Annotated in this window: 108 protein-coding genes and 1 pseudogene (1 of these 109 cut by a window edge); 60 read left to right on the top strand and 49 right to left on the bottom strand. The window is 69.5% G+C overall.

Annotation, left to right across the window (positions count from 1 at the left end):
* Positions 1-2,311: the 5' portion of an FxSxx-COOH system tetratricopeptide repeat protein gene (fxsT, locus tag G6W55_RS16090; RefSeq protein ID WP_175521527.1), read on the bottom strand. It extends 1,184 nt beyond the left edge of the window; the window shows 2,311 of its 3,495 coding nt (coding positions 1-2,311); its start codon is at positions 2,309-2,311; its stop codon lies beyond the left edge, outside the window.
* A 143-nt stretch (positions 2,312-2,454) separates the two neighbouring features.
* On the opposite strand from fxsT, the gene G6W55_RS16085 reads away from it, so the two are divergent.
* Together G6W55_RS16085 and G6W55_RS16080 are read left to right on the top strand one after the other, a co-directional pair.
* Positions 2,455-2,658, top strand: a complete 204-nt coding sequence (locus G6W55_RS16085; protein WP_175521526.1) for a hypothetical protein — start codon at positions 2,455-2,457, stop codon at positions 2,656-2,658.
* Positions 2,659-2,737: 79 nt separating this feature from the next.
* Positions 2,738-2,905, top strand: a complete 168-nt coding sequence (locus tag G6W55_RS16080; protein ID WP_175521525.1) for a hypothetical protein — start codon at positions 2,738-2,740, stop codon at positions 2,903-2,905.
* A 21-nt stretch (positions 2,906-2,926) separates the two neighbouring features.
* Here the strand turns inward: G6W55_RS16080 and G6W55_RS16075 are convergent, their stop codons facing one another.
* Positions 2,927-3,460, bottom strand: a complete 534-nt coding sequence (locus G6W55_RS16075; protein WP_309243727.1) for a hypothetical protein — start codon at positions 3,458-3,460, stop codon at positions 2,927-2,929.
* A gap of 179 nt (positions 3,461-3,639) precedes the next feature.
* Positions 3,640-4,689 (bottom strand): hypothetical protein, encoded by a 1,050-nt coding sequence (locus G6W55_RS16070; RefSeq protein WP_175521524.1) that lies wholly within the window; start codon positions 4,687-4,689, stop codon positions 3,640-3,642.
* 143 nt (positions 4,690-4,832) lie between these two features.
* On the opposite strand from G6W55_RS16070, the gene G6W55_RS16065 reads away from it, so the two are divergent.
* Positions 4,833-5,612 carry a DUF429 domain-containing protein gene (locus tag G6W55_RS16065; protein ID WP_175521523.1) on the top strand — a complete coding sequence of 260 codons (780 nt, stop codon included), beginning with the start codon at positions 4,833-4,835 and terminating at the stop codon, positions 5,610-5,612.
* 36 nt (positions 5,613-5,648) lie between these two features.
* Here G6W55_RS16065 and G6W55_RS16060 read toward each other — a convergent pair whose 3' ends face one another.
* The 4 genes from G6W55_RS16060 to G6W55_RS16045 form a co-directional block, all read right to left on the bottom strand.
* Positions 5,649-6,254, bottom strand: coding sequence for a TetR/AcrR family transcriptional regulator (locus tag G6W55_RS16060; protein ID WP_175521522.1), 606 nt, complete (start codon positions 6,252-6,254; stop codon positions 5,649-5,651).
* A gap of 114 nt (positions 6,255-6,368) precedes the next feature.
* Positions 6,369-7,997 (bottom strand): succinic semialdehyde dehydrogenase, encoded by a 1,629-nt coding sequence (locus tag G6W55_RS16055; RefSeq protein ID WP_175521521.1) that lies wholly within the window; start codon positions 7,995-7,997, stop codon positions 6,369-6,371.
* A 58-nt stretch (positions 7,998-8,055) separates the two neighbouring features.
* Positions 8,056-8,985: an acetoacetate decarboxylase family protein gene (locus tag G6W55_RS16050; protein ID WP_175521520.1), complete on the bottom strand. Its 930-nt coding sequence runs from the start codon at positions 8,983-8,985 to the stop codon at positions 8,056-8,058.
* A 91-nt stretch (positions 8,986-9,076) separates the two neighbouring features.
* A complete protein-coding gene (locus G6W55_RS16045) occupies positions 9,077-10,321 on the bottom strand; it encodes an NADH:flavin oxidoreductase/NADH oxidase family protein (protein WP_175521595.1) in 1,245 nt (414 codons plus the stop codon).
* A 282-nt stretch (positions 10,322-10,603) separates the two neighbouring features.
* Between G6W55_RS16045 and G6W55_RS16040 the strand changes: the two genes are divergently transcribed.
* The 8 genes from G6W55_RS16040 (at position 10,604) to G6W55_RS16010 (ending at position 18,419) form a co-directional block, all read left to right on the top strand.
* Complete coding sequence (locus G6W55_RS16040) at positions 10,604-11,320, top strand: type 1 glutamine amidotransferase domain-containing protein (RefSeq protein ID WP_175521519.1); 717 nt, start codon at positions 10,604-10,606, stop codon at positions 11,318-11,320.
* Between the two features lie 48 nt (positions 11,321-11,368).
* On the top strand, positions 11,369-12,802 hold the full coding sequence (locus G6W55_RS16035) for an aldehyde dehydrogenase family protein (RefSeq protein ID WP_175521518.1): 1,434 nt from the start codon (positions 11,369-11,371) through the stop codon (positions 12,800-12,802).
* A gap of 343 nt (positions 12,803-13,145) precedes the next feature.
* Complete coding sequence (locus G6W55_RS38705; protein WP_254876289.1) at positions 13,146-13,250, top strand: DUF6221 family protein; 105 nt, start codon at positions 13,146-13,148, stop codon at positions 13,248-13,250.
* 215 nt (positions 13,251-13,465) lie between these two features.
* Entirely contained in the window at positions 13,466-14,065 is a 600-nt protein-coding gene (locus G6W55_RS16030) for a sulfite oxidase-like oxidoreductase (RefSeq protein WP_175521517.1), read from the top strand.
* A 2-nt stretch (positions 14,066-14,067) separates the two neighbouring features.
* Positions 14,068-14,772, top strand: a complete 705-nt coding sequence (locus tag G6W55_RS16025; protein WP_175521516.1) for a ferredoxin reductase — start codon at positions 14,068-14,070, stop codon at positions 14,770-14,772.
* A 33-nt stretch (positions 14,773-14,805) separates the two neighbouring features.
* Entirely contained in the window at positions 14,806-15,090 is a 285-nt protein-coding gene (locus tag G6W55_RS16020; RefSeq protein ID WP_175521515.1) for a DUF6510 family protein, read from the top strand.
* 287 nt (positions 15,091-15,377) lie between these two features.
* Entirely contained in the window at positions 15,378-17,372 is a 1,995-nt protein-coding gene (locus G6W55_RS16015; RefSeq protein WP_175521514.1) for an alpha-amylase family glycosyl hydrolase, read from the top strand.
* 78 nt (positions 17,373-17,450) lie between these two features.
* Positions 17,451-18,419: an NAD(P)H-quinone oxidoreductase gene (locus G6W55_RS16010; RefSeq protein WP_175521513.1), complete on the top strand. Its 969-nt coding sequence runs from the start codon at positions 17,451-17,453 to the stop codon at positions 18,417-18,419.
* Between the two features lie 26 nt (positions 18,420-18,445).
* Here G6W55_RS16010 and G6W55_RS16005 read toward each other — a convergent pair whose 3' ends face one another.
* Positions 18,446-19,912, bottom strand: a complete 1,467-nt coding sequence (locus G6W55_RS16005; protein WP_175521594.1) for a catalase — start codon at positions 19,910-19,912, stop codon at positions 18,446-18,448.
* Positions 19,913-20,242: 330 nt separating this feature from the next.
* Between G6W55_RS16005 and G6W55_RS16000 the strand changes: the two genes are divergently transcribed.
* Both G6W55_RS16000 and G6W55_RS15995 read left to right on the top strand, forming a co-directional pair.
* Positions 20,243-22,549, top strand: a complete 2,307-nt coding sequence (locus tag G6W55_RS16000; protein ID WP_309243726.1) for a TIM-barrel domain-containing protein — start codon at positions 20,243-20,245, stop codon at positions 22,547-22,549.
* Positions 22,550-22,994: 445 nt separating this feature from the next.
* Positions 22,995-23,939, top strand: coding sequence for a LysR family transcriptional regulator (locus G6W55_RS15995; RefSeq protein ID WP_175521592.1), 945 nt, complete (start codon positions 22,995-22,997; stop codon positions 23,937-23,939).
* Between the two features lie 366 nt (positions 23,940-24,305).
* Here G6W55_RS15995 and G6W55_RS15990 read toward each other — a convergent pair.
* Positions 24,306-25,538 (bottom strand): annotated as a pseudogene (locus G6W55_RS15990) (glycoside hydrolase family 27 protein); the annotation flags it as partial.
* Between the two features lie 304 nt (positions 25,539-25,842).
* Here G6W55_RS15990 and snpA point away from each other — a divergent pair.
* The 6 genes from snpA to G6W55_RS15960 all read left to right on the top strand — a co-directional run bounded on the left by snpA (position 25,843) and on the right by G6W55_RS15960 (position 32,638).
* Positions 25,843-26,553: a snapalysin gene (gene snpA, locus G6W55_RS15985; protein ID WP_175521511.1), complete on the top strand. Its 711-nt coding sequence runs from the start codon at positions 25,843-25,845 to the stop codon at positions 26,551-26,553.
* A 160-nt stretch (positions 26,554-26,713) separates the two neighbouring features.
* Positions 26,714-27,499, top strand: a complete 786-nt coding sequence (locus tag G6W55_RS15980) for a DeoR/GlpR family DNA-binding transcription regulator (RefSeq protein WP_175521510.1) — start codon at positions 26,714-26,716, stop codon at positions 27,497-27,499.
* Between the two features lie 266 nt (positions 27,500-27,765).
* Complete coding sequence (locus tag G6W55_RS15975; RefSeq protein ID WP_175521509.1) at positions 27,766-28,794, top strand: ROK family protein; 1,029 nt, start codon at positions 27,766-27,768, stop codon at positions 28,792-28,794.
* A gap of 473 nt (positions 28,795-29,267) precedes the next feature.
* Entirely contained in the window at positions 29,268-29,732 is a 465-nt protein-coding gene (locus G6W55_RS15970; protein WP_175521508.1) for a DUF485 domain-containing protein, read from the top strand.
* Between the two features lie 2 nt (positions 29,733-29,734).
* On the top strand, positions 29,735-31,342 hold the full coding sequence (locus G6W55_RS15965; RefSeq protein WP_175521507.1) for a cation acetate symporter: 1,608 nt from the start codon (positions 29,735-29,737) through the stop codon (positions 31,340-31,342).
* Positions 31,343-31,549: 207 nt separating this feature from the next.
* Positions 31,550-32,638, top strand: a complete 1,089-nt coding sequence (locus G6W55_RS15960) for a S1 family peptidase (RefSeq protein WP_244368504.1) — start codon at positions 31,550-31,552, stop codon at positions 32,636-32,638.
* An 86-nt stretch (positions 32,639-32,724) separates the two neighbouring features.
* Here G6W55_RS15960 and G6W55_RS15955 read toward each other — a convergent pair whose 3' ends face one another.
* Positions 32,725-33,537 carry an amidohydrolase family protein gene (locus G6W55_RS15955; RefSeq protein WP_175521505.1) on the bottom strand — a complete coding sequence of 271 codons (813 nt, stop codon included), beginning with the start codon at positions 33,535-33,537 and terminating at the stop codon, positions 32,725-32,727.
* A gap of 181 nt (positions 33,538-33,718) precedes the next feature.
* Between G6W55_RS15955 and G6W55_RS15950 the strand changes: the two genes are divergently transcribed.
* Positions 33,719-34,945: a CdaR family transcriptional regulator gene (locus G6W55_RS15950; RefSeq protein ID WP_175521504.1), complete on the top strand. Its 1,227-nt coding sequence runs from the start codon at positions 33,719-33,721 to the stop codon at positions 34,943-34,945.
* Between the two features lie 24 nt (positions 34,946-34,969).
* Here the strand turns inward: G6W55_RS15950 and G6W55_RS15945 are convergent, their stop codons facing one another.
* Positions 34,970-35,236, bottom strand: coding sequence for a hypothetical protein (locus G6W55_RS15945; protein WP_175521503.1), 267 nt, complete (start codon positions 35,234-35,236; stop codon positions 34,970-34,972).
* A gap of 246 nt (positions 35,237-35,482) precedes the next feature.
* On the opposite strand from G6W55_RS15945, the gene G6W55_RS15940 reads away from it, so the two are divergent.
* The gene (locus G6W55_RS15940) at positions 35,483-36,094 is read left to right on the top strand and encodes a DUF1269 domain-containing protein (RefSeq protein ID WP_175521502.1); all 612 of its coding nucleotides are present in this window, start codon (positions 35,483-35,485) and stop codon (positions 36,092-36,094) included.
* A 95-nt stretch (positions 36,095-36,189) separates the two neighbouring features.
* Here the strand turns inward: G6W55_RS15940 and G6W55_RS15935 are convergent, their stop codons facing one another.
* From G6W55_RS15935 to G6W55_RS39255, 5 genes are all read right to left on the bottom strand, one after another.
* Entirely contained in the window at positions 36,190-36,471 is a 282-nt protein-coding gene (locus tag G6W55_RS15935) for a hypothetical protein (protein ID WP_175521501.1), read from the bottom strand.
* A 28-nt stretch (positions 36,472-36,499) separates the two neighbouring features.
* Positions 36,500-39,061 (bottom strand): ATP-dependent Clp protease ATP-binding subunit, encoded by a 2,562-nt coding sequence (locus G6W55_RS15930; RefSeq protein WP_175521500.1) that lies wholly within the window; start codon positions 39,059-39,061, stop codon positions 36,500-36,502.
* Between the two features lie 152 nt (positions 39,062-39,213).
* Positions 39,214-40,038, bottom strand: a complete 825-nt coding sequence (locus G6W55_RS15925) for a family 1 encapsulin nanocompartment shell protein (protein ID WP_175521499.1) — start codon at positions 40,036-40,038, stop codon at positions 39,214-39,216.
* Positions 40,035-41,030 carry a Dyp-type peroxidase gene (locus G6W55_RS15920; RefSeq protein ID WP_175521498.1) on the bottom strand — a complete coding sequence of 332 codons (996 nt, stop codon included), beginning with the start codon at positions 41,028-41,030 and terminating at the stop codon, positions 40,035-40,037. The genes G6W55_RS15925 and G6W55_RS15920 overlap by 4 nt, the downstream gene beginning before the upstream one ends.
* Positions 41,031-41,169: 139 nt before the next feature.
* Positions 41,170-41,541 carry an NUDIX hydrolase gene (locus tag G6W55_RS39255; RefSeq protein ID WP_175521497.1) on the bottom strand — a complete coding sequence of 124 codons (372 nt, stop codon included), beginning with the start codon at positions 41,539-41,541 and terminating at the stop codon, positions 41,170-41,172.
* A 176-nt stretch (positions 41,542-41,717) separates the two neighbouring features.
* On the opposite strand from G6W55_RS39255, the gene G6W55_RS15910 reads away from it, so the two are divergent.
* From G6W55_RS15910 to G6W55_RS15900, 3 genes are all read left to right on the top strand, one after another.
* On the top strand, positions 41,718-42,083 hold the full coding sequence (locus G6W55_RS15910) for a hypothetical protein (protein ID WP_175521496.1): 366 nt from the start codon (positions 41,718-41,720) through the stop codon (positions 42,081-42,083).
* Positions 42,084-42,397: 314 nt separating this feature from the next.
* On the top strand, positions 42,398-43,192 hold the full coding sequence (locus G6W55_RS15905) for a hypothetical protein (RefSeq protein ID WP_175521495.1): 795 nt from the start codon (positions 42,398-42,400) through the stop codon (positions 43,190-43,192).
* Positions 43,193-43,268: 76 nt separating this feature from the next.
* On the top strand, positions 43,269-43,931 hold the full coding sequence (locus G6W55_RS15900) for a hypothetical protein (protein WP_175521494.1): 663 nt from the start codon (positions 43,269-43,271) through the stop codon (positions 43,929-43,931).
* A gap of 23 nt (positions 43,932-43,954) precedes the next feature.
* Here G6W55_RS15900 and G6W55_RS15895 read toward each other — a convergent pair whose 3' ends face one another.
* The 4 genes from G6W55_RS15895 to arsM form a co-directional block, all read right to left on the bottom strand.
* The gene (locus G6W55_RS15895) at positions 43,955-44,467 is read right to left on the bottom strand and encodes a hypothetical protein (protein ID WP_175521493.1); all 513 of its coding nucleotides are present in this window, start codon (positions 44,465-44,467) and stop codon (positions 43,955-43,957) included.
* A gap of 89 nt (positions 44,468-44,556) precedes the next feature.
* A complete protein-coding gene (locus tag G6W55_RS15890; protein ID WP_303049917.1) occupies positions 44,557-44,886 on the bottom strand; it encodes a DUF5958 family protein in 330 nt (109 codons plus the stop codon).
* A 116-nt stretch (positions 44,887-45,002) separates the two neighbouring features.
* On the bottom strand, positions 45,003-45,173 hold the full coding sequence (locus G6W55_RS15885; protein ID WP_175521491.1) for a hypothetical protein: 171 nt from the start codon (positions 45,171-45,173) through the stop codon (positions 45,003-45,005).
* A 19-nt stretch (positions 45,174-45,192) separates the two neighbouring features.
* On the bottom strand, positions 45,193-46,098 hold the full coding sequence (gene arsM / locus G6W55_RS15880) for an arsenite methyltransferase (RefSeq protein WP_175521490.1): 906 nt from the start codon (positions 46,096-46,098) through the stop codon (positions 45,193-45,195).
* A gap of 113 nt (positions 46,099-46,211) precedes the next feature.
* Here arsM and G6W55_RS15875 point away from each other — a divergent pair, with 113 nt between their 5' ends.
* The 4 genes from G6W55_RS15875 (at position 46,212) to G6W55_RS15860 (ending at position 49,185) form a co-directional block, all read left to right on the top strand.
* Positions 46,212-46,589 carry a helix-turn-helix transcriptional regulator gene (locus G6W55_RS15875; protein WP_175521489.1) on the top strand — a complete coding sequence of 126 codons (378 nt, stop codon included), beginning with the start codon at positions 46,212-46,214 and terminating at the stop codon, positions 46,587-46,589.
* Positions 46,586-47,344, top strand: coding sequence for an MIP/aquaporin family protein (locus G6W55_RS15870; RefSeq protein ID WP_175521488.1), 759 nt, complete (start codon positions 46,586-46,588; stop codon positions 47,342-47,344). The genes G6W55_RS15875 and G6W55_RS15870 overlap by 4 nt, the downstream gene beginning before the upstream one ends.
* A complete protein-coding gene (locus tag G6W55_RS15865) occupies positions 47,337-47,756 on the top strand; it encodes an arsenate reductase ArsC (protein WP_175521487.1) in 420 nt (139 codons plus the stop codon). The genes G6W55_RS15870 and G6W55_RS15865 overlap by 8 nt, the downstream gene beginning before the upstream one ends.
* Positions 47,757-47,817: 61 nt before the next feature.
* Positions 47,818-49,185: an MFS transporter gene (locus tag G6W55_RS15860; RefSeq protein WP_309243725.1), complete on the top strand. Its 1,368-nt coding sequence runs from the start codon at positions 47,818-47,820 to the stop codon at positions 49,183-49,185.
* Here G6W55_RS15860 and G6W55_RS15855 read toward each other — a convergent pair.
* From G6W55_RS15855 to G6W55_RS15840, 4 genes are all read right to left on the bottom strand, one after another.
* On the bottom strand, positions 49,136-50,251 hold the full coding sequence (locus tag G6W55_RS15855) for a MerR family transcriptional regulator (RefSeq protein ID WP_217686985.1): 1,116 nt from the start codon (positions 50,249-50,251) through the stop codon (positions 49,136-49,138). The two genes, G6W55_RS15860 and G6W55_RS15855, sit on opposite strands and share 50 nt — an antisense overlap.
* Before the next feature lie 204 nt (positions 50,252-50,455).
* A complete protein-coding gene (locus G6W55_RS15850) occupies positions 50,456-50,686 on the bottom strand; it encodes a hypothetical protein (protein ID WP_175521485.1) in 231 nt (76 codons plus the stop codon).
* Between the two features lie 102 nt (positions 50,687-50,788).
* Positions 50,789-51,145, bottom strand: a complete 357-nt coding sequence (locus tag G6W55_RS15845) for a hypothetical protein (protein WP_175521484.1) — start codon at positions 51,143-51,145, stop codon at positions 50,789-50,791.
* A gap of 6 nt (positions 51,146-51,151) precedes the next feature.
* On the bottom strand, positions 51,152-51,718 hold the full coding sequence (locus G6W55_RS15840) for a hypothetical protein (RefSeq protein WP_175521483.1): 567 nt from the start codon (positions 51,716-51,718) through the stop codon (positions 51,152-51,154).
* Positions 51,719-52,866: 1,148 nt separating this feature from the next.
* Here G6W55_RS15840 and G6W55_RS15835 point away from each other — a divergent pair.
* The 11 genes from G6W55_RS15835 to G6W55_RS15780 all read left to right on the top strand — a co-directional run bounded on the left by G6W55_RS15835 (position 52,867) and on the right by G6W55_RS15780 (position 63,233).
* Complete coding sequence (locus G6W55_RS15835) at positions 52,867-53,283, top strand: hypothetical protein (RefSeq protein ID WP_244368501.1); 417 nt, start codon at positions 52,867-52,869, stop codon at positions 53,281-53,283.
* Positions 53,280-53,498 carry a transcriptional regulator gene (locus G6W55_RS15830; RefSeq protein ID WP_175521481.1) on the top strand — a complete coding sequence of 73 codons (219 nt, stop codon included), beginning with the start codon at positions 53,280-53,282 and terminating at the stop codon, positions 53,496-53,498. Before G6W55_RS15835 ends, G6W55_RS15830 begins: the two co-directional genes overlap by 4 nt.
* Positions 53,499-53,839: 341 nt before the next feature.
* Entirely contained in the window at positions 53,840-54,214 is a 375-nt protein-coding gene (locus tag G6W55_RS15825) for a dehydrogenase (RefSeq protein ID WP_175521480.1), read from the top strand.
* A gap of 53 nt (positions 54,215-54,267) precedes the next feature.
* Positions 54,268-55,347: an ester cyclase gene (locus tag G6W55_RS38695; protein WP_254876278.1), complete on the top strand. Its 1,080-nt coding sequence runs from the start codon at positions 54,268-54,270 to the stop codon at positions 55,345-55,347.
* A 117-nt stretch (positions 55,348-55,464) separates the two neighbouring features.
* Positions 55,465-55,866: a nitroreductase family deazaflavin-dependent oxidoreductase gene (locus G6W55_RS15810; RefSeq protein ID WP_175521479.1), complete on the top strand. Its 402-nt coding sequence runs from the start codon at positions 55,465-55,467 to the stop codon at positions 55,864-55,866.
* Between the two features lie 70 nt (positions 55,867-55,936).
* Positions 55,937-56,515 carry an NADPH-dependent FMN reductase gene (locus tag G6W55_RS15805; protein ID WP_175521478.1) on the top strand — a complete coding sequence of 193 codons (579 nt, stop codon included), beginning with the start codon at positions 55,937-55,939 and terminating at the stop codon, positions 56,513-56,515.
* Positions 56,516-56,640: 125 nt separating this feature from the next.
* Positions 56,641-58,008 (top strand): cation:proton antiporter, encoded by a 1,368-nt coding sequence (locus G6W55_RS15800; protein ID WP_175521477.1) that lies wholly within the window; start codon positions 56,641-56,643, stop codon positions 58,006-58,008.
* Between the two features lie 93 nt (positions 58,009-58,101).
* Complete coding sequence (locus G6W55_RS15795) at positions 58,102-58,761, top strand: hemerythrin domain-containing protein (RefSeq protein ID WP_175521476.1); 660 nt, start codon at positions 58,102-58,104, stop codon at positions 58,759-58,761.
* A gap of 31 nt (positions 58,762-58,792) precedes the next feature.
* A complete protein-coding gene (locus G6W55_RS15790; protein ID WP_175521475.1) occupies positions 58,793-60,262 on the top strand; it encodes an MFS transporter in 1,470 nt (489 codons plus the stop codon).
* Between the two features lie 929 nt (positions 60,263-61,191).
* Positions 61,192-62,136: a MarR family winged helix-turn-helix transcriptional regulator gene (locus tag G6W55_RS15785; RefSeq protein WP_175521474.1), complete on the top strand. Its 945-nt coding sequence runs from the start codon at positions 61,192-61,194 to the stop codon at positions 62,134-62,136.
* A gap of 206 nt (positions 62,137-62,342) precedes the next feature.
* Positions 62,343-63,233, top strand: a complete 891-nt coding sequence (locus tag G6W55_RS15780; protein WP_175521589.1) for an alpha/beta fold hydrolase — start codon at positions 62,343-62,345, stop codon at positions 63,231-63,233.
* Between the two features lie 18 nt (positions 63,234-63,251).
* Here the strand turns inward: G6W55_RS15780 and G6W55_RS15775 are convergent, their stop codons facing one another.
* Entirely contained in the window at positions 63,252-63,800 is a 549-nt protein-coding gene (locus tag G6W55_RS15775) for a serine hydrolase (RefSeq protein ID WP_175521588.1), read from the bottom strand.
* A gap of 592 nt (positions 63,801-64,392) precedes the next feature.
* Between G6W55_RS15775 and G6W55_RS15770 the strand changes: the two genes are divergently transcribed.
* The 5 genes from G6W55_RS15770 to G6W55_RS15750 all read left to right on the top strand — a co-directional run bounded on the left by G6W55_RS15770 (position 64,393) and on the right by G6W55_RS15750 (position 69,010).
* Positions 64,393-65,385 carry a hypothetical protein gene (locus G6W55_RS15770; RefSeq protein WP_175521473.1) on the top strand — a complete coding sequence of 331 codons (993 nt, stop codon included), beginning with the start codon at positions 64,393-64,395 and terminating at the stop codon, positions 65,383-65,385.
* Positions 65,386-65,844 carry an NUDIX hydrolase gene (locus G6W55_RS15765; protein WP_175521472.1) on the top strand — a complete coding sequence of 153 codons (459 nt, stop codon included), beginning with the start codon at positions 65,386-65,388 and terminating at the stop codon, positions 65,842-65,844. It abuts the gene before it with no gap.
* Positions 65,845-65,899: 55 nt separating this feature from the next.
* Entirely contained in the window at positions 65,900-66,607 is a 708-nt protein-coding gene (locus G6W55_RS15760) for a hypothetical protein (protein WP_175521471.1), read from the top strand.
* 36 nt (positions 66,608-66,643) lie between these two features.
* Positions 66,644-67,462 (top strand): hypothetical protein, encoded by an 819-nt coding sequence (locus G6W55_RS15755; protein WP_175521470.1) that lies wholly within the window; start codon positions 66,644-66,646, stop codon positions 67,460-67,462.
* A gap of 1,056 nt (positions 67,463-68,518) precedes the next feature.
* The gene (locus G6W55_RS15750; protein ID WP_175521587.1) at positions 68,519-69,010 is read left to right on the top strand and encodes a nucleotidyltransferase domain-containing protein; all 492 of its coding nucleotides are present in this window, start codon (positions 68,519-68,521) and stop codon (positions 69,008-69,010) included.
* A 95-nt stretch (positions 69,011-69,105) separates the two neighbouring features.
* On the opposite strand, the gene G6W55_RS15745 is transcribed toward G6W55_RS15750, so the two are convergent.
* The 14 genes from G6W55_RS15745 to G6W55_RS38685 all read right to left on the bottom strand — a co-directional run bounded on the left by G6W55_RS15745 (position 69,106) and on the right by G6W55_RS38685 (position 84,249).
* Positions 69,106-69,774, bottom strand: a complete 669-nt coding sequence (locus G6W55_RS15745; protein WP_175521469.1) for a hypothetical protein — start codon at positions 69,772-69,774, stop codon at positions 69,106-69,108.
* A 100-nt stretch (positions 69,775-69,874) separates the two neighbouring features.
* Positions 69,875-70,249: an N-acetyltransferase gene (locus G6W55_RS15740; protein ID WP_175521468.1), complete on the bottom strand. Its 375-nt coding sequence runs from the start codon at positions 70,247-70,249 to the stop codon at positions 69,875-69,877.
* 104 nt (positions 70,250-70,353) lie between these two features.
* Entirely contained in the window at positions 70,354-71,286 is a 933-nt protein-coding gene (locus G6W55_RS15735; RefSeq protein WP_175521467.1) for an LD-carboxypeptidase, read from the bottom strand.
* Between the two features lie 51 nt (positions 71,287-71,337).
* Positions 71,338-72,498: a M20/M25/M40 family metallo-hydrolase gene (locus G6W55_RS15730; protein WP_175521466.1), complete on the bottom strand. Its 1,161-nt coding sequence runs from the start codon at positions 72,496-72,498 to the stop codon at positions 71,338-71,340.
* A complete protein-coding gene (locus G6W55_RS15725) occupies positions 72,491-73,330 on the bottom strand; it encodes a M55 family metallopeptidase (RefSeq protein ID WP_175521465.1) in 840 nt (279 codons plus the stop codon). The genes G6W55_RS15730 and G6W55_RS15725 overlap by 8 nt, the downstream gene beginning before the upstream one ends.
* Positions 73,327-74,472: an o-succinylbenzoate synthase gene (gene menC / locus G6W55_RS15720; RefSeq protein WP_175521464.1), complete on the bottom strand. Its 1,146-nt coding sequence runs from the start codon at positions 74,470-74,472 to the stop codon at positions 73,327-73,329. The genes G6W55_RS15725 and menC overlap by 4 nt, the downstream gene beginning before the upstream one ends.
* Before the next feature lie 64 nt (positions 74,473-74,536).
* Positions 74,537-75,397 carry a hypothetical protein gene (locus G6W55_RS15715; protein WP_175521463.1) on the bottom strand — a complete coding sequence of 287 codons (861 nt, stop codon included), beginning with the start codon at positions 75,395-75,397 and terminating at the stop codon, positions 74,537-74,539.
* Positions 75,394-76,455, bottom strand: coding sequence for an ABC transporter ATP-binding protein (locus tag G6W55_RS15710; RefSeq protein ID WP_175521462.1), 1,062 nt, complete (start codon positions 76,453-76,455; stop codon positions 75,394-75,396). The genes G6W55_RS15715 and G6W55_RS15710 overlap by 4 nt, the downstream gene beginning before the upstream one ends.
* The gene (locus G6W55_RS15705; protein WP_175521461.1) at positions 76,452-77,501 is read right to left on the bottom strand and encodes an ABC transporter ATP-binding protein; all 1,050 of its coding nucleotides are present in this window, start codon (positions 77,499-77,501) and stop codon (positions 76,452-76,454) included. Before G6W55_RS15705 ends, G6W55_RS15710 begins: the two co-directional genes overlap by 4 nt.
* Positions 77,498-78,451 (bottom strand): ABC transporter permease, encoded by a 954-nt coding sequence (locus tag G6W55_RS39405; protein WP_175521460.1) that lies wholly within the window; start codon positions 78,449-78,451, stop codon positions 77,498-77,500. Before G6W55_RS39405 ends, G6W55_RS15705 begins: the two co-directional genes overlap by 4 nt.
* Positions 78,448-79,506, bottom strand: a complete 1,059-nt coding sequence (locus G6W55_RS15695) for an ABC transporter permease (RefSeq protein WP_085213129.1) — start codon at positions 79,504-79,506, stop codon at positions 78,448-78,450. Before G6W55_RS15695 ends, G6W55_RS39405 begins: the two co-directional genes overlap by 4 nt.
* Positions 79,507-79,509: 3 nt before the next feature.
* Positions 79,510-81,351 carry an ABC transporter substrate-binding protein gene (locus G6W55_RS15690; RefSeq protein WP_175521459.1) on the bottom strand — a complete coding sequence of 614 codons (1,842 nt, stop codon included), beginning with the start codon at positions 81,349-81,351 and terminating at the stop codon, positions 79,510-79,512.
* 358 nt (positions 81,352-81,709) lie between these two features.
* Positions 81,710-83,083, bottom strand: coding sequence for a M20/M25/M40 family metallo-hydrolase (locus tag G6W55_RS15685; protein ID WP_175521458.1), 1,374 nt, complete (start codon positions 83,081-83,083; stop codon positions 81,710-81,712).
* 146 nt (positions 83,084-83,229) lie between these two features.
* A complete protein-coding gene (locus G6W55_RS38685) occupies positions 83,230-84,249 on the bottom strand; it encodes an SIS domain-containing protein (RefSeq protein WP_175521457.1) in 1,020 nt (339 codons plus the stop codon).
* Positions 84,250-84,548: 299 nt separating this feature from the next.
* Here G6W55_RS38685 and G6W55_RS15675 point away from each other — a divergent pair, with 299 nt between their 5' ends.
* From G6W55_RS15675 to G6W55_RS15620, 12 genes are all read left to right on the top strand, one after another.
* Positions 84,549-85,166 carry an XRE family transcriptional regulator gene (locus G6W55_RS15675; protein WP_175521456.1) on the top strand — a complete coding sequence of 206 codons (618 nt, stop codon included), beginning with the start codon at positions 84,549-84,551 and terminating at the stop codon, positions 85,164-85,166.
* A 4-nt stretch (positions 85,167-85,170) separates the two neighbouring features.
* Complete coding sequence (lysA, locus tag G6W55_RS15670; RefSeq protein ID WP_309243724.1) at positions 85,171-86,559, top strand: diaminopimelate decarboxylase; 1,389 nt, start codon at positions 85,171-85,173, stop codon at positions 86,557-86,559.
* A 101-nt stretch (positions 86,560-86,660) separates the two neighbouring features.
* The gene (locus G6W55_RS39250) at positions 86,661-88,724 is read left to right on the top strand and encodes a prolyl oligopeptidase family serine peptidase (RefSeq protein WP_175521455.1); all 2,064 of its coding nucleotides are present in this window, start codon (positions 86,661-86,663) and stop codon (positions 88,722-88,724) included.
* A gap of 878 nt (positions 88,725-89,602) precedes the next feature.
* Positions 89,603-90,313, top strand: coding sequence for a FadR/GntR family transcriptional regulator (locus G6W55_RS15660; protein ID WP_175521454.1), 711 nt, complete (start codon positions 89,603-89,605; stop codon positions 90,311-90,313).
* A 91-nt stretch (positions 90,314-90,404) separates the two neighbouring features.
* The gene (locus G6W55_RS15655) at positions 90,405-91,352 is read left to right on the top strand and encodes a SagB family peptide dehydrogenase (RefSeq protein ID WP_175521453.1); all 948 of its coding nucleotides are present in this window, start codon (positions 90,405-90,407) and stop codon (positions 91,350-91,352) included.
* Between the two features lie 9 nt (positions 91,353-91,361).
* Positions 91,362-92,450, top strand: coding sequence for a hypothetical protein (locus G6W55_RS15650; protein WP_175521452.1), 1,089 nt, complete (start codon positions 91,362-91,364; stop codon positions 92,448-92,450).
* Positions 92,447-93,811, top strand: a complete 1,365-nt coding sequence (locus G6W55_RS15645; RefSeq protein WP_175521451.1) for a YcaO-like family protein — start codon at positions 92,447-92,449, stop codon at positions 93,809-93,811. The genes G6W55_RS15650 and G6W55_RS15645 overlap by 4 nt, the downstream gene beginning before the upstream one ends.
* Entirely contained in the window at positions 93,786-94,463 is a 678-nt protein-coding gene (locus G6W55_RS15640) for a CPBP family intramembrane glutamic endopeptidase (protein ID WP_175521450.1), read from the top strand. The genes G6W55_RS15645 and G6W55_RS15640 overlap by 26 nt, the downstream gene beginning before the upstream one ends.
* Positions 94,460-95,221: a CPBP family intramembrane glutamic endopeptidase gene (locus tag G6W55_RS15635; protein ID WP_175521449.1), complete on the top strand. Its 762-nt coding sequence runs from the start codon at positions 94,460-94,462 to the stop codon at positions 95,219-95,221. Before G6W55_RS15640 ends, G6W55_RS15635 begins: the two co-directional genes overlap by 4 nt.
* Positions 95,222-95,289: 68 nt before the next feature.
* Entirely contained in the window at positions 95,290-96,240 is a 951-nt protein-coding gene (locus G6W55_RS15630) for an ABC transporter ATP-binding protein (protein ID WP_175521448.1), read from the top strand.
* Between the two features lie 3 nt (positions 96,241-96,243).
* A complete protein-coding gene (locus tag G6W55_RS15625; RefSeq protein WP_175521447.1) occupies positions 96,244-96,993 on the top strand; it encodes an ABC transporter permease in 750 nt (249 codons plus the stop codon).
* Positions 96,984-97,820 carry a class I SAM-dependent methyltransferase gene (locus G6W55_RS15620; RefSeq protein WP_175521446.1) on the top strand — a complete coding sequence of 279 codons (837 nt, stop codon included), beginning with the start codon at positions 96,984-96,986 and terminating at the stop codon, positions 97,818-97,820. Before G6W55_RS15625 ends, G6W55_RS15620 begins: the two co-directional genes overlap by 10 nt.
* Before the next feature lie 476 nt (positions 97,821-98,296).
* Here the strand turns inward: G6W55_RS15620 and G6W55_RS15615 are convergent, their stop codons facing one another.
* Both G6W55_RS15615 and G6W55_RS15610 read right to left on the bottom strand, forming a co-directional pair.
* Positions 98,297-98,827, bottom strand: a complete 531-nt coding sequence (locus G6W55_RS15615; protein WP_175521445.1) for a BlaI/MecI/CopY family transcriptional regulator — start codon at positions 98,825-98,827, stop codon at positions 98,297-98,299.
* A gap of 238 nt (positions 98,828-99,065) precedes the next feature.
* Positions 99,066-99,824 carry a hypothetical protein gene (locus G6W55_RS15610; RefSeq protein ID WP_175521444.1) on the bottom strand — a complete coding sequence of 253 codons (759 nt, stop codon included), beginning with the start codon at positions 99,822-99,824 and terminating at the stop codon, positions 99,066-99,068.
* 440 nt (positions 99,825-100,264) lie between these two features.
* On the opposite strand from G6W55_RS15610, the gene G6W55_RS15605 reads away from it, so the two are divergent.
* Entirely contained in the window at positions 100,265-100,909 is a 645-nt protein-coding gene (locus G6W55_RS15605; protein WP_375372453.1) for a FadR/GntR family transcriptional regulator, read from the top strand.
* Positions 100,910-100,932: 23 nt separating this feature from the next.
* Here the strand turns inward: G6W55_RS15605 and G6W55_RS15600 are convergent, their stop codons facing one another.
* Positions 100,933-101,727 carry an SGNH/GDSL hydrolase family protein gene (locus tag G6W55_RS15600; protein ID WP_175521443.1) on the bottom strand — a complete coding sequence of 265 codons (795 nt, stop codon included), beginning with the start codon at positions 101,725-101,727 and terminating at the stop codon, positions 100,933-100,935.
* 346 nt (positions 101,728-102,073) lie between these two features.
* The gene (locus tag G6W55_RS15595) at positions 102,074-102,232 is read right to left on the bottom strand and encodes a hypothetical protein (RefSeq protein ID WP_175521442.1); all 159 of its coding nucleotides are present in this window, start codon (positions 102,230-102,232) and stop codon (positions 102,074-102,076) included.
* A gap of 220 nt (positions 102,233-102,452) precedes the next feature.
* On the opposite strand from G6W55_RS15595, the gene G6W55_RS15590 reads away from it, so the two are divergent.
* Entirely contained in the window at positions 102,453-104,906 is a 2,454-nt protein-coding gene (locus G6W55_RS15590) for a SpoIIE family protein phosphatase (RefSeq protein ID WP_309243735.1), read from the top strand.
* Here the strand turns inward: G6W55_RS15590 and pknB are convergent.
* The gene (gene pknB / locus G6W55_RS15585; RefSeq protein WP_309243722.1) at positions 104,890-106,974 is read right to left on the bottom strand and encodes a Stk1 family PASTA domain-containing Ser/Thr kinase; all 2,085 of its coding nucleotides are present in this window, start codon (positions 106,972-106,974) and stop codon (positions 104,890-104,892) included. The genes G6W55_RS15590 and pknB overlap by 17 nt on opposite strands.
* Before the next feature lie 173 nt (positions 106,975-107,147).
* Entirely contained in the window at positions 107,148-107,816 is a 669-nt protein-coding gene (locus G6W55_RS15580) for a TetR/AcrR family transcriptional regulator (protein WP_175521440.1), read from the bottom strand.
* 219 nt (positions 107,817-108,035) lie between these two features.
* On the opposite strand from G6W55_RS15580, the gene G6W55_RS15575 reads away from it, so the two are divergent.
* Complete coding sequence (locus G6W55_RS15575; RefSeq protein WP_175521439.1) at positions 108,036-109,190, top strand: amidohydrolase family protein; 1,155 nt, start codon at positions 108,036-108,038, stop codon at positions 109,188-109,190.
* A gap of 19 nt (positions 109,191-109,209) precedes the next feature.
* On the opposite strand, the gene G6W55_RS15570 is transcribed toward G6W55_RS15575, so the two are convergent.
* Both G6W55_RS15570 and G6W55_RS15565 read right to left on the bottom strand, forming a co-directional pair.
* Positions 109,210-109,866, bottom strand: a complete 657-nt coding sequence (locus G6W55_RS15570; protein WP_175521438.1) for a TetR/AcrR family transcriptional regulator — start codon at positions 109,864-109,866, stop codon at positions 109,210-109,212.
* A 421-nt stretch (positions 109,867-110,287) separates the two neighbouring features.
* Positions 110,288-110,950, bottom strand: coding sequence for a TetR/AcrR family transcriptional regulator (locus tag G6W55_RS15565; RefSeq protein WP_175521437.1), 663 nt, complete (start codon positions 110,948-110,950; stop codon positions 110,288-110,290).
* A 401-nt stretch (positions 110,951-111,351) separates the two neighbouring features.
* Between G6W55_RS15565 and G6W55_RS15560 the strand changes: the two genes are divergently transcribed.
* On the top strand, positions 111,352-113,127 hold the full coding sequence (locus tag G6W55_RS15560) for a M4 family metallopeptidase (RefSeq protein WP_175521436.1): 1,776 nt from the start codon (positions 111,352-111,354) through the stop codon (positions 113,125-113,127).
* 132 nt (positions 113,128-113,259) lie between these two features.
* Here the strand turns inward: G6W55_RS15560 and G6W55_RS38670 are convergent, their stop codons facing one another.
* Both G6W55_RS38670 and G6W55_RS15555 read right to left on the bottom strand, forming a co-directional pair.
* Positions 113,260-113,535 carry a hypothetical protein gene (locus tag G6W55_RS38670; protein WP_254876281.1) on the bottom strand — a complete coding sequence of 92 codons (276 nt, stop codon included), beginning with the start codon at positions 113,533-113,535 and terminating at the stop codon, positions 113,260-113,262.
* 41 nt (positions 113,536-113,576) lie between these two features.
* Positions 113,577-114,703, bottom strand: a 1,127-nt coding sequence (locus G6W55_RS15555; protein ID WP_175521435.1) for an MFS transporter, incomplete at its 5' end; no start/stop codon positions are given.

Genomic DNA, 114,703 nt, shown 5'->3' with positions numbered 1-114,703 from the left:
GTGTGAGCGGGTCTTCCTCGCCGAACCGGGTCCGCCATGTCTGCCAGGTGTGCTCGGAGAACTCCAGCGCTCGTTTGTGGTCGCCCTGGTGATGGAGGTACTCGGCGAGGTTGCTCACCAGGTGGCGGACCGGTGGCTGTTCGGACCCGACCACTGCGGACGCCACGGCGTGCGGGAGGAGTTCGGCGTACCGGGGCCACTGTGTTGGATCGGCAGGTGCCATCGGGTCCGCGGCCGCCAGCAGCGTATGGGCGCCCCGGCGCATCCGGGACTGTTCGTCGGGGCTCATACCGTTCTTCACGGCGTGCTGCACGAGGCGGTGCATCTGGAAGGAGTTCGTGCGGTGGTCGATGCGGGCCAGCGAGTAGCGGTTCACCTCCCTCGTGGCTCGCCCGAGGAGCATGGCGTCGTTCAGCAGCGGGTCCAGATCGGGGTGCACGCTGTCCGCTCCGTGTGCGGAGAGGAGCCACCTGGAGATCGGTTCAGGAGCGAAGTGGGAGCACAGTTGCAGCAGCCTGAGCGCGCTCGGGGAGCGTGTCTCCAGCTCGTCCAGAGAGACGTTCCAGGCGGTGGTGACAGGGAGCGGGTAGTCGGGCGGGGATCCGGGAGGCGGCACCACACGTGCCTCCTCGATCACTCGCAGATAGTCGGAGGAAGGCATTCCGGTCACCGTCAGCCAAGCGGCGGCCTGCTCCAGCGCAAGGGGCAGATCACCGAGTGCCTCGGCCAGCGCATCGGCCTCGTCGCCCTGCCCCAGCTCCGGAACACGGCGCAGCAGCAGATCCTTGCTCTCCTGACGGGTCAATCCGTCCACCTCGACAGAGTGGCCGAACTGGCCCCAGCGCCGATTGCGGGAGGTGACGAGGATCGCGCCCTCGCCCTGAGGCGGGAAGTAAGGGCGAACCTCGTCCGGGTTGTCCGCGTTGTCGAAGACCAGCAGCCAGCGGGCGTACGGGCGCCCCTCACGCAGCGCCTCCCGGACGACCGGTCCGGCGATATGGGACTCCTCCTCGGTGGTGAGGCCCAGTCGCAGGGCCAGTTCCGCCAGGGACGGACCGATCCGGTCGGGCCGTTCGGCGGAGATCCACCAGACGATGTCGTACTCGTGCTGATACCGGAACACGTACTCGACGGCCAGTTGGGTCTTCCCGACAGCGCCCATGCCGTGGACTGCTTGGGGCAGCACCGCCGTCGTACCTGTGAGCAGCCGTTCGTGCAGCGACTCCAACAATGCCTGTCGGCCGGTGAAGTTGGGGTTGCGCGGAGGGACGTTGCCCCAGATGTACGGCGCCTGATGCCGGGCCGGGCGCCGCGTTCGCGGCGTTCGAGCCGCGGGTCTGTCCTCGTTGTCCGCGCTGTCCGCGCTGTCCGCGCTGTCCGCGCGGACAACGTGTCCGGGCACGACAGTCGGAGTCTCCCGTGTGACCGCCCCGTCGGTGCCGACCCCCATCTGCTCTCGCGCAGCCGCCATGTGCGACTTGTGCGCCGCCAGTTCCTCGTCCGCCGCTTCGAGGGCGATCTCGTACTCCCACAGCGGATGCAGATCCTCGGCCGGCTGCCAGCGACGGTCGTCATCATCGCTCCCCGTGGCGGCGTCGCCGGGCCGCCGCTCCGTGGTCGCGGAGGTGACGATCCGGTTCACGGCCTCCAGCGCCAACCGGTACTCCTCGGCCCGCTGTTCGGCGAGAAGGCGCAGGTCCTCCGCCTCCTCGCGTTCCCTCCGCGCCTGGGCCAGACGATCGTTGGCCTGGTCGAGCAACGCCTTGGTGCCGTCCAACTCACCCTGGATGGCGCGAATATCAACGGGTGGGACGGCAGTCCGGGCCTGGTCCCGCTCCTGTTCCAGCGCCTTGCACCGCTGGGTGAGCGAACCGACCACCTCCAGCAGCATGTAGACAAGGCGACTGGTCCCCAGCAGGGCGTCCCTGGCGGCGATCTCGCCCCGGCGCGCGTCGTCGAGTCGCAACTGCAACTCGAGGGCGGTGCCCGTGGGTTGTTCGGCGGCGGCCGCGGACCGGGCGCGAGCCGCGGTCTCCGCCGCCGCCAGCAGCCGCATGCCCTCATGGAGTTGGATCTGCCGGATCCGGGGATCCTTGATCAGGACGGTGAGGACATCCTCCAGCAGATACCCGGGGAGCAGCTTGGTCCCCTTGCGGAACTCGCTCCACTGGTTGCGGCCGTAGGGGAACCGTCCGGCCAGCGCGCGGACGGTCCAGCCGTTCGTCACCCGGCGCAGCCACTGGGCGAGTTCGTCCGCTTCGGGCGTGTCACCGCTCAGCGGCCCGACCCGCCCGCCGTCTTGGCTGTGCATCCGGTCCCCCGTCCGCAGGTGTCCGCGCTGTCCGCGATGTGCGGTGGCGTGAACTGCGCCAACGTCTCACCTCAAGACGGACAATCAGATCATTCCCGCACGCTGGCCTTCCACCCCTTCGGCACGATCGGAAGGCACCCGTGATGCGTAGCCCCAGCCGTAACAAGCTCGATCTCATCGTCTTCATCGCCGTCCTCGGTGTCGGTGTCCTCCTGCTCGCCCTCGGCGTCTCCGCGAACTCCCTGGCCACGGTCAGCGTCGCGCTCTCCGGTCTCTACGGCGCGTGGACGGGCACCCGGCCCACGGCCGCCCCTCGCTCGCGGGACCAGGATCAGGAACGGCGCTGATGACAAGGGGGACCCCTGTCCGCGGCTGTCAACGCGTGACAAGATCACAGCGGATTTCGGCCAACGGCAGGGGTGGGACATGCGCACACGACAGTTCGGCGGGATGCTCGTCTTCGGGGTCTTCGTCGTGGCGAGCGCGATCGGGTACGAACTCAACGACGGCACCCCGAGTGTTCCCTGGGGCGTGTCCGGAGCCGTCGCCGGACTTCTGCTGGTCCTGCTGATCTGGCGCGTCAGGGGACGCTGACGGCGGAGGCGCCGGCGCGGCTCAGTGACCCGCCGCCACCTTCACCAGGGCCACCGCCACGCCGATCGCCGCGTCCGCGAGGCCGGCGACCACCGCTCCCAGGACCCCGCCTCCCATCCGCAGGCCGCCCAGACAGCCCCACAGGAAGAGGGAGATGACGCTGACCCCGGCCGCCGTCAGCAAGGCGGACTCCAGGGACAGGACGTCCAGCGCGGCCAGGGCGATCAGTACGGCCGGGCCCGCGGCGCAGGACAGCAGGGGGCTGCTGACGTAGAGCATGCGACGCAGTTCGCGTCCGGTCGCGAGGTGACGGTGGACCGTGCGGTGCGCCTGCTGGTCGGCGACGAGCGCCGCGAGCCAGAGGCCGAGGGCGGTCGTCAGGACGGTGGCGATGGCGCCGAGCGCGTCGACCTCGCCGAAGGACAGGCCGACCACCACGGCGATCATGGTGATGGTCGCGTAGATGCGCTCCTTGAGCCGGTCCGCGAGGACGGCGGGGTCGGCATCGGAGCCGTCGGCGCCTGGCGCGGAGTCCGCTCGTGGTTCGTCCGTCACCTGATGTTCCTCGTCGCTCGGCTTTCGGCGGCACACGGAGTGCGGCGCCACGGTCACGGACACCAGCATGCAACGGGCCGGGGCCCGAACCCGGCAACGGCGAGCGTGCGGTCCGGATCGCCGGTGCCGGGTTCGTCGACGGCAAGTCCGGCGACCGCACCCATCACTACGTGCGGCCGCTACCGCGCGCGGAACCTGCTCAGCCCGGGGCCGCGTACGGCGGGCAGCCTGACCAGGGTGTGCCGGAAGGCGTCGCGGTGGGGCAGCAGCGGGCGCCACGGGTGCGGCGGCAGGGGATAGTCGTCGCGCAGCACACCCTGCGGGACCACCCCCGTCGCGGGCACGGGGGAGGTCTCGTCGTCGGGGTGGGCGAGGTACGCCCAGACTCCGCTGTCCAACGGCACCACCGCCCCCTCGTCGCCGGGCGGGTGCCAGGGCGCGCCCGTGAGCGGGTGGCGGGGGACGAGGAGGACCTCGGGACGGGGCCGGGCGGTCGAGATCCCGGGACCGGCCAGCCCCACGGCCAACCCCACGGCCGCCCCCGCGCTCCGCGCCTCGGGTCCGGGGGAGAGACACCGGCTGACGGCATGGCCCAGCAACTCCGTGACCGGGCCCGACGGGAGGGCCACCGGACGGGCCTCCGTGGCCGCCACGAGATGGGCCAGCATGACGCCGAGCGCCGCCTCCCAACGGCGGCTCCACGACCCGTCGGCTTCAACGGGCGGGACACGCTTCAGGTCGTTCCAGCCGGGCGGCGGACCGGCCGGCAGCCCCGAGGAGCGGCGCACGACCGCGGCGGGCTCCAGCCACACCGTCTGCCACGAACCGCAGTCGTCGACGCGCGTGGCCACGGGCCGACCGCACCCCGCGCAGGCCAGATTGGGCCCCGCTCTGCCATCCACGCCCCGGCAGTAGCCCTCGCACTTCTCCAGGATCAGGGTCATCGACCGCGAGTCGCCGGGGGCGATGACGATACGGTTCCGCGCGCCGAAGGAGACCGCGTACACCGGGGCGTACACGCCCTGTTCCGCGGCCACGTCCTCTCCTACGTCCTCCCACAGCCGCCAGGGCGGTCCGGTGGGCAGAGGGTCGACGGCGTACGTGGCGGGTTCCATCAGCGGGGGATGGAGTTCCTCCCACGCCCCGTAGTGGGTGTGGACCGGGAGGGCGACCCGGGACACCGGCGCCGTCAGCTCCGTACCGCACCCGGCACACACGAACACGTCCAAACAAGCTCTCCCTCGCCCCGTCTCCCCGCCGGATTGTGCAGCGCCTCCAAGGCCGGTTCCACCGAATATCCGGATACCGAATATCCGGGGGAAGGCCGGAGCCGCGCGCGGACGGCCGTACGGCACCTGGCACCATGGGCCGCATGCGCACGGTGGGGATCGATCTGTCCGCCGACCGGTCGAAGACGGCCATGTCGGTGCTGGAGTGGAAGGACGGGGTGGCCGAGGTCGAACCGCCCGCGCTCAAGTGCACCGACGACACGCTGATCGACCAGCTCACGGGGCTGCGCCCCGGTGACCGGGCCGGTGTCGACACGCCGTTCGGATGGCCGGCCGAGTTCGTGCGCGCGGTCGGGGCGCATCTCGCCGAGGACCCGTGGCCGGGCCGTGGCCAGGACAGCGAGCGGTACCGGAAGGACCGTCTGCGCTACCGGCTGACGGACCGGATCGTGCGCGATCAGATCTATCCCGTCAGTGCTCCGCTTCCGGCTCCTTTCGACCGGATCGGAGCGATGGTGGCGCGGTGGGCGCATCTGGAGGACGAACTCAACCGTCGCGGTGTCCGCGTCGACAGAACGGGACGCGGGCCCATCGCCGAGGTGTACCCGAAGGCGTCCCGGCACCGCTGGGGGCTGCTCGGCGCCCCCCGCACGATGGACGCCCTGCTCGCGGCCGCGCCCTGGCTGAGGTGCGACACGCCGACGGCGCGCGCCTACGACGCGAGCGAGCACGCCTTCGACGCCCTCGTGTGTTCCTTGACGGCGCGCGCGGTGGCCCGCGGCCTGACCACGTTCCCCGACGCGTCGGAGGCCGGCGACGCCCGGATCGAGGGCTGGATCCACCTGCCGGTGCCGGGGTCGTTGGCGCTGCTGCCGGCGCAGGACGGTGCGGCTACGACGCCGTCGGCGACGGACACCGTATGAACTGCCGTTGAGACACGGTCCGTACGGCCGTGAACGTCACCCCGCCGCGATCGCCCCCTGGATCGCGGGCGAGGCCGCGAACAGGGCGAAGACGGAGGAGCGGACCTGCGCGGCGACGGCCTCGGGGGTGGAGGTGTCGAGCTTGCCGTCGAGGTGCAGGAACGCCAGGCCGTGGACGAGCGCCCAGACCGTCGTCGCCAGCGCCTCGGTGTCCCCGGCGCCGGGGAAGGCGTCACGGACGATGCCCTGGACGTACTGGGAGATGGCGGCGGTCGCCGCGACGCGCTCCTCGCTGGTCGGGTCGCAGGGCTCGGCGAACATGGCGCGGAACAGCGCGGGATGGTCGAGGGCGAAGCGCACGTAGGCGACGGCCACGGCGGCCAGGTCGTCCGGCGACGACGGGGCGGGATGGGCCGCCGCCAAGTCCTCGGCGAGTTCGCGGTAGCCCTGGGCGGCGACCGCGGAGACCAGCGCCTCGCGGTCGGCGTAGTGGCGGTAGGGCGCGGTCGCCGAGACCCCGGCCCGGCGCGCGACCGCCCGCAGCGAGAGGCCCGCGCTGCCGTCCTCCTCCAGCAGCTCCCGTGCCGCCCGCAGGCAGGCGGCACGCAGATCACCGTGATGGTATGCGCTGTTCTGCGGCATAGGTCGCACTCGCTCTCTTCCTGTTCACCGTGCTCACGTCGTAGCCACGGATGTGAACGCCGCATACATCCTAAGTGATCGAAAGGCAAGAGGGAAACCGCATCATCGCGGTCCTCACCGCAGGCCGGCCGCCTTCATCACCTTCAGCGCGCCGGTCAGAAGGCCGGCCCAGGTCGCGGGGCTGATGCGGGCGGGCGGATGGAAGCCCTGGAGGCGCTGGTGGGCGACGGTCTGCGCCTCGGTGTACTTGAGGATGCCCTCGGCACCGTGCCGGCGGCCGAGTCCGGAGTCACCCATGCCGCCCATGGGCGCGTCGATGCTGCCCCAGGCCGCGGCGAACGCCTCGTTGACGTTCACGGTGCCCGCGTGCACACGGGCGGCGACGGCCCGGCCGCGGGCGCCGTCACGCGTCCAGACGCTGGCGTTGAGGCCGTACGACGTGGAGTTCGCCAGCGCGACGGCCTCGTCGACGTCGCGGTAGGAGTAGACGGAGACGACGGGGCCGAAGGTCTCGTGGTCGTACACCGTCATGCCGGGGGTGACGTCGGTGAGGACGGTCGGCTCATGGAACAGCGGGCCGAGATCGGGCCGTGCCGCGCCGCCGGCGAGGACGGTGGCGCCCTTGGACACGGCGTCGGCGACATGCCCGGTGACCGTCTCGAGCTGGGACGGCGTGGTGAGACTGCCCACGTCCACGCCGTAGTCGTACGCCGCGCCGATCCTGAGCCTCTTCGTGCGCGAGACGAACGCGGCGACGAACGCGTCACGGACGGACTCGGCCACGTACAACCGCTCGACGGAGACGCACAGTTGGCCGGCGGACGGGAAGCAGGCGTTGACGGCCCCCTCGGCGGCCTTCTCGATGTCGGCGTCGTCCAGCACGATCATGGCGTTCTTGCCGCCGAGTTCGAGGGACGCGCCGATGAGACGCTTCCCGGCGTCGCTCGCGATCCGGCGGCCGGTCGCGGTGGAGCCGGTGAACATCATGTAGTCGGCGTTGTCCATCAGCGCGTCGCCGATCGAACTGCCCCGGCCGATCACCATCTGCCATACGTCCTCGGGCAGTCCGGCCTCGTACATGAGGTCCATCGACCACAGGGCGGTCAACGCGGTCTGGGTGTCCGGCTTCTGGACGACGGCGTTGCCGGCCATGAGCGCGGCGATCGTGTCGCCGGCGGCCATGCTCAGCGGGTAGTTCCACGGCGAGACGACCGCGACGACACCCTTGGGATGGCGCAGCTCGGTGGTGTGGGTGAGCAGCGGGATCGCCCCGCGACGCCGCTTGGGGCCGAGGTGCCTGGCGGCGGTGCGGGCGTAGTAGCGCGAGACGATGCCGATGTCGACGACTTCGAGGAACGCGTCGCGCCGCGTCTTGCCGTTCTCGGCCTGCATCAGGTCGAGGGCCTCGTCCTGACGGGCCAGGACGAGATCGTGGTAGCGCAGCAGGATCCGCTTGCGCTCCGCGATCGGCGTGGCGGCCCAGGACATCTGCGCCACGCGGGCGCGGGCGAACGCGGCCTCGACGTCCTCGGGGGCGGAGACGCGGAAATCGGCCAACGGCGCGCCGGTGTAAGGGGCGTTGGTGGTGACCCGCGCCGCGTCCGGCGCCGCCGAGACGTGCGCGGTCAGCCGCTCGATCAGGGCCGGGGTCAGGGACGCGGGCAGGCCCGGGGCGCGGGTGCCGGCGGGGAAGTCGCCTGTGGGGAAGGCGCCGTTGGGGCGGGTGGCATGGTCGGTGGCCATGGCGGGGGACTCCTTGCTGCTGGTTCCGGAGTACGTCTTCCGGAGTACGTGTTCCGGGCTACTTGTTCCGGTTCTCGTCCGAGGGGACCGAGGTGGGTACCGGCATGTGCAGGGCGAGTTGGCCCTCGGTCATGACGTCGAACTGGATGGCCCGCTTCGGCCGGAGCGAGCGCAGGTCGTCGGCCATACGGCCCTCCCCGACCTGGAGAGCGACGCCGCGGGTCGAGCGTGTCGTACCGGCGCTGAGCACATTGGTCTGGCTCAGCGTGGAGTGCCAGGCGCCGTCGATCGTCGTGTACGACGTCAGCGAGCCGACGCGTTCACCGCTCGGGTGGGACCGCTGCCTCGGGGTGCTCGCCGTGAGCGCCAGATCGACCCCGTCGGCGTCGTTGGCCACCCGGGCCGTCGTCCGGTGGGCGTCGATGTCCACGTCGAGCCCGGTGACCCACTTGGGGAACCCGTAGCCGTCGTGGCCGCGGACCTGCGCGATCTCGGTGCTCACCGGCAGCGACAGCACGTAGGAGGCGAGGTGTTCGTTCTTCAGGGCGGCGACGAGGTCGACGAAGCCGAGCCTGCCGTGCCGGGCGGGCTTCACGGCGATCCCGACGGCGGCCTCGGTGTAGAAGTCGATGTCGCACACCTCGTAGCGGAAGAACATCACCGACACCAGGCCCAGGCCGGGCGCGACCTCCAGTGGTGCCAGCTCGCCGGGCAGGCGGCCGCGGATCGCGCGGGACGGCGCGAGCATCGTGAGCCGGGCGGTCGAGACGGCGTAGTAGAAGTTCGGGGTGAGCGTGGCGCCGATGGGCGAGTCGACCTTGGTCTTGGGCAGTCGCCGGAAGAAGTCCACGCCGCTGACGCGCGGGTCACGGGCGATGGCGTCGAGGTCGGGGGCCATCCGGTACCTGTCGTACAGGCCCCCCTTGGGGACCGTGACGGCACGGCCGCCGAGGTCGACCTTGACGGTGTCCTGCTGTGTCGAAGGCATGACGGGGTTCCTCACTCTGATGTAAGCGGCGTGAACATGACTGTAGGATGGGATGTGAGCACCGTCAACAACGGCGGTGTGGCCGCCATCCTCAGGCAGTGGGCCGGGACTTGGACAGCCAGGCGCGGTAACCGCGCAGGGCTCGGCGCTGCTTGCGGTGTTCGGAGAGGAGGGCGATCGCGGGATGCGTGCCGGGCCTGGTCGTGCCGCCGCGGGCGAGGCGGCGCATCTGGTGACGCACCTGCGCCATGCTCGCGGCGGACGCGAGGGCCTTGTCGGACCAGGTCACCTGACGCATGGCGCGGTCGGCCTCGCGGCCCTGGCGCCAGCGTTCGGGCAGGTCGGGGGTGACGGCGAGCGCCGTGCCCATGCCGAGGACGGACACGCCGCTGTCGAGGACGCGCTCCGCGGTCGCGCGCCGGGTGATGCCGCCGGTGAGCATCAGCGGCAGCGGGCTGGTGGTGACGAGGTCCTGGGCCAGGTCGAGGAAGTACGCCTCGCGGGCCTGGGTGCGGTCGTCGGCGGGACGGCCGGTCATGGCGGGGCTCTCGTAGCTGCCGCCGGACAGTTCGACCAGGTCGACGCCGAGCGGTGCGAGCATCTCGATCACCTGGCGGGCGTCGTCGGCGCCGAATCCGCCGCGCTGGAAGTCGGCGGAGTTGAGCTTGACGGCTACCGCGAAGGAGGGGGAGACGGTGGCGCGGACGGCGCGGACGATGTCCAGCAGCATCCGGGCCCGGTTCGCCGGCGAGCCGCCCCACCGGTCGGTGCGCTTGTTGACGAGGGGCGAGAGGAACTGCGACAGCAGATAGCCGTGCGCGGCGTGGATCTCGACCCCGTCGAAACCGGCCTCCTCGGCCCGTCGCGCGGTCACGGCGTAGCGCGTCACGGTGTCGGCGATCTGCTGGGCGGTCATGGCGGTGGGGCGTCCGAAGCGGCTGCTGTGCTTGCCGAGGCTGACGCCGATGTCGGTCGGACCCCAGACGACGCCGGGCATGTCGGAGGCGACCTGGCGGCCGGGGTGGTTGATCTGCATCCAGATCGCGCCCCCACCGGACTTGCCCGCCTTTGCCCACTCGGCGAACGGCTCCAGCGGCGCGTGCGCGTCGAGGACGACACCGGCGGGCCCGGTCAGTGCCTCGGCGTGGACCATCACATTGCCGGTGATCAGCAGCCCGGTGCCGCCGGCGGCCCAGCGCCGGTACAGCGACAGCAGGTCCCGGTCGGGGAGTTGGCCGTCACCGGCCATGTTCTCCTCCATGGCCGCCTTCGCGATCCGGTTCTTCAGGACCTGCCCGGAGCGCAGGGTCAGGGGCGAGAACAGCTCGCTGGTCATCCGGGTTCTCTCTTCCATGTCGGTCGGTCACTCACGATGTTTGCACCACACACATTAGGGCAAGAATGTAATCAGCGTAAACATGGTGGGGTGTGGGCTACGTCATGGACCTCCGCGATCTGGTGGCGGGGGCAGAGAAAGGCGTGCGCCCCGCGGAGACCGCGGGTGACCGGTCGCCCGGGGTCTCCGCGCGACCGATGATGAATGCGGGGTCACTCACGCTTCGCCAGGTACTTCCACCGCCTCGACGGTGGAGCCGTCTCGTCAGGAGGAGGGGTCGTCATGACCAGGGTGTTGTTCGTGGTGTCCGCGGCGGACCGCTGGACGTTGCGGGACGGGGAGGTGCATCCGTCCGGCTTCTGGGGCGAGGAACTGGCGATGCCGCACAAGATCTTCTCGGCGGCGGGGTGGGACATCACGATCGCGACCCCGGGCGGGAAGGTGCCGACGCTGGACCGGCTGAGCATGTCGCGGACGGCGGGACGGCCGTCGAAGCTGCGCGAGGTGGCCGCGTATCTGGAGTCCGTCAAGGGGGAGTTGAACAGTCCGCGGGTCCTGGCGGACATGGATCCGGACGACTTCGACCTGGTCTTCTATCCGGGCGGGCACGGTCCGATGGAGGACCTGTCGGTCGATCCGGTGTCGGGCGCGCTGATCACCCGCGTGCTGCGGTCGGGCAAGCCGCTCGCGCTGCTGTGCCATGCGCCGGCCGCGGCGTTCGCGGCGCAGAACGAGGACGGGTCCTGGCCGTTCACCGGCTACCGGATGACGGGTCTGTCGAACCTGGAGGAGAAGTTCAACAGCTTCGGCCGCAAGGCGGTGTGGCTGCTGGAGGACCGGCTGCGGGAGAGCGGGGCGCAGTACTCCAAGGCGCTGCTGCCGCTGCGGCCGTACGTGGTCGTGGACCGCAATGTGTACACGGGGCAGAACCCGCCGTCCTCCGAACACCTGGCCAGGCGTCTGGTCGCGGACGTCGACGCGGCCTCGACGGCCCGCTAGCAGCCCGCCCCGTAAGTCTCCCTTTCCCCGTCTGGAAGGCACGCGCCCATGACCGGCACCGCCGCCCCCGTCGTACAGCAGGACCTGGACATCCCGGAGACCGTCGTACGGCTGCGGGCCGCCTTCGACTCCGGCCTCACCCGCCCCGCCGCCTGGCGCCGACGCCAACTCCACGCCCTGCGCAGCATGTTGAGGCAGCACACCTCGGACATCGAGGAAGCTCTCTACGACGATCTGCGCAAGGGACGCACCGAATCGCACCTCACCGAGATCGGCGGGGTCCTCACCGAGATCGAGCACGCCCTGCGCCACCTCGACCGCTGGATGAAGCCCCGGCGGGTCGCCGTACCCCTGAACATCAAACCGGCGACGGCCCGGATCCACCCCGAGCCCCTCGGCGTCTGCCTGATCATCGCGCCCTGGAACTATCCGCTGACGCTCACGTTGAACCCGCTGGTCGGCGCACTGGCCGCCGGAAACGCGGCCGTCGTCAAACCCAGCGAACTGGCCCCCGCCACCAGCGCGTTGCTCGCCGACCTCCTGCCCCGCCACCTCGAAGCCGTCGCCGTGGTCGAAGGAGCGGTCGAGGAGACCACCGAACTGCTCGCGCAGCGCTTCGACCACATCTTCTACACCGGGAACGGCACGGTCGGCCGTATCGTGGCGGCCGCGGCGGCGAAGAACCTGACGCCCATCACCCTTGAACTCGGCGGCAAGTCACCCGTGTTCATCGACGAGACGGCCGACATGGCGGTCGCCGCACGCCGGTTGGCCTGGGGCAAGTTCACCAACGCCGGCCAGACCTGCGTCGCACCCGACTACGTCCTCGTCACCGACGCCGCCCGTGACGCCCTGCTGGCCGAACTGCCGCGAACCGTCCAGCAGATGTTCGGCACCGACCCCCGCACCAGCGCCGACTACGGCCGTATCGTCAACGACCGCCACTTCCACCGGCTGAGCGGACTCACGGCGGAGGGCGACCTCGTCACCGGGGGCGTCTCCGACGCCGCCGAACGCTACATGGCCCCCACCGTGCTGACCGAAGTGCCGCCCGGCGCCCCTGTCATGACCGAGGAGATCTTCGGCCCGATCCTCCCGATCCTGACCGTGCGTGACGTCGACGAGGCCATCGACTTCATCAACGCCAGGGACAAGCCGCTCTCCCTCTACGCCTTCACCCGCGACAAGGCGGCCCGGCAGGCCCTGCTGGAGCGGACCTCGTCCGGAGGGCTCGTCTTCAACGCCCCGATGATCCATCTGGGCGTACCCGACCTGCCGTTCGGCGGCGTCGGAGAGTCCGGGACGGGCGCCTACCACGGCAAGGCGTCCTTCGACACGTTCAGCCACCGCAAGCCGGTGCTGTCCAAGCCCACCAGGCCGGACACCCTGCGCCTGATCTACGCACCGCACACGTCCCGCTCCTTCGCGTTCATCGCCAAGGCCGTCTCCCAGACCCACCCCCTCCTCGGAAGGAAGCGATGACCGACCGCATCGCCCTGCGGGGCGCCACGGGGCTACACGGGCGACCTCGTCCTGGGCGCCCTGCTTCGCAGGGGCGTCAGACCGACGATAGCCGGACGCAACCCCGCGACGCTGGCCGAACGCCCCAGCGGACTCGACCACTTGACCGCCGACGCCGCGACCCCGGACGACCTGGCGAAAGCACCTCCGATCCGGCGACTCACTGATCACCACCGTCGGCCGCCTCGCCGGGACCCTCGCCCTCCAGCGGGCAGGGGCGGCCGCACGGTCCGTCGACATCGGCTACTTCGCGACGGGGTTCCCCACTCTGGACAACGTCCCGGTCTGCAACGTGGCCCAGACCATGGATCTTGCGGATTCCCGCTCGGCGGGCCTGGCGTTCACCCTTCGGGTTCTCGCCCAGTCGTATGCCGAGCATCCTGCCTATCGCCAGGAATGGCGCCCGTAGCCAGGCTTTAAGTCGCGGTGGTCCGCAGGGTGTCCTATCGGCAGGTCTTGCACACAACGCAGCTCTCGCACACGACAGGGACGAGGACGCCGGCGCGTCAGGTTGCGCCCGTACGGCAGGCGAGGAGCATGGGGTGGGGGACAAGGGCACGGTACGCCGTGTCCCGGAGAGCAAGGGTGGGTGGGGAGCTGGCTTCGGGTGAGAGGGGTGAAGCCATGGGCAGCTTGTCACCGGGGTTCCGTGGGAAGACCCACGCGTTCGAAGGGCGGCTGCCGCCCGGGCAGTATCCGACGGAGTCGTTCCCCGTGCTGTCCGCGGGGCCCACGCCGCACGTCCCCACCGACCGGTGGTCGTTCACCGTGACCACCGAGCTGGGGGAGACCCGGACCTGGACCTGGGACGAGATGATGGCCCTGCCCCAGGAGGAGCCCACCGTCGACATCCACTGTGTGACCCGGTGGTCGAAGTTCGACACCACCTGGCGCGGTGTCTCGCTCGACGTCTTCCTCGCCGAGGTCGAGACCGCCGCGGACTTCGTGGTCGCCGAGTCGTTCGGCGGCTACACCACCAACCTCCCGCTGGAGGACGTGACCGACGGCAAGGCATGGCTCGCGCACTCCTACGACGGCTTCGCGCTCTCCCCGGACCACGGCGGACCGGCCCGCCTCGTCGTCCCGCACCTCTACTTCTGGAAGTCGGCCAAGTGGGTCAAGGGCCTGATCCTCACCCCGGACAACGAACCCGGCTTCTGGGAGTCCGCCGGCTACCACGACTACGGCGACCCATGGCGCGAGCAGCGTTACTGGAGCGACTGACGATGGGCGGGTGGCGACGGGCCCGGCTCACCGAGCGGACGGCACAGACCGCGACCGGCCGCACCCTGACGTTCGAGGTTCCGCGCTGGCCGGGACACCTCCCGGGCCAGCACGTCGACGTACGGCTGACGGCGGGGGACGGATATCAGGCCGTCCGCAGCTACTCGCTCGCCGCCCCCGCCGACACCGACCGCATCGAGCTGGGGGTCCAGGCCGTGGACGGGGGCGAGGTCTCCCCGTACCTCGCCGACGATCTTCCCGTGGACGCCGATGTCGAGGTCAAGGGGCCCCTCGGCGGCTGGTTCGTCTGGACGCCCCAGGAGCCAGGACCGCTCCTGCTGATCGCCGGCGGCTCCGGCATCGTGCCCTTGATGGCGATGCTGCGCGCCCGGCTCGCGTCCACCTCCACCGAGCCCTGCACCCTGCTCTGCTCCGTCCGGGGCCCGGACGAGGTCTGGTACGCCGCGGAACTCGACAGCGCCCACGACCAGCACCTCCGCATCCTGCGCCTCTACACCCGCCTCGCGCCGGACCGTTCCGAGCGTCCCGCCGGGCGCATCACGAAGGCCGATGTGGTGGACCTGCCGTCCGCCGAGGGCGCACGCTGCTACGTCTGCGGCCCGACCGGATTCGTCGAGCACGTCAGCGCCCTCCTGCTGGCCGCCGGGCACGCCCCCGACCAGATCCGTACCGAACGCTTCGGCTGACCCACCCGCGCCGCACCGTGAGGAACCCCCGCCATGAACGAGCACCCGCTGCACCTCGACGGCAACGCCCTCGCCGGCCCGCTCGGGGAGATCTTCACGATCGACCCGACGACAGCCTGGCGCCTGTGCCCCTCCTGCCGTCTCCCGGCGACCCTGGCCCAACTGCACGTCTACGGCCCCGAACCCGGCCTCACCGCCCGCTGCCCGGGCTGCGCGGCGATCGCCCTGCGGGTCGTCACCCAGCCCGAGTACCTCTGGCTCCAACTCGGCAGCGGAGCAGGCGCTTTCCGCTTCGCGCTGCCCCACACCGCACCCTGAGCGCACCACCCCAGCCATGAAGGTGCTTGCAGGAAATTTCTGCAAGTTCGTGCAGCGCGTATTGACGCTCCAGCGGTCGGCCGTCATGGTGAGTCCACGAGACCCCAGGCACCCGGGACACGGGACCTCCGGGAACTGAGCCGGCCTCGCCCCACGTAGAGCGCCGCATCCCCCACCTCCACCCCACCGCACCACACCCCACACCTCACCCCGCCGCGCCCGCATGCGCTCCGACGAGCCGTGACGGTGGCGCGGCGGCGTTCCCCCATGCCCAGGAGGCACCCCACATGAGCCGCACCGCACCACCTCCCGCCCCATTAGCCTCACCCACCCCACCCACGCCATCCACCCCACCCACCCGAGCCGCACTCCTCACGATCACAGCTCTCCTCGCCGCGCTCCTCATCCCCCTGTCGGCACAGTCCGCCCCCGCGGCACCGACCCCCGCCGCCGCCCCCCTCGCCGCGACGGCCGACACCCTCGGCGCCCTGTACACACCCACCGCGACCACCTTCCGCATCTGGTCGCCCGACAGCTCCAACGTCAAAGTGACCGTCGCGGGCGGCACTTACTCCCTCGGCCCCACCACCCTCAGCGGCTATTCGAACGTCTACCAGGTCGTCGTGAGCGGCGATCTCAGGGGCCAGACCTACCAGTTCAGCGTCGGCGGCACCGCCGTACGCGATCCGTACGCCCGGATGGTGAAGCCGGGCACGACCCAGGGCGTCGTGATCGACAGCGCCGCGATCATGCCGACCGGCGGTTCCTGGGCGCCTCGGCCGGCCCGGGTGAACCGTGAGGACGCGGTCGTCTACGAGCTGAGCGTCCGGGACTTCACCATCGACGCGAGTTCCGGCGTCGACGCGGCCAAACGCGGCAAGTTCCTCGGCCTGGTGCAGAGCGGCACCACCCACAACGGGGTGAAGACCGGCATCGACCACCTCAAGGAGCTGGGCGTCAACACCGTACAGCTCATGCCGTCCTTCGACTTCGGAACCCCCGTGCCCAACTGGGGCTACGACCCGGTGAACTACAACGTGCCCGAGGAGCAGTACTCGCAGTACACCCAACCCGAGGACCGCGTACGCGAGTTCAAGGACATGGTCAACGAGTTCCACAAGCACGGCATACGCGTCATCATGGACGTGGTCTACAACCACACCCACACCACGTCCGTCTTCAACGGCATCACCGGCAAGTACTACACGCCGACGGACCTGTCCGGCACCGGCAACTCCATCGACGACGGCAACCCGATGGTCAGCCGTATGATCCAGGACTCTCTGGAGCACTGGGTCCGCGACTACAACATCGACGGCTTCCGCTTCGACCTCATGGGCATCCACCACTACCGCAACGTCGCCACCTGGGCCACCTACCTCAACGCGGCCTACAGCGACCGCGGTCTGCTGCTCTACGGCGAGCCCTGGAGCGCCGCAGCCGACCCGCAGGAGGCGCAGAAGGTCCGCTACGGCACCGTCCCCGCCCTCGCGCCCGGTCACGTCGGCGTGTTCAACGGCGTCTACCGCGACGCGATCCGCGGCGGTACCGACACCAACGTCATGGCCTACATGGGCGGTTCGGGCAACGCCGGCGCCATCGCCTTCGGGATGCGCGGCTCGCCGACCGATCTCAAGAGCACCGCGCCCATCGCCGACCTGTGGAACCCGGCGTTCGCCTACGACCCCGAGCAGACCGTCAACTACGTGTCGATCCACGACAACCTCAACCTCTACGACAAGATCACCTACTCCGGTGCCGGAGGCGGCGCCACCGGCAGGGCGGGCAGGATCGACCGCTTCGCCGTCGGCATGGTGCTCACCTCCCAAGGCGTCCCGGTCATCGCGGAGGGTGACGAGTTCCTGCGCTCGAAGGTCGTGAACGGCGACTACACCACCGCGAAGAACTCCTACAAAGCCTCCGACCGGGTCAACGCCCTCCACTGGGGCGACAAGGTCACCAACGCCGGCGTCTTCCGCTACTACAGGGACGCGATCGCCCTGCGGAAGACCACACCGGCCCTGCGGCTGACCGACTGGGACGCGGTCCGCAACCAGATGACCACCCGGACGGACGGCTCCGTCGTCATCGGCCACCTCAGCGCCAACCCGTCCGCGCCGACGACGTACGACACCGTCGTGGTCGCCAACCCCACCGCGAGCACCTACAAGGTGACCCTGCCCTCCGGCACCTGGACGAAGGTCCTGGACACGAACGGCGCGGTCACGGCCGCCGACAACGACTGCGCGTCACTGGCGGTGACCGTCTTCAGGAGGAGCTGAACCGCGGACGAATGTTGACGGCGCATACTTCGGGCTCGTAATGTATGTGATGTAAACATTCGAGGGAGCGGAGTTGTCATGAAGGCGGTATCGATCACGGAGCACGGTGGCCCTGAGGTCCTGAAGTGGGTCGAGGCCGAGGACCCGACGCCCGCCGCCGGTGAGGTCGTCATCGATGTGGTGGCGAGCGCTCTGAACCGGGCGGACGTCATGCAGCGCTGGGGGCTCTACCCGCTCCAGCCGGGCTGGTCGCCGTATCCCGGCCTGGAGGTCTCCGGCCGGATCGGCGCCGTCGGCGAGGGAGTCACCGGCTGGCAGGTGGGCGACGAGGTCTGCGCCCTGCTGACCGGCGGCGGCTACGCGCAGAAGGTCGCCGTTCCCGCCGGACAGCTCCTCACCGTCCCCGAGGGCATCGGGCTGACGGAGGCGGCGGGCCTTCCCGAGGTCACCGCCACCGTCTGGTCCAACATCGTCATGACCGCGCGTCTGAAGCCGGGCGAGACGATCCTCGTGCACGGCGGCGCCGGCGGGGTCGGCACGATGGCGATCCAGATCGCCAAGGCCCTGGGCGCCCGCGTCGTCACGACCGTCGGCGGCCCGGAGAAGGCCGCCCGGGCCCGGGATCTGGGCGCCGACGTGGCGATCGAGCACCGCACCGAGGACTTCACGGAGCACGGCCCCTACGACGTGATCCTCGACGTCGTCGGCGGCGACTACCTGGAGCGGAACGTCCGGTCCCTCGCCGCCGACGGCCGTCTGGTCGTCATCGGCCTCCAGAAGGGGCTCGACGGCCGGCTCGACCTCGCCGAGCTGGTCTTCAAACGGGCCTCCGTACACGGCACCACCCTGCGGACCCGTTCCACGGAGGACAAGGCCGAGATCGTGGCCGAGGTCCGGAAGAACGTCTGGCCCATGATCGAGGACGGCAGGGTGAAGCTGGTCGTCGAGCGGACCGTGCCCCTGGCGGACGCCGCCGAGGGCCACCGGCTCATGGAGGCCGGCGGCCACCTCGGCAAGATCCTGCTGGTGAACGACGAGCACGCGTGAACGCCTGACGAAGGGCCCCGGGGGAGCTACGACCCCTGCTTCCCCTTGGCCCGCACACCCTCCTCGATGCGCTTGCCGACCCCGGCGTCGATGTTCGTCCAGTAGACGAAGGCGCGCTCCAGGACCGGCTCGCTCACCCCGTCGAGAAGGTGCCCGACCACGTTGTCCACGAGCCGGTCGCGGGCCGCGTCGTCCAGGACCTCGCGCACGAGCGTGCCGGGCTGTCCCCAGTCGTCGTCCTCCGGATGCGAGACGTAGGCCGCCCGGGTGATCTCACCGTCGGCGATCCAGCTCGGCGGGCTCCCGAACCGCTCGGTGTCGGCGGCGGGACCGCCCTTCGAGTTCGGCGCGTACACCGGATCGGACGTCTTCCGGTAGGCCATCGCGCCGTCCTTGGAGTACGTGTGGACGTCGACGACGGGCGCGTTCACCGGGAGCTGCTGGTAGTTCGTGCCGATGCGGGCCCGGTGGGCGTCCGCGTACGAGAAGAGCCGCGCCAGCAGCATCCGGTCCGGGCTCGGACCGATGCCGGGGACCAGGTTGTTCGGCTGGAACGCCGCCTGCTCGATCTCGGCGTGGTTGTCGGTGGGATTGCGGTCCAGGGTCATCCGGCCCACCGGGATGAGCGGATAGTCGCCGTGCGGCCAGACCTTGGTGAGGTCGAACGGGTTGAAGCGGTACGCCGCCGCCTCGTCGTACGGCATGACCTGCACATGCAGGGTCCACGACGGGAAGTCGCCGTCCCGGATGTGCTCGAACAGATCCCGCATGTGGAAGTCGGAGTCGGCGCCCGCCATGCGGTCGGCCTCCTCCTGGGTGAAGAACTCGATGCCCTGATCGGTCTTGAAGTGGTACTTCACCCAGAAGCGCTCGCCGGACGCGTTGATCCACATGTAGGTGTGGGAGGTGTAGCCGTTCATATGGCGCCAGGTCCGCGGGACGCCGCGGTCGCCCATCAGCCACGTCACCTGGTGCGCCGACTCCGGCGAGAGGGTCCAGAAGTCCCACTGCATGTCGTGATCACGCAGATTGTTGTCGGCGCGGCGCTTCTGGGACCGGATGAAGTGCTGGAACTTCATCGGATCCTTCACGAAGAACACCGGCGTGTTGTTGCCGACCATGTCGTAGTTGCCCTCGGACGTGTAGAACTTCACCGCGAAGCCCCGAGGATCCCGCCAGGTGTCCGGGCTGCCCCGCTCACCGGCCACCGTGGAGAAGCGGGCGACCAGGTCGGTACGGGTCCCCGGCTGGAACAGCGCCGCCTTGGTGTACCGGCTGACGTCGTGGGTGACCTCGAAGTGTCCGAACGCGCCGCTGCCCTTGGCGTGCGGCTGGCGTTCCGGGATACGTTCACGGTTGAACTGCGCCATCTGTTCGATCAGGTAGGCGTCCTGGAGCAGGATGGGGCCGCCGGGCCCAACGGTGAGCGAGTGCTCGTCGCTTTCCACCGGGGCACCGGAGTCGGTCGTCGTCGCGGGTCGGCTCTCGGTCATCACGGTCTGCCTTTCGTTGTCGCGCACACCTACCTTCTTCCTGCACGGCCGAAGCCGCTACCTGAGGTGGGGTGCCCTGATCGGCGTCCGCTACGCCCCGACGGTGCCGTTCAGGGGCCGCCGCTCCACTGCCCGCGATAGCGCCAGACGATCACAAACGCGTATCTGTCGCGCGCCCGCGACGCTTCGTACTGTGCGAGCGACCTGACATGTCCAGGTCGGTTCTTCCCGGTCGCTGTTCGGCCCCCCCACCCCGACCCGAGGAGCTCCACAGTGAGAACCCTGTCCCGGCGGCGATCCCCGTGCACACCGGGGACCTTCCGCACCCTGGTGAAGTTACTCTGTCTCGCGCTCGTCGCGGCCGCGGTGTCCGTGGCCGGCCCGGTCACCACCGCTTCGGCGGCGACGGCGGGCTCCGCCACGGGAATCACCCAGTCCGGCAACACCTTCACGGTGTCGACGACCAGCGCGGCCAAGGCGCGGGTGGTCGTCGCGCGTGCCGACATCTTCCGGATCTGGCTGTCGCCGGACGGCGGCTTCACCAACGACCCCGCCGGTTCGGATCTGGCCGTGAGGACCAACTTCGGTTCGGTGACGACCAGTTCGTCGGACGCCGGCACCTACTTCAGGATCACCACACCCCAGGTGACCATCCGGGTGAACAAGTCGCCCCTCATGTTCTCGGTGTACCGCGCCGACAACACCACCCTGGTCTGGCAGGAGACACAGCCCACCTCCTGGACCGGCGGCCAGACCACGCAGTACCTCGCCCAGGGCGCCGACGAGCAGTTCTACGGAACGGGTCTGCGGCTGGGGGAGTGGGCGCTGCGGGGCAAGACCGTCCCGGTCGCCGTCGACAACCGGTGGCGCGAGAACAACAACGCCAGCCCCGCCCCCTTCTACATGTCCACCAACGGCTACGGCGTCATGCGCAACACCTGGGCGCCGGGCTCGTACCGCTTCGCCTCGCCGGGCGCGTTCACCCACAACGAGAACCGCTTCGACGCCTGGTACGTCGTCGCCGGCTCGCCCAAGGGCGTGCTGAGCGCGTACACCGACGTCAGCGGCAAGCCCTTCCTCGCACCGATGTGGGGGTTCCAACTGGGCAACGCCGACTGCTGGAACGCCTCCAACCCCGACTACCAGGGCAATCACAACCGGGCACGGCACCAGGTCACCCCGGACGTGGTCGGATACGCCGACGACGCCCGCAACGCCGACATGCCCTCCGGCTGGTTCCTGCCCAACGACGGCTACGGGTGCGGCTACACCAACCTGCCCGACACCGTGTCGCGGCTCAAGGACAAGGGTTTCCAGACCGGACTGTGGACCTCGACCGGACTCGGGAACATCGGCTACGAGGTGGGCGTCGCGGGCTCGCGCGGCGTCAAGACCGATGTCGCCTGGGTCGGCCGCGGGTACAAGTACGCCTTCGACGCCGTCAAGCAGGCCGTGGCCGGCATCGAGAACAACTCCGACGGCCGCCGCTTCGTCTGGACGGTCGACGGCTGGGCCGGCACCCAGCGCAACGCCATCGTCTGGACCGGCGACACCAACGGAAGCTGGGACGACATGCGCTGGCACGTGCCCGCCATCGCGGGCGCCGGACTGTCGGCCCTGAACTACGCGTCCGGCGACGTGGACGGGATCTTCGGAGGAAGCCCCAAGACCTATGTCCGCGACCTCCAGTGGAAGGCCCTGCTGCCGACGTTCATGACCATGTCCGGCTGGGGTCCCACCAACCCGTCGGCCGGATACCAGGACAAGCAGCCCTGGCGGTTCGCCGAGCCGTACCTGTCCATCAACCGCAAGTACCTCAAGCTCAAGATGCAGTTGATGCCGTACCTCTACACGATGAGCCAGAACGCCAGCACGACCGGAGTGCCGAGCACCCGGGCCATGGTCCTGGAGTACCCCGACGACCCCGTCGCGCGCGGCAATCAGACCAGCGGCCAGTTCATGGCGGGTGACTCCTTCCTGGTCGCCCCGGTGGTCTCCGACACCACGGTCCGCAACAACATCTACCTCCCGGCCGGCACCTGGACCGACTACTGGACCGGCAGGAACTACTCAGGACCGGGCTGGATCAACAACTACAGCGCACCGCTCGACACCCTGCCCCTGTTCGTCAAGGGCGGCGCCATCGTCCCCATGTGGCCGCAGATGAACCACGTCGGCGAGAAGCCGGTGTCGACCCTCACCTACGACATCCACCCTTACGGCGACTCCTCGTTCACCCTCTACGAGGACGACGGCATCACCCGTGCCTACCAGAAGGGTGCGTTCACCGAGCAGGAGGTGAAGGTCACCGCCCCCACCTCGGGCACCGGTGACGTGCGTGTCTCCATGGAGGCGCCCAGAGGCTCCTTCACCGGCGAACAGTCGTCCCGCGCGTACGACTTCGGGATCCATGTGGCCAGCGCGCCGAGCAGTGTCAGCGTCGACGGCACCACGCTGAGGCCGCTCTCCTCGCGCAGCTCCTTCGCGGGGGCGTCGTCCGGGTGGTTCTACGACGACAAGGACCACTCGGGTGTCCTGCGGATCAAGGCGGGCCCGCAGTCCGGCGCGTTCAGCGTGACGGCGGCCGGTGTCACCCTGCCCACGCCCTCCGCGGTGGCCGCCGCACCGGTGAAGTAGCCACAGGGCGGACGGAGCACCGAGCCGAGCCGGTCAGGTGCCTGGGCTCCTCTCCACGGCGGAGGAGCCCAGGCACCTGTCCTGTGCGTAACCATGATTGATCTTGTGTGAAGATGACACTTGGAGTTCGCTCCATGGCATAATCACTCACCACCGCTCAGTAATCGCGATGTCGTGACTTGGTCACGCCGACACCTGACCAGTGTCGGCGTTCGGGCCGGTCGGCTTCGGCTCGGCGGGCCACGCGGAGCCGGAACCCTCTATCGGGTGTGCCCTCCGCCGGAGAAATCCGCCATGACCTCGAACTCTGGACGATCCGGGGCAGCTTCGCTGCAAGGATCCGTCCTATGACCTGCGAGAAGGGGGAATTCGGAAGCGCAGGGCGGTGCACCTGGCAAGCCGGGCGAGTAGGCCCGACTGCGCTCTCGCGTCTTCCGTACACGGCATGAAACTGGAAATACGGCACCTGGAAGTGCTGTGCTCCATCGCTGAGACCGGGAGCATACGCAAGGCGGCACGGGACCTGGGGATGAGTCAACCCGCCCTGACCACCCAACTGCGCCGTATCGAGGATGCTTTGGGAGCCAGGCTCTTCGCCCGGGAGCAGAACGGATGCCGGCTCACCCCGGCGGGACAGGCCGTACTGAGCAGAGCCCGCCCGCTGGTGGCGCAGATGAGCACGCTCATGACGGACATCAGGACCGCCGCCACCCGCACCGCGAGTACCGGACTTCGGATCGGTGCGACCGCCAACCGGGCCCTGCCGGGCTGGCTGCGGAGACTTCAGAAGCGCTTCCCCGACGTCCCCACGGCGCTTCACATCAACGTCTCCGCCCATTCCCTGTTGCAGGACCTGGCGCGAGGCCAGATCGATCTGGCGTTCGTCCACGAGGTCGAGGGATCTCCGCTGCGCGTACCGAACGGGCTGGAGGCATGGACCCTTCTGGACCGGGAGCCTCAGTTCATCTCGATGTCGGCCGATCACCCGGCCGCGGCGTGTGCCGTCGTCGACATCAGAGCACTCGCCGACGACCACTGGATGGTCGATCCGACGGTCGACGGTGAACTCGCCGCACTGCAAAGGGTGTTGCACGCCGCCGGAATAAACCCGCCCTTGGTGCAGGGGGATTATCGCGCCGTGAGCACACTCGTGATGATCGGTGCAGCGGTCGCCCCGTGCAGGCCGGTCGTGAACTCGTGCGAGGACATGGCCGTCCGGCCGCTCCGGGACGACCCGATCGCCGTGAAGCTTCTGGTCTTCTGCCGGGTCGGGACGGAGATGGAAAGCATCTGCGCCGACCTGAGATCCGCTTACGCCGAGGCGGCGTTCAGGACGCCGGCCTACCGTGAGTGGCTCGCCGCGCACGGCGACCCGCTGGGCGCCGGCTGAAGCCTCTAGGGGCCCCGAACCGGGGCCCCGGGCAAAGGCGTTCGGCAACCGCGGTCCTACACAGCGGGGAGTGCACGGAAGCCCTGCGAAAGACAAGCGAACCGAACCGAACCGAACCGATAACTCCGGGCTGTCGACGGCTGACATCTGCCTCGTCCGGCCCCTCGGGGTCCAAGATCCAGGCAGCGCACAGGGTGAAGGGAACCGGCTCAGGCCCTCGTTCACCGGCAGGGTCCACCGTCTACCTGCCGGGAGCGAAGCGAGAGCCGGCAGTCCGACCCGGGCGCGGCTGTGGGGCAGTGCTGCACCCTTCCCCCCGTAGGGCACAGCACTGCCCCCTGTTGTGCGTCAGCCGCCCGTCGCGGGCGACACCCGGTAGACGACGGTTCCATGGGCGGGCACGGTGGCGGAGATGTCTCCCGTCGTGCGGCTGGTGGTGTGCTGCCACAGGTCGCGGAGGGTGTAGGCACCGGCGGGGGGAAGCTGGACCGCCTGGGCCGTGGTCCTGATGGTCTGCGGCTGCCCCGTCTCATTGAACAGGGCCACCGCCCGGCTGCCGTCGGCGAGTTGCTTGACGATCACCCAGCGGCCTCCGCTCGACGACAGCACGGTGCCCTGCCGTCCCAGCCGGTCCTGATCGACGGCGATGATCTCCTTGTTGAGGAGGATCTGCATCGTCTGGGCGGAGGCGCGGCGCAGGTCGGTGCTGATGATGAGCGGTGCCGCCATCATCGCCCAGAGGGAGAAGTGGGTGCGGTACTCGGTGTCGCTCATACCGCCGTTGCCGACCTCGAGCATGTCGGGGTCGTTCCAGCGACCCGGGCCGGCGTACGCGGCCAGGGGCAGGTTCTGCTTGGCGATGTTCAGCATCGACGGCCAGTTGTCACGGATGTCGTACGTGGTGCGCCACATGTGCCCCGTGGCCGCTCCCCACTCCCACGGGCGGGTCGACCCCCATTCGCAGATGGAGAACACGATGGGCCTGCCGGTGGCGCGCAGGGCGTCGCGCATGGTGCGGTAGCGGGCGATCGTGGCGGCTTGGCCGCTGTCGGGGTTGTTGCAGTTGTCATACTTGAGCAGATCGACGCCCCAGTCGGCGAAGGTCTGCGCGTCGACGGTCTCGTGGCCGAGGCTGCCCGGGTAGCCGGCACAGGTGGCGCTGCCGCCGTCCTGGTAGATCCCGAACTTCAGGCCCTTGCTGTGCACGTAGTCCGCGGTCGCCTTCATGCCGCTGGGGAACTTCGCGGGATCGGCGACCAGCCGCCCTCGGGAGTCCCGGCTGCGGGTCATCCAGCAGTCGTCGATGTTGACGTAGGTGTAGCCGGCGTCCCGCAGACCGGTGCTGACGAAGATGTCGGCGGTCTGCTTGATCAACTGCTCGGTGACGTTGCAGCCGAAGGAGTTCCAGTTGTTGAACCCCATGGGTGGGGTGAGAGCCTGCCCGTCGTCCACGGCGACGACGGACGGCGCTGTGGCGTCGGGAGTGCGGGCGTCGCCGGAGTGAGTGTCGGCGGTGTGGGCGGTGGCTGTGGCAACCCCGCTCGCCCAGAGGGCCAACGCGGTCAGACACGACAGCACGGTGCGTGCGGGCACCTGCATGTGGCGTTCCCTTCGGTCAGGGGAATCGATTCCGATGGCGATGTGCGTGATGAGAAGCACGTGATCGATCGTGCGCGTTCATGCTCGATAGGAGCGCTTCGCAATCAGATGCGTGCAGACATAGCAGTGTGTTGACGTGTCTTTGTCAATACCCGGATTCCGTGCGGGCCCGTTTGTGACGATCCGTCGGACGATAGTTTCGCGCTATCCCCAATTGCCATGATCCGCCCGCCCCTTGATGTGCCCGACACTCCTCGACGGGTAGTCAGTTGCTGCCCTTCAGCCATGAGTAGGAGCCCCCCACATGAAGTGGCCCAAGGAGACCTCCGAGCCCGGAAAGCGTTCGCGGCGCTCTCTCGCCCTCGCGATCGGCGTCTGCCTGACGTCCGCACTGCTCGGCACCGTCACCGTCGCCCCGGCGAGCGCACAGACATCCGTGCCGGCCGGGCCCGCGTCCGCCGTCAGCCCGTTCGAACGGCCCGCGGTATCGGCGGAACGCGCCGCCGACAACACGGCGTTCTTCGAGGCCGTCGTCAAGTCGGTCGCGAAGAAGCACGCGAAGCAGCCGAGCCTGCGTGTGGCGACCGTCTACTACAACGCGTCCCGGGCGCCCAGCTTCAACTCGGCGATATCGAGCGCCGTCTCGATCTGGAACAGTTCCGTGTCGAACGTCAAGCTCCAGGCGACGTCCGGCAGCGGTGACCTGAGCTTCCAGGAAGGCAACGACCCGAGGGGCTCCTACGCCGCGACCGACGGTCACGGCAGGGGCTACATCTTCCTCGACTACGCGCAGAACCGCCGGTACGACCCGACGCGCGTCGCGGCCCACGAGACCGGCCACGCGCTCGGGCTCCCGGACCACTACAGCGGCCCGTGCAGCGAGCTGATGTCGGGCGGCGGCCCCGGCCCGTCCTGCACCAACGCCTACCCGAACGCCGCCGAGCGGAGCCGGGTCGAGCGACTGTGGGCCAACGGTCTGGCGAAGGCGCTGAAGAGTATGGGCGTCGCCCGCTGACCCGTAGGGTCGCACGGCGTGCGAGCCGCTCAGGTCACGGCTCGCACGCCGCGTATCCGACGTAAAGAGCAGGATTGCCTCCCTCTCACCGGTGACATCGTGCGCGAACGCGCAGCGACGCTGCGCGCGAGATGCGCGATCATGTGAGAGGGAGGCTTTCATGAACCGCTACGAACGACTGAACGCGATCCTGGAACTGCTCGGCGAGCGCAATCGGATCGAGGTCGAGGAGATCACCCAGGAGCTGGGGGTGTCCAGCGCCACGGCACGGCGCGACCTGGACCACCTCGCCGAGCAGCGCCTGCTGACGCGCACCCGCGGCGGCGCGGTCGCGCACGCGGTCGCCTACGACCTGCCGCTCCGCTACAAGACCGTGCGGCACGCCGACGAGAAGCTGCGGATCGGCCGGGCCGCGGCGGCACTCGTGTCTCCCGGCGCCGTCGTGGGGCTGAACGGCGGCACGACCACGACCGAAGTGGCACGAGCCCTGGTCATGGGCGCGGACATGGGCGGGGCCGACGACGACGTGAAGGTCACCGTCGTCACCAACGCCCTCAACATCGCCAACGAACTCGCCGTGCGCCCGCAGGTGAAGCTGGTCGTCACGGGCGGCGTGGCCCGCGCCCAGTCCTACGAGTTGATGAGCCCGCTGGCGGAGCGTGTCCTCGAGGAGCTGAGCCTGGACATCACCGTCCTGGGCGTCGACGCCATCGACCCCGACTCGGGAGCGGCGGCCCACCACGAGGGCGAGGCCGCGATCAACCGGCTGCTGGCCCGCCGTTCGGCCAAGGTGGTCGTCGTCGCCGACTCCTCGAAGATCGGCCGGCGGGCCTTCGCCTCGATCTGCCCGGTGACCCAGATCGACGTCCTGATCACGGACACCGAGGCCGCGGAGGAGGACGTCCAGCGCTTCCGCGACCGCGGCGTGCACGTGACGCAGGTGTAGCGGCGGAGGCCGCGCCGGCGTCTGAACTACGCGCGCGGGGAGGAACGTTGTCCTGAGTGGGAACGCGACGACACCCACCCCACGCAACCCGAGAGTGAATGAGCGAACATGCTCGCTATGGACCTTTAGCGCGCGTAACCTGTCATCGACGTGACAGCTCGGTCGGGTCTGTCGCCGCGCCTGAGTATGCGCAGGAGTCGGCCCGAGCATCGCGTCCCTCCCCGTGGACCCGCGCCGGTTCGATGCCAGGTCAGGAAAGAGTGTCCATGCACGAAGTCAAAGGGAACAGCGTCGCAGACCCGGCTCCTCGGGGATCGAAGACGACCGGGCCCGCCACAGTCATCGCGCTGGCACTGAGCCGGAGCCACATCGAGGGCGCTGTGGTCGGCGGGGACGAGGTGCTGACGCTCACGCACCGGAGGGTGGCGCCGTCGGTCGGTATCGACGAGTTCGTCGACCTGGCCCTGGACTGCACCACTGAGCTGAGGGAGCACTCCGGGCGGCTGGGCCGGCGTCCCGCGGCGGCCGGTGTCGTCCTCGCCGAGGACGGCGACGGCGTCAACGGACTCAGCCCGTTCGCGGGGGAGTACCACTGGCGCGGCGCGCCCGTCCGTGCCTGGCTGGAGGAACACCTCGACCTGCCGGTCACGGTCGGACACGACGTGCGGGCCGGCGGACAGGCCGAAGCCCGCCTCGGGGCCGGCCGCGGCAGCAGGGCCTTCCTGTACGTCCCGGCGGGCGACCGGATACCGGCGGTGCTCGTCCTCGACGGACACGCCCCGGAGAAGTCCCGGTTCTGCGTCGGCGACCTGGGGCGGCTGCCCACCTGGACCGGCGCTGCCGACACCGGGCGAGCCGAGCGCGTCGGGGACGTCGCCGCACCCCGTGCCCTGGGCCGCCGCTACGAGGCGGCCGGCGGCAGGGCCGGGCTCTCCGCCTTGTCCGTCCACCAGCGGGCCCGGGCGGGAGACCACGCCGCGGCCCACGTCTGGAACGAGGCCCTGGAGGCGTTCGCCGACGCGCTCGCCTCCGCCGTCATGGTCCTCGGCCCCGACCGCGTGGTCATCGGCGGCGACTACGCCGAGGCCGACAAGGCGTACTTCCGCCGGCTGCGGCGTGCCGTGGCCGGACGAACGGAGTCACGGCCGGCACCCGTGATCGTCCCCGCCCAACTGGGCCTCCAGGCCGCACTCCTCGGAGCCGCCCTGCTGACCCGCGGCGCACCGACGGACGTGGAACCGCCGATCCGACCGCGCCTCCTCACGGCCGTCCCCTCACCGCCCAACACCCGCTGAGCGAACGGCCGGCGCCCGCAAAAGAGCGGAGGCCCCCGGTGTGTGAACGCGCCGGGGGCCTCCGTGACCTGCCCCTGACGTGTCAGGTCGTACAGGAGCAGGAGCGGCGAAGCGAAATCCAGGAAGACGTCGGAAAGCCTGAATCGATGGCCTTGAGGCATTCGCGTAGGACCTGCCTTGTGAATGTCTCCGGGGCGCCCCATTTCTACTGGGCAGTAGCCGGACGGGAAAAGATCCTCCCGCGGTTTTCCCTATAGGTTTTCGCGATAGGTCGACGCTATATCCGACCGTCCGGGCGGAATGGACTCGCCTTTTCCTGGAGCTCCGAGCATCCGGATAGCCGTCGGCTATCAAGAGGTGACATCTCCTGATGAAGATCGCCGAGGTTCATGATCGGCACAAGTGCCCGGGACGGCGGGACCGCACAGCGCCACCTCCCCCCTCGGGCCCTGATCTACGCAAGGAGAGTCGGGATGACCGACGCGTTCTCGGCCCGTGAGCGGCCATCACGTCACACAGGTTCGCCGTACGACCGGACACCCCCGGTGCCGCCCTCGCCGCCGTCGTACGCCACGCACCGTCGGCGGCCGCACCCGCGGAAACAGCGACCGGGGCAGGGCGAGCCCCCGACGGCTCCCGGTCAGCACGGCGATCTGCGCATCCTGCGCGGCGCGTACCGGCGGCAGTGCCGCGTGGCCGTGTGCACCGCGCTCGGGTACTTCACGCTGTTCCTCGTGCTGTCCGCCTGCGCGCCGTCGCTCATGACGGGCACCGTCTCGGGCGGGCTGTCCGCGGGGCTGCTGCTCGGTCTGCTCCAGGTGCCCGTCACCTGCGTGTCCGTCGGCCTGTACGAGTACGCCGCGCGCCAGACCGTGGACCCGATCGCGGACCGCCTGCGCCGGCAGGCCGAACGGCTCGCCGCCCAGCAGGGGGTGTGACGATGGCCGCGTTCGACAGCTCCACCCAGGGCATGCTGCTGGTGGCCTTCTCGACGGTCGCCACCGTGATCCTGCTGCTGTGCGTGATGACAGGGCCGGAAGGGGACGACCTCGACGAGTTCTACACGGGGTACGGCTCCCTGTCGCCGATGCGCAACGGCCTCGCGATCGCGGGGGATTACATCTCCGCGGCGACGGTCCTGTCCACCAGCGGAGTCATCGCGCTCTACGGGTACGACGGCGTCGTCCTCGCACTGAGCACGGCCCTCTCCCTCACGCTGCTGATGTTCCTGCTGGCCGAACCCCTGCGCAACGCGGGCCGGTTCACCATGGGGGACGTGTTCGCCCGCCGGATGCCCGACCGGGGGGTGCGTATCGCCGCGTGTGCCGTGACGATCGCGGCGCTGGTTCCGCTGATGCTCATCCAACTCGCGGGAACCGGAGACCTGTTGGCGTTCCTCCTCGGCTTCTCCGACGACACGGTGAAGACGGGGTGCGTCATCGGCATCGGCGCGCTGATGATCAGCTACGCGGTGATCGGCGGGATGAAGGGCACGGCCGTCATCCAGATCCTGAAGATCGTCATGCTGCTCGGCTCAGGTGCGGTCGTGGCCGTACTCATCCTGCGGCAGTTCGACTGGGACCCGGGTGCGCTGTTCGCCGCGGCGGCGGAGAGGAGCGGGGTGGGGCCGGCCTTCCTCCAGTCGGGGCTTCAGTTCAGCGGTGGGTCGTATCCCCGGCTCGACATGATCAGTTCGGAGATCACCGTGGTGATCGGCGGGGCCTGTCTGCCGCACGTCACCATGCGCATGTACTCCGCGAGCAGCGCCCGGCAGGTACGCCGGTCGATGTCCTGGGCGGTGCCCTGCGTGGCGTTCTTCGTCCTGATCATCACGGTCGTGGGCTTCGGCGCGACGGCGCTGGCGGGCCGTGAGGCCATCGCCCGCGCCGACCCGACGGGCCGGACCGCCTATCTGCTCGGCTCGCGGGCCGCGTTCGGGGCCGACATGTCGACGGCGGAAGCCCTGCTGTTCACCACGGTCACCACCGCGCTCTTCCTCACCCTGCTCGCCTCGGTCGCGGGAATGATCCTGGCCTGCGCCAACACTCTCGCCCACGATCTGTTCACCAGCGGCGGACAGACCACCGCCCCTCGGGAGGTGACCGTCGCCCGCGTGTCCGCCCTCGCGGTGGGTGTGCCGACCATCTTCCTGGCGGCCGCCGTCCAGCAGCAGAACCTCCAGCCCCTGGCGGTGCTGTCCGTGTCCATCGGCGCGTCCGCACTCGCACCGGCTCTCGTCTACGGTTTGTTCTGGCGCCGCTATACCCGGACCGGCCTGCTATGGACCCTGATCGGCGGAACCGTCGCCACGATCGTCCTCATGACCGGAAGCAACCTGGTCTCCGGCTCTCCCTACGCCGCCTTCCCCGCCGCCGACTTCAACTGGTTCCCGTTCACCAGCACCGGCGTGATCTCCATCCCCCTGGGCTTCGCCTTCGGCTGGGCGGGGACGGTGTTCTCCTGCCGTCAGAAGGCCGAGGAACAAAGACGCCAGTACGAGGCCGTCGAAGCGAGCATCCTGGCCGGGATCGCACGACGGGAGAACTGAGGGGCGAGGGAAATACGATCGGCCCTCGACAACCTCTGGTTATCGCAATTCGCTATCTCGCGACTGTCCGCCCGTAGAAAGCGAATTGAACGCGTCGAAGTTTTCCCGCGTATCTCAGGAAGAACCTCTCCCTTCATTACCGGGCCGGGACCCGGTATCCCCACGGAAGGCCATGAGTTGAAGCACAGAAGGATCTCGAACCGAAAGATGGCGGTGGCCGCGGCCGGAATCACCGCCGTGACGGTGGCGGCCATCCTGCTGCCCAACGCCAACGCGTCACAGACGCCGTCGACGTCGGCGCGCACCCCCTCCGCGACCACCCTCAGTGCCGCATCGGCAGGAGAGCTGGCCGCGCGATTCGCTTCGCGCTTCGGCCAGTCGGTCGCCGGCTCCTACTACGACGCGTCCAAGAAGCAACTCGTGGTCAATGTCGTCAACGGTGACGAGGACGTGGCGGACCTCGTACGGAAGGCCGGCGGGCTGCCGCGCCTGGTCGAGCACAGCGGTGCCGAACTGGACGCAGCCGCAAAGAAGTTGAAGCAGCGGGCCACCATTCCCGGCACCTCCTGGGCCGTCGATCCGGTGACCAACCAGATCCAGGTCACGGCGGACAGCACCGTCACCGGCGCCAAGTGGGACAAGCTGGAAGCCGTGGTCGAGTCGCTCGGCGCCGGCACGGCCCGGATCGAGAAGTCGGCCGACCGGTTCACGCTCATGGTCGCGGGCGGGGACGCCATCTTCTCCGCGAGGTCACGCTGTTCGCTCGGCTTCAACGTCGTCAGGAACGGCGCCCCGGCCTTCCTCACCGCGGGCCACTGCACCGTCGGGAACAGGAACTGGTCCGACAGGCCGGGCCGCGCACCCATCGCGACCGCGCAGGCCACCCTCTTCCCGGGCAGGGGCGACTTCGCCCTCGTGACGTACAACAACCCCAACACCGTGGCGCCCAGCACGGTCAACCTGGGCGGCGGACGGAGCCTGCGGATCGTACGGGCGGCCAACGCGACCGTGGGTCAGACCGTGTCGCGCATGGGCAGCACCACCGGCCTGCGCAGTGGCCGGGTCACGGCACTCAACGCCACCGTGAACTACCCGGAGGGCACGGTCACCGGACTCATCCGCACCACCGTCTGCGCGGAACCGGGGGACAGCGGAGGCGCGATGTTCTCCGGCAACGGCAGCGCGATAGGGCTCACGTCTGGCGGCAGCGGCAACTGCCGGACCGGCGGCACCACGTTCTTCCAGCCGGTGACCACGGCACTGGCCGCGGTCGGTGCGACGCTCGGCACCGGCTGACAACGACGCTCGGCAGACACCGTGCGCGTGCCCGGCCTCCGGACACGCGCACGGTGTCCGTGCTCCTGAGTCCGCCGGTACGGCGATCAGAGGCTGAACACCCGCCGCGCGTTGCCGGACAGGAACAGCTCGGTGGTCTCCTCGTCCAGGCCCAGTTCACCGAGGTGCTCCAGTGCCTGACCGGGCGTGATCATGGGGTAGTTGCTGCCGAAGAGCACCTTCCTGCGGCCCCGGCCGCGCAGATAGTCGACCAGCTCGCGCGGGTAACGGCGGGCGGTGTAGGCGCTCGTGTCGATGTACACGTTGGCGTGCTTGTCGGCCACCGCGATCATCTCCGTGGTCCACGGATAGCCGATGTGCCCGCACACGATGGTCAGTTCGGGAAAGTCGAGCGCGACCTGATCGACGTACGGAATGGGGCGGCCTGTCTCGGAAGGCCGCAGGGGACCGGTGTGCCCGACCTGGGTGCAGAAGGGGATGCCGAGGTCGACGCAGGCGGCGTAGAGCGGGTAGTACAGCCGGTCGGTGGGCGGGAGTTGCCACAGCCAGGGCACGATCCGCAGGGCCACGAAGCCGAGTTCCTCGACGGCGCGGCGCAGTTCCCGCACGGCCTGTTCCGGCTTGGTGAGATCGGCGCCGGCCACCCCGCGCAGCCGTCCCCCGGACTGGCCTACGAACCCGGCCACCTCGTCGTTGCTGATCAACGGGCCCTGGGGGCCGTACCAGGCCGCCGAGAGTCCCGCCTCCACATCGGCCGCCGCCATCGCCGCCACCGTGGCCTCGACCGGCAGCGGCTCCTCCAGCAGGCCGCCGCCCGTCCATCGGCGCAGGGACTCGAACATCTCATGGTTGGAGTGACGGAGCGTGGGGTGCTGCATCCACGCGTCGACGACCGGCATCTGGTTCCCCTGTCTCTCTCATGACCCCGCTGACGCACCGAACGCGGCTAAGCGAACGCTTACCGCGACCCTATCCGGTCCGCCCGCCCCGCAGCCCCCGGGCGGTCGCCGCCGTGTCGCTCCGAACGACCGCCGCACCCCGGCGCCGGTAGCATCGGTGGAGGTCGGACCGGGAGCACTCATGACTGATCGAACCGCCGGAGACGGACGCGGCCGGGCACGGAACGCCGCGCTCACGGATCTGGCCGCGTGGGCCGAAAGGAAGCTGCCCACGTTGATCGAAGAGGTGTGCGCGGTCGCGCGCGACCGGATCGACCTCTACCGGACGGACGACATCGTTCCGCACGACGACCTGCACCGCTCCGTCGCGCTGAATCTCCAGTTCATCGTCAGCGGCCTCGCCGACCCGGATCACACGCCCGACCTGGCGGCACCCTCCGAGACCGGCCGACGCCGCGCCCATCAGCGCGCTCCGCTGCCCGAGGTGCTGCGCTGCTACCGCCTCGGATGCGCCATGCTCTGGGACATGCTGCTCGACCACGCCCGCGGCAGTGCACGGCCGGCCGTCCTGGACGCGCTGATCGACGCGTCGAGCACACTGTGGCGGCTCTCCGACGAACACGCCCTCGCGCTCACGGAGGCGTACCGCGCCGCGACCGCCGAGATCCTCGCCTCGCAGCAGCGACGGCGGTCGGCCCTGGTGGGGGCGCTGTTCACCGGACAGGTGGTGGTCGACTCCGGCGCCTGGGAGGTGGGCAAACTCCTCGGCCTGCCCCTCGACACGCGGCTGATGGTGGTGGCCGCGGAAACCGCGGGCCTCGCCGAAGAGAGCCTGGTCGGGGTGGAGCACCACCTCGCCGAGATCGGCGTCGTCTCGGCCTGGCAGCTCACCCCCACCCTCCAGGCCGGTGTGATCACCCTGCGCGAGGAGCAACTGGACGCCATCCTGGCCGTCCTGCGCGAATCGGCCGGCGCCCGCACCGGCGTCAGCCCGTCCTACTCCTCGCTCGCCGAGACACCGCGCGCCCTGCACCTCGCCCGTTGCGCGCTCGCCGAACTCCCGCCGGGCAAGACCGAGGTGCACCTGTTCAGCGCCAGCCCGCTCGCCGCGCTGATCGCCTACGACCCCGACGAAGGGCGCCGTCTGGCCAAGGAAGTCCTGGGCGCCGTACTCGAACTGCCGCGGGAGGACCGGGACGCGCTCCTGCACACCCTGCACGCCTTCGTCGACCACGCAGGATCGGCGGATCGCGCCGCACGGGTCCTGCACTGCCACCCCAACACGGTCCGCTACCGCCTCGGCCGGCTCCGCGAACTCACGGGCCGCTCACTGAGCGACCCACGGTCACTGGCCGAACTGGTCACCGCGGCCGACGCGGTGCGCCTCAGCCCCGACAACCGGAACTGAACCGCGGGCTGGTGAGACCCCCGGCTACAGACCTGCGCGGGACCCGGACGCCCGCGCCTGCGCGTCCGCGAACGCCTCATCGAGGGCGACGAGCAGATCCGCGGTCGTGGCGAACAGATTCCGCGCGTGCGGATCGGTGATCGAGGGCAGGTCGTCGCGCAGTTGGAGGACCAGTTCCCGAAGCCGGGCGCGCGCCCGCAACGACGGTCCCCGCAGCCCGTCGTCCACCCCTGCCGGGGACGCCCCGACGAACTCGCTGATGGTCACGGTTCGGAGATCCTCGTCGCTCATGTCCGGACTCCCTTCACCCGTGGCGTCCGCGGCCCGGCCCACCCCACCAAGCTAGCGACACGCACCACTTGGGGCAGCCGGGCTGAGCGATTCTGATTCCCCGCATAACCGGCGTTGTCGCACCGCCCAAAGATTGCCCCGCCGCGCCACGAGCGACGACCGGCCGCCCTAGCTTCTGCTGTGCGCGGCACGGGCCTTCGACCGCCCGCCCACCGCGCTTGCCGAGTCCGCACCGGAGAGGGAGTCATGGGTACGACGCGATCCCGGAACGTGGTAGTCATCCGATTCGACGACAGCGACAGGACCTACCGTGCGCTGTCCCAACTGAAGAAGGCCGACGCAGACGGCCTCATCGACGTCCACGCCGCCGTCATCGTCGAGCGGAAGGCCGACGGCTCCCTCGACGTCGCGGACGGGACGGACCACCAGATCGGCGAAGGGATCACCAAAGGCAGCCTGATCGGCCTGCTGGTCGGCATCCTGGGCGGGCCGTTCGGGCTGCTGCTGGGCTGGGGCGCGGGCGCGCTGATCGGCGGCGCCATCGACGCGGACAAGGCGTCCGAGACGGACGCCGTCATCGGCGCGTTCGCCAAGACGGTGCCCCCGGGCAGGAACGCGCTGATCACCGACGTCACCGAGACCCGCGAGAGTGTCATCGACACCGATGCGGCAGCGGACGGCGGCACCGTCACCCGGCGGCCTGCGCACGAGGTGCTGGACGAGATCGAGGCCGCTGCCGCCGCGGCCGAGGCGGCCCGGGACGCCGCGTCCGCCAAGCTGCGCGCGGAGAAGCGCGCGGAGCGCCGCGAAGAGTTCCACGAGCGCTGGGGACGCATTCGGCACGGCGTGCACCTGTAAGCGGCCGCGGCCGCCCGGCGGAGCGGATCCGCCGGGCGGCCGGTCAACTCGCTCGCGGATTACCGTCGTTGAGCCGAGCGAGTGGGATTGGCTTCTCAGCCGTCGTACTCGGTCGGGGGAAACGGGTCGCGTTCCCTCCGCGGCGCGGTGCCCGACGGCAGTTCGCCCGTGTCGACCTGGCGATCGACCTCCGCCTGCGCCTCCTCGTACTGCGTGGCGGGAGACGCCGGCGCGTCCGCGGGCAGTCCGGCGGCGCGCCGCTCGTCCTCCGTACGCCGTTCCAGTTCCGTGTCGTCGGGCCGCCGGGGCATGCCGCGCCCGTGGCCGCGGTCCGGGTCTCCCTCGACCTGCCGGTTGGACTTGTGGTGGTGCACCATCGTCTTCTCCTCGCGTTCTTCTCGCGGGTCAGGAAGTGCCTGCACGTGCCGCCTCGGCAGGCGGTTGCTCGTCGTCGGAGGCCGCGGGATCCTCGTCGTCGCCGGTGTCGGGTTGCGCCGTGCGGACGGTGCAGTGGAGCGAGTCGTCCCGTACGTCGGCGACGATCGTGTCCCCCGGAACGGCCTCGCCGCTGAGCAGCAGGGAGGCGATGCGGTTGTCCAGCTCCGCCTGGATGGTGCGGCGCAGGGGACGGGCGCCGAACTCCGGCTGGTGGCCATGGGCGATGAGCAGCTTCTTCGCGGCCTCGGTGACCTCCAGCCTCATGCCCTGCGCGTGCACGCGGTGCTCGCTCCGCGCCAGCAGGTGATCCACGATCTCCGTCAGATCGTCCTCGGTGAGGGCCTGGAAGATGATGATGTCGTCGATGCGGTTGAGGAACTCGGGCAGGAACCGGCCCCGCAGATCCTCCATCAACTCGCCCTTGATCTCCGACGTGTCGCCCTCGTGCGCGAGGATGCGGTGCGCGCCGATGTTGGACGTCATGATGACGACGCAGTGCCGGAAGTCGACGGTGCGGCCCTGCGCGTCCGTGAGGCGCCCGTCGTCCAGGATCTGGAGCAGCGTGTTGAAGACATCGGGGTGGGCCTTCTCCACCTCGTCGAACAGCACCACGCTGTACGGCCGTCGGCGCACCTTCTCGGTGAGCTGCCCCGCCTCCTCGTATCCGACGTATCCGGGCGGCGCCCCGACGAGCCGGGCGACGGTGTGCTTCTCCTGGAACTCGCTCATGTCGAAGCGGACCATGCGGTCCTCGTCGCCGAACAGCAACTCGGCGAGGGTCTTGGCGAGTTCGGTCTTGCCGACACCGGTCGGGCCGAGGAAGAGGAACGATCCCACCGGCCGGTTCGGATCGCCCATGCCCGCGCGGTTGCGGCGCACCGCCTCCGACACCGCGGTGACCGCCTCGTCCTGCCCGACGATCCTGGCGTGCATCTCCTCCTCCAGCCGGAGGAGGCGTTCCTTCTCACCGGCCGTGAGCTGGGATACGGGGATGCCCGTACGCCGCGAGACGATGTCGGCGATGTCGTGCGCGGTGACGGAGACGACGCCCTCGCGGCGCTCCTCGATGCCGGCCAACTCGCCCTCCGCCTCGGCGATCTGCGCCTTGACCTCGGACGCCTTGTCGAAGTCCTCCGCGGACACCGCCTGGTCCAGCTCACGGCGCAGCTTGGCGACATGGTCCTCCCGGCTGACGACCTCGGTGGACCGGCTCGCACTGCGCAGCCGCACCCGGGCACCGGCCTGGTCCATCACGTCGATGGCCTTGTCGGGCAGGAAACGGTCGCTGATGTAGCGGTCGGACAGCTCCGCCGCGGCCGCCAACGCCCCGTCGGCGAAACGGACTTGATGATGCGCCTCGTAGGAGTCGCGCAGCCCCTCCAGAATCTGCACCGTCTGCTCGACCGTCGGCTCGGGCACCAGCACCGGCAGGAATCGGCGCTCCAACGCGGCGTCCTTCTCCACGTGCTTGCGGTATTCGTCGATGGTCGTGGCCCCCACCACGTGCAACTCACCGCGCGCGAGGGCGGGCTTGAGCATGTTGCCCGCGTCCATCGAGCCCTCACCCGTCGCGCCCGCCCCGACGACCGTGTGGAGTTCGTCGATGAACAGGACGATGTCGCCGCTCGCCTCCTTGACGTCCTCGATGACCTTCCTCAGCCGCTCCTCGAACTGTCCGCGGTACTGCGCACCGGCCACCATCCCGGACAGGTCGAGGGCGACGACACGCTTGCCCTTCAGTGTCTCGGGGACCTCCCCGGCCACGATGCGCTGGGCCAGCCCCTCCACGATGGCGGTCTTGCCGACGCCGGGTTCGCCGATGAGCACGGGGTTGTTCTTGGAGCGCCGCGAGAGGATCTCGACGGTCTGCTCGATCTCCTCCGCCCGTCCCACCACGGGGTCGAGCTTCCCCGCCTTCGCCTCTTCCGTGAGGTCCCGGCCGAACTCGTCCAGCGTCGTGGCCGGCTGCTTCGGGGCGGCGGGCAGACCGTCGGCGCGGGCCGCCTGCTCGGTCAGCCCCGCGAGCCTGGCCGGCTCCAGACCGCCGGCCTGGAGCAACCGGGCCGCGCCCGTGTCACTGTCGTCGAGCAGCGCGCCGAGGATGTGCTCGGGCCCGATGTACGACACCCCCGCCGCCTGCGAGTGCGCGTACGCGGCGGCCAGGGTGCGCTTGGCCGCCGGGGTGAGCCCGGGCTCGGCCGACGGCATGCTCGACTCCTGGGGCAGGACCTTGGCGATCCGGATCGCGAGACTGTCCGGATCGACGCCCGCCTGGGCGAGGAGCCGTCGGGCGGGGTCGACCTTGGTGGCGGCCCAGAGCAGATGCTCCGTGTCGAGATCGGACGTCCCGTCCTCGGCGGCCCGCTGCGCGGCCAGACTGAGAAGTTCCTGCGACGCATCGGTCAACAGCCGCCCGATGGGCACGCGTTGCACCGCGGGTGGCGACGAGGCGGGCGACATACCGAAGAAGCGATTCAACATTTCGCTGAACGGATCGGACGAACCAAAGCCGAACGATGACATCGACATGGCAACTCCCGGTGCGCGATGTTTCCCTCCAGCCAATCGCGACCCCTGCCGTGTCGCAAGCAGTCATCCAATGCGCGCCACGAAACAAGGAGTTCAGCGCATATCTTCGGTCTGGGCGACAACAAAGTCTGTGTGCCGGCACAAAGAGATGTTCAGGAACTGCCGGTGCTGAGGGCCACCACGGCCTCGTCGGTGTACGTGAGAAATGTCAGCGTCTGGTGGAAGTACAGCTCGATCTCGGTCGCGTCGTGCGCCGTGTAGCCGATCGCCAGATCCTCACCGAGCCGCAGCTCGAAATCCCCGCCGCGGGTGGAGAGAAGAAAGGCCCCTTCGAGCGCGGGCGCCCAGATCGGATCCCCGTCCAGCATCCGGCTCAGGTGCGCGGCGATGGGGTAACCGTGGTCGGAGGTCTCACTGACCGCCGTATAGACGTCGGCGCCCAGCAGCAGCGCGTACGGCCCCTGCACACCGGCCAGCCGCAGTGCCGTCAGGGCCCGGCTGACGGCGTCAGGGGTCTCGCGGGGCTCGGCGGGCAGGCTGATCACCGGATTGGAGGTGCGCCCGCGCAGCCCGTCGATGTGCGCCGCCGCGTACCCGTCGAAGACGGCCCGGTCCTCGGCGAAGGCCATGGCGCGCGCCGCGTCCTTCACCGGCTGCCAGTCGGAGTCCTGCGCGCCGCGCTCCACGTCGTCGACTGCGGCACGGGTCACCTTGAACGGCACCCGGAACTCCACCAGGGGCTGCACATCACGGAGTTGGGCGGTCACGCCCGGCGCGGGGGCCTCGATCGAGGAGCGATGCCCGGTACCCACCGCGGCCAGCTCGGGCCCGTCGGGTCCGGTGACGTCCACGACGCGCCGGCCCGCCAGGTTGCGCCGGAACGTCCGACGCGCCTCGTCCTCGATCTCGGCCCACGCCTTGGGCGTGACGGGAGCGAGTTCGCGGTGCAGGTTGCTGATGCCATGGGGCGTGCTCATGCTCGGACTCCTTTGAGACTGCCGATCCCCAGCGAACCGTCGCCCGCCGCTGCCCCCGGAGCGCCGGGCAGGTCGGGCAGGTCGTCCAGGAAGTCGGCGGTCGGAACGTAGAACAGGCTGCCGGTGACGGCGGTCGAGAAGTCGAGAATCCGGTCGTGCAGCCCCGGACGCGTCCCGAGGAACATGTTGCGCAGCATCTGCTCGATCACGTCCGGACTGCTCGAATAGCCGATGAAATACGTGCCGAACTCCGCCTGCCCCACCCTGCCGAACGGCATGTTGTCGCGCACGATCTTCAGCTCGTTGCCGTCCTCGTCGGTGATGGTGTTCACGGCGACATGGGAATCCTCGGGCTTGACCTCGTCGCTCAGCTCGACATTGTCCAGTTTGCGGCGCCCGATCACCAGGTCCTGCTGATCCGGCGGAAGCGCGTTCCAGGAATTCATGTCGTGCAGGTACTTCTGCACCGTCACATAACTCCCGCCGGCGAACTCGGGATCCTCGTCGCCGACGAACACGGAATCGGCCGCGAGCTGCCCCTCGGGGTTCTCACTGCCGTCCACGAAGCCGAGCAGATCCCGCTCGTCGAAGTACTTGAACCCATGCACCTCGTCCACCACGACGACGGCCCCCGCCAGCCGCTCCGCGACCACGCGGACCATCTCGAAGCAGAGATCCATACGACGGGCCCGCACATGGAAGAGCAGGTCACCGGGGGTCGACGGAGCCCGATGCCGTTCGCCGTCCAATTCGACGAACGGATGCAGCCCCCGCGGCCGAGGCCCACCGAACAGCCGGTCCCAGGCAGCCGAGCCGATACCGACGACACACGTGAGCTGATCGTCCGGTGCACGGAAGGCCACGGACCGCCGGATCCCCGCGACGTCCTCGAGCAGCCCGCGAACCGTGTCCTCCCCTCCGGGCAGCACCGTGACCACGAGAAACACGGCGGCCTTGGCCGGTGTGGCGAGCACGGGTTGAGACTCGACCACGGGAGTCAGTCCTCCTCATCCATCACACAGGCGGGGGCGTCGGAGCGTCGGAGCGTCTCCACCAATCCTGCGGTACGCGGGCGCGCATCGCTCGGCTTCCATCCGTTCACGACGCCCTTCGGCGCCGGGAACCGCGCCCTCACGCGGGCATGTGCCCCCGCAGATAGCTCCGCACCGCCACCGGCACATCGGCATGGCCGACGGCCTCCGCGAGCGGCACCCAGCGAACCTGCGCCCGCGCAAGGCTGCCGCTCCCTGACGGCGACTCGCTCAACAGTTGGCACACCACGGCCGGCGTTCCGCCGACCGGGGACGCCAGCGTCTGGGAGCCGTCCACGAGATACCCGGTCAGCTCGTACACGGCACGCGCCGCGGACGCCGCCGCGGTCTCGCCGGCCTCCGGAACGCCCGCGGGCAACCCCCAACGGTCGGGCTGCGCCACGAGCAGCACCCGCCCGTCGTACACCACCACCGCCCGCACCACGCCCCCGGCACATTGCCCCACCGCCACGGCACACCTCTCCCCGGATCGCCAACAGCCGACTGCCCTTTCCTTCCGACCGAGTGTGTTCCGCGAGAACCCGGCGCCGTACCCGTCTCGGCGAATTCTCCAACGGCCTTTATGCGCGGCAACAACCAGCACACACGACACAGGCGGACGGCAGACCCCTGTGCCACGCTGGATTCATGACTCCCGCCCACACGACAGGCCCCGGCGGAACCACCCTGTACTACGGAGACCTGAACACCCCGCACGTACTCCAGGTCTTCCTCGAACTACGCGACCGAGCCAGCCGCACCATGTCCGAAACCCTCCTGCACACCTTCCGCCAGGCCGCCGACGAAGGAAAGCTGGTCGTCAAGTTCCACTTCGCCGCGGCGATCGACGACACGGTGGGCGGCATCGGCTCGCAGCGCGGCGTGAGCGCGCTCGCGGCGCAGCCGTTCCCGCCTGTCGATGACAGATTCTCCGACACGTCGGAGCTGCTTTTTTCGCAGGCAGGGAAGGTGGATGGGCTGAGGTCTGCGGAATTCGACAAAGGTCACGGATAACGTGCACCTGAATTGGGCGGGTGAGGCGGTGGGGCCTTTTCGTCATTCGGGGTGATGGGGACGCCGGTGTTGTGGTACGACGGGGAGGTGATTCCCGTGGTCAATGCGGACGGAGAATCCCTGGACCTGAATCCGCAGGAATTCCTGTCTGAACTCCAGAAATAGCGGACCAACCGGCCCTGCGCCCTGCTCGAGGCCGGGTCTCCTGCTGCCTCCGGTGCATGCGCGCGTTGTCGTGGACATCCCCTGTAGTCTCAACGAGCATTGATCGACTTCGGCTGATCGACCTCATGATCGGCGTACGAGGGGGAACCATGAACGACACTGTGCGTTCCGGGCGAAGAGCCGGCTGGGCAGCGGCGGGAGGGGCGGTGGCCCTGGTGCTGCTGACGGCGACAGGCGCCCATGCCGAGGGGCGGGGTGACGTCCGGGCGGTGTCGACCGTCGTCAACGGCGGAGCGAACGTCACGGTCGGCACGGCGAAGAAGGTGACCTTCCCGATCGCCATCACCGTCAAGGACAACTCGGGCGTGAAGGGGCTCACGAGCGTCAGTACCTTCAACCGCTCCAACGCTTACGGCTTCTTCGACTGGACGGGCACGACGTGCAAGAAGAAGACGTCGACCACATCGGTGTGCACGGCGACCATGTCGGTGGATCCTGCGTGGATCGCGGCCAGTGACGACATCGACTCCAACAAGGTGGCCGGGCTCTGGACGGTGAACGCCACCGTCAAGGCGAACGACGGGGACTACTGGATCCACGACGCCATCGCCGCGTACAAGGTGAAGCGGGCCTCGAAACTGACGACGGACGCAGCCCCCGAGCCGGTCGCCAAGGGCGCGAAGCTCACGATCACCGGCAAGCTGTCCCGCGCGAACTGGGAGACCTTGAAGTACCAGGGATTCGCCGGGCAGACCGTCAAGCTCCAGTACCGCAAGGCCGGCAGCGCCCACTACAGCACGGTCAAGACCGTGAGGACGGGCAGCTCCGGTCAGCTCAGCACCAAGGTGACCGTCACGTCGGCGGGCAGTTGGCGCTACTACTTCCCCGGAACGACGACGACGGCCCGGATCGTGTCCGTCGGCGATGCAGTGGTCCTGAAGTAGCCATGCTGAGCGAGGGAACACGGACGCCGTTGATGCCCCGCAACGGTAGTCATGTCTGTGTATGGGGAGGCACTTGATGGGCGCTCGTTCGTTCATGCTGGCGACTCGGATACCGATGTCGCGCAACGGCTTCGACGAGTGGCTGCGTACGCCTTTGCCGGGCCTGGACATCATCGAGAACCCGTCCGCGATGTACACGGGGTGGGCCGTCGACGGCGCTCACCCCGACTGGGACCTGACCGAGACTGCCGCCCACTACCCGCGGGCAGCGGCCGGGATCCGCGCCGACCGGACGAAATCTCCCCTACACCTGCTCGCCCCTCGCGCCACCCAGGGATTCAACCTCCTCCGCCACCGTGAAGAGGCACTGGAGGTCTATCTGTACGACTACCACGGCGAGGAGACCAGCACCCAGACCGACCTGCTGATGCTGGCCGGCGCGGGCCGCTTTGCGCAGCCTGGAACCGAGGCGCCAGTCCTGTACTGGGGCGGTGACATCTACCCCGGCCTCCCGCTTCCCGGCGACGCACCCCTCGCCGTCATGCTCGTCACCGACACCCGAGCCCGCTTCGTGGACACCTACCCGCTCGACGCCCTGATCACGGAACTGACGCCCATAGAGGCCGACTTCCTCGCGGCAACCGACTACGGCGATGACGAAGCGCCCGCTCAACCGTCCCTCGATCTACTCGACGCCGCCCTCCGCGTGCACCCGGTACCGGGTTCTCGTACCCGCTAAGGTCTCCCGTCGGCCCAGACCAGTCAGGGCAGCAATTCGCGGGTCTCGATCCAGAGGAGAAGCAGATCACGCGTCGGACCGGGCCGCAGATGTCCGACGAGCCGCTCCAGGTGCGCTGTCAGGTTCTTGTAGCGCCGTAGCTCGCGGATCTGCTCGATGGGAAGCTCAATCCAGTTGCCGGCAGAGGCCGCCGCATCCAATGGCGAAAGCCTCAGCGTGGCGAGCGTGTCGGCCCCCAACGCATCGGGACTCCAGGCCGAGTTGTCGTCGTCGGGACCGAGGTATTCGATGACCCAGGTCCGCAGCGCGAATTCCTGCCGGAGTTCTCGCGTCGATCCCTCAACGCCCCTGTGGAGCATGCGCCTGTTCGCCAGCAGCGACAGTTCAGCCCAGCGCCGACGTGCGTCGTAAGACCGGTTGGAGTCGTAGGCGTGTTGCTGAGCAACGACGCGGACAGATTCGAGCTGTGACCAGTCGTTCGTGCCTGCGGTGAGACCCTGGAGGCGTTCGAACGGCCATGTACTCAGGTCAGGCACGGGTTCCCTCCGGTGTGACCGTAGAGCGATGATGCGGTGAGGCGTACGAAGAGCAGCGGGTCCGGAGCCGAAGCGGGCCATGGCCAGCCCTAGGGGTGCTCCGTTTCCGCCGTCAGGTTGTGCCATGCATGTCCGCAGGTGCCTTTGCAGTACGTCTTGCGGCGGCGCGTGTCGGCAACGGTGAACACGGAGACGAGGACACGGAACGCGTTCACGTGTTCGTCGGCGGGGAGGCTCGCGAACCCGTAGCGGGGCGGGTCCATGCAGATCATCACCGAGGGGTTGGCCGTGGGCTTCACACCGGACTTCGCCACGCCCGCCCGGCCGTCCGCAGGAGTGATGTGTGCCTGCATCGCATAACCGGAGACCTCCTGAAAAGTACCTCCTGCCGACGTGCCGGGGCGAGGCCGGAGAACCAGGCCGTACCGGTATCCAACGTGCGGAGCCCCTGGGCGACCTCATTGACGACCCGCTCGATTTCCTGCCGGAAGGTGTGGCCGCGGTCGCTGCTCGTTTCGGTCATCGCTTGATGGTTTCACGAGGCCGAGTGCGGGGCGTAGTCGATTTCCGCCCCACCGACTTGCGCCATCTCATCGAGCTCGGGCTCAGTCCACGGTCGCGCTCCCGCACGCTTCAGCAGCTTGCCGATCGCGACGAAGTCGGCGCGGACCATCGAGGTGTAGTCGTCCTCGGCATCGACAGGCACGCCGAAGACCATGGCGACGTCAGCTCTGGCAGGCGCACACGGCGGTGCTCTTGGCCTCGCTCACCGTGGTGGCCGGGGCCGTCGCCTGCTCGGCCGAGGTGCAGCAGGCGGTGACGCCGCAGCAGGCATCGTCCGCGGCAGGCGTCGTAAGGGTGTCCGTCCCGGTCGCCGTCGTGGGCTTGGCGGCGTGGATGATGGCGGAGTGCATGCCGTCGGCGACCGCGTGGGTCGGGGTGATCTCGACGTCCGTGAAGCCGGCCGCCTCCAGCCCCGCGCGGTATTCGGCGAAGGAGAGGGCACCGGCGATGCAGCCGACGTAGTCGCCGCGTTCGGCCCGCTGGTCCGTGGTGAGGGTGTCGTCGGCGACGACGTCCGAGACGCCGAACCGTCCGCCGGGCTTCAGCACGCGGTAGGTCTCGGCGAAGACGGCGGCCTTGTCGGTGGACAGGTTGATGACGCAGTTGGAGATGACGACGTCCACGGTGCTCGCGGGGAGCGGGATCGCCTCGATGGTGCCCTTGAGGAACTCCACGTTGGTGGCGCCGGCCTTCGCCGCGTTGGCGAGGGCCAGGGCGAGCATCTCGTCGGTCATGTCCAGCCCGTACGCCTTGCCGGTGGGCCCGACACGTCGGGCCGAGAGCAGGGCGTCGATACCGCCTCCGGAGCCCAGGTCGAGGACGACCTCGCCCGCACGCAGGTCCGCGACGGCCGTGGGGTTGCCGCAGCCGAGCGACGCGGCGACGGCCTCGGCCGGGAGGGCGGCACGGTCGTCGGCGGCGTAGAGCGTGGAGCCGAAGTTGGCGTCGTCCTCGACCGGCTCGGGCCCGCAACAGGCGCTGCTGCCCTCGGCGACCTTCACGGCTGCCGCCGCGTACCGCCGGCGAACGGTCTCACGCAGGTCGGTGGTGGTGTTCGGCTCGTTCATGTCCTGCTCACTCCCAAGTCCACGGGGCACGGCGGGCCTCCGGAACGGCGGCCTGCATCGACATCCATCGATGCAACCTTGCGCCTTGATTCGAAAAACGTCAACATAGAGGCATGCCGAAACAAGAGCTCGAGGTGATCGGCCAGGACACCGCCTGCTGCCCCGGCCTGTCCGCCGCGCCCCTGGACGAGACCCAGGCCGCCGACCTCGCGAAGGTCTTCAAGGCCCTGGGCGACCCGGTCCGGCTGCGGCTGATGTCGATGATCGCCTCGCGTGGCCCGGGCGGTGAGGTGTGCGTGTGCGAGCTGACGCCTGCCTTCGAACTGTCCCAGCCGACGATCTCCCACCACCTCAAGCTTCTGCGCCAGGCAGGGCTGATCGACTGCGAGCGCCGCGGCACCTGGGTCTACTACTGGGTGCTGCCCGGCGTACTCGACCGACTTGCCGCGTTCCTGACCACCTCCACGCAGCCCGCCAGAGCCGACGCGTGAACTCCACCCTCGGCCGTCGCGCCGCCGCCGAGGCGATCGGCACCGCACTGCTGGTGGCGGTCGTGGTCGGCTCCGGAATCCAAGCCACCGAGTTGACCCACGACACCGGCGTGCAACTCCTCGCCAACTCCCTCGCCACGGTCTTCGGCCTGGGCGTGCTCATCCTGCTGCTTGGGCCCGTGTCCGGTGCGCACTTCAACCCGGTCGTGACGCTCGCTGCCTGGTTCAACGGCCGCCGCGATCCGTACGGCGGCCTGGCCCTGCGGGACGTCGCCGCGTACGTGCCCGCCCAGACCGCGGGTGCGATCGGCGGTGCGGTGCTGGCCGATGCGATGTTCGCCGAGCCGCTGGTCAGGCTCTCCACCCACGACCGGTCCGCGAACCACCTGCTCCTGGGCGAGGTCGTCGCCACGGCAGGGCTGATCCTCCTGATCTTCGGCCTTGCCCGGACCGGCCGCGCCGCGCTCGCCCCCGTCGCGGTGGCCGCCTACATCGGGGCCGCGTACTGGTTCACCTCGTCCACGTCCTTCGCGAATCCGGCGGTGACCATCGGCCGGGCGTTCACCGACACGTTCGCCGGCATCGCCCCCGCATCCGTCGCCCCGTTCATCGCGGCCCAGGTGCTGGGAGCCGTGCTCGGGCTGGGAGCCGTCGCTGTGATCTACGGCCGTGCTGCTCCGGTCCCGGTCGGTGAACCGTCACCTGCCGTCCCCTCACCGATCCGTACTCCCGAGAAGGCCGTTGATCATGAGTAGTTCTCCCGCCGCTTCGCGTCCCTCGGTGCTGTTCGTCTGCGTCCACAACGCCGGCCGCTCCCAGATGGCCGCCGCCTTCCTCACCCACCTCGCCGGCGACCGCGTCGAGGTCCGCTCGGCCGGCTCGGCGCCCGCGGACAGCGTCAACTCGGCTGTCGTAGAGGCCATGAAGGAGGTGGGCATCGACATCACCGCCGAGACTCCGAAGATCCTCACGGTCGAGGCGGTCCAGGCATCCGACGTGGTCATCACCATGGGGTGCGGGGACACATGCCCGGTGTTCCCGGGCAAGCGGTACCTCGACTGGCAGCTCGACGACCCGGCCGGGCAGGGGGTCGAGGCCGTACGCCCCATCCGCGACGAGATCGAGAGTCGCGTCAGGGCGCTGATCTCCCAACTGATCCCTCACTGACGGTGCGGGCCTTCTCTCCCTGGCCTGGGTAGCTCTGCCCCGAGTGGGGGAGGGGACGGCTGTGCCTGGGAAGAGGAGTCGATGGGGAGCGCTGACGCAGCGGGACTTTCGCCTGCTGTGGATCGGTGAGACGGCGAGCGGTCTGGGCAACGGGATCACCACGATCGCGCTGCCTCTCGTGGCCGTACTGGCATTGCGGGCCAGCTCCTTGGAGGTAGGACTCCTTGCGGCCGCGGTGTGGCTCCCGTGGCTGCTCGTCGGATTGCCCGCCGGAGCCTGGGTCGACAGGCTGCCGAAGCGCCGCGTCATGATCGTCTGCAACCTGGTGTCCGCGGCAATGTATGTCAGCGTGCCCATCGCGGACTGGCTGGAGTGGCTGACGATCACTCACCTGTTCGTCACAGCGCTGGCCTGCGGCACCTCAGCGGTGTTCTTCAACACGGCCTGCCACGCATACGTGCCGACCGTCCTGCCGAGGGAAGACCTCGCCGACGGGAACGCGAAGCTACAGGTCAGTGAGGCCGGAACGCGTGTGCTGGGCAGAAGCGTGGCCGGCTTCGTCGCTGAAGTCCTTGGCGTTGCGGTCGGATTGTTGTTGGACGCACTGACTTTCCTCCTTTCCACCGTGTGCTTGCTCGGCATCCGGACGCCGGAGGAGAGGCCCCCACGTCAGACACGTGCGGCCAAGCATCTCGTGGGGGAGATCGCGGTGGGCCTGCGTTTCCTCAGGCGTGATCCCTACCTGCGGCCCATCGTGATCTACGGCGCCACACTCAACTTCCTGCTGATGGGCTACCAGGCGGTTCAGGTCATCTTCCTGGTCCGCACCATCGACGTCAGTACCGGTGCGGTTGGTCTGCTGGTCATGTGCGCCAGTCTCGGAGGGACTCTGGGCGCCCTGATGGCCACATGGCTGTGCCGAGGCTTGGGCACAGGGCGCGCCTTGGTGTTCACGCAGGCGCTGGCGTGCCCCTTCGCCCTCCTGCTGCCGCTGACCACGCCCAGGGTCGGCCTGCTGTTGTTCGGTACCGGTGCGCTTCTCCTCGGTGTGGGCGTCGCTGTGGGCAATGTCGTGGTCGGCACATTTCGCCAGAGCTACTGCCCTACGTACCTGCTGGGGCGCGTCTCGTCCGCCGCCATGGCCGCCAACCAAGGCGCCATCGCCGTCGGATCTGCCCTCGGAGGGGTGCTCGGGTCAGTCATCGGTATTCGCCCGACGATGTGGGTCATGACGGTTCCGCTGGCCTTCACGTGGCTTCTTCTGGTGTTCAGCCCCGTTGCGAAGACCAGGGAACTTCCCACTGCTCAAGCACGTGACCTGTGTATGGAGGGCGAATGCAGGATCGGTGACCGTGACCGTGACCGTGACCGGTGTCCGGTCAGGCGATCAGTAGACGCAGGCCGAGATCCGCTGTGTCGAGGTGGGTGAGGTCGCCGTTACGCTCGGCCCAGCGGCCGGAGTCGAGGTCGGCGGTGAGGTTGTGCACCGCCCGTTGCTCGGCCTGGGTTCCGACGCGCGCCCACACGGACATCGCGCGGCGCACATGGTCCTGTAGATACGCGCTCGGTCGACGCCAGTACGCCTCGAACAGGCCGTCCGCGCAGTCCCACGGGATCGGCACCGGCTCGGCGCGGGCGCCGATCGCGTCGGACATCGCGGCGAGCGAGGGGAAGTCGGCGAGGACGGCGGCGAACTCGGGCAAGTAGTCGCGGGTGAGCCAGAACCGGTCCCGCCATTCGGGCTCGTCGGTGTCGAAGGTGAGCACCACCGTGCGCCGGGCCACGCGCCTCATCTCGCGCAGCCCCGCGATCGGGTCCTCCCAGTGGTGGACGGTGGAGACGGCCATCGCGACGTCGAAGGAGTGGTCCTCGAACGGCAGGCTCTCCGCGGCGGCGGCCACACACGGCGCGGCGTCGGCAGGTCGCTGCGCCCGCATGACTGCCGAGGGTTCAACGGCGGTCACCTCGCGGTCCGTGGGCTCGTAGGAACCGGTGCCGGCGCCGACGTTCAGGACTGTCTGTGCGTCGCCGAGCGCGTCCATGATCTGTGCGGCAATGTGTGGGTCGGTGCGCCGCGTGGCGGTGTAGGCGCCGCCGATCGTGTCGTACAGCCTGGCCCCGAGCATTTCCAGTTGCTCCTGCGGTGTCACCTTCAACCCCCTGGCCCGTGCGTCGAGTTCCCTGTCGATGGCCGTCACCATGGCGTCGGTGCGGTGACGTCGTTCCAGCAGCAGGCCGCGCAGCCGGCGCAGGTGCGCCACCGCGTCGGTGGACGGGTCGCCCACCAGTTGTGCCACCTCCCGCAGCCCGAAGCCGAGTCGCCGGTAGGCGAGTACCTCCCTGAGCCGCTCCACGTCGTCGGCCGAGTAGGCCCGGTAGCCGGCCGGGGTCCGCGCCGACGGACACACGAGTCCGATCTCGTCGTAGTGATGCAACGTGCGCACGCTCACTCCGGCCAGCTCGGCCACGCGTCCCACTGTCCAGTGATCCTCCATGACAACGAGGGTGCGGCCTCACGCCACGTGAGGGTCAAGAGTGCTGAGAGGTTGATTCAGAGGGGGAGGGCTCGCAGGGATACTCGAAGCTGCCGTGTAGAAGCCCGGTCGGCAGCCGGGGTACCTCCCGAGTCGGGCCCTCCTTGATGAGAGGCGGAGCTTTACCCCGCTCAGGACGGGGGCGGGATGAAGGCGGCGGCCCCCTCAACTCCCCCCACCCCGCGGATACGCCTGCACGATGTACGCCCAGCGAGCCGCACCCACCGCCAGGAACAGGACGGCCGGTGTCAGCCACCAGCGGCTCAGGGTGTGGCGGCGTATGGGGAAGAGGGCGACGATGAATGTGAGGGTGGCGAGGGTGATCAGGAGGGCCGACGTGAACTCGATGGCCGTCAGGGTCGATTCGTCCCAGGTGCCTTGGGGGTGGATCGTCAACGCCCCACGGGCCTCGTGGCAGGGCGGTCACTTCAGGGCGCTCCTCGCGTCGTCCAGGTTTCTGTCGAAGCCACGGCCGTAGCCCTGAGCCTTGTCATCCTGTCAGTAGGGGCCGCCGCTGTAGCGGGCGGGGAGTTCCTGGCGTTGTTCGCGCGTCATCTGGTCCGCCGGTACGTCGGCGAAGCCGCTCTCCTCCTTGAGCATGGCCAGGTACTCGGAGGCGATGAAGATGTTCTGCCCGGGGTCCTGGAGCGCGGCCTCGATGGTGTCCCGCTGTCCGTCCGTGAGGTTCGCCGGGTCGTACCCCAGGACCTCCGCGGCCCGTCGCACCTGGATGGCGATGGGGCCGAAGGGTGTCTCGTCGGGCGAACCGCCCAGCCGCGAGGGCAGGTTCTCCGGGGTGTCGGGCAGCCAGCCGTCCTCGGCGAGACTGCGGAGGGTGTCGACACCGTCGTCCATCCAGCCCTACTGGCCGCCCACCTCCTGCCAGGCGATGCCCGCGACCATGTCGGGCGGCAGGCCGGAACGTTCCGCCGCCGCGATGATGATCTCCTTGTTCGCCGCGATCCACTCGCCGCGCTCCTCGGCGCTCCTCGGTACGGCCCAGTAGGCGTCGGTGGCCTCCGGCAGCCCGGTCAGGCACATCCGGATGTCCGCGAGCGACGCCGACACGTCATCCTTCCCGACCGCCTTGGTGAACTCCGCCTTGGACCCGCTACCGGGGAGATGCGTGAGCGGATCCCGGGCGGCCTCGGCGGCCTCCGCCCGCAGCGCGGGGATGGCGTCGATCAGGCTCTTGGCGTCGACGAAGTCACCGCCGCGGAAGTCGGGGAGGGCCTTGTAGGCGGCGTCCAGCGCCGTCGTGCACGCGTCCCGTGCCTCGCCCTCCACCGTCTTGGCGCGGTGGTACGCCGCACTGGCCTGGTCGTGGGCGTGGTTCGCGTCGTCCTTGATGCCGTCGATGTCCACGGTGAGTTCGGCGGCCCAGTCCAGGAAACCGGTCGTGCCCCGCAGGTCCTCCCACTGGCGCATGGGTCCCGCCTCCTGCGCCTCGCGGGTCACGGCGGCCGCGACCTGGGATATGAGGTCGGCAAGCGTTCATCATGCCTCCGGCCACCTCGCCGTCGTAGGTGACGAAGGTGCCGTTCGCGTCCCTGAGCCGCGTGGACAACGCGGCGAGCAGGGACGTCACGTCCTGCCGGCCCCGCGGACCCACCGGTCCCGGCCCCGCCCACGCCTCCAGCGACCGTCGCCACGGCATTCGCGCGATACGTGGATACGGCCCCGCCCGGCTCGGCCGGCCTGTCCTGCCGGGGTCCCGTCTACGACGAATGCGGGAGACGGACCCTCGGCGTATGCCTGGGTCTCCGTCCTCCGGCCAGGGAAACGGGCACGGGATTCCGGACTCCGAACACTCGTGATCGCCGACCGGCCATGCGTGATCGACAACCGGAGAATCCGAGCTAGACGGATGCTCGACCAATTGCTTGTCAGGCTCCGTGAGTTCGTGTATGGCGCCGCCGTGTCTGCGCCGAGGGCGCGCGGAACGCTCCGACGCGAACAGAAATGCTCCCGTAGTCGTCCGTTTTCTTTCGGGCACTACGGTCCGGTGGCCAGTAGTAGTCCCCCAGGGGTTGTTTTTCGGCTGTTCCCGGACCAGGAGCGGCCGTGGCCTCCGTCCGGGGAAGCGCACGATCGAATCGGCCCGGTGCGGTGCCGTTGGGGGGTGTGCACGCTGCTCGTCCGCCGTCCCTACGGCGGGTTCCGTGTTCGGATCAGGGTTTCCCCGCTCGCCGGACGGTGCGCGGCGACCACTGTCACGGATCAGCGCATCGGACCGGAGTGACCGACCACGCCCCGCGTTCCCGGCCCGCTCCGAGTCCCGTTCTCCGGCCCAGGCCCCTGCTCGGCACCAACGGCACCAAGGGTGCCCCGAGGCCGTCACGCACGGACACCACAGGAAGGATTCGAGGAGTCAGATGCACATGCGCCCCAAACCTTCTGCCGGCCATATGGGCCGGGACTGCGCGGCACTCTGCGGGAGCCACTGCCGGACGTGCGTCGAGAGGCTGAGGAAAGAACTGCTCACCCTGCTCGGGCTGTACCGCGAGAGCGATCACGCGTTGACCCCGAGTCGGGCCCGGATGCGGGAACGGGTCGCCGGGAGCAGATCCGTCGGCATGAAACTCGACGAACGGACCGTCGAGATGCGTACGGAGACCACCGACGTACTGGCCTCATGGGCGCGGCTGGTCGTCGAGGAGCGCGGCGCGAAGGGGCCGCGCGGCCGCGACGTCGCGTCCCTGGTCTCCTTCCTCTGCCAGGAGATGGACTGGATCGCCGGCCACCCCGCGGCGGTGTCGTTCGACGAGGAGGTGCGCCAACTGCTCCAGCGGCTGAGCGCGTTGTTCGGTCCGGCCCCGGTACGCGGAATGCCGCTCGGGGAGTGCGTCGAGCCCGAGTGCACGGGCACGCTGCTGGCCGTGACGCGTGGCGCGGGCGGGTCGCCCGGCCAGGTCTCGTGCGACGCCGGGCACGTGCTTCCGCCTCGCCAGTGGCTGATGGTGGCGGGGCAGCGGGCGAGGTGGTCGCAGTGACGACCCCGAACCCGAAGCGCCGTACCGTCTCCACCGAGTTGGCCGCACTGGCCATGGGCGTCAGCGAGGCGACGATCCGCAAGTGGGCCTCCCGGGGCAAGATCACCCGCTACGGGCGGAAGCAGCGCGCCGAGTACGATCTCGACGAACTGCTCGCCCTGAGGGAGGACGAAGCGCCGATGCCGACCGGTGGACGGCAGACGCCGGACTTATGACGGCCCGACCGACTTCTCGCCGGACCTCTCCGACCGACTTCTTGCCGGACCTCTCCGACCGGCCTCTCGACGGACCTCTCGATCGACCGCCTCAGCGCCGCCGCTGACCTGCGGTGACGGCAATTCAGGGAGCGCAGGAGCCGTACAACATAAGTGGGTTGACGGTTCAGGAGATTGAGTGTCACACTTCTTCCGGCGGCTCCACGCCCTGATGGCCCCACCGCTTCCAGAGCGGCCGGGCGGGGTGTGACGGCGGCCCCAGCTCTCTCCAGAATCCGTGTCCGGCCCCGCGCCGGACGCGGATTCTTTTTTGTCCGCAGCCGACAGAGGAAGTGTGGTCGATGCCTGATTCTCCCGGTTCACCCGTCGGACGTTGGGCCGGCACGGTCACCCACGACGGCGAGGTGGACGAGTACACCGTCACCTTCGCCGAGGACGGTTCGCTCGTCGTCGTCACGCAGAAAAGCACGGGTGCCGGCTCCTGGACCCGGGCCGGTGACGAGGCGTTCACGTTCTTCCTGCGGGAGGACTTCAACACCGACGTCACCCAGATCAGCCCCACCGGCTTCCGGGCCGCCTACATCAAGATAGACATCGAGGCCCGGCTGGAGGGCGACGGCAAGTTCACCGGCAAGGGCAAGGCCGTCGTGCACGGCCCCGATGACACGGTGATCTATGCGACGGACGCCGAGACCGACGCGCATCGGGTGCCGTGACCGTGACTCCGGAGGCAGGCCGCCTCGGTGAACTCGTCGCTGCGGTAGCTCGGTTGACCGACATCGCTGCCTTGAACAACCTGATCGACCGCTATCTCGCCGGCCTGGACGAAGGACTCACCCCAGAGGGAACCGGCTCCGGTTTCGACGAGGCGTGGGCGGTCTCCCTGTTCACCGAGGACGTGGACCTCCTCTTCCCGGTGGGCAGTCACCGCGGCCTGCCCGGCGCCGACGGTTTCCTGCGGGAGATCATGGAGCGCTGGAGCCGTACGCACCACCACGGCTCCCTCGCCTCGATCGAGCCGGACGGCGATCGCGCCGCGGTGAGCTGGAGCCTGATCGCCTCGCACGTGCACTTCGGCTCGCCCGAACCGCCGCGCCCCTCCGCGTACTTCCAGATCGGCGGACGGTTCACCGGCGTCGCGCGGCGTACGGCGGACGGCTGGCGTTTCGCGCGGCTGCGGCTTCGGATCGTCTGGAGCACCGGGTCGCCGCCCGGCGGCGTGACCGAGGTCGACGTTCGCTCCCTCCAGGCTCATGAGGCCTCGGCGTCGAGGCCCTCGATCCCCGCCACTGAGACGTCGTCGTGGCGCCGTCAACTCCCTCAGTGGCGCCATCAACTCCTTCCGTTGCCACACGAGTCAAGAGGAGAATCCGTCATGCCCACCACGCTCACGCCCGAGCAGCAGCGCGAGGTCGTCGAGAAGGTCTTCCACGAGGGCCTGGACCTCGGTGACCTCACGGCCGCCGACCGCTATCTCACCGAGGACTTCCGCAACCACGGCAGCCACGACGACTCGATGCGGGGTCCGGAGGCGTTCAAGCACACGATCCGGATCCAGCAGTCCGCGTTCAGCGAGATCAAGTACGAGATCCTCGACTTCATCTCGCAGGGCGACCGGGCCGCGATCCGCTGGGTGATGCACGGCAAGCACACGGGCCCCTTCATCGGCATCCAGCCGACCGGTCTCCAGGTCCAGCATCAGGCCATCATCTGGTTCCGTTTCGAGGGCGACAGGATCGCCGAACGCTGGGGGATCGTGGACAACTTCACGCTGGAGCGCTTCCTGAGGTCCGGCGGCAGGCCGGTCGGCCCGCTGGCACCCAAGTCCGGTGCGCCGCAGGGCGCCTGACGAGACGTCGGAAAGGTCGATGGGGGGAGGGCGGTTCCCAGGTGGAGGAGCCGCCCTCCCCCTTCCTTTCCGGCCGCGACTCGGCATCCCGTAACGGCGTTGAAAGAGGAGGCAGTTGTGCCGATCAACCGACGCGTCGCCCGCTTCAACAAGGCGGTCGCCAACCACTTCGTGGGGCCCGTGCTGAGCCGGATGCCCGGCTTCGGCAGGGTCCACCACCGCGGCCGCAAGTCCGGGCGCGCCTTCAGCACCCCGGTCAAGCTGTTCCGCCGCGGCGACGACATCGTCATCACCCTGCCGTACGGCCCGGGGTCCGACTGGGTCAAGAACGTGCTGGCCGCCGGGGGTTGCGAGATCACCACGCGGGGCCGGCGGATCCAGGTGACCGACCCGGTGATCTTCACCGACGACGGTATGACGAAGATGCCCGCGCTGACCCGCCGGATTCTCTCCCGGGTCGACGCCACCCAGTTCCTCGCCCTCACCCCCGTCGCCGCGCGCTCCGCGGCGGCGGGCTGAGGCCCCCGTGGACTCCCCTGCGGCCCGGCGGCACCCGGCGGTGCCGCACCCGGCGGTACCCCATACGGCGGTGCCCACCCCCGCGCCGGTCAAGGTGACGGTTATCGTCGCCTCGGCCCGCCACGGCCGCCTGGCGCCGGACGTCTCCGGCTGGTTCACCGCGCTGGCCGCGCTCCGCGACGACCTGGTCCTGGACACCGTCGACGTGGCGGACCACGAACTGCCCGGCAGCCTCGCTGCGTTGCACCCCGTAGCGGTGGCGCTGCGCCCCCGGCTGGCCGCCGCCGACGCGTTCGTCCTGATCGTCCCCGAGTACAACCGCAGTGTCCCCGGCCCGCTCAAGACCCTGATCGACAGCTTCCAGTCCGAGTGGGAGGCCAAGCCCGTCGGCTTCGTCGGCTACGGACTGTCGCTGACCGGGGGAGTGCGCGCGGTGGAGCATCTGCGGCAGATCTACGCCGAGTTCCACGCGGTCGGCATGAAGGACGCGGTGCTCTTCCCGCGCGTGCTCGAACACTACGACGCCCAGGGCCGGTTCCCCGCCGAGCCCGAGGGCGCCGAGGCCGCGGCCAAGCTCATGCTCGACCAACTGCTCTGGTGGGCGCTGGCCCTGCGCGACGCCAAGTCCGTACGCCCGTACGGCGTCTGAGACCCCCGTCGCGCCCCCGCCCCGCCACGCTCCGCCGCGCCCCCCCGCCGGGCAGCCATGTCCCGCCCACCACATCGCGCACCCCACTGAGACCCCCGAGCCCCCGAATTCCCTCTGGAGTACCGATGGCCATCGCCGCTGCCGCTGCCGCCGCGACCGATCCCCTCCCCGATCTCCTGATCGCCGTCCCGGCGGTGATCCTTCTCTGTGCGCTGGGCGCGCGCCTGGTGCGCCGTGCCGGCCAGCCGGCCGTGGTGGGCGAGATAGCCGTCGGCCTGCTGCTCGGCCCCTCGTTCCTGGGGTGGCTGTGGCCCGGTGCGCAGGAGTGGCTCCTGCCGGCGTCCTGTCTGCCGTACCTGGGCCTGCTCGGCAACCTGGGGCTGCTCATCTTCATGTTCCTCGTCGGGCAGGAGCTGCGGATCGGCTCCCTGCGCGCGCAGAGCAGCACGGCGGCGGCGGTCTCGATGACGAGCATCGCGCTGCCGCTGGGCCTCGGCACGCTCCTGGCCCTCGGGATGTACGACTCGTTCGCGCCCGAGGGCGTGGAGCGGCTGCCGTTCGTCCTGTTCATCGCGGTGGCCATGAGCATCACCGCGTTCCCGGTGATGGCGCGGATCCTGGTGGACCGGGGCATGTACCGGACGCCGGTGGGCGTGCTCGCGCTGGCCTGCGCGGCCTTCGACGACGTGACCGCCTGGTGTCTGCTGGCGGCGGTGGTCGCCGTGTCGTCGGCCGGCTCGCCGATGGAGGCGGTCACCACCGCGCTGTCCGCCGTCGGCTTCGCCTTCTTCATGGTCGCGGTGGTGCGTCCCGTGCTGGCCCGGCTGACCGCCCGCGCCGAGCGGGTGTCCACCGACGGCATGGTCCTGGTGCTGCTCTTCAGCGGGCTGTGCCTGAGCGCCCTGGCCACGGACCTGATCGGTGTGCACGCGCTGTTCGGGGCCTTCCTGTTCGGTGCGGTGACGCCGCGCGGCAGCCGGGTCGTCGAGGTGCAGACGTCCCGGCTGCGGGCTTTCGCCGTGCCGGTGCTGCTTCCGCTGTTCTTCGTCACCACCGGTCTGCGCGCGGACGTCGGTCTGCTGGCCGCGGACCCGGTGCAGTGGCTGTGGGCCGGTGCGGTCCTCGTGGTGGCCGTGCTGGCGAAGTGGGGCGGCGGGACCGGGGCGGCGCGGCTCGCCGGCCGGTCCTGGCGGGACGCGATGTCGATCGGCGCGCTGATGAACTGCCGCGGGCTGACCGAGCTGATCGTGCTGAACGTCGGCCTCGGCCTCGGCGTGATCGGCCAGGACCTGTTCACGATCCTCGTCCTGATGGCGCTGATCACCACCGCGGCCACCTCGCCGGCGCTCGACCGCATTCGCAAGGGGATGCCCGAGGAGGCCCTGGAGGGGGAGGAAGGGCAGGTCGGCGAGCCGGTGGACGGGGAGTGGCGGCCGGACGGCGTGCAGGGCACCGTCGGCGCCCGGGCCGGGGGAGCGCGTCCGGCGCCGTAGAGAGCTTGGATCTCTGATGATTGGTAGCTTGATAGTTAGGCAGGTTGACGATACTGTCGTTCCAAGCCGGACACGTGCAGGAGGGAAGAGGACATGGGCGACTTCAAGAACCTCGACATGACGATGATGTTCGCCATCCACGACGCGCTCCGCCGTGAACTGGAGCGCATCGCACGGATCACCTCCCGGGTGGACGAGGACCCTCGGCACGTGCTGAGCACCGCGGTCGGCTGGGAGCTGTTCAAGAAGTTCCTCACCGCCCACCACACCTCCGAGGACCGCACCCTGTGGCCGGTGATGTACGAGGCGCTGGCCGGCCGAGGTGCCGACTCCGAGATCGCGCTGCTCGACGCGATGGAGGACGAACACGCGGTCATCGACCCGCTGTTGGCCGACATCGACGCCGCGCTCGCCGACCGGGACTCGGGCGCCGGACGCCTCGGCGGCCTGGTCGACACGCTCTGCACCGACCTCCGCGCCCACCTCGACCACGAGGAGCGGGAGGCGCTCGCGCTCATGGACCTGACCCTGAGCCCGCAGCAGTGGGGGGCGTTCAGCGCCGAGCAGAAGGACCGCATCGGCAGCGACGCCAACCGCTACCTCCCGTGGCTCCTGGACGACATCGACGCCGCCCGGGTCGCCGTGATCCTCGGCAAGCTGCCGCCGCCGCTGCGCGCCGCCTACGAGACCGAGTGGCGTGCCGCCTACGAGGACCTGGACATCTGGGCCGTCAAGGACGCCGCAGGACGCTGACCCCCTCCCCGAACCCCCTCTGGAGACGTTCATGTCGACGCAGGACAGAACCGAAGCCGCTCCACCGGGCCCCGGCACACCCCCGGGCGCCGCCGCGTCGGCCCCGTCCGGGGAGCGGCTCGGGCTCGCCCTCGCGGTCATCGCCGCCGCCCAGCTCATGCTGGTCCTCGACAACACGATCGTGGCCGTCGCCCTGCCCAGCATGCAGAGCGCGCTCGGTCTCTCCGACGCCCGCCTCGGCTGGATCGTCACCGCCTACGCGCTGGCCTTCGGCGGTCTGCTGCTGGCCGGCGGCCGGGCCGGCGACCTCTTCGGCCGCCGCCGGGTGTTCCGCGCCGGACTCGTGATCTTCACCCTCGCCTCGCTGTTCGGCGGCCTCGCGGGCAGTGGTGAGGCGCTGATCGCGGCCCGGGTCCTCCAGGGCGTCGGCGCGGCGATCGCGGCACCGACCGCGCTCTCCCTGCTGGCCTCCACCTTCCCGGCGGGCCCGGCGCGCAACAAGGCGCTCGGCGTCTACGGGGCGATGGGCGGGCTGGGTTCCGTCGTCGGCCTGCTGCTCGGCGGGGCGCTGACCGAATACCTGAGTTGGCGCTGGGTGATGTACATCAACATCCCGATCGCCGTCGCGGTCCTCATCGGCACCGGCGTCCTGAAGGAGGGCGAGCGGGACCGCGGCAAGGTCGACGTGCCCGGCGCGCTGACCGCCACCTTCGGCTTCGGCTCCCTCGTCTACGGCATCAACCGGGCCGGCGAGAAGGGCCTCGACGACGGCACCACCCTGATCGCCCTGGCCGTCGCGGTCGTACTGATCGCCGCGTTCGTCGTCATCCAGCGCGCCAGCCGGGCGCCGATGCTGCCGGGCTCGGTCCTCGCCGACCGGAGCCGTGCCGGGGCGAACGCGGTGATGTTCCTGGTCGGGGCGGGCATGTTCGCCACGTTCTACTTCCTCACCCTCTACATGCAGATCGTCAAGGGCTACGAGCCGATGATCACCGGCCTCGCCTACCTCCCGTTCGCCATCGGCATCGGCTTCGCGGCGGGTGGTGTCGGACCGCAGTTGCTGGCCAAGGTGCCCGAACGTTCGGTGATCGCCACCGGACTGGTCATCGGCGTCGCGGGCATGGTCTGGCTCAGCTTCCTCGCGCCCGGCCAGAACGCCTTCGCCGTCCTGCTGCCCGCCCAACTGGTCTGCGGGTTCGGGCTCGGCCTGGTCTTCGTCACGGTCACCGTCATCAGCGTGCGCGGCGTCTCCCCGGAGGACACGGGCATCGCGGCCGGGCTCATCAACACCAGCCAGCAGATCGGCGGCGCGGTGGGCCTCGCCGTCCTCGCCGCGACGGCCTCCGTCATCACCGACCACAACCTGCCCGGCGACCGCGCCGAGGCGCTCACCGCGGGCTACGCGTACGGCCTCCTCATCGGCGGCGGCATCTACCTGATCGCCCTGATCGTGACCCTGAGCACCATCAGAACCACGGCACCACACCCCCAGCCCCACTGACGAACCGACGCGCCCCTGACACAGGCCGCCACCGGTCCCCCCTCCGCCCCGCCCGGGCCTTCCCCCCTCCGGGCGGGGTCAGGCGTGCGGCGTGCGCGGGGGTGGGCTTCGGTGGGCTGGGGTTGGTGTTCCGGGTGCGGTCTGGCGGGGCTGGTGCGTTGGATCTGGGGCCAGTCGGGCGTGTCCGGTGTGCAGTTTTCCGAAGGGTAGGAACGGCGGCGGGCCGCGGTCGGGTGATCCGGGTCCGGTCCGGCGGGCTCGTGCGCTAGGAGCGGGCCTAAATGGACGCGTTCCGTGTGCGCCTCCCCGAACGGTGGTGCGTGGCGGGCTCCGACGGGCCGGGGCCTGTGAGCCGGGTTTGGCCCCGCCTGGCCGGTGCGCTTGTGCGGGTCCGGTCGTGCGCGTTCCGTGTGTGCCTTCCTGAACAGTGGCTCACGGTGGGCCTCGGCGGGCACCGGCCCGGTGATCCGGGTCCTGGTTCGGCTGGGCTCGTGTGCCTGGCCCGGTTCAGGTCCGGCAGGATCGTGCGCGTGGTCCGAGTCCGGTCCGACGCGTCCCGCGTGGAGCTCCTTGAACAGTGGCTCACGGCGGGCCGAGGCCGGCCGTAAGCCCGGTGATCCTGGCCCGGCCTCGCGGGGCCGAGTGCCTGATCCCGGGCCGAACCTGCGGGGGTCGTGCGCCCGCCGCTCCGGGCCTTGTCCGGCGCGGCCGGGGGCCCGATCCCGGGATGGGTCCGATGGGGCCGGGGGTCCGATCCCGGGACTGGCCCGATGGGGCCGGGCGCCCGATCCTGCCCCCTGTCCCGCAGGGCCCGTGCCCCCGTCCGGCCCCGGTCCCGTACGACCCCCGGCCCCGGTTCCGCAGGGCCCCCGGCCCAGGTCCCGTAGCCCCCGTCCGCCGTATACTCGGTTTCCGGTTTCGGAGGGGAGATGACGATCGTGGGAGGCGAGCGCGGCGCGATGCGGGGATCCGAGTCGGAGGCGGAGGCCACGGCCGAGGTCGCCGGGGTTCTGCCCGAAGCGCTCACCGGGTTCATCGGCTACCTCCTGCGCCGGGTCTTCGCGCAGTTCACCACCTTCGCCGACGGCCCCGAGGACGACTCCCGGGACTTCCTCGTCCTGGACGCGCTGACCGGCGGCGACTGGGTCTCGCAGCTCGACCTGGCCGAGCGGCTCGGCATCAACCGCACCATCATGGTCGGCGTCATCGACCGTCTGGAGGCGCGGCACCAGGTGCTCCGCACCCGTAACCCGGACAACCGCCGTCAGTACATCCTCTCCCTCACCGACGAGGGCCGCGCCGCCGTAGAGGCGGGCCGCCGCGCCGTCGCCGAGCGGGACGCCCGGCTCACCGCCGCGCTCAGCCCCGAACAGGTCACCCGCCTCAACACCCTGCTCGCACGGCTCCTCCCGCAGAGCACCCAGGACCTCGTGCAGGGCACCGAGCACCTGGTCGAGCAGGCCCACCACCGGCTGCGCCGGCTCGGCGACGAGAAACTCGCCGGGACCGGACTGCGGGTCCGCCACTACGGGCCGCTCTCCATCCTCGCCGCCTCAGGCCCCTGCCCGCAGCAGCGGCTCGCCCAGGAACTGGCCATCACCGGACCCGCGACCTCCCAACTGGTGGACGAGCTGGTCGACGGCGGGATGGTCCACCGCGGCCGCGACCCGCACGACCGCCGCCGCCACGCCCTGGAGCTGACCGAACTCGGGCACACCCAGCTCAAGGCGGTCGCCGAGGCCGTCGACCAGCTCGCCGCCGAGGTGTCGGCCCTGCTCGGACCCGGCGGCGAGGAGGAGCTGCGCGCGCTGCTCGTGCAACTCCTCGAACCGGCCCACCCCGGCGTCGCCGAAACAGCCGGAAGGCGTGGCTGAGCCACAAATACCCGCAGTCAACCTAACTTTTTCCAGCGGGGGTTGGGGAAAGAAAGCCCGGAGGGGCTGACGGCGTACCTCGCGGAAATGATGTACGACCTGGCCAGTGTGGACAGAACACCCCGGGACATCGCGCCGACCTGGAGCCCGACCCCCGTAAGGCGACCCTCCTGGCCCTGCGCAAGATCTTCCACCAGAACTGCCACATGTTCCGGCAAAGCAGTGACTCCTTCACGTTCCACCTCGCCGTGAAGCACGGCTGCGCAGGCAAACAGAACCGGCGCGCGGTCCTCGTCGCCCTGCACGGCGCGGGCATGCGCGCCGGCTACTTCGACAACCGCGCCCGCCCCGGCCTGTCCCTCCTCACGCTGGGAGCCCGCCTCGGCTACACGGTGCTCGCCGTCGACCGCCCCGGCTACGGTCTCTCCGCGGCACGGCTGCCCCACGGCCTGGCCCTCACGGACGCCGCCCGCGTCCTGAGCGCCGCGCTGGCCGACTTCGCGGCCCGGCACGCCACCGGGGCCGGCCTGTTCCTCGTCGCCCACAGCTACGGAGGCAAACTCGCGATGGCGGCCGCCGACACCCTCGGCGACACGCTGATCGGCATGGACATCTCCGGCCTCGGCAACCGTCTCGCCGTAGACCCGCACCAGCTCCCGGGACCCGGCGGCCGGGGCGAGTGGCGCAAGCACTGGGGTGCCCTGCGCCTCTACCCGCCGGACCCCTTCCGGCTCGGGCAGGCACTCCTCTCACCGGTCCCCGAGATCGAGGCGGCGCAGGGCCCGTCGTGGCCGACGCTGTATCCCGAGCTGGCCGCACGGGTCAGGGTCCCCGTGCGCTTCACGTTCGCCGAGCAGGAACAGTGGTGGCGGCACGACGAGGCGGCGGTGGCCGCCCTGACCCGGCCGTTCGTATCAGCCCCGGTACGCGTGGACCGTCAGCCCGACGCGGGCCACAACATCAGCCTCGGCTGGGCGGCCCGCACCGATCACCTGCGGGTGTGCGGATTCCTGGAGGAATGCCTCCTGGGCCGCGACGCCCGACCGGCGCACGTGGCGCGGCCGGCACACACGTCAGGCAATGCTCCACGCCCGTAGCACGGCAGCCCTGCTCTGTCAGAACTGCTGCTGATGGCTGTCGAGGGTGTGGAGGATGTCGTCGCAGGCGCGCTGGAGCGTGGTGGCGGCGCTTCGGGTGGTGTGTCGGGGATGGGAGGCCAGGGCGGCCCAACGGGCGGAGAGGGCGACGGCCGCCTCGCGGAGTTGCGTGGGGGTGGCGGTGGCGGGCAGGCCGAGGCGGTCGGTGAAGACGTCCCCCTCGAACCCGGTTACGTGACCCAGCAGTTGGCGTTGAGTGATCCTCCGCGCGGCTTCCGCGTCGGCGATGCGGTACTCGGGGAGAACGTCCCGCACCGGAGCGTCGAGATCCAACTTCCCCTCGTCGGCCAACTGCATGAGCAGCGTCGCGGTCACGACCTTGGTGATCGAGCCGATCTGGAAGAGCGAGTCCACCGTGGCCCGCATCCCCGTGGCCGCGCTCAGCACCCCGGCCACACTCTCCGCTACTCGCTCGCTCACCCCGACGGCCACAGCGGCCCCCGGCACACCCCACTCCGTGAGCAACCCGGGCAACCGCGCACGCAACCACGCCCCTACCCGGTCCATCTCAACCTGCCCGTCCAACCCGTCCGACTCCACCACGGCATCCCTCTTGCTCGGTGCGGGGGAGCCTACGAGCTGGGGGAGTGGCGGACTTCGTCCGCTAGGACCAAGTGGGGGGCGGAGGTCCGGACGTCGCTTCGTGCTCTCAGCCCTGACTGACGGCACGGGTTAGGGGCTGTCCCGGAGATGATCTCTGAGTCGTCTCAAGCGTGGCGGTGTTAGAAGTCGAACCGGGCTCGGCTTCGGCGCAACCGCGACGTTGCTCACGGCTTGGAATCGCCTGCGCTCACGGGTTCGCCAACCGGCTCCTGCCGCCGACTGCCAGAGGCTCGAGATCAGCTCTTCGCCGAGACCTGGCGCGACAACACCCAGCGGCGGGATCCACCTTGTGATCAAGCTCGGCGCTCGCAACGAGTTGGGCTTCCGAAACGCTGAGAAGCAGCCAATTACAGACATGCCACACACCGCCTGTCAAACCAAGGGACGCGAACGCACCGTTCAACCTCGCAGACCCGCAGAGCCTAGACGGTGACTTGCAGGGCATGCTTCGCTATGGGCTTGCGTCCTGCAGGTGCCGTCACCAACGGAGTCGCCGATGTCTTCCTTGCCAAGCGATACGAGGACCGCGCGACGCATCGTCACGTACGCCTTTTGGTTGATGACGACGCTTAGTTTCGTTGCCGGACTGGCTCTGTTGCTGCTGGACAAAGAAGCCAGTGTCGAGCAGAAGCTCTCTTCGATTGGCTCCGGAATCGTCTCGGCGGCACTTTTTGCAGCATTTGTGACGTTGTTCGTCAACCGAGAGTCGAACTACTTTCTCAGACACTCACTCACGGAACTCTTCCGGGAGCAGCGAGACGCGACCGTCGCCGAGCTGACGAGAATATCGGAAATGCACATGCCGACCCGAGAGTATCCTCCCACGGATCACTTCGACAGCAGCTTCATGAGCGACTTGATGAAGGACTTCAAGAAATCATCCGAGATTCAGTTTCGAGGAAGCACCGGCAAGTGGATAGCGCCCTACGTCAACTACTGCTCCAAAGCGTTCACCGAAGTTCATGTACTCATGCTCGATCCGTCGAACATCCGGTCGCTTCGCCGGCGGGCGGCCGACAGGATGCTCATACCTTCGGCGTCTGAGCGCACGATCGATGAGATCGTGGAAGAACTGCGGAACGAGATAGCTCGAACCCTGATTGCGCTCTTCGATCTCAGGAACAAGTGCAAGGTTTGCGTGTCCCTCGACGGTACTTTGCTTTCCGTGGTGAGGCTGGAACGTACGGACGAAGCGGTGTATGTCGCGTTGTACCACGCCAATCCCGGTCGCTCCACCGTGAACCCGACGACCTATCGGTACTCGCACCTGTCGCTCGCCTATCAGACGTACTCATTGGAGTTGTCGAGGCAATTGGAGACGGCGGAGCGGCGCGTCACCTTTGATCACAGGGACAATGAGAGTGATTTGATGAGTGCGCTCGACGATGTGGGATTGGGGCACATCGACTCCGGCGAGGTGGCGAGGCTGCGTCTGTCCGCCAAGGAATTCGAAAGGCGATTCTTCGTCAATATGAGAAAGGTGGCGTAGGTGAGGCAACAGTCCGAGGACGACAGCACTGATGGCCTCTTTGCGATTGTAGTGGCCGGTGTCTGTATTGTCGACTCGAGGATTGCACTTGTACGGAGATCTTTGAATGATTCGATAAAGCCAGGTGCTTGGAGCGTGCCGGGAGGACATGTTTGCCACGGAGAAACAGTAGAGGAAGCATTGAGGCGGGAGATCCTGGAAGAATCTGGGATCGAAGTAAAGGATGCCGTGCTCGTCGGAACGTCTGCCTATGAGGAGCCAGCCCCACGTCGATCGGTCTCTGTTATTCAGTTGAACTATCTCGTCCATTGCGATCCCTGTGATCTGTCTGTGCAAAGCTCCGAGGTCTTGGATGCGAGATGGGTTGCGAGTGATGAGCTCGAAGGTATGGATCTGGATGCTTTTACTCGAAACATCCTAGATCAGGCCCTTGGTAAGGGTATGGCGCAAGACCTGTGAGATGTAGTCGGCGACTCCACGAGGGTTAACGGAAATGTATCCACAGGACGTTCCCGTGTCCAAGCAGAAAAATGGCGCACAGAAGTTCAGCTTCAGTACTGTGACCGACTTTGATGCGCATATCTCCACAGAGATTCGCGGATACGACCTCCTCGATGAAATTGTCGTCGGCTTGGCCCATGCCATTATCCAATCGGGGACAAACGTTTATGACATCGGTTGTTCCACGGGCCGTCTGATCAACACGCTCGCCTTGCACGTCGAATCCGAGGAGGACGAGTCGCGCAGAAAGTCGGTCAATTTTATTGGCGTGGAACCCAACGTCAACTTCTCGAACTCCTTCGCCGCGAGTCGCAGAAATGCGAAACTCTTGCAAGAAAAGGTGTCGCCAGCCACCAGATTCTCGAATGCAAGCCTGATCACCGCTATATTCACCTTTCAGTTCATACCGGTCCATGAGCGGCAGGAGATCGCTCGAAACATTCATTCTGCGTTGACCCTCAACGGCGCTTTTATCCTGGCGGAAAAGGTTTACGCGAAGGATGGATATCTGGAGCATCTGATCGACGATCGGCACATCTCCTTCAAGCAGGAGTTTCGCAGTGCGGAAGAGGTGCTGGGGAAGAATCGGCAGCTTCATTCGATCATGCATCCGCTGACTCTCGACGGCAACATACGACTTCTCGAATGCGCCGGATTCAGCCGGTACGAAGTTTTCTGGCGTGTCAACAACTTCGTGGCGATAATTGCTGTGAAGTCCTGACGTTGTTTCCATGAAAGATCAGGAGTGGAGGTCGCCGTGACGAGTTCGGCTCGGGGGGCACAGGGAAAGGGTATCGTCGTCGTCAAACCGCCCGACTACTATGAGCAGTACCGAAAATTTGTCGAGGCCGGCGACGAAAAGGAGGTCGTCGCCGGGGTTCTTGGTCCCTTACTGGGGCCGGGAAGTATTTTGGATGTCGGTGCGGGGTGCGGTGACATACCGGAGATCCTCGGCCTCAGAACCCGTGACTATACGGCAATTGAATGTCACGTCCAGTGTGTGGAGGTGCTTCGCGCCAAGAGCCTCAATGTCATTGAAGCCACATTTCCCTGTAACCTGACCAGGCGCTATGACAATATTCTCCTGTGTTACTGCTTGTATGGTGGAAGATTTCAGTGCGAAGCGATCCTGGATGCCGCGTGGGGTGCGCTGGAAGAGGGCGGCAGAATCATCGTGGTCACGTTTCGCGATCATTTGGACGACTATAACCGGCTCTTGCATCGCATTGGGCATACATTGCGAGGACACGGTGATCGCTATTTCGCGATGATTCTTCGCAAGCTGGAGTCACTTGCACCAGTCACCCGAGACGTGGCGCATAGTTCCCTCTATGGCAGAGATCTCGGTGAGCTGGCCGATGTGCTGAGCTTTATGGCCACGAACAGCAATGCTGGCACGGTCCAGAGGCGCGGAGAGATCCGTGAAACGATACTGGCCGAACGTCCGTATCTCGACGGGCTATACCGTACGGAGTCTGGTGCCTATCGTTTTCCGATCGTCCATCATGTCTTGGTCATCACCAAGGGGATGACGATGCCGCGCGAGCAATCCGGCTCCAGGGGGAGAGTGAGCTGAAGTGATCGGTACGAAAGATTTTGGCGATCTGGCTCAGGAGTTGATCTCTCTTGGGAACGAACCGGGTGACGGAGGGCTGGACAAGGCACATCACGCGCTCTCGGAGCGCTTCGACGTTGCGCGGCTGGCGCGAGCATACTGCTCCACACTCCAGCCGGCTGCGAGGGAGGGAATGCTCTGCATGTCGGCAGAGCGGAGTACCCACTACAAGTGGTGCATTGCTTCCTCAGGGCACCGGAAGGCGCGGGTCTGGCTTCACGTCTACAAACCCTGGAGCGGCGAAGTGGCGGATTTCGCAGCGTCCATTCACGACCATCGATATGCATTCGTGAGTGCAGTGTTGAGTGGCTGTTTGTGGGAACGGAGGTGGGATCGGATCGAAGGAGGGAGGGTTCGCGCACGGCGGGTAGTTGAGCGCAGCGCAGGGGAAACGTACAAAATTGAATCCTCGGAGGTTCACTCGATAGAAAAGGTAAGTGAGGGAACGGTCACTTTGGTCCTGCAAATGGCGGCAACGAAGTTCTATAGTTCGGTGTATGATGCAAACTCTCTGAGGATCAAGCGACGTATTAGTGACCTGGAGGAGGTGTTCGAGCGGATGGTCCATGAGGCCGGGGCATGATCTCTGGTCCGACCGATGAAACCACCAGGCCGTCCGGAGCCGCGAGACAATTACGGGCGTGACCGGCCTGGAGGGCGGTGTGCGGACTGATGGGCACCGTTGGCCCCGACGTGTGCGCGTGCCTCAGCTTTGGCCTTCTCGGCTGTGCGAGGCGACGTAGCGGGTGCCGAGTGGGAGATCGAAGGCTGCTGGAACGATCCTCCCGCGCGTTCGGATCATCCGCCTACCGAGCGGTGAGGTGGGCAGTGATCACCCAGGGACCCGGGGCGCCGCGCCGCGTCCCTGCCCCTTCGGGTGCGCCCCAACTGGCTGGGAGACTGCCGCCCGCGTTGACACGCCGACCGACGATCACAGAGCGGTTCCGACCTTGCTCTGTCGCTCCTGGGAGAAATTGTTCGCCGTTGGCTGCCGAGGTTCCTAGCCTGCACCACGTGATGTCACCTGATGAAGTGTTGATCATCCTCGCGCTGTTGCGGCGGGCGGGCGCTGATGTCTGGGTCGGTGGCGGATGGGGCATCGATGCTCTGGTGGGCGAACAGACCCGTGACCACCGCGACCTGGACATCATGCACCGGCAGGACCAGGAGGCCACCGTGCTGGCGGCCCTCAGCTCGGCAGGCTACGCGGAAAGCCTGAACTGGCGGCCGGTCCGATTCGTCATGACGGCCCCGGAGGGCAGGGAGATCGATCTTCATCCACTGGTTTTCAGCGACGATGGCTCGGCGGTGCAGGCGTCACCCGACCCGCAACGCCCCTTCGTCTATCCCTCCTCCTGCTTCGTGACGGGCACCATCAAGGGCACACCCGTCACATGCCTGTCCGCCGAGCAGCAGGTCTACTTCCACCAGGGCTACGAACCATCGCAACGCGACCGGGACGACATGGCACAACTGCGCCGGGTCTTCGGAATCGCCACGCACTTTTGATAGTGAAGCGGCCGTTCCCGATCATGCCCGCCGCCACGAGGCGCGATGGTGAACGAACTCACCGAGCGGAACAGAGCACTACCTGACAGCCGCCATCACCCGGATCGATCAGCCACGCTGGAGAGTGGAGTACGCACTTCCACGCGGAGCCGGACGGACGTGTCGATGGGCAGGCCCAGGGACGCGTACCGCAGGTCCTTCGAGTACGTCGCGATGAGGTCGAGATCCTCAAGTTGCCGACGGAGCTCGGCAACAAGGGCCTCGTCGAGGCCGGGTGTGTCCTCATCCGACTCGGCGAGGTACTGAAGGTGCTCATCCACAGCGTCCACGGCCCGGCGGCCGGCCCAGATTGCGAAGTCCGCGCACTCGAAGAGGTAGGCGTGCGCGGCATGGAGTGTCGCGGCTGCCGCGTGCTCGTCCGCGTCGTCGGGACCGTCCTGGCCGTCGTTGTGGCAGTAGTCGCTGAGCAGGTACTCGGCCACCCCGCGTTTCACGGCAGTGAAAGCGGTCGAGTCCCCGAGGACGGCCTCCCACACGGAGTTCAACAGAGGTCGAAGGCTTATGGTGAACGGCGCCTGATCCTCCTCGGGCAATGCCTCGTGCCGGCACATGAGCCGTTCCGCGGCGCCGGCGGCGAAGACTCCACGCTCGTCTGACGACATGGCCGTCAGACGCTCCTCCACCACCGCTGCCAGGTCTTGCCACGTGTCCATCAAGCCCCCCGAGTCGAGATACCGGCGGCTCACGCACGCCTCGGTGATCATCGCACCGACAAGTGACAACGCAGCACTGCAAGCCCGGGCACGCTCCGCAGACGGCGACCGAGCCACCGACGAGGCGGCGGGACGCCGGAGGGGCGACGCTCTATGGGGTTGTGTCGCGCAGGTTCGGGCGATGCCTGGGCAGTCCGAAGCCTGCCATCTGCTTCTCCTCGTAGGACAGGAAGCCAAGGCTCCGGTAGAAGGCGTGGTTGCGCCGGCCTTCCGGTGACGACTCGTGGTCTGTGGACAGGAGGAAGAAGCGGCAGTGCGAGTAGCGCCGCATGAGGTGCTCGATCAGGGCTCGGCCGATGCCCCGCCGGTGATGGGCAGGGTTGACCACGACGTCCTGGACGTAGCAGATGTGTTCGTCGTCGGAGATGGTCCGGGCCAGGGCGAGGAGTGTTCCTGAACCCCCCACGGCGGTGCCGCCTGTCGGTACCTGCTTCTCACCGCATCTGACGTCACGCTCGTGAGCCACGTCAAGATCAGGTGCCGGCGAGGCGGTAGGGGGCGGGTCGACGCCCCCCGCGACCCGCCCACGCGCGTGTGCGCCCCTCACCCGCACCCCCCGTCCCCACCGCCTTAGCCAAGCACCGGATCCAAGAACGTCAGCACACCCCCGTCCGCATCGAGCCGGGCCCGCGTGCCAATAGGAAACGTCTGCTGAGGCACCCCATGGCCGATGTCCGCGCCTACCAGGACCGGGATGCCGAGGTCGGCGAGGCGGTCGTGGAGGAGTTGCTCTACGCGTTCGCGGGTGCCGCAGTCGGTGAAGGTGCCGCAGACGATGCCGGCCGCGCCGTCGAAGTAGCCGGCGCGGCGGAGCTGGGTGAGGAAGCGGTCGAGGCGGAAGGTCTCCTCGTCCACGTCCTCGAGAAGGACGATGCCTCCGCGCGCGGGCAGTGACGTGTCCGTGCCGAGGGAGCAGGCGAGCAGCGTGACCGTGCCGCCCAGGGTGACGCCCTCGGCCGTGCCGCCGACCAGCGGGCGGGAGTCCGGGAAGCGCAGTTCCTTCACCGAGGCCGGGTCGGTGAGCAGCGCGGCGAGGCCGTCGAAGTCGGCGCGGCCCGGGTGGAAGCCGCGGATGGCGGGCATCGGGCCGAACAGGCCCTTCCAGCCCAGCTTCACCGCCACCGCCTCCATCAGCGCCGTCACGTCGGAGAAGCCGATGACGGTGCGCGGAGTGGGCGTGCCGATGGCGTCCCAGTCGACCAGTTCCAGAGTGCGCTGGGCGCCGTAGCCGCCGTTGGCGCAGAAGACGGCCGTGAACGCCGGGTCGGTGAGCGCGGCGGTCAGGTCGCGGGCGCGCAGCGCGTCGTCGCCGGCCAGGTACTCGCCGGTCGCCCGCGCCGAGGCGAACACCTCCGGCTGGAAGCCGAGTCCGCGCAGCGACTCCAGGCCGGTCTCCAGGTTCTCCTGGTCGGTCGGTCCGCTGGCGGCGATCACGGCGACACGGTCACCGGGCTTGGGCGCGACGGGGCGGATGAGGCCCTCGGAGGGGAGGGTGAGGGGCATGGTGGTGCTCCTTGACATGACAATTGACAAGACAGGGGTCCAAGACAGGGGTCAGTGCGTGTGCAGGTACGTGGCGATCAGTGCCGCCCGCTCCAACAGGGAGGACAGCGAGGCGTGTTCGTCCTCGCTGTGGGCGCCCGCGCCCGCCGGACCCAGGCCGTCGACCGTGGGGATGCCGAGCGCACCGGTGATGTTGGTGTCGCCGGCGCCGCCGGACGAGCCGAGGGGTAGGGGCAGTTCCAATGTGGTTGCCAGCGTGGTGAGTTCGGCGGCCAAGGGGTTGGCCGGGTCCATCGCCCACGCCGGGCGGTGGGACAGCCTCTCCGCGGTCAGCGCCGCGCGCTCCCGCACCGGCCTCGGCTCCAACAGGGCCGTCATCAGGGCCCGTTCCGTCTCGGCGGTGGCATAGCGCAGGCCGATCTCCGCTTCCGCGTGGTCGGCGACGACATTGGCGCGCGTCCCGCCGCTGATCGTGCCGACGTTCAGCGCGGCGTCGGGGAGCGCGGCGGCCGTCGCCCGCAACCCGGCTAGCTGATCCACGAGTTCGTCGATCGCGGAGACGCCGAGGGCGGCGTCGAGCCCGGCGTGGGCGCTCACCCCGCTGACGCGAAGCCGTACCCGGGCCACCCCGCGCCGGCCGATCTTCAACGCGCCCCCGGGCAGCGGAGGTTCGAGGCCGAGCACCGCGTGGGCGCCCTCGGCGTGCTGGGCCACGAGGCGGCTGCCGTCGGGGCTGCCGATCTCCTCGTCGTTGACCACCACCAGCCGTACCGCACGTCTGGGCGTGGCTCCCGTACGGGACAGCAGGCCCATCGCGAGCTCTACGGCGACCAGGGAGCCCTTCATGTCGAAGACCCCCGGGCCGGTGACCGTGTCCCCGTCCTCGGCGAGCGTGAAGGGGCGCCGGGCGACCGTCCCGGCCGGGAAGACGGTGTCGCTGTGCGCCACGAGGAGTGTGTGTCCGGCCGGGGAACCGTCGTCGGCGCTCTCACGCCCGTTCCAGTACGCCACCAGGTGATCGCCACCCGGTCCCGGCGGCTGCTCCACGCGGTCGGCGGTGGCGGAGAGGCCCGCTGCCAGTTCCCTGCCGAACACCGCCGCGCGGTCGGCGTCGCCGGACGGGGTCTCCAACGACACCAGATGCGACCAGCGTTCGAGGACGGTGTCGCCGAACGTGCGGGCCAGCGACAGGAGTTCGGAGGGCTCAGCCATAACAGTTCTCCACGGCCGAGGTGACCACCCGGGTCAGCGCGCGGAAGCAGCGGATCGCCTCGTACATCGTCGGCAGCGTGAACCGTACGGTCAGCGCGTCGGTCTGGACGACGCCGGGGATGTAGCTCGCGGCGGGCGCCAAGTGGGCCGCGTCGAAGGACACTTCGTAGGTGTAACCCTCGGCGGGCGGCGCCGTCGGGCCCCCGGAGGCGGGCAGGGACGCGAGGCCCTCGCGCGCGGCCTCGGTGATGCGGGCGGCGCTCACCTCGGGCGGCAGACAGATCGCGGAGTAGCGGTCCACGCACGTCTTGACCACGGCGTGGGCGGCGTGCGGCGCCCAGCCGCGGGCGTCCTCGCAGCACAGGTCGTCGCCGGTGACCAGGACGACCGGGACGCCGTACTCGTCGGCGAGCAGGGCGTTCATACGGCCCTCGGAGGCCGGTTCGCCGTTGATGCGCACCGCGGTGATGGTGTTGGGGAGATAGGTGTGGGCGAGGACGCCCGGCTGGCCCGCGCCGGTGTGGTAGCCGACGAAGCCGACCGCGTCGGGGGAGCGGTCGATGCCCTCCATCATGCCGAGCGGCTTGTGCGTGCCGATCAGCAGCGTGGCCCGGGTGTCGAGCCGGTCGAGGAGCAGATTGCGCTGGTCCGCGTGGGCCTCGTTGACGAGGATCTCGGTGGCGCCGGCGGCGGCGAATCCGGCGATCGCGGCGTTGACGTCGGCGGTGAGGAACTGCCGGTTGTACTCCCAACGCGCGTGTCCCGGCTCGCAGTCGTCGGGGAAGGTGACGCCGGTGACGCCCTCCATGTCGGCGGAGATCAGGACCTTCATGCTGCCTTTCCTTCCAGGGTGGCGCCGGGACGGATGGTCCAGGTGCGCGTGGTGTGCCGGCTCAGTCGGCCGGGGTCGACGTCGAGGCCGATGCCGGGCCGGGAGCGGGGTACGGCGACCATGCCGTCCACGGCGCGGATCGGCGGCGTGACGATGTCCTGCCGGTAGTACTTGTCGGAGCCGGAGACGTCCGAGGGCAGCGTGAAGCCGGGCAGTCCGGCGAGGGCCAGGTTGGCGGCCCGGCCGATGCCGAACTCGTGCATCCCGCCGCACCACACCGGCACCCCGGCGTCCAGGCACAGGTCGTGCACCGTCTTCGACGGGCCGAGCCCGCCGAGCCGGGACACCTTGATGTTGACGACGTCCGCCGCGCCCAGGTGGAGCGCGGTGCGCAGCACGTCCGGGGTGGTGACCGACTCGTCCAGGCACACCGGGGTGTCGAGGCGGGCGGCGAGCCGGGCGTGGGAGAGCAGGTCGGTGGCGGCGTACGGCTGCTCGATCATCAGCAGGCCGCGTCCGTCCAACTCCGCGAGTACGGACTCCTGTTCGGGGCGGTAGGCGGTGTTGGCGTCCACCTGGAGGGCGACGCCGGGGAAGGCGTCCTGGACGGCGCGGACCGGTTCGAGGTCCCAGCCGGGGCGGATCTTCAGCTTGATCCGGCGGTAGCCGTCGTCGACATGCCGGGAGACCTGCGCGAGCAGCGCGTCGATCGTCGGCTCGATGCCGAGGCTGACCCCGGCGGGCACCGCGTCGGCGTCGGCGCCGAGCACGTCGGCCAGCGGCTCGCCGCGCCGCTGCCCGTACAGGTCCCAGCAGGCCATGTCGAGGCCGGCGCGGGCGAAGTGGTTGCCGCTCACCTTGGCGGTGAGCCGGGCCGCGTCCTCGGGGTGGTCCCAGGCCCGGCCGAGCAGCATCGGGGCGAGGTACTCGCCGAGCACCTGCCAGCAGCTCCAGGTGGACTCGCCGCAGTAGAACGGGTCGCTCGGCGAGGCGCACTCGCCCCAGCCGACGCTGCCGTCCTCCGCGGTCGCGCGGACGACGATGTGCTCCAGATACGACTTGCGGTGGGAGCTGGTCTCGAAGGAGTGGACGAGATCGAGGCGGACCAGCGCCAGCTCGATCTCGGCAAGGGTGACGGTCATGTGCGAAGTCGTCCTAACAAGAGGCCCGGACTAGCTAGAGGCCCGGACTAGCAAGAGGTCCGGACTAGCAAGAGGTCCGGCGGGCTGTGCCGGGCGCGGCGGCACGGGGGATGAAGCGGTAGGCGGCGAGGCCGTCGGGCAGCCGTACGCACGAGACGGCCGTACGGTCGGCGAGCAGCCGGGCGAAGGCGGACGTGAGACGGCCGCGCAGCCGGGCGGCGTGCTCCGGGCCGGCGTCGGCGCGCAGCCGGTGCCAGTCGTCGGGCAGGACCACGATCCGGTCGTCGCCGTCGTCGTACACCTGGCCGACGCTCCAGCCGCCCGGCGGCGCACCGGGAGCGGGCACGGCGGGCCGTGCCGGGGCGTCCAGGTGCCAGGAGACGATGAAGCGGTCGGTGGACTCGCCGGTGGCGGCGCCGAAGCCCGAGGCGCCGTACATCGCGGGCTTGACCGCGTCCACCACCGCGCCGAGCACGTCCAGGTTGAAGTGGGCGTTGCGGGTCTGCATCGGGTCGTACGCCCAGCGGATCAGCGTCGTCCCCTCGGCGAGGCAGCGGTCGCGCTGGCCGAGTTTGAGGAGCCGTCCGATGCCGAGGCCCTGGCGTTCGTGCGCCACCACGGCCAACTGGGAGTACTGGTACAGGCGCGGGCCCTGTCCGTCGGTGCCCCGGTCGCGGGCCAGGAAGCTGTAGGTGAACCCCACCAGCGCCTCGCCGAGATAGGCGCCGACGACCAGGCCGCTGTTGTCCTGGAGAGCGGTCAGCAGCCGTGGGTTGAGGCTGCCGTCGCCGGGGCGCAGGCCCATGACCCGCTCGTACAGCGCGACGCAGTCGGCCATCTCCAGCGGGCCGTCCACGTCCCGTACGACCAGCGGCGCAGCCGGGCGGGTGCCGGCCGCGCACCTCGGCGTCGCCGTCGCGTTCACGACACGCTCACGAGGTGACACGCGGCCCGACCGCCCACCGGAGCCGACAGCGACGCCGACGCCGTAGAGGGCGCCCACGTGGACAGGACCGGCAACGCCCGCCGATCGCACCCCGCCTCCGCGCGCCCCGCCGCGTCGAGACCGGCCCACACCGGGCAGCGCGGATGGAACCGGCAGCCGCCGGGCACGTCCGTCGGGTCCGGCGGCTCGCCCTGGAGGAGCTGGGGCCGGCGCGCACCGGGCCCGCCCTGCGCGGACACCACCGACAGCAGCGCCTTGGTGTACGGATGCTGCGGCGCGAGCAGGACCTCCTCCACGGTGCCCACCTCGACGATCCGCCCCAGGTACATCACGGCCACCCGGTCGGCGATGTTCCAGGCGAGCCCCAGGTCGTGGCTGACCACCAGGGAGGACAGGCCGAGGTCGCGGCGCAGGTCGAGGACGAGCTTGAGGATCTCGCCGCGCACGGAGGCGTCCAGAGAGGCCACCGGTTCGTCGGCGACGATCACCGAGGGCTCCAGCGCCAGCGCGCCCGCGATCACCACGCGCTGCTGCTGACCGCCGGACATCTCGTGCGGGAAACGCGACAGGAACTGCTCCGGAGGGCGCAGCCCGGCCTTGGACAGGGCGGAGTGCACGCGCTGTTCGAGGCCGTCCTTCATCCGGTGCAGCCGGGGGCCCTCGGCGACCGCGTCGAACACGTTCTGCCGCGGGTTGAGGGCGCCGCCGGGGTCCTGGAGGACGAACTGCACCTTGCGGCGGTGCGCCTTGAGCGCGGCGCCGGTGTGGCGCAGCGGCACGCCGTCGCACAGCACCTCGCCGGACGTGGGCCTGACCAGTCCGGTCAGGGCGCGGGCCAGGGTGGACTTGCCGCAGCCGGACTCGCCGATCAGGGCGAGGATCTCGCCGCGGCCCAGATGGAGGTCGACGCCGTCCACCGCGCGGGCCGGGCCGCGGCCCGCCCGGGGCGGGTAGGTGATGTGCAGGTCGCGGACCTCCAGCGCGGGCGCCGTGGCCGCGTCGGGTCCGGTGACCGTGCCCGGGGCGGTGACGGTCATGAGCGGGCTCCTTCCGGGGACGGTTCGGGCTCGTGCGGGGCCGTGGGGACGTCGGGGAAACCGGGCAGCACCCGCAGGCACGCCGACTGCCGTGCGGGACCGGCGGGCCACAGCGCGACGGGGCTGCTGTCGCAGACCTCGTGCACGTCGGGGCAGCGGGCCGCGAAGGGGCAGCCCGGGCCGAGGGCGGCCGGGTCGGGCGGGTCGCCGGGCAGCCCGGCCGGCGCCATCCGGGAGGCGGGGTCGCCGATGGTGGGGAAGGCGCGGGACAGCGCCCGGGTGTACGGGTGCCGGGGATCGTCCAGGAGCTGCCGGGAGGGGCCGGACTCCACCAGCTCACCGGCGTACATCACCGCGAGGCGGTCGCACATCTGGCCGAGGACGGACAGATCGTGGCTGATCATGATGACGCCGATGCCCTCGTCGCGCACCCGGTCCGACAGCAGGTCCAGGATCTGGGCCTGCACCATCACGTCGAGCGCGGTGGTGGGCTCGTCCGCGATGACCAGGTTCGGGCGGCAGGCCAGGGCCATGGCGATCATGATGCGCTGGCGCTGGCCGCCGGAGAACTCGTGCGGATAGCTGCGCATCCGGCGCGCCGGGACGCCCACCGACTCCAGCAGCTCGGCCGCGCGGGCGCGGGCCTGCCTGTCGGTGATCCGGCCGCCCTCCTCGCCGGCCCTGCGGCCGTGCAGCAGGATCGGCTCGACGAGCTGGTCGCCGATGGTGTGCACCGGGTTGAGGGCGGTCATCGCGCCCTGGAAGACCACGGAGGCTTCCGCCCAGCGCACCGCGCGCATCCGGCTCCAGTTGGCGGTGAGCAGGTCCTCGCCCTGGTAGAGCACCTGGCCGGTGACCTCGGCGGCGGCCGGCAGCAGCCGTAGCAGGCTCATCGCCAGGGTGGACTTGCCCGAGCCGGACTCGCCGGCCAGGCCGAGCGTCTGCCCGGCGTCCAGGGTGAGGTCCACCCCGCGCACGGCGGGCACGGTGCGCCCGCCGCCGTGATACGTGACTCTGAGGTCCTTGACCTCCAGCATCGCGTTCAACGTGTCTTCACCGACCTCGGGTTGAGAAGGGTCTCCACGGCGCGGCCGGTCAGGGTGAAGCCGAGGACGACGATCAGGATGGCGATGCCCGGCGGGTACAGGTACCACCAGGCGCCGGAGGTGACGGCGCCGCCGCTCAGCGCCGAGTTGAGCATCGCGCCCCAGGAGATGCCGGTCGGGTCGCCCAGACCGAGGAAGGTCAGGGTCGCCTCGGACAGGATCGCCGAGGCCACCGTGAGGGTGGAGGAGACCAGGATCAGCGGGGTGACGTTGGGCAGGACGTGCCGCAGCATCACCTGCGGTCCGCCCGCGCCCAGCGCCCTGGCCCGCTCGATGAACGGCTTGGCCTCCACGGCGAGGGTCTGCGCCCGCACCAGGCGGGCCGTCGACGACCAACTGGTGACCGCGATGGCGATGGTGATGGACGCGGTGCCCTGCCCGATCACCGCCGACAGCGAGATCGCCAGCGGCAGGCTCGGCAGGGCGATGAACCAGTCGGTGAGGTGCATCAGCGCCTTGCCGATCCAGCCGCCGTAGTGCCCGGCGACCAGCCCGACGGCGCTGCCGAGCACCACCGTCAGCACGGTCGCCATCAGCCCGATGGACAGCGAGGAGCGGGCTCCCCAGATGACCAGCAGCAGGATGGAGCGCCCTTCCTGGTCGGTGCCGAGCGGATAGCCGTCGGTGGGGGAGTGCAGGGAGGGGCCGTCCACCTTGATGACGTTGAGGTCGTCGTCGGAGATGAACAGCGGTGCGCACAGGGCGAGCAGGCCGAACACGACGAGGATGCCGAGGCCCGCCACACCGGAGCGGATGCGCACGAAGGACCGTACGAAGCCGCCGAGTCCGGCGTTTCGCGACCGCGGTACGACCGCTGCGGCCGGCGGCGCGGGGTCGGTGCCCGTCGCCGGGGGCGGGGCGGTCTCGGTGAGGGGTTCGTGGTGGGTCACTGGGCACGCACCCGGGGGTCGAGGAAGCGGTAGATCACGTCGGCGAGGAGGTTCATGAGGATCACCGACGCGCTGAAGACGATGAACGTGCCCTGGAGCAGCGGCAGATCGGGCACCTTCAGGGCCTGGTAGCTGAGCTGGCCCAGGCCCGGCCAGGAGTAGACGGTCTCCACGGTGATGGCACCGCCGAGCACCGTGCCCAGGTGCATGAAGATCATGGTGACCGAGGGCAGCAGCGCGTTGGGTACGGCGTGCCTGCGCCGTACGTCGTCGTCGCGCAGCCCCTTGGCCCGCGCGGTGAGCAGATAGGGGCTGCCCAGCTCGTCGATGATCGAGGAGCGCATGACGGCCACGTACTGGGCGAAGACCACCAGGACCATGGTCAGACAGGGCAGCACCAGATGCTTGGCCACGTCGAGGACATGGTCGAGGCCGCCGGTGATCGCGGGGTCGCTCATCCCGCCCGCCGGCAGGAAGCCGGGGAACGGGCCGATGCCCACGCTGAACGTGATCAGCAGGATCATGCCGAGCCAGAACGTCGGCACCGACCAGAGCGTCAGGGAGGCGCCGGTGGCGATACGGTCCAGCCAACTGCCGTGCCGCCAGCCGGACCTGACGCCCAGCCAGAGACCCAGCGCCACCGAGATGAGGGTGGCGCTGCCCATCAGCAGCAGGGTCGGCCACAGTCGGTCCCCGATGAGCGAGCCGACCGGCTGCTGGAACTCCCAGGAGTCGCCCAGATGCCCGCTCAGGGTGTCGGTCACGAAGTGGAAGAAGCGCTCCGGCACCGACTGGTCCAGGCCGAGCTGCCGGCGCAGCTCCGCCATCTGCGCGTCGCTGGTCGGCCGGCCGCGGGTGATGGACTGCACCGGGTCGGCCGGCATCAGGCTGAACAGGACGAAGCCGATGACGAGCGTGGCCAGGAAGCTGACCGCCGCGGCCGCCAGCTTCGTGGCCAGGTAGCGGGCGAATCCCGAGCCCGGTCGGCGGCCGGGGCCCGGCGCGGGCGCGGTCTTCACCGCGTCCGCGCCGGTGACATCGATGGTGTCTGCCACGGTCTACTCGCGGTCGTCGGAGGAGGAGCGGCGGCGCATCACGAACACTCCGCCGGCGGCCAGGACGAGCACCACGGCCGCCGAGACACCGATCACCGTGCCGGAGCCGCCGCCCGAGGAGGACGAGGCCGCCGTCGGCGCCGCGTTCAGGTACTGGGCGAGGGAGGGCTGCGGAGGGTAGGCGCCGGAGGCGTCCGCCGAGCCCGTCAGGATGCCGTCCACCTTGTCGGTGCGGTACGCCGACAGACCGTTGGCGTTGTAGATCATGATGTTCTCGTTGGCCTTGTACAGGATCGCCTGCATCTGCCGGAGCAGATCGGCGCGCTCCGTCTCGTCGAAGGCGCTCTGCTGACGCAGGAACAGGTCGTCGTACTCCTTGTCGCAGAAGAACGAGTCCGTGCTGCCGCCCTCGCCCTTGGCGTCGGGCAGCGCCGCGCAGGTCTGGATGCCCAGCAGGTACGTCGGGTCGGGACCGGTCGACCAGGAGTCCATCAGGATGTCCCAATCACCCTTGGCCAGATCGGCGTTGAGCTTCGCGGAACTCATCGACTGGATGTCGACGCCGACCCCGATCTCCTTGAACCAGCCCGCGAGATACGTCGAGACCTTGGCGTCCGCGTCGTCGTCGGAGTGGATGCCGAGCCGGAACTCCAGCTTGCGCCCGGACGTCGGGTCGACCCGGATCCCGTCGGAGCCCTTCTTGTAACCCGCCTCGTCCAGCACGGAGTTGGCCTTGGCCGGGTCGTAGTCGAACTTCTCCGCGTCGGAGGGCTCCCACGCGTACTGCGGAAGCGACGGCGGCAGGTAACTGGCCCCAACCTTCGCGAAGTTGTCGCGGACCTTCTTCACGATCGTCGCCCGGTCGATGGCACGGGCCAGCGCCTCACGGACCTTGACGTCGCCGAGCGCCGGGTGACCGGTACCGATCTTCTTGCCGTCACGGGTGCGGGCGCCCCCGTTCACCTCGATGCCGCTCCAGCGGTTGCCGACCGTCTCGTACGCCTTGATGCCTGACTGGCCCTTCAGCGCCTTGTACTGGACCGGGTTGAGGCCGCTGACGAAGTCGAGCTGACCCGAGCGGAGCGCGGCCACGGCGGCGTCCGTGTTCTTGAACGCCTGCTGGATCATGTGGTCGTACTTCGGCGCGCCCAGCACGAAGCTCTTGTTCGCGTCGTACTTCGCGTACTGCTCGGGCTTGTAGTCCGTCAGCGTCCACGGGCCGTACCCGACCACCGGGAAGCTGTCGTTCTTGTAGTTCTTGAGGTCCTTCACGTGCGCTTCCCATATGTGCTTCGGCACGATCGGGATGCCCGACGCCGGGACGCTCACCGCGAGCATCGTGGCCTGCGGCTTCTTCGTCCTGACGACGAGCGTGGTGTCGTCCGGCGCGGTGACCGAGGCGAAGTTGGCGACCAGCGAGCCGTTGGCGGTGGCCGCGGTGGAGTTCGTCATGATCAGGTTGAACGTCCAGGCGGCGTCCTCGGCCGTGATCGGCTTGCCGTCGCTCCACTTCAGACCCTTGTGGATCTTGAAGGTCCAGGTGAGCTTGTCGTCGGAGGTCGTCCAGGAGTCCGCCAGGTACGGCTTGGCGGTGCCGTCCTGCTCCACCGTGTTCAGGGCGGGGTAGATGCCCGCGAACACGTCCAGGCTGCCCGCGAAGTAGGCGAGGAACGGGTTGAGCGAGTCGATGCCGATGCTCGTGATCGGCATCCGCAGCGTCTTGCCGCCGTCGTCCGCGGAGGCGGCCGGCGCGACGGCGACGGCTGCGGCGGTGCCGAGCAGCAGGGAGGTGGCCAGCGCGACGGCCTTGCGGCCCGATCTGCGCACAAGGGTGGACGTGGTCATCGTGAACTTCTCCAGAGGTGCCGGCGGCGAGGGCCGCGGGGGGACGGTGGGGACGGGTGGGGAGGTACGACTTCTGCTGCGCCGTGGATCCGGGTGCGGGGCAGCGTGTGCATCGGACGGGCGGGCGCGGTGAATCGGTGTATGACGCATCTATTAGTGCGTACGGGTGGGCGGACGGAGGGATGTGCGGGGTGGAGCGGGATGGGACGGTGGAGGTGGAGGTGGAGCGGTGCGGATGGTGCGGTGGAGGGGTGGAGCGGTGCGGACGGGTCAGAGGTCGTCCGGGGGAGGGGCAGGGTGGTTCAGACGGATCCGGCGCCGTAGCAGGTGTCGGCGGATCCCTCGGTACGGGGCCCGGTCACCGCTCCGTGCGGGCGGCGAGCGGGTCGCTGCGCAGGAAGTCCTCCAGGACCCGCACCCCGAACTCCAGGCTGCTCACGAGGACTTGCTCGTCGACGCCGTGGACGTACCGCCAGGCGTCGAAGCCGGGCGGGGTCAGGCCGGGGCCGAAGCCGTAGCACTGGATGCCGAGCCGGGCGAACGCCTTGGCGTCCGTGCCGCCGGACATGATGAACGGCAGGACCAGCGCCTCCGGGTCGGCCCGCCGCAGCGCCGCCGCCATCGCCGCGAACTCACGGGACTCGTGGTCGGCGAAGACCGGCGCGGCGAAGCTGTGGAAGGAACGGGAGACCTTCTCGCCGAGCAGCGCGTCCACCGTGGCGAAGAAGTCCTCCTCCGCGCCGGGCAGGATACGGCCGTCCACCCCCGCCGTCGCCTCGCTCGGGATGACGTTGTGCTTGTAACCCGCCTTCAGCATGGTCGGGTTGAGCGTGTTGGCGACGGTCGCCTCGACCAGCTTCGCGGCCTCACCCAACTGGGCCAGAGACTTGGGATCGGCCGGGTCGACCGTGATGCCCAGGTGTGCGCAGAGCCCGTCCAGCAGGGCGGCCACCGCCGGCACGATCCTGACCGGCCAGCGGTGCGCGGCCAGCGCGGACAGGGTGTTCGCCAGCGTGGCGACAGCGTTGTCCGGGCCGGGCCGGGAGCCGTGGCCCGCCGCGCCGCGCGCGGTCAGGTCCATCCAGGCGCTGCCGCGCTCGCCGACGGCGATCGGGTAGAGCCGGGAGGCGTCCGGCAGATGGAGCGAGTAGCCGCCGGACTCGCCGATCGCGGTGGCCACGCCCTCGAAGAGGTCCGGATGCCGGTCGACGAGGAAGCCCGCGCCCAGCTCGCCCGTGTCCTCCTCGTCCGCGACGAACGCCATCACGACGTCGCGCGGCGGACGCACGCCCCGGCGCGCCCACGAGCGGGCGATCGCCAGCATCATCGCGTCCATGTCCTTCATGTCCAGCGCCCCGCGGCCGAGGACCACGCCGTCGCGGATCTCCCCGCAGAACGGGTCGAAGCTCCAGTCGGCGGGCTCGGCCGGGACCACGTCCAGATGGCCGTGGACCAGCAGGGCGGGGGCGTCGCGGTCCTCGCCGGGGATACGGACCACCGTGCTGGCCCGGCGCTGGGCCGACTCCAGCACGACCGGCTCGTAACCGGAGTCGGAGAGCAGCCCGGCGGTCCACTCGGCCGCCTCCCGCTCGCCGCGGGAGTCGCCACCGCCGTAGTTGCTGGTGTCGAAACGGATCAACCGGGCGCACAGCTCGGTGACTTCGGAGACCAGGGCGGCGTCCTCGGCGCTGGAGAGGGCGGCGCCGTCCTGACAGTGAGAGGGATCGTTCATGGGAAGAGGACCAAGTGCCTTCCCGGCGGCAGGGGTTGAGAAGTAGGCGTCTGCCGCCGATGGCTCCGCGAGCCGGACGGGCTCACGGAGGTGGGGGAACGAGTGGAACGGGGACGGGCGTACAGGGGAACCGCGTGTCGGCCGAGTCAGGCTCGCAGGGGAGAGCCGGGCTCACCGGGGGAGTCGGCTGCGGGCGCCGTGAGGCCGGAGGTATCGCCGTCGGACCCTAAGGTGCCCGCATCAGCATCAGCAGCCGCATTCGCATCCGCAGCCGCGTCGGACGCCGGCCGGCCGAGGCCGTAACTGCCCAGGGAGCGGAAGACCTCCGCCCGGCGCCGGCTGCGACGCGCGGCGCCCTTGGCGCCGGCCGCCGCGAGGGCCGCCAGCACATGGGCCGCGGCCGCCACCGCCGTCGGCGAGTGGTGCGGCGACTCACTGCGGGTGTCCACCGCCAGGACGTGCGAGGCGAAGGAGCAGACCGGACTGGTGTAGCTGTCGGTCAGCGCGATCACCGAGGCACCGAGTGCGTGGAACTCGCGGGCCACGTCCACCGTAAGACTGCTGTAGTTGCGGAAGCTGAAGACGACCAGGGCGTCGTCCGCGTGCGCGTCGCTGATGGCGTTGACCGCCGCGCCCGTCGCCGGCTGCACCAGGAACACGTCCCGCATGCTGCTGGTGAGGTCGCTGGTCAGCAGCGTGGCGTACCCGGCCGACTTCAGGTCGCCCAGCACCCACCGCCGCCGCGCCCGCAGCAGCGCAGCGGCCGCCACCTCCAGCGCGCCGTTGGCCTGGAGATCCGCCAGCGTACGGCGGAGGTTGTCCTCCTCCGCCGTGATCATCCGGCGCAGCGCCGACCGCTCGCGCTGCACGGAGCGGGGCTCACGGCTGGTGAACCGCAGATCCGGCTCGGCCAGCCGCAGACCGACCTCCCGGGCCGCCAGCAGACGCAGGTCGTCCATCGAGGCGACCCCGGCCGCCGCCAGCAGCCCGTCCAGATCCGCGGCACTCGCGTCGGCCGTGCGCAGCAACTGGCCGGGACGGCGCTCCAGGGAGGCCGGGTAGTCCTCCGCCAGCACCGCGAACAGGCGCTGCGCGACGGGACCGCACAGCTCGGCCGCCGCACGCAGCAGGTCGATCGTCGGCGTAGGCGCCAGCGGACCGGTCACTGCTCACCCCTCCCGCTCAGGGCAGCCCACACCCGGGAAACCGGGTGCTGAACTGCATCTCTGCTGACAGTTAAACCGTGGTGCCAGATTGCTTGATCTAAGTGATGCGTGAGTCTTACTGTCGCCGCATGACCTCGTCAAGAGTCACAGGGGCGGAAAACTCTTCGGCCGATTCCGCCATCCCCGAACAGATTTCGCGCCGCTCCCCGGAGGACTCCGGACAATGGCACGCCGAACCGGGTAGAGGGGGAGGAACAAGCGGCGCCACCGGGTCCGAGGACCCTGGGGCCGACGCCACCGTGTCCGGCCCCACGACGCCCGACACCACCGCGTCCGGCCCCGCCGTGTCCGGCAGCGCCGACACCGTCGACGTACTGGCCGCCTCCGTCGCCCGTGTGCGCCGCGCCGCCGGCCTCACCCTCAGCGCGGTGGCGGCGAGGGCCGGCGTCTCACCGGCGTACGTCTCGCAGGTGGAGTCGGGCACCGCCAACCCCACGGTCCGCACCCTCTCCCAGATCGCCGACGCCCTCGGCGTCACCCCTGCGGAGCTTCTCGGCGGCACCGGGCCGGGCGCCGCCGTCCCCGTCCCGGCACCGGGCTTCCCGCCGCGGTTCGCCCCGGCCCCGCTGCTTGCCCGGACCGACGGCCACCATGGCATCTGGGACCTCACCGCCCCCGGCGCCCACCGCATCGGCGCCCGGCTGCTCCACGCCGACCTCGGCGACCACGACCACCCCACCGCCCACTCCGGCGAGGAGTTCGTGCTCGTCCTCGCCGGTTCGTGCCGCGTGTCGGTGGCGGGCACCGTACGGCTGCTGCGGCCCGCCGACAGTTGCCACTTCGCCGCCACCGACGAACACCACTTCACCGACGCCAGCGACGACCTCCTGATGCTGGTCGTCCTCACCGAGGAGTAACCCCGTGTCCACCGCTCCCTCCCTGCCCGCACCGCGCGCGGGGACCCCGCTGCCCGACGGACTGGCCGCGGCCGCCTCACCCGAGACCGCCCCCGAGGTGTGGCCGCTGACCGCCCGCACCGTCGACGGCCGGCTGCATGTGGGCGGCGTCGCCCTGGACGACCTGGCCGACGCCTGCGGCACAGCGCTGTACGTGGTGGACGAGGCCGACTTCCGCCACCGCGCCCGGCAGTGGCGCGAGTCCGGCGCCGACCGGGTGCACTACGCCTCCAAGGCGTTCCTGTGCGCGGAGATGGTCCGCTGGGTCGACTCCGAGGGCCTGCACCTGGACGTGTGCAGCGGCGGCGAACTCCGCCTCGCCGTCGACACCGGCTTCGACCCCGCCCGGATCGTCTTCCACGGCAACAACAAGTCCGTCGCCGAACTGGAAGCGGCCGTCGCCCACGGCGTCGGCGTGGTCGTCGTCGACTGCCTGGAGGAGATCGACCGACTCGCACGCGCGGCCGCGGCGGCCGACCGCATCCAGGACGTCTACGTCCGCATCGCCCCCGGCGTCGCCGCCGAGACCCACGACTACATGGCCACCGGCGGCGACGACGTCAAGTTCGGCTTCCCGGTGCGCGACGGCCACGCCGAGCGGGCCGTCCTCGCCGTCGCGGCGCACCCCTCGCTACGGCTCGCGGGCGTGCACTCCCACATCGGCTCGCAGATCACCGCCACCGAGGGGCTGACCCTCGCCGCCGAACGCGTCGGCGCCTTCGTCGCCCTGCTCGCCGAACGGCACGGCATCACGGTCGCCGAGATCGACCTCGGCGGCGGCGCCGGCATCCCCTACCTGCCGGGCCAACCCCGCCTGGATCCGGCCGCGTTCACCGCCGCCCTCCGCGCCGGCCTCGAACGCGCGCTGCCCGGCGCACCGGTACGGCTCGCCGTCGAGCCCGGCCGGTCGATGATCGGCACCGCCGGGGTGACCCTCTACCGCGTCGGCGCCGTCAAGGACGGCCTGCGCCGCCGGTTCGTGTCCGTCGACGGCGGCATGAGCGACGCCCTGCGCCCCTCCCTCTACCTCGCCCGCTACACCGCCTGGACCGCCAACCGCCCCGCCGAGGGCGAGCCGGTGCACGCCGTGGTCGTCGGCCGCCACTGCGAGAGCGGCGACGTGGTCGTGCCCGACATCGCCCTGCCGCGGGACATCGCCGCCGGCGACCTCCTCGCGGTCCCGGCCACCGGCGCCTACCACCACGCCATGGCCAGCAACTACAACGCCCAACTCCGGCCCGCCGTCGTCGCCGTACGCGACGGCCACGCCCGCCTCATGGTCCGCCGCGAGACGCCGGAGGACCTGCGCCGCCGCGACGGCCACGGCGAACCGGTGCGGCTGACGGCCGGATGACCCCGCCGGACCCTGCCGTGCGTAGGCCGGTGCCCGGCACCCACCGAGGCTGACCGCCCCCGCCCAACTCCCTCTCCTCCCGCACCACTCGGAGCCACCGCATGTCCACCGCGCCCCGTCTGCCCTACGGCACCTGGCCGTCCCCGATCACCGCCGAAGCGGTCGCCGACGCCTCCGGATCCACCTCCTGGCCCTCCGGAGCCGGTGAGGAGAACTGGTGGTGCGCCTCCGACCCGGCCACCGCGACCGTACGGCTCCTGCGCAACGCCCCCGGCCACGAGGACCCGGTCCCGGTACTCGCCCCCGGCATCTCCGTACGCAACCGCTCCCTCGGCTACGGCGGCAAGCCGTACTGGGTACGCGCCGCGCCGTCGCCCACCGACAGCCACCACCTCCTGGTCTTCACCGACCACAGCGACCAGCGGCTGTACCGCGCCGAGGTGCCCCGGTTGGGGGCCGCCGCCGACTCCTTCCCGGTACCCGTGCCGCTGACCCCGGCGGACCCGCCCGACCGGGAGACCTGCTGGGCCGACCCGGTGACGGGCCCGGACGGCACCGAGGTGTGGTGCGTGCGGGAGACGACCCGGTGCGCCACCGGCCCGCACGACGCCGACCCGGCCGTCCGCACCGTGCGCGAGATCGTCGCCGTACCCCTGTCCGGCGCGGCCGCCGACGACCCCGGCGCGCTGCGCGTGGTGGCCCGCTCGCACCACTTCCTCTGCGGTCACCGGCTCTCCCCGGACGGCCGCCGACTCGCCTGGATCGGCTGGGACCATCCCCATATGCCGTGGGACAGCTCGGAGTTGATGGTCGCGGACCTGCACGACGGTGTGGCGGGCGAACCCGTCCGCCTGCTGGGCGGCAGCCACGACGGCACGGAGGTCTCCGTCTCCCAGACCGCCTGGGCGGACCCCGACACCCTCTACGCCATGGCCGACCCGGACGGCTGGTGGAACCTGCACCGCATAGACCTGACCCCCGACCGACCGACACCCGAGACGATCACCAACGTCCTTCCCCTCCAGGAGGATTGCGCCGGTCCCATCTGGCGGGTGGGCGCGAGCTGGTTCGCCGCGACCCCGCACGGCGTCGTACTCCCACACGGCAACGGCCCACAACGACTGTCCCGTTGGTCACCGGAGGACGGCGAACTGACCGAACTCGCCGACGGCTGGAGCCACTTCCACGGCGACCTCTGGTCGGACGGCGACCGCGTCCTGGTCCGCGCCGCCGACCCGGCTCAAGGCTCCGCCCTTTTGTCGATCCCCCTCGCCCCCGGCTCGGGCCCGGCCCGACGCACGAGGCCCAAGTCCGAGGACCCACTGGCCCCTTGGCAGCCCCGGCCCGAACGCCGCACCGCGTACGACACACAGGGCCGCCCCGTCCACTTCGTGCTGCACCGCCCCACCCACCCGACCGCCACCGCAGCCGAGGGTGAACGGCCGCCCCTGCTGGTGCAGGTGCACGGCGGCCCGACGAGCTCCACCGGCGTCACCGCCGACCTGGAGTACTCCTTCTTCACCAGCCGCGGCTTCACCGTCGCGGACGTCGACTACGGCGGCTCCACCGGCTACGGCAGGGCCTACCGCGACCGACTGCGCGGCCAGTGGGGCACGGTCGACGTCGACGACTGCGTCACCGTCGCCCGCGCCCTGGCCGCCGAGGGCCTGGCCGACCCCGCCCGCACCGCCGTACGCGGCGGCTCGGCCGGCGGTTGGACCACGCTGGCCTGCTTGGTCCACACCGATGTCTTCTGCGCGGGTACGGTCCTCTACCCGATCAGCGACCCGGCCCGCTGGCGAGCCGACCAGACCCACGACTTCGAGTCCCGCTACGTCGACACCCTCATCGGCGAACTCCCTCAGGACCAAGCCCACTTCGACAAGATCTCCCCCGCCGCGAACGCCGACCGCATCACCGCCCCCTTGGTGATGCTCCAGGGCGCCGACGATTTCATCTGCCGCCCCGACCAGGCGACCTGCATCGTGGACAACCTCACCGAACGCGGAGTGTGGCACCGCTTCCTCCTCTTCGAGGGAGAAGGCCACGGCTTCCGCCAAGCCGACAGCGTCCGCCGCACCCTCCTCGCCGAAGTCGCCCTCTACCGAGAGACCTTCGGCCCCCACATCGCCTCCGACGTCCCCTTGGACGCCGACGCCCTGTGACCCGCTACGGCCGGGCGACGCATGGTGCGTCCCCGGCCGTACGTGCTTGCTCACGACTCAATCAGAGAAGTTGAGTGAACTTTTCCGCTGTGCCCCCGCCACTCCCCATGAGGCGCCGCTGCCAGGGCCGTCGCACAGCCCTGTGAAGTGGGAATATCCCAGGTCGGTGAATACCGCTGGTGAGCCGCCATGAAAAGCCGGGAAGAGAATCCGAAAAGGCGGTCGCAACCGCTTTCAGCCTCGAATTCCGCGGTCCGGTGACATGCGAATATGCGGGGTCCACAGTCAGCCGCGGTCACCGAACGCCGCTGTGCGATACGGATCGACGGGCAGGCGCCGACGCGTCGGTCGGCGGCACCGGAGCGAGCCGGGATCGCCTTTAATTAGTAATTATTGACGTGCTTGACTCAACTTCTGATCTCAATCCCGGCCGTCTGAGCTGCAAGTATTGACAACGGCATCGCCAGGCATTGCTATATGTGCACGAACATGACCGGTCGGGTGAACTGTCAAGCACAATCACTCACATGGTGATGACCGATCAACCCGGCGGAGACCCCACCGGCCAGGTGGGGGTGCCACGAGGCCGACAGACCACGTGTCCACGCGGCACCTCTGCTCGCTGTACGCACGGACGGGCCCGACCAGTCCGCCCCGTGCCCTGTATTGACCGAAGAGTTGACTCTTCGGCGTGGGGAACACACTTCGACGCCCAGTCGGTTCACCGTGCAGGTGGCCGGCCTCCTCGACGGGGTGAGTCGCCGCGCCGTCGACGTCAAGTACGTCTCCGGACCGTCCCCTCGGCAGGGGCGGCCGGAGCATCGTCGCCGGGGGGATACCGCGTCCGGTACCGGCGACAGGACGGAAGGGGCGGACACATGCAGCCATACGCGCAGCGCGGCTTGCACGGCCAGACGGTGGAGACCCTGGCCCACCGGGTACTCAGCGGCCAGCTCCCGGAAGGGACGACACTCGACATCGTCGCTCTGCGGCACGAGTTGGGCGTGAGCCTGACGGCACTCAGGGAATCCCTGAAGGTGCTCGCGGCCAAGGGCATGGTCGACGCCCGTCAACGGCGGGGCACGTTCGTGCGGCCCCGGGCCGACTGGAATCTCCTGGACGCCGACGTACTCCGCTGGCAGTTCAAGGACCGGCGGGACAACGGGGCGAGTCCGGCACTGCTCCGCTGCCTCCGTGAGGTGCGGAGCATCGTCGAACCCGCCGCCGCACGGCTGGCGGCGCTCCGCCGCACCGACGTCGACCTGGAGGCGCTGGACGCGGCACTCACCGCCGTCAAGGGCCGCGACGGTCTGGTCCACACGCTCAAATCCGATGTGGCCTTCCACCGGGCGCTGCTGGCGGCCACCCACAACGAACTGCTGGAACGCATGGAAACCATGGTCGCGTTGGGCCTGACACTGCGTGACCACGGGGCGGACGCCGTCCCGTGCGAGGCCGACCGCTCAGCACATCAACGGGCGGTCCTCGCGGCCGTACGGCGACGTGATCCGAACGCGGCCGAACGCGCCATGCGGCTGCTGCTCGGCGGCAGGGCGCCGGACACCGACGGACTCACCGAAGGTGACTGACCGCGGCGCCGATCGTGCCGCACGGCCAGCCGGCGGCGACGCGTTCCCCGCCCCATGACTGCCAAGTCCCGTATGGATTAAGGACACGAGGATGTCTCTCAAAGACTCTCAAGAAGCTGTCTCGGAATATCTCGACCAGCACGCTCATCTCGCCTCGGTGGCGATGTTCGGTCAGCAGCACACCTCGATCTCCGTGTACAGCACGAGCACGGTGGTCCGCGCCCCGGAAGCGGTCGTACGCGGCCGGTGGAGCCCGACCGTCAACGGTTTCATCGGCGAGGAACTGTTGCTCAACCACCGCCGCAGCGGCCGCGATCTGGGCATGCAGCTCGGTGTGTCGCGGTACTACGGCCATGACGCGGTGCTCTCCAGCGTGCACAGCGACCTGCGTGAGCGGGAGCACGGCGCCGTCGAACTGCCGGAGCCCCGTCGGCTGAAGACCGGACTCACCTCGGCCGTGGGCGGCCGGCGCAGCGGGCGGCGGTTCTCCGGACGGGCGGCCGGCCTGGACGAGCTGGCGACCGTCCTCTGGCACGGCCAGGGCGTCACGGGCGATCTGCCGGTCACCGTCCAGGACGGCGCGGCCACCGTAGCCCTGCGCACCGTGCCCTCGGGCGGCGGCCTGTACCCGATCCGGCTCGTCGTCCTGGCGCAGAACGTCAAGGGACTGGCCCCGGGAGCGTACGAGTACCAGCCGCACGGCCACACCCTGTACCCCGTGCACCCCACGCCGGTGCCGGTCGCCCTGTCCGACCTGCTGTGGACGGCGGACGTCGAGGCCGACAAGGTCTCCTTCGCCCTCGTCTACGTCTACGACCTGTACGCCAACTCCCAGAAGTACGGGGACAGCGGCCTGGTCTTCGCGCTGATCGAGGTCGGCGGGATAGCGCAGAACGTCCACCTGGCCCGCACCGCGCTCGGAATGATCGCCTGCGACCAGGGCGGCTACGACAAACAGGGGCTGGAGCAGTTCCTGGGACAGGACGGCATGTCGCGCCATGTCGTCCACTTCACGCTCGTCGGACACGGAGAGGTCTGAGAACCAGCAATGAGCCGTACACCTTCCGAACCCCAGATCGTCCTCGCGACCTCCGTACGGCTGCTGGCCGTCGAACCGGGCGTGATCCGACTGCGCTGGGGGATATGGAACTTCTCCGAGGTGACCGTCGATCTGCGTGCCGAGTCCGAGGCGGTGCGGCAGGCCATGACGGAGTTCTTCGCCCGCCTCGCCGAGGGCCGGGCCGCGGACGGCTCCTTCGACGAGTTCCGAGAGCTGTCCCCGGTCGAGCGGGCGAACCTTCGCCTGGCGGTCGACGAACTGCGGCAGGGGGGATTCCTCGCCCACGACCGGCCGTCCGAACACGGCACCGAGATGGCACGCGCCCTGCTCGGAAACCTGGAACTGTTCGGAGCCGGCGAGTCCCGCTCCGGCACGGTCGCGTTCGTCGCCGACTCACCGAGCGCCGTCGCCTACATGACGGGCCAGGCCGAGTCGCTCGGGGCCCCGGTGGACGTGCTGCCCCCCGAGTTCCTGGCCGAACTCGCCGCCGCCGACCTGACGTCGGGAATGGGCGGCCTGACCGCGGCCGACACCCTCAAGCGGCTCAGCGGACACGTCGAGCACTGCGACGCGATCGTCGTCTGCATCGGCCAGGCGTCGATCCTGACCCTGCGCAACCTCAACCGGCTGGCCTGCCACGTGGCGAAGCCGGTCGTGGTGGGGCTGCTCGACGGCCCGTTCGCCACGGTCGTCGGCGCCGAGAGCCCGCGGACCGGCTGTCTCGAATGCTTCGAGCAGCGCTCGCTCGCCCGCCTCGAGGACCACATCGGCTACCACGCCTTCGTCGGCGCCACCGTCCCTGGCACCGCCGGAGGGCCGAACGGCATCGAGTCGCTGCTCTGCGCGTTCCTCGTCGGCGAAGCCGTCCTGCTGCGCTCGCTGGGCACCTCCCGCTTCCTGGGACGTGCCCTGAGCATCTACCTGCCGACCTTCGAGATGCAGGCACAGGACGTGCTGCGCATCGGCACCTGCCCGGCCTGCGGACGCGTCGCGCGCGGCATCGTGGAGGAGAACAACTTCAGCAGCCGGGTCATCATCGACCGCCACGTCGACAACGCGCTCGGGGGCTCCCGATGAGCCGCATCCCGGCCCGGGGCTACCCGGGGATCACCGCCGCGCTCGACCGGTACGCGCGGATCGCCGGCAACCAGGGCGGCATCCTGCCCGGGATGCTCGTACCCCCCGCCGCCGTGGCGGGAGAACCGCGGCTGCGCTCCGCCACCGCCGCCATGCCGCAGTACCACCGGCTGGCGCTCGGAGACCCGCACCTTCAGATGCAGTACCACCTGGCGGGCTACGGCTCGACCAACGAGGAGGCGGTGACCCGGCTCACCGGTGAGTCCGTCGAGCGCTACGCCGCGATCATGGCGATGCCGCTGTTCGAGCACCGCATCGAATACGCCTCCTACAGCGCGCTGTCCTCACGGCACCGCTGCCTGCCCCTGGACCTGCTCGGCATCTTCGACGCCGCGCAGCAGAAGACCATCGCCGGCATGATGCACCGCTACTCGCCCGAACTGCCGCGCGAGGACGATGTCATCGCCTGGATCGCCTGCCCCTCACTCACCCGGCCGGGCGAAGAGGTCTATCTGCCCGCCCAGTTGTTCTTCCTGGGCTTCCGCACCAGCACGGAGTACGGCGACAAGGTGTTCACCCCGTCGTTCTCGACCGGCACCGCGGCCCATGTCTCGCTCGACCAGGCCCTGCTCAGCGCACTCGTCGAAGCCGTGCAGATCGACGCGTTCATCCTCAACTGGTACACCGAGGCGAAGGCCCCGGTCATCGAGCCGGACGCCGACGGGACCGAGCTTCTCGCCGCCGCCGGACTGCCCCCCGACGGACCGTACGAGGTACGGGCGACCTACTTGACCAGGCCGGAACTGCCCCTGCCCAACGTGGGCGTCACCCTGGTGCGGCGGGACCGCAGGCTGCCGTACATCGCCTTCGGCCTGCAAGCCGACCCCGATCCGCGCCAGGCACTGCTGCGAGGCGCGGCCGAGGCGACCGCGATCCTGGCCATCGGCACCTTCAGCACCGTCTTCGACCTCCCCAACGTCCACTTCGCCCAGACGAGTTCGGCCTACACCGACCTCGACACCAACGTCCTGTACTTCGCCGCCCCGAACGACGCCGAACGCAAGCTCGCCGCCGTCGAGAGCAGGACCGCCGGCCGGTTCGACCTGCGCACCGTGGCCCCGTACGCCACCGATGACGCCTCGGCGATCCGCCGCCTGCTGGCGGACGTGGCCGCCGTCAGCGAATGGGCGGGCTATCTGGACATCACCCCACCGGAGCTGGCCGACACCCCCTGGAAGGTGGTCCGGGTCCTGATCCCGGAGCTGCTCAGCATGTGCCTTCCCGGCCTCCCGGCGAACGGCCATCCCCGCATGCGCAGTTACGGGGGTGTCACCCATGTGGTCCCGCACCCTCTCCCTTGAGGGCCTGGTGCTGCTCACCACCGTCGCCCCCGCCGAACTGGTGCGTGTCGTCGGCTCGTTCCGCCCGGGCGCGGCCACCGCGGAGAGCCGGGCGAGGACCGCGACCACCGGCGTCCTCACGGCCTACCTCGTCGTCACCGTCCTCGCCCTCGCGGTCACGGTCACCGGCCGGTTCGTCCCCTGGCGCCTGGGCGCGTGGAGCACCGGACCCGCCTGGCTCGCCGCCGCGGTCGGCGCCGGAGTCGCCCTGGTCGCGGCCGAGTTCGCGATGGCGGCCGTCCCGAAGCTGCTGCGCGGGGTGCGGGACCTCCGGTTCGCCGTCCGGTCGGACACCTCGCGGGCGCCCGGCCACCTCGCCTCGATCACGGTCGTCGCCGTGGCCGAGGAAGTCCTGTACCGGGGACTCTGGATCGGCGTACTGGAGCGGGCGCCGCATCTGGCCGCCTGGTCGGCGGTCTGTGTCGCGGCGCTCGCCTACGCCCTCGGGCACGTCTTCTTCGGCGGCATGGTGATGCTCCAAAAGGCCCTGTCGGGTGCGGTGTTCGGGCTGCTGCTGGTCGCCTCGGGCAGCCTGCTGGTGCCCGTGGCCGCCCACCTCGCACAGAACCTGGCGGTCCACGCGCTGGCCGTGCGACAGGGGGCGCGCCGGTGAACGCGCTCGAGTACGCGGGTCTGTGCACGGCCGTGGTCGGTGGCTGGCTGGCGTTGTACCGGCTGCCCTTCGGCGATCCGGCTCGCCGGCGGCGTCTGGGACTGTGGCTGGACGACAGGACGGGGCTGCGTCCCGGAGTGGCCTTCGCGCTCTTCGGGACCGCGCTCTATCTCGTCCTCGGGGCCGGCGCGGCGGCCGTGCTCTGGTCGTCCGCGGGTCTCTCCCTGGAGCGACTCGTCGGACATCCCCCGGGCGTCGCCCTGCTCGCGCTGCTGCTGGCCGTGTGCGGCACGTCGAGCCTGAACATCCTGTGCGTCTCCCTGCTGTACCGGGTGAACCCGCGGGTCGACGTCCCGGGGGAGATCGCACGCGTGCAGTGGATCTCCTCGATCCTCGTGCTGCCCCGGCACTGCCGTTGGGCCGTCCCCGCCGCGGCCGCCCTGGTCGAGGAACTGGTCTTCCGCGGAACCGTGCTGCTGGGGCTCGGCGCCGTCGGGAGCGGATTCCTGTTCGCCGCGGTCTTCAACTCCGTGCTGTTCGCGGTCGGTCAGGTCGTCCTCGTCTCCAACTGGGTCCAGGCGTACGTGCTGGGCACCGCCAGCCTTGCTCTCGGGGCGGTCGGCAGTCTGCTGACCGCGGGGACGGGGAGCGTCCTGCCGGCGCTCGTCCTGCACATGTCCTTCGCCGGCTTCTACACCAATCTGAGCACCGCCGCTGATGCCCGTGCGTCATCAGCACCCAGGAGAGTGAGCCCGTGAAACCAAGACAGTCCGGTAGGTACGGACCCGGGACCTCCCGGGAGGCCCGGGAGGAGGCCGTGGTCCGGGTGGACCGACTGACCATCGCCTACGGTTCGTTCCACGCCGTACGCGACATCTCCTTTCGTGTGGGACCCGGCGAGGTCTTCGGGCTGATCGGGCCGAACGGCGCCGGCAAGACCTCCGTCGCCGAAGCGGTCGGCGGTCTGCGCAGGCCCGTACGCGAGGGTTCCGTCTCGGTCTGCGGAAAGGATCCACTGCGCCGGCACTCCGCTGTCAGCCGCCTGATCGGCATGCAGTTGCAGGAGTCGCAGTTCCCCAGCCGCGCCAAGGTCGGCGAACTGTGCGATCTGTACGAGGCGATCTACCGCGCCCCGGGCGGCGGGAAGGCGCTGCTGGACGCCTTCGGTCTCACCGGCCGGCGCCACAGCCTCATCTCGGACCTCTCCGGGGGCATGCGCCAGCGTCTCGCGCTGACCCTGGCGCAGATCGGCGACGTACGGCTGGTCGTGCTCGACGAGTTGACCACGGGCCTGGACCCGGAGCAGCGCCGCGGCACCTGGCAGGCCGTACGGGACCTCGCGGCGCGCGGCGTCGCCGTACTGCTGACCTCGCACGCGATGGACGAGGTCGAGGCGCTGTGCGGTCGGGTCGGGGTGCTCCGCGAGGGCGAGTTGATCGCCCTGGACTCTCCGGCGCGGCTCATCGCGGAGCATGCCGGACCGGCGGCCGTCTCGGTCGCCGCCGACGCGGACCCCAGGATCTGCCAGCGGCTCAACAGCCTGGGGCTGCCCCGGATCCTCGCCGGGAAGGACCGGAGGGCCGAGTACCTGACGAATCACCCGGCGGACTACGAACGCATCATCGGCCACCTGGTGGCGGACGGCCTGCCGGCCGCCGCGGTGAGCCTGCGGGCGCCGAACCTGGAGGACGCCTATCTGCGGCTGGTCGGTGCCGCGAGTGGTGCCTCGACCGGTGCCTCGACCGGTGCCGCGGGAACAGAGAAGGGTGGTGACTGAGCCATGACACTGCTCTGGAAGGTCGTCGGATTCGAGGCGCGGCGGATGACGCGCAACTTCGCTCCGGTCTTCTTCGCGCTCGGTTTCCCGGTCCTGATGCTGTGCATGTTCGGCGGGATCTACGGCAATGAGCCCTCCGCCCTCCTCGGCGGGCGGGGCACGGTCGACATGGCGGTGCCGGCCTATCTGGTCATGGTGGTCTCGGTCACCGGCCTGATGAGCTTTCCGCTCGGACTGGCCGAGTACCGGGACCGCAAAGTGCTCAAACGCTTCCGCGCGACCCCCCTGGGACCGGCCGCCCTGCTCGTCGCCCAGGGCCTGGTCAACATGGCGCTCAGCCTGCTGGGCGCGGCCCTGCTCGTCCTGACCGGGTATCTCTTCTTCGGACTCCACCTCCCCGGGTCGACGGGTGCCGCGGCAGCCGTCGTGGCCTCGCTCGTCCTCGCCACGCTCGCGATGTACGCGGTGGGCGGCGTCGTCGCCGCGGTCGCGCCGTCGGAACGGGCGGCGACGGCCGTGGCGAATCTGGTCTACTTCCCGATGATCTTCCTGTCGGGAGCGACCATCCCGCTCCAGATCTTCCCCACCGTCATGAAGCGGGTCAGTGACGTCCTGCCCGCCACCTACGCGGTGGAACTCCTCCAGCACGCCTGGCTCGGCAGCGGCACGAACGTGATGCTGGACGTGGGAGTACTGGCCGGCCTGCTGGCGCTCGCCGGGATCCTCGCCGTACGGCTGTTCCGGTGGGAGTAGACGCCGTGCCGTACGACTGCGTGCCGTCCGACGGCGTCCCGGTGACGACGACCGCCGCCACCGCGTTCCTCACCGCGGACGCGAGGGCGCAGGCCACGACCGACCCGGCCCAGGACTTCCACGACCCGTACGCGGCCCGCTTCGCGGCCCTGTGCCCCCCGGCCATCCACGGGATCACCCGGCACACCGCGGGCACCGCGGTGGTGATGGCGCGCACGGTCCTGGTCGACCGCCTGCTGGCCGAACTGTTCGCGCACGGCGGGGTGGAGGCATGCGTCAACCTCGGGGCGGGATTCGACGCACGGCCGTACCGGATGGACTGGCCGCAGCACTGCCGGGTCATCGAGATCGACTCCGCGCCGGTGCTCGACCTGAAGGACCGGCTTCTGCCACCGGCTGACTGCACCGCCCCTCTGGAACGGCTGCGAGGCGACCTCCGTGATGCCGAGACGATGGTCGACCTGCTGATGTCACGTACCGCGGGGAGACGCTGTGTCGTGCTGGCGGAGGGGCTCCTGACCTACCTGTCGCACGACGCCGTCGGCGCGCTCGCCGCCGCCGTGGCGCGGCTGGGAACGGGAACGAGCTGGATATGCGACGTCCTCTCCGTGCCCTCGGCCGAGAGCCTCGCCCGCGCCTCCCGGATCGCCGGAACACCCCTGGAGATGCGTGGACTCGCCGATCTCGAAGCCTTCGAGACGGCCGGCTGGCGCTGTGAACGGATCGAACCGCTGCCGGGTACGCGGTGGGTGGCCGCCCCTCGTGGCCGGGTGGCCCCGGCGAGCCGCCAACTGCCCGACAGTGTGCTGAGGTTGAGTCAATATTGACTCCGAAATTGGATGCATGCGGGCTTAATTCAACTGTGTCCATGACCTGTTGTGATCTATTCCAAGTCAACTAGCTGACTGCTAAGCTCTGAACCAGTCAGTAACCGGGCAACGGCCCTCATCCTCGCGGAGTGGAGGTGAAGGAACTATGTTGAGTTACTCCAGTCAGGTCGGGAGCACCGCCACCGGTGGTGCGTTCGTCCAGGTGGCGCCGGGTGCGAGCACCACGTGTGGTGGTGGAAACTGCACCTGTTCTTCCTGCTGCACCTGGTAGTCACTCAGGTCGTGACGGGACCACGACGGTCGTGTCCGAGCTGAGCAGTTCAACGGGCGTCAGCAACTCCCATGTCCTGCGGACATGCGAGGCGAGCATGTCCGACGAGCGGTCTGTGGCGCCGATTCCCCACATCGGAGCCACAGACCGCTCACTGCTCTGTGTCGGCACACCGAGTCCGCCGGACAGAGACCCTGCCCGGTCAGACCGTGGCGGGTTCACTGCCGGTCGACGCGGCCGCGGCAGCGGTCGTGGTGTAGTAGACGGACCTTCCCTGCCTGGTACGTCGGACATGCCCCTTGGCCACCATGGCCTCCAGGGTGCTGCGCACCACAGTGATCTTGACGGGCCGGTTCTTGTGAGCCTCCGCCAAGGCGGCGGTGACTTCGAGGGCCGAACGAGGCGCACCCTCCTCGCTGAGATAACTGACGACCAGGTGGCGGAGGGTGGGGGTGGCGCCGTGCCCCGTAGGGGCGTCGTCGGCCTGCTGCGGCACGGCGGCCGGGGGTTCGGGGGACGAGGTTCCGTCGTCGGCGGTGTGCGTACCGGTGAGGGCCCGCTGCATGTTGAGCAGCAGAATCTGGTTCTGCCGGAGAGCCTCGATCTTCCGGTTGAGGGCGATCACCTCGTTGGCGAGGTGTTCCTGTTCCTGAGTGTTGCGTTCCAGGTCCTCGGCCAACCGGGCCGCGTAGAGCGGCTTGAGGTTGGCAGTGCTCTCCTGGTTCTCGGACACAGTGCCTGTCACCCTTCCTGGAACGACGTGCCGCTGGACGCCGGACACCACCGGCAATAATTATGAATACATCGAGTGGCCACTCAATCTCAACCCATGTCGCGTTCGGTTACCCGGAACGAGCGGTGTGAAGCACGCGCTGATGTGCTGTCACTGAGGTGAGTCACGCAACCGGAACAGCGCGGTGCCCCGCACCCTCCGAGGGAGGGTGCGGGGCACCGCGCTGTTCCTGGCGGGCTCAGCCCTGTTGCTGCTGGAGCTTCTTCACCTCCTTGGTGAGGTTGCCGGTCTCCGCTGCCGGCGGCGCCTTGATCGAGGCCGTCGCACCGAACGTCCGGTACGTCGTCGTGACGGACGCGGAGGCGGACGACTGCTTCGTGCGGACCGGGAGGTCCTGGGCGTTCACCCAAAGGTCCATCGTCACCGTGCCGTTGGCGCCGGCGGGCTGGATGACGGCGCGGTAGTGGGTCGTGCTCTGCCCGTTGATGATCTCCTTGCCGAGATCCTTGACGCTGCCCGAGTCCCTGAGGCTCTTGATGTAGGCCAGGGGGTCACCACTGCCTCCGCCGAAGCCCAGGCCGCTCTTGACGGCCGAGCCGTCGATCTTCATCCACTCCTTGCCCTTGAGGGGGCCGGACGGCTGAGGATCGATGTCGTAGTAGTAGTTGCCGCCGACGAGAAGCATGCGGATCTTCGCGGACTTCGTCAGCGCCTGCATCTGGACGGCCTTGGCGTCCACCTTGACGTCGAAGGCGACGCCACTGCCCCAGGAGTAGGTGCCCTCCATGGTCACTGGGCCGGTCCCGTTGTCAGTGACCATGGTGACCTGGGCGGAGCCGCGGTTCTCCGTCTTGACCGTCGTCCGGGACAACGCCGCCATGTCGATGTCGTCCACGGCCTTGCCCGCGGTCGCCGCTCCGGACCCCGCACAGGCGGAGGTCGCCATCAGCGCAGCCGCGGTGAAACTCACCCAGGCCGCGGAGTGCCGCAGTTTCATCGATACTCACCTCGAATTTTCTTAATTACTGTTTGCGTGAGTCGCTTTTGACGGCTGAACCATAGCGGCTGAGTGGCATGTACGCGACTGTTCTCAATAATTCGGAGAATACGGTTCCGGAATCAATAGGTATATGGCGAGAACAGGGTGAGTATGCGCCGGTGCCCTGATGGGTGGCGCACCCCGTATACCTGGGTAGTGCCGGAAATAGGTAGTTCCCGGGCCATGTCGATCACGGGACGGGCTTGCCGACGCGGCGTGTGAGGCAGTTGAGTTGTGCAGGTGATGGCATCTGTTCATTGCCGTACGGGAAAGTTAATTATGAATTATGAAGTCGAATCGAACTATGCCGCGGGGCGAGAGTGAGTGAGGTAGGAGAGGTGCAGGCTTACGGGCGCCGTGGAGTGCACGGCCGGACCGTCGAGGCACTCGCTCACCGCGTGCTGAGCGGTCAGATCCCCGAGGGAACGACCCTCGACATCGTGGCCCTGCGCAACGAACTGGGCGTCAGCCTGACCGCTCTGCGTGAGTCCCTGAAGGTTCTCGCGGCCAAGGGAATGGTCGACGCCCGCCAGCGGCGGGGCACCTACGTACGGCCCCGGGGCGACTGGAACCTCCTCGACACCGACGTGCTGCGCTGGCGGTTCGGGGACAGCGGCGTCGCTGCCCCCGACCACCAGGCTCTGCTGCGCAGTCTCGGCGAACTCCACCGCATCGTGGAACCCGGCGCCGCGCGTCTTGCCGCGATACGTCGCACGGACACGGATCTGGCGGCGATGCAGTCTGCCTTGGCCCGCGTCCAGAACGTCGATGTCCTGGAACAGGCTGCCGAGGCCGCACATGCCTACCAGGGCTTCCGCCGCGCCCTGTTGACGGCCGCCCGCAACGAGATCCTCGAACGCGTCGGAGCGGTCGTCACCCTTGGCATGTCCTTCGGCGACCAGCTCAGCCAACGCGTGCTCGCGCGGAACGATGCCTTCCTTCCTCACCTTTACGGTGTCTTCGAAGCGGTACGAGAACGGAACCCCGACTTGGCGGAGCGCACCATGCGGGCGTTCCTCGGCGAAGTCGCCGAAGCGGACTGAGCCACGGGGCCGTCATCGCGGGGTCAGGCCGAAGCGAGTGCCTTCAGATACGCCCGCTGTCCCGCCGGCTTCGGGTGGTACGACACGCTGGTGTCGGCGAAGTTGAGGGCGTGCAGCCACGAATCGTCGTCGCAGATCCGGTGGTTGCTGAAGGCGGTGTCCGCGTCGCCGACCGAGAAGCCGTACTGCTTGGCCTTCTGCGCGATCAAGCCGTTCAGCGCGTCGGTCGCCGAGTTGAGGTCGAAGCGACTGCCGTAGGTGAGACCGATGCAGAAGCCGTTGTTCAGTTCGTAGGGCTTGGGATAGTTGAGCACCACGACCTTGGCGTTCGGGGCCTTCGCCTTGATGGCCGAGTACAGCCTGTCGAACTTGGCGGGAAGGACCGAGGCGATGTACGGATACACGCGCATGACCCGGTCGTGGCAGACGCGTCGGATGCTGAGGATGCACGTCCTCATGACGTCGGAGAACCCCGCGTCGTTGCCGCCGATCGTCATGGTGACCATGGCGGTGCCGGAGTCGAGCGAACCGAGCTGGTCCGCGAGTACGTCGTCGGTCCTGGCGCCCGAGCAGGCGTTGAAGGCGAACGAGGAGTAGCTCCGGCCGGCGTTCCACAGGTGCGGATACGCGTTGGTGCTGCGCTGACAACGACCGCTGACGGCAATGTAGTTCTTCGCTCCGACTCCGGAGGAGTACGAGTCGCCGAGCGCCACGTATCCACCGGTCGCCGCGGCCGCCTGCGTGGCCGCCCCGGAGAGTGTTACGCCGACGGCGAGTAAAAGGACAGCTATATATGCGGTAATTCGTAATTCTTTCACGGAACCCTCCCTATGGCGGACTTTCCGCCGGGGGCATTCCTAGCAGGTCATTGTTTGTCGGGGAAAGGTATAGGACTGTTCCTAATATTCGCGCCGCCGAGTTGGGCTGTTAATTACGAATAGACCCTCGCTCGTGCAATTCCTATGACAGGCCCAAGTCGTTGGCGCCCCGGGGCGGGTCTAGAGTGGCGGAATGTCTCCGCACGCCGACCAGACCGCCCTGGACGTGCTCGATGCGCACCTGGAGGCTCTCTGGGACGGAGCGGACCTCAAAAGGACACCTTCACTCGCCACGCCGACGGTCTGCTGAAAGAGTGCCGCGTACCCCTTGGACCCGCCGAACCCGTCAGAGTTCCCCGACCGCCTGTACCCCCTTCACGCGGAGGCGGGGGCCGCAGCGCTCGCCATCGTGGCCACCGTGGCTGTCGGCATGCTGGTGTGGGGTGGAGTTCTCCGTCGCCTTCTTTGTCCTCGCCGCGGCGCTGCTGATCGTCAGCGTGGTCATGTCGATCGTGCTCCGGCGTGGCCCGAGCGCGGCGAGAGCCGGTGCGCGAAGCCTCACTGACAAGAACGGGATCACCCGAGTCGTGCGGTGTCGTGGGAGGACCGATGCGCGGTGAGCCGAGACGCCTTGCTCTCGGCGTTCAGGACGTACCGAATGCCCGCTTCTCCTATGATGGCCAGGGGGCGAGGCCGGGAATGGACTGATGCCGATGAGCGGACCCGTGAACGCCAAGGGGGCCGGCTCGGGAGAAGAAGGCCCGCCGCCGGAGCCCTGTTCCGCCACTGCTTGCGTGGATCAGGCGGGTACCGTCCAGATGTGGAGTGCGGAGGCGGAAACCCTCCTTGGATACCCGGCAAGGGAAGTCTGCGGCACACCGGCAATGGAGCTGCTGACCACGCGGCGGAACCGTGAAGCTGCGCTGGCCGGGCGCGACCGGCCTGAGGCCGGCCGGCAGAGCTGGGACGGCGTTCTCGCCCTGCGTCACCGAGACGGGCACGAGGTGAGCGTCGCGCTGCGCGTGCGTCCGCTCACGGACCGGGAAGGCCGGGCTGGATGGTCGGTCTCCGCAGAGGACGCGCGGCGGATCGAGCGGGAAAACAGCGACCGGGCGACGATGCGGGCCCTGTTCGAGCAGTACCCCGTCCCCATCGTGATCATGGACGGCGAGTTGCGGTACCGGTTGCTGAATCGAGCGGCGGAGCGCATCCTCAACCGCCCAGGAAACCAGCTCATCGGCCGGCACGCCGACGAGGACATCTCCCACATCGACTCCGAGACGATCGACCGGGTTCTCCGGCAGGTACGGGAAACCGGTGAGCCCGTCCTCGGCCTCTCGGTGCGCGGGAGCCCCCCGACCGGTCCGGACAGCGACCGGATGTGGTCGCTGTCCACGTTCCGGCTGACCGACCCGGCCGACCGTTTCCTCGCCATGGGCCAGACGTACGTGGACATCACGGACGGCTACCGGGCCGAGCGGCGCCGGGAACTGCTGACCAGGGCGGGAGCGGGCATCGGTGCCACGCTGGACGTGGCACGCACCGCGCAGGAGCTGGCGGACGTCCTCGTGCCGGCCCTCGGTGACGTGGCCTGGGTGCCCCTGTCCGAGGCCGTGCTCGAGGGGGACGAGCCTCCGAAGATGTTCGGCCCGGGGCGGTGGAATCTGCGCCGGATCGGCGTGGCCCCGCCGGGTGACGGCTGGCCCACCGGTCTCCCGGCCGCGGGCGCGGTTCCGCCAGCGCTGCCGGACGTCGCCCTTCTCCGGAGAATCGGGCAGGGCGAGACCGTCCTCCTGCCGGACCGGGACAGCGTGATCGCCGCAGCCGAGGGGCACACGGAGCTGGCTCATCTGTTCGTCCCCGAGCACGGCCACTCGGCGATCGCGGCTCCGCTGTTCGCCCGTGGCCTCGTCCTCGGCACCGTGGTCGTCTGGCGCACCCACCGGCCCGACCCCTTCGGCCAGGAGGACGCCGACCTGCTGACGGAGACAGCGTCCAGGGCCGCACTCGGCGTGGACAACGCCCGCCGTTACACACGCGAGCACCGGGCGGCCGTCGCCCTGCAACAGCGCCTTCTCCCCGCAGCCACCACCGACACCCCCGCGGCGGAGACCGTGGGCTTCTACGTGCCCGCGGGAGGCGGAGCGGAGATCGGCGGCGACTGGTACGACGTCATCGCCCTCCCGTCCTTCCGTATCGCCCTCGTCGCGGGTGACGTCACCGGGCACGGGCTGCACGCCACCGCCACCATGGGCCGGCTGCGCACGGCCGTCGACACGCTGGCCGACCTGGAACTCGACCCGGACGAACTCCTCACCCACCTCGACGACCTCGTCCAGCAGCTCCAGGACGAGGCGCCCGACCCGGGGGACACCGTCGGCGCGAGCTGCCTGTACGCCGTCTACGACCCCGTCACCTGCCGGTGCACTCTGGCCGGCGCCGGACACCCACCGCCCCTCGTGGTCCGGCCCGACGGCACGGTCGGACCCGTCGAGATCTCGCCCGGACCGTTGCTCGGTGTGGGCGGGATGCCGTTCGAGGCGACCACGTTCGAGGTCGAGCCCGGCAGTGTCATCACGGTGTACACCAAGGGCGTCATCAACCGCGACGACCACGATCCCGACGCCGGTCTGCGGCGGCTGGCCGACCGTCTCGCGCGGTTCGCCGGCCCCGGCCGTGCTCTGGACGGCGTGGGGCACGAGCTTCTGCGGAGCCTGGGCGATGCTCCGGCCCGCGACGACATGACCCTGCTCCTGGCGCGCACGCGTGCCATCGCGCCGGAGAACACCGCGTCCTGGGAATTCCCCGCGGACGAGTCCGTCGTCGCCGCCGCCCGCCAGGCGGTGGCCGGGCAGTTGGCCGCGTGGGGACTGGAGGAGATGTCCTTCACCACCGAGCTGGTCGTCAGTGAACTCGTCACCAACGCCATCCGGTACGCGGGCGGCCCCGTCGGTCTGCGCCTCATCCGGGAGAACGTGCTGGTCTGTGAGGTCGACGATCCCAGCAACACCCAGCCACGGCTGCGCCGGGCCCGTTGGTCCGACGAAGGGGGCCGAGGTCTGTTCCTCGTCGCCCAGCTCACCCCCCGCTGGGGCAGCCGCTACGCCCGGAGCGGAAAGACCATCTGGACCGAACAGCCCCTCCCCGCGGATCCCGGCCCGCTCACCTCGCTGTCGTGATCGCGGCCGGTTCGTCGGCGGGCGGCGTGCTCGGGTCCGACGGGGTGGTGCTCGCCTCGTCCGAGGGTGCCTCGGTGACGACCGTCACCGTGCTTCCCGCGGCCACCTCGGTGCCGGCCTGCGGAATGGTCGAGGTCACGACCGCATCCGACGCGCTGGACGAGTCGGAGGCGACACTGACCTGGAGCCCGAGGGATCGCAGGTCGCTCCGTGCCTCGGCCAGGGTCTTGCCCACGATGCCGGCGGGTATCCGGACCGTCTCCACGCGCTTGGCCACCTCGATGTCGACCGAGGAACCCGGCTCGACCTCGGTGCCTTGCCGGATGCTCTGTCCGACGACCGTTCCGGCTTCCGTTCCCTCGTCCGCCTCGACCTCGGTCGTGCCGCCCAGGGTGAGGTCGTGTTCGGTGAGCAACCGCTCGGCCTCGGTGACGGTCTTGCCGGTGAGGTCCGGCACGGTGGACCTGTCGGACGCCTTGGCCACGGTGAGGGTGATCTCGGTGCCCTTCTCGGCTTTTCGGCCGCCTGCCGGATCCTGTTCCAGCACCGTTCCGGCGTCCTCCTCGGATTCGACGTGTCTGGTCTTCACCTTGAAGCCCTTGTCCTCCAGGATTCGGGACGCGTCGTCCTCGTCCTTGTCCGTGATGTCCGGGACCTCGATCTTCGGGGAGCCGGTGGAGACCACGACATGGATCGCCGTCCCCTTGTCGACCTCTCCGCTCTCCGGGGTCTGGCTGCAAATGTGGTCCTTGGGCTGGTCCTCGCAGGGCGCGCTCTTGTCGACGGTGACGGTCAGGCCGACGTTGTCCGCCGCGATGCGCGCGTCGTCGAGCGTCTCACTGACGAGATCCGGCACCGTCGCGGTGTCGGCTCCGCGGTGGCCCCCGAACATCAGCCAGCCGATCAGCAGCGCGCCGGCGACCACGAGGAGGGCCGCCGTGCCGAGCAGAACCGCGGCCTTCTTGTCGCTTCCGTTCGTCGGCTCCTCATCCATGTCGTCGGCGAGATCCATGTCGTCCGCGAACCCTCGCCCTTCACCGTCCTCGTCCGTCACCGAAGGGAACGCGGCGGTGACGGGGGACGGGCCTCCTCCCAGGCAGAACTCGACCTCGGCACGCATCTCGTCGGCGGACTGGGGCCGCAACTCGGGTTGCTTGGCCAGGGCCCGCAGGACGAGAGCGTCCGTCTCGGGGGTGACCGCCGGGTTGTGGTGGCTCGGTGGCCGGGGCGCCTCCTGCACATGCTGGTACATCACCGCCATCGGGGAGTCGCCGGTGAACGGAGGCCGGAACGTGAGCAGTTCGTACAGCAGGCAGCCGAGGGAGTACAGGTCGGAACGGGCGTCGGCCTCCAGCCCCATGGCCTGTTCCGGGGAGAGGTACTGTGCGGTTCCGACGACGACCGACGTCTGCGTCAGGCCGACGTCGCGGACGTCGCGGGCGATCCCGAAGTCCATGACCTTGACCTGACCGGCATGGGTCAGCATGACGTTGGCGGGTTTGATGTCCCGGTGCACGATGCCGCTGCGGTGCGCGTGCTCCAGCGCCCGGAGTACGTCGAGGGCGGTCTCCAGGACATGCTGGGGACTCAATGTCCGTCCGGAGCGCAGGAGTTCGGACAGGGTGAACCCGTCGATGTACTCCATCACGATGTACGGCAGGGAAAGGCCCCCGTGCGGCGCCGTTCCGCCGACCAGCCCGTCGTACGGCACGTCCTCGCCGGTGTCGTAGACCGCGGCGATGGCCGGATGGTTCAGTGACGCGGCGGACTGCGCCTCGCGACGGAACCGTGCCTGGAACTCAGGGTCCTGGGCCAGGTCGGAGCGCAGTGTCTTCACGGCGACGGAGCGGTCGAGGCGCGCGTCGTGAGCCAGGTGGACATCGGCCATGCCGCCACGGCCGAGCAGGTGGCCCAGCTCGTAGCGGCCGCCCAGAGCCCGCCCCATCTCGCTGTGGGCCGGTGCCGTGTGCCAGGCGGAGGCGTCGGAGTAGACCGGTCCGCCATCACCGGCCCAATGGACGCCGCTCGCATACGAAGAGGTCGGACCCTCCGGACCGCCGAGGCTCACCGGACGTCTCCGTGCGCGGCCGACGCCTGGCACCGGGCGGCGGTCGCACCGGTGAGATGAGGGCGGGCGGGATCTTCCGGGCGTTCGTATGTGGCGGCTGTGGACACGTCGCCACCCCTTTCGACTCAGAGGGCCCGATGGGCGTAGTCGCACATCAGTGTGTGAGTAAAGGCTCAACCGAGTGCGGGCAGCGGACGAGTGGCCACGTCCCATGCCTCGTCGTGCGGCAGGCCGAACATGCGCAGCAGATTGGCCGCGAGGTGGTCGCCGGCCTTCTCGGCGTCCATGTGCGGCTCGGCGTCGAGTAGTTGCATCAGACCCAGAAGGGAGCCTCCGGCACTCGCCAGTGCCACGTCGAGGTCTCCGACGCGCAGGCGGCCGGCGGCCTCGCTCGCACGGAGGAGTTCACGGGTCCGCGGCGCCAGTCCGACGGAAGACACCAGGCGGGGGAGGCCGACACGGAGCAGAATGCGCGCGACCTGGGGATGGTTGCGTTGCAGACGGCCCGTCAGCCGCACCCCCACGGCGAACACTTCGGCGGAATCGTCCATGTGCGCAACCGCTGACTCCAGTCGCACGCTGTGCTGTTCGAGGGTCATGGACACGGCCGCTTCGAGCAGATCCGTCTTGTTGGCGAAATGACCGTAGAACGTGCCCAGCCCGATGTTCGCGGCTTCGGTGATCTCTCGAATGCTCATGTTCGCGCGGTGCCGCTCGGCGAGCAGACGCTGTGCCGCCTCCAGCAGGGCGGTGCGCGTACGCGCCCGCTGCCGGGAGAGGCGGTCGGATCGACCGTGGTGCGAGGTTCGGTTCGTGCAGGGTTCGTCCGCTGCTTCAGCCATGCGCGACACGCTACTCAAGCTGATGAAAAAATCAAAACCGATTGAGATTGACGAATCTGATCTGTGGATCAGATGATCGCGTCAGCGCCGACAGGAGATCCGTCTCGACCGGGTCCTGCCGAGACGTCCTGTGATCCTGCGTTCCGCACGCTTCGCCTCGCCCGAGTCCGGTCCGAGGGCGACGTGCGACTCCAACAACCCCTGTGACTAGGAGCTGTCGTGGTCCAAAGTGATCGTTCCCCTTCTCACCGGCTCGGCCGGCGAGGTGTACTCAAGGCCGCCGGTGCGGCCGGTGCCGCAGCGATCGGTGGCACAGCCGCGCTGGCCGCCACCAGGGCGGCGGCCGCGGCACCGGCGTCACGGCCTGCGGGCAACTACCGCATCGACGTGCACTGCCACATCATCCCGGACTTCTACCGCGAGTCGCTGGCCGACCACGACATCACCGACATCGGTGGGGTGCCGGTCCCCGCCTGGACTCCGGAGCTGGCGGTGGACTTCATGAACCGCTACGGCATCCAGACCCAGGTCGTCTCCGTCTCCGAACCGGGTGTCGAGTATCTGCCGACGCCCGAAGCGCGGATGGAGATGGCCCAGAAACTGAACGACTACATCAGCGAGACCCTGGTCCACACCCGGGACGCCGAGCTGGCACGACGCTTCGGCGGCTTCGCAATGCTTCCCCTGGGCGACCTGACCACGTCGGATGACATCGAGAACGCCATCACCGAGGCCAGGCGGGCGATCGACGAACTGAAGCTGGACGGCATCGGCATCTTCAGCAGTTACGCCGGGGTCTATCTGGGCGACCCCCGTCTCGACCCGTTGATGGAAGCGCTGGACGACCTGGGCGCGATGGTCTTCATCCATCCGGTCACCCCGCAGCACTATCCGGACCTGGGCCTGCCGCCGTTCCTCTACGAGTTCACCTTCGACACCACCCGTGCGCTGGTCAACATGCTCTACAAGAAGGTCTACACGCGCTACACGGGGATCCGCTGGCTCGGCGCACACGCCGGCGGCACGCTGCCGTACATCTCCTACCGCACCAGCCTGCTCTACTCCAAGACCGTGGGACTGGCGCAACTGCTGGGCGCCGACAGGCTCGACGACACCAACGTGCTGTACAAGCGGCTGTTCGTCGACACCGCCTTGTCCCCCGCCCCGCAGTCGATGAAGTCGGTCAAGGAGTTGACCGGCGTCGGTCACATCCTGTTCGCCACGGACTGGCCGTTCACCGCGGAGCTGTTCCCGGGCGCCGGGGATCCCGCCCCCCAGCTCGGCGAGACCTTCACCTCCAGCCAGCGGCTGAAGGTGGAGCGGGACAACGCGCGAGAGCAGTTCCCCCTTCTCGTCAGGCGCCTGGAGAGCTGACAGGGCGCCCGCATGCCCCTCAGGCGCGCGCCGCCGGCGCCTGGGGCAGCGGGCGCCGGGCGACGTCGTCGGCGTCCTCGGGAGACAGGCCGAGCATACGCAGGACGAGGGCGGCGGTCCGCTCGCTGGTCTCGGGGCCCGCGACCTCCGGGTGGCGGGATTCGAGTTCGAGCAGTCCCAGCAGCGCGCCGCCCACCGCTGAGAGCGTGATGTCAGGGCTGTCCACCGCGAAGCGGCCGCTCGCCACGCCGATCTCGATGTCACGCAGGGCCCGGGGTGCGAGACCGCTCTCGGAGTGCATCTGCGCCATGCCGCGGTGGCGCAGGATCTTGGCCAGCTCCGGGTGGGTCTCCACCATGCCGATCGTCAGACGGACGTTGGCGGCGATCACTTCGGCTGGGTCGTCGAGTTCGGCCGTGACATCGTCCAGCAGTTGCCCGTACTCCTCCAGCGCGTCCGCCACGGCCGCGTCGAACAGTGCGGCCTTGCTGTCGAAGTGGTTGAAGAACGAGCCGAAGCCGACGTCCGCCTGTTCCGCGATCTTCTGGATGCTCGTCTCCGGCAGCGCGTTCTCCTCGGCCAGGATGACGCGAGCGGCGGCGATCAGGGAGCGCCGGGTCTGGGCGCGGCGGCGTTCGAAGCGGGTCCCGGCGCGGGACGATCCGTGCTCTGACATGGCACCAGCGTAGATCACTGTCGTATACGGGCCGTGGGCTGTCGTGGCAGGCGGCCGGTGCGCGGCCGGAACACCTGGAGCAGGGTGGCCGGGCGGGAACCTACTCTTCGGTGCGCAGGAGTCGGACCAGGGGCGTCGGCCTCCGAGCGGTTCTTCCCGGCGGCCATCAGGACCGTGGTGGCGGCCGCGGACGCCGATCCCTGCCATGTGTCCCTGGAGGGTACGGCGGGCGACTCCTGCCGCGCGGGCGATGTCTTCGACGGTCGTATCGGGATCCGCGCTCAAGGTCTCGCGGGCCGCGTCCAGGATGCGCCGCCGGTTCGCCCGCGCATGCCGACGTTGCGGCTCCGCCGTCGCGGCCATTCCTCGCTCCTCGTCTCGCTCCCGTAGAGGTTCGCATACCGGGCAGGCCGTGTGCTCCTCAGCTCTCGAAGGCGGGAGGCAGAGGTTCGCGGGCGATGCGGCGCGCCTCGCTCGGCTCCACGCCGAGTGAGGCGAGCACGCCTTCTGCAAGCTGATCGGCCGATGCGCCGGCATCGGCCTCCGGGTGCGCGTCGAGGAACTGCACGACACCCAACAGGGCTCCCAGGATGGCCATCAGGGCGAACTCGACGTCCGGAGGGGCGACGAACCGCCCCGACTTCACGCCGGCCGCGAGATTGGCCCGGGCCCGGGAGGTCAGACCTGTGTCGTCGAGAAGCAGTCTGGTGCCCTGGTGAAGGAAGACGCGGGCCATCTCGGGCTGCTCGCGCTGGAGCCGCCCGGTGGTGCGGATGCCCAGGGCGAGCACACGTGCCGGATCGTCGATCCCCCGCGTCAGGCTGTCCAGGACCTCGCTGTGACGCGCGAGGGTCACGCGGATCGCTTCGTCGAAAAGCTCTTCCTTCGAGGTGAAGTGGTTGAAGAAGGAGCCGAAGCCGACGTCGGCGGTTTCCGTGATCTCCCGGATGGTGACGTTGATGCGCCGCTGGGCCAGGAGGGTCTGTGCGGCGGACACGAGCGCGGCACGCGTGCGTGCCCTCTGACGGCCCGTCCGTCCTCCGGGCGCCCTGCCGGACTGCGCGGTGTCTGCCTCGGGGATCATGCGGCCTGCCTTCAGTGCCCGCGGCACTCCTTCTGACGGTGCGGTCACCTGTGATGGTAGTCGGGCTCCCGCCCGGGCCCGCCCGGCGTGCCCCGGACCCTGCCCCGGGACTCAGGTGCTGCTCCCGGGGCGGCCGCACAATTGATGAAATCATCAGCCGGCATTGACCCGGGCGCCGCGCGCTGGCTAGATTGATCAGGCGATCAGTTCTGAGAGATCAATCAATGATTGATCGTCCTCGGCCGGATGTTCCGCGGGTTTCACCTCTGCGGGCGAGGTGTCGCAGTCCCCGGCCGATGGGCCACGGTCCGCATCGCGGGCGGTGGGCTCCTGCCGACTGAGCGCGTTCCGTCCGACTCGAGTACGCGAGGATTGACATGTACAGGCATAGAAGTCGCGCCATGCGCAGACTCAGCATCTCGCTCGCACTGTGTTCCGGAATCAGCGCCGTCACGCTGCTGCCGAGTCCGAGCGGTGCGGCTCAGCAGACGGTGTCCGTGGTGGGCTTGGCGGCAGGCAAGGACGCCGACAAACTCGCCGCCGCCGCGATCCAGGCACTCGGCAAGCACCCGCGTGACGCGCGCATCTCCAAGGGTATGAGCTTCAGCGCCGTCTCCACGCTCGTCGACCCGGACGGCACGACGCACACACGGCTCGACCGGACCTACAAGGGCATACCGGTCCTCGGGGGTGACCTCGTCGTCCACCTCAAGCGCGACGGTGCGTGGAAGGGCATATCGCAGACCCTCGGCGCGCCGCTGGATCTGGCGAGCCGTGCGAGCGTCGCCGCCGACCGCGCCGTCGCCGAGGCACTCGCCCCCCGGGACGGCCTGCGTGGCATCTCCGGTGTCCAGGCCGACGGTGAGCCGCGCCTGGTCGTCGACGCGACCGGCGGCACGCCGCGCCTCGCGTGGGAGGTGACCACCACGGGCACACAGCGCGACGGGACGCCGAGCCGCCTGGCGACCTACGTCGACGCGGCCGGCGGCAAGGTCATCCGCGACGTCCAGCAGATCCGGAGTCTCCGTGCCACGGACGTCTCCAAGGCCCCCGCCGCGTCCGGCGATGCCACCGAATCCCAGGACCGCAAGGCGTTCGACGAGGTGAAGGCCCGTCAGGAGGCGTCGGGCGGCTCCCTCCAGGGCGTTCCCGCCACGGGCAGGACGCTCTACGGCGGCGATGTGGAACTCGGTGTGGTTCCGGTGGCCGGGGGCTATGTCATGCAGGACCCCGCCCACGGATGGTCCTTCACGACCGACATGCTCAACCTCAGCGACGGACCGCTCTGTTCCACCGAGGGCTACTGCTGGAACGGCGTGCCGGTCACCAGCGACACGGCGGTCTTCGGTGACGGAACGACCGACGCCCGTGACTCGGCGGCGGCTGACGCCCAGTACGGCACCGACGTCACGTGGGACTACTACAACGACGTGCACAAGCGTCAGGGCATCTGGGACATCCCGGTGGGCTCGTACAACCGTGTCCACTACCAGCACGAGTACGTCAACGCGTTCTGGGACGGCGAGAAGATGACCTACGGCGACGGCGACGGCGTCGAGTTCGGTCCTCTGACCTCACTGGACGTCGCCGGCCACGAGATGTCCCACGGTGTCACGGAGAACACCGCGCGGCTCGCGTACTTCGGCGAGGCCGGCGGGCTCAACGAGGCCACCTCCGACATCTTCGGCACGATGGTCGAGTTCTACGCCGACAACGCCACCGATCGCGGCGACTACCTCATAGGCGAGCAGTTCGACCTCCAGAAGCACACCGGCTTCCGTCGCATGGACGACCCGGCCTCCGACGGCGACTCCCTCGGCTGCTGGAGCCCGCTGGCGAAGGTGGTCGACGTCCACTACTCCAGCGGTATCGGCAACCACTTCTACTACCTGCTCGCGGAGGGCTCGGGCGAGAAGACGATCAACGGTACCGTCCACGACTCGCCCCCCTGCGACGGTTCCGCCGTCACCGGCATCGGCCGCGACAAGGCGCAGGCGATCTGGTACCGGGCGCTGACGACGTACATGACCGCCGTCACCAACTACAAGCTCGCCCGCGTGGCGACCCTCAAGGCCGCGGCGGACCTGTACGGAGAGGACAGCGCCGAGTACACCGCCGTCGGCAACTCCTGGGACGCCGTGGGCGTCACCGGCCTCCCGATCGAGCTGCCGAACTGACGCTCTGAGGACACCGGTCACTGCCGGACCGCCGTGCCCTGAAGCAGCCCCCTGGTCGGAGTGCCTGCGAAGCCACTCGGATCAGGGGGCTGTGCGCCTGATGCGCGAGTCCGCTCTCCCAACGAAATGCCTTCAGAAGCGAGGATCTGGAGGTGCGGAGTGGCTCGGCCGAAGCCGTGGGCTGTCCCGGCCGGTCCCGGCCCCGGCTGCACGAGGTCCTCTCAACGGCTCAGCGTCGCCACTCGTAGGCGCCGGGGGAGGTTTCCACAACCTCCTGGGGCCAAGCGGCACGAACACGATGCAGCCGTTCACGGCAACCCCGTCCTGACCGGACCACTCGAACCGGATCTCGGGGTTGCGCCCGTCATCCATCCAGACAGCGTCCCGCCCGGCCGCGAGCTCTCCCAGGACCTGTGACCAACTGTCCAGGTCCTCCGGAGGAGCGGTTCTCAGTCGGATGCCGGCGGGGTCCGCGGTGCGCGGAACAGGCAGCCGATCGCGGCGGCGAGAACGATGACGCTCACCGCGATGAGCGAGGCGGACAGGCCGTCCATGAAGGCGGACTTGACGCCGTCCGCCAGGGCCGCGCCCCGGGCGCCGAGCTGATCGGCGACGTGCAGGCCCGCTGCGGCGGAGTCGCGTGCGGCCTCGGAGGCTTCGGCGGGGAGCTGGTCGAGGGAGTCGGGCAGGCTGGAGCGGTAGTGGCTGCCGTAGATCGATCCCATGAGGGCGATGCCGACGGCCGAGCCGACCTCGCGTGTGGTGTCGTTCATCGCGGAGGCGACCCCCTGCTGGCCGCGGCCGAGCGAGCCGGTGATGGCGGAGGTGCCCACGGCTCCGGACAGGCCGATGCCGAAGCCCGCCAGGACGAGCCCGCCCAGGAACGGCAGGTAACCGGAGCCGACTTCGAGCCGGGAGATGACGAACAGGCCGGCGCTCAGCAGGAGCAGCCCGACGGTCATGGTGGCCTTCATCCCGACGCGTCGCACCAGATGAGGGGTGGCCTGGGAGGTGGGCAGGACGACCACGGCGACGGGTACGAGGGCGGCGGCGGCCTTGAGCGGGCTGTAGCCGAGGATGAGTTGCAGGTACTGAAGGCCGACGAAGAAGAACCCGAAGACGGCCATGAACTGGACGAGGACGGTGATCGCGCCCGCCCGGAAGCCGCGGATGCCGAACAGGGCGGGATCGAGCAGGGGGTGCTCACGCCGCATGCCGAGCCAGGCGTACGCGGTGAAGGCCAGCACCGTGACCACGAGGGCGGCGATCACGGCGGGTTCCGTCCAGCCCCGCTCGTTGCCTTCGATGATGGCGAAGACAAGGGTGCCGATCCCGACCGCGGTGGAGACGGCCCCGGACACGTCGGGCGGGGAGGGGTGCTCGTCCTTGGTGTTCGGCGACAGGAGGAGGGCGGCGACGGCGGCCACGAGGGCGACCGCGGCGCTGCTGATGAAGATCGACCGCCATGAGAACCACTCCAGCAGGGCCCCTGCCGCGAGCATGCCGATGATGGCTCCGGCAGCGGCGAATCCGGACCAGGTGGCCACGCCCTTGGCGCGCTGCCCGGGCGGGAAGG

The organism is Streptomyces sp. CAI-85 (assembly GCF_013363615.1).
GTDB lineage: Bacteria > Actinomycetota > Actinomycetes > Streptomycetales > Streptomycetaceae > Streptomyces > Streptomyces antibioticus_B.
This window is presented reverse-complemented; position numbering and strand designations above follow the sequence as displayed.

Excerpts from the sequence above, each read along its gene's own strand:
- G6W55_RS16085 (WP_175521526.1), top strand. The coding sequence starts at position 2,455 with ATGCGTAGCCCCAGCCGTAACAAGCTCGATCTCATCGTCTTCATCGCC.
- G6W55_RS16080 (WP_175521525.1), top strand. The coding sequence starts at position 2,738 with ATGCGCACACGACAGTTCGGCGGGATGCTCGTCTTCGGGGTCTTCGTC.
- G6W55_RS16065 (WP_175521523.1), top strand. The coding sequence starts at position 4,833 with ATGCGCACGGTGGGGATCGATCTGTCCGCCGACCGGTCGAAGACGGCC.
- G6W55_RS16060 (WP_175521522.1), bottom strand. The coding sequence starts at position 6,254 with ATGCCGCAGAACAGCGCATACCATCACGGTGATCTGCGTGCCGCCTGC.
- G6W55_RS16055 (WP_175521521.1), bottom strand. The coding sequence starts at position 7,997 with ATGGCCACCGACCATGCCACCCGCCCCAACGGCGCCTTCCCCACAGGC.
- G6W55_RS16050 (WP_175521520.1), bottom strand. The coding sequence starts at position 8,985 with ATGCCTTCGACACAGCAGGACACCGTCAAGGTCGACCTCGGCGGCCGT.
- G6W55_RS16045 (WP_175521595.1), bottom strand. The coding sequence starts at position 10,321 with ATGACCAGCGAGCTGTTCTCGCCCCTGACCCTGCGCTCCGGGCAGGTC.
- G6W55_RS16040 (WP_175521519.1), top strand. The coding sequence starts at position 10,604 with ATGACCAGGGTGTTGTTCGTGGTGTCCGCGGCGGACCGCTGGACGTTG.
- G6W55_RS16035 (WP_175521518.1), top strand. The coding sequence starts at position 11,369 with ATGACCGGCACCGCCGCCCCCGTCGTACAGCAGGACCTGGACATCCCG.
- G6W55_RS38705 (WP_254876289.1), top strand. The coding sequence starts at position 13,146 with ATGGATCTTGCGGATTCCCGCTCGGCGGGCCTGGCGTTCACCCTTCGG.
- G6W55_RS16030 (WP_175521517.1), top strand. The coding sequence starts at position 13,466 with ATGGGCAGCTTGTCACCGGGGTTCCGTGGGAAGACCCACGCGTTCGAA.
- G6W55_RS16025 (WP_175521516.1), top strand. The coding sequence starts at position 14,068 with ATGGGCGGGTGGCGACGGGCCCGGCTCACCGAGCGGACGGCACAGACC.
- G6W55_RS16020 (WP_175521515.1), top strand. The coding sequence starts at position 14,806 with ATGAACGAGCACCCGCTGCACCTCGACGGCAACGCCCTCGCCGGCCCG.
- G6W55_RS16015 (WP_175521514.1), top strand. The coding sequence starts at position 15,378 with ATGAGCCGCACCGCACCACCTCCCGCCCCATTAGCCTCACCCACCCCA.
- G6W55_RS16010 (WP_175521513.1), top strand. The coding sequence starts at position 17,451 with ATGAAGGCGGTATCGATCACGGAGCACGGTGGCCCTGAGGTCCTGAAG.
- G6W55_RS16005 (WP_175521594.1), bottom strand. The coding sequence starts at position 19,912 with ATGACCGAGAGCCGACCCGCGACGACGACCGACTCCGGTGCCCCGGTG.
- G6W55_RS15995 (WP_175521592.1), top strand. The coding sequence starts at position 22,995 with ATGAAACTGGAAATACGGCACCTGGAAGTGCTGTGCTCCATCGCTGAG.
- snpA (WP_175521511.1), top strand. The coding sequence starts at position 25,843 with ATGAAGTGGCCCAAGGAGACCTCCGAGCCCGGAAAGCGTTCGCGGCGC.
- G6W55_RS15980 (WP_175521510.1), top strand. The coding sequence starts at position 26,714 with ATGAACCGCTACGAACGACTGAACGCGATCCTGGAACTGCTCGGCGAG.
- G6W55_RS15975 (WP_175521509.1), top strand. The coding sequence starts at position 27,766 with ATGCACGAAGTCAAAGGGAACAGCGTCGCAGACCCGGCTCCTCGGGGA.
- G6W55_RS15970 (WP_175521508.1), top strand. The coding sequence starts at position 29,268 with ATGACCGACGCGTTCTCGGCCCGTGAGCGGCCATCACGTCACACAGGT.
- G6W55_RS15965 (WP_175521507.1), top strand. The coding sequence starts at position 29,735 with ATGGCCGCGTTCGACAGCTCCACCCAGGGCATGCTGCTGGTGGCCTTC.
- G6W55_RS15960 (WP_244368504.1), top strand. The coding sequence starts at position 31,550 with ATGGCGGTGGCCGCGGCCGGAATCACCGCCGTGACGGTGGCGGCCATC.
- G6W55_RS15955 (WP_175521505.1), bottom strand. The coding sequence starts at position 33,537 with ATGCCGGTCGTCGACGCGTGGATGCAGCACCCCACGCTCCGTCACTCC.
- G6W55_RS15950 (WP_175521504.1), top strand. The coding sequence starts at position 33,719 with ATGACTGATCGAACCGCCGGAGACGGACGCGGCCGGGCACGGAACGCC.
- G6W55_RS15945 (WP_175521503.1), bottom strand. The coding sequence starts at position 35,236 with ATGAGCGACGAGGATCTCCGAACCGTGACCATCAGCGAGTTCGTCGGG.
- G6W55_RS15940 (WP_175521502.1), top strand. The coding sequence starts at position 35,483 with ATGGGTACGACGCGATCCCGGAACGTGGTAGTCATCCGATTCGACGAC.
- G6W55_RS15935 (WP_175521501.1), bottom strand. The coding sequence starts at position 36,471 with ATGGTGCACCACCACAAGTCCAACCGGCAGGTCGAGGGAGACCCGGAC.
- G6W55_RS15930 (WP_175521500.1), bottom strand. The coding sequence starts at position 39,061 with ATGTCGATGTCATCGTTCGGCTTTGGTTCGTCCGATCCGTTCAGCGAA.
- G6W55_RS15925 (WP_175521499.1), bottom strand. The coding sequence starts at position 40,038 with ATGAGCACGCCCCATGGCATCAGCAACCTGCACCGCGAACTCGCTCCC.
- G6W55_RS15910 (WP_175521496.1), top strand. The coding sequence starts at position 41,718 with ATGACTCCCGCCCACACGACAGGCCCCGGCGGAACCACCCTGTACTAC.
- G6W55_RS15905 (WP_175521495.1), top strand. The coding sequence starts at position 42,398 with ATGAACGACACTGTGCGTTCCGGGCGAAGAGCCGGCTGGGCAGCGGCG.
- G6W55_RS15900 (WP_175521494.1), top strand. The coding sequence starts at position 43,269 with ATGGGCGCTCGTTCGTTCATGCTGGCGACTCGGATACCGATGTCGCGC.
- arsM (WP_175521490.1), bottom strand. The coding sequence starts at position 46,098 with ATGAACGAGCCGAACACCACCACCGACCTGCGTGAGACCGTTCGCCGG.
- G6W55_RS15875 (WP_175521489.1), top strand. The coding sequence starts at position 46,212 with ATGCCGAAACAAGAGCTCGAGGTGATCGGCCAGGACACCGCCTGCTGC.
- G6W55_RS15865 (WP_175521487.1), top strand. The coding sequence starts at position 47,337 with ATGAGTAGTTCTCCCGCCGCTTCGCGTCCCTCGGTGCTGTTCGTCTGC.
- G6W55_RS15855 (WP_217686985.1), bottom strand. The coding sequence starts at position 50,251 with ATGGAGGATCACTGGACAGTGGGACGCGTGGCCGAGCTGGCCGGAGTG.
- G6W55_RS15845 (WP_175521484.1), bottom strand. The coding sequence starts at position 51,145 with ATGGACGACGGTGTCGACACCCTCCGCAGTCTCGCCGAGGACGGCTGG.
- G6W55_RS15840 (WP_175521483.1), bottom strand. The coding sequence starts at position 51,718 with ATGCGCCAGTGGGAGGACCTGCGGGGCACGACCGGTTTCCTGGACTGG.
- G6W55_RS15835 (WP_244368501.1), top strand. The coding sequence starts at position 52,867 with ATGAAACTCGACGAACGGACCGTCGAGATGCGTACGGAGACCACCGAC.
- G6W55_RS15825 (WP_175521480.1), top strand. The coding sequence starts at position 53,840 with ATGCCTGATTCTCCCGGTTCACCCGTCGGACGTTGGGCCGGCACGGTC.
- G6W55_RS15800 (WP_175521477.1), top strand. The coding sequence starts at position 56,641 with ATGGCCATCGCCGCTGCCGCTGCCGCCGCGACCGATCCCCTCCCCGAT.
- G6W55_RS15795 (WP_175521476.1), top strand. The coding sequence starts at position 58,102 with ATGGGCGACTTCAAGAACCTCGACATGACGATGATGTTCGCCATCCAC.
- G6W55_RS15790 (WP_175521475.1), top strand. The coding sequence starts at position 58,793 with ATGTCGACGCAGGACAGAACCGAAGCCGCTCCACCGGGCCCCGGCACA.
- G6W55_RS15785 (WP_175521474.1), top strand. The coding sequence starts at position 61,192 with ATGACGATCGTGGGAGGCGAGCGCGGCGCGATGCGGGGATCCGAGTCG.
- G6W55_RS15780 (WP_175521589.1), top strand. The coding sequence starts at position 62,343 with ATGTTCCGGCAAAGCAGTGACTCCTTCACGTTCCACCTCGCCGTGAAG.
- G6W55_RS15775 (WP_175521588.1), bottom strand. The coding sequence starts at position 63,800 with ATGGACCGGGTAGGGGCGTGGTTGCGTGCGCGGTTGCCCGGGTTGCTC.
- G6W55_RS15770 (WP_175521473.1), top strand. The coding sequence starts at position 64,393 with ATGTCTTCCTTGCCAAGCGATACGAGGACCGCGCGACGCATCGTCACG.
- G6W55_RS15750 (WP_175521587.1), top strand. The coding sequence starts at position 68,519 with ATGTCACCTGATGAAGTGTTGATCATCCTCGCGCTGTTGCGGCGGGCG.
- G6W55_RS15745 (WP_175521469.1), bottom strand. The coding sequence starts at position 69,774 with ATGATCACCGAGGCGTGCGTGAGCCGCCGGTATCTCGACTCGGGGGGC.
- G6W55_RS15735 (WP_175521467.1), bottom strand. The coding sequence starts at position 71,286 with ATGCCCCTCACCCTCCCCTCCGAGGGCCTCATCCGCCCCGTCGCGCCC.
- G6W55_RS15730 (WP_175521466.1), bottom strand. The coding sequence starts at position 72,498 with ATGGCTGAGCCCTCCGAACTCCTGTCGCTGGCCCGCACGTTCGGCGAC.
- G6W55_RS15725 (WP_175521465.1), bottom strand. The coding sequence starts at position 73,330 with ATGAAGGTCCTGATCTCCGCCGACATGGAGGGCGTCACCGGCGTCACC.
- menC (WP_175521464.1), bottom strand. The coding sequence starts at position 74,472 with ATGACCGTCACCCTTGCCGAGATCGAGCTGGCGCTGGTCCGCCTCGAT.
- G6W55_RS15710 (WP_175521462.1), bottom strand. The coding sequence starts at position 76,455 with ATGACCGTCACCGCCCCGGGCACGGTCACCGGACCCGACGCGGCCACG.
- G6W55_RS15690 (WP_175521459.1), bottom strand. The coding sequence starts at position 81,351 with ATGACCACGTCCACCCTTGTGCGCAGATCGGGCCGCAAGGCCGTCGCG.
- G6W55_RS15685 (WP_175521458.1), bottom strand. The coding sequence starts at position 83,083 with ATGAACGATCCCTCTCACTGTCAGGACGGCGCCGCCCTCTCCAGCGCC.
- G6W55_RS39250 (WP_175521455.1), top strand. The coding sequence starts at position 86,661 with ATGTCCACCGCGCCCCGTCTGCCCTACGGCACCTGGCCGTCCCCGATC.
- G6W55_RS15660 (WP_175521454.1), top strand. The coding sequence starts at position 89,603 with ATGCAGCCATACGCGCAGCGCGGCTTGCACGGCCAGACGGTGGAGACC.
- G6W55_RS15655 (WP_175521453.1), top strand. The coding sequence starts at position 90,405 with ATGTCTCTCAAAGACTCTCAAGAAGCTGTCTCGGAATATCTCGACCAG.
- G6W55_RS15650 (WP_175521452.1), top strand. The coding sequence starts at position 91,362 with ATGAGCCGTACACCTTCCGAACCCCAGATCGTCCTCGCGACCTCCGTA.
- G6W55_RS15645 (WP_175521451.1), top strand. The coding sequence starts at position 92,447 with ATGAGCCGCATCCCGGCCCGGGGCTACCCGGGGATCACCGCCGCGCTC.
- G6W55_RS15640 (WP_175521450.1), top strand. The coding sequence starts at position 93,786 with ATGTGGTCCCGCACCCTCTCCCTTGAGGGCCTGGTGCTGCTCACCACC.
- G6W55_RS15625 (WP_175521447.1), top strand. The coding sequence starts at position 96,244 with ATGACACTGCTCTGGAAGGTCGTCGGATTCGAGGCGCGGCGGATGACG.
- G6W55_RS15610 (WP_175521444.1), bottom strand. The coding sequence starts at position 99,824 with ATGAAACTGCGGCACTCCGCGGCCTGGGTGAGTTTCACCGCGGCTGCG.
- G6W55_RS15595 (WP_175521442.1), bottom strand. The coding sequence starts at position 102,232 with ATGACCACGCTGACGATCAGCAGCGCCGCGGCGAGGACAAAGAAGGCG.
- G6W55_RS15580 (WP_175521440.1), bottom strand. The coding sequence starts at position 107,816 with ATGGCTGAAGCAGCGGACGAACCCTGCACGAACCGAACCTCGCACCAC.
- G6W55_RS15570 (WP_175521438.1), bottom strand. The coding sequence starts at position 109,866 with ATGTCAGAGCACGGATCGTCCCGCGCCGGGACCCGCTTCGAACGCCGC.
- G6W55_RS15565 (WP_175521437.1), bottom strand. The coding sequence starts at position 110,950 with ATGATCCCCGAGGCAGACACCGCGCAGTCCGGCAGGGCGCCCGGAGGA.
- G6W55_RS15560 (WP_175521436.1), top strand. The coding sequence starts at position 111,352 with ATGCGCAGACTCAGCATCTCGCTCGCACTGTGTTCCGGAATCAGCGCC.